The organism is Pseudodonghicola sp. (assembly GCF_048268305.1).
GTDB lineage: Bacteria > Pseudomonadota > Alphaproteobacteria > Rhodobacterales > Rhodobacteraceae > Pseudodonghicola.
The window spans coordinates 169551-282129 of record NZ_JBLWVT010000008.1 but is presented as its reverse complement, the minus strand read 5'-3'; the positions used below and the strand labels follow the sequence as shown (position 1 = coordinate 282129).

The following is a 112579-nucleotide window of genomic DNA, read 5'->3' as shown; positions in this document are numbered from 1 at the left end:
ATCTGCGCCGCCGGGCTTTGCACATAGAGAAGGAACTCACGCGCCACCTTGGGCAGCCGCCGCGCCGGCATGTAAAGGAACATGGGCGAGACCAGCGGGTAATCCTCGGTCTTGATACTGCGCCGGTTGGCCTGAAGCGAGAAGCCGCAGGCGCCGGTCAGCGGCAGCCCCCGCGCCATGCCGGTTTCGGCAAAGCTGGCGATGCCGATGGCGAAGGGATCGGTGACCACCGCCCGGACCAGATCGCTGTTGCGCCCATGCCGCGCCACGCCCTCGGCCAGCTCCAGACCGGCCGGGCGCAGCAACCGATCCTCCACCGCCTGGGCCAGACCGGAGCCGACCTCAGGCAGGTGCAGCGCGATCGGCGCGTCGGGCCCGCCAAGATCGGCCCAGCTCAGGATCTCGCCGGCGAAGATCCGGGCAAGATCGGTGGTCGAAATCCGCCGGATCGGATTGGCCGGCGCCACCACCGGCACCATGGCGTCCAGCGCCAGCACCTTTGAGCGGTTTCGGTCGGTCATATCACCCATACCGGCGTCGAAGGCGCGCTGCCGTTCGCCCGGGCGGATTTCGCGCAGGGCCAGCACGATGTCGGCCTCATTGGCCAGAAGATCGGCAAACCCCTCGTCGGTATTGCTGACCCGGAAGTTGAAAACCGCCATCATCACGCCATCCTCGCCGCGCGACAGCACATAGTCGAAGTGCCGGTCGTCCGCCGTTTCGCGGGCGGCGCGCCAGCCGTTGCGCAGGGCAAAGCCCTCGATCAGCGCCGGCAGCAGCACGTCGGCCATGGTGGCGGAGCCTGACAGCGCCAGCTCTGCCACGTAATCGGTCAGGTTAGGACATCCCGGCCCCTCGCAGGACACGCCGGAGCCGTCCACCGTCAGCTCGCCGTATTTGGTCTCCAGCCGGTAGAATTCACCATCGAAGCCCAGAAGCGTTCCCGACACCTCGACCGCGCCATCGGACGAGGTCAGGGTAACATCCTGCGCTGCAAGGGGGGGCACAGCGACAAAAAGAGAGAGTGCGGCGAAAACCGCCGCACGATGCCAATTCATATCAAACCTTAATTCAATCGCGGATCATTTCGCCGCGATCTTCAGGTCATCCAGCAGATTATTCAACACCAGAAAGTCGCCCACCGCGTCGCAAGCCGGCATCGCAAGCTCAAGCTCGCGGGTGCGGAGCTGATCCTTGGCCTGACGTTCCAGCACCTGGGCGGAAATCTCGCGGCCACAGTTCTGCGCGGTGATCTCGGCCTCGACGCTCAGCGTGATCGCGCCCGTGCGATCCGATTGACCGGCCGGGAAGGAATAGACCTCGGCGGTGAGCGGGGCCAAAGTCATCGGCGCGCCCAGCCGAACCACCGTACCATGAACCGCGGGCTCTTCCTTCAATTCCTCGGCGGTGAGTCCTGCCCAGATATGCCCGGGGTCATCATAACCGGCGCCGAATTCGCGGGCATGGAGTTCAAACCCCTCGGGGCCGGCCCATTGCAGCGCGATCCGGTCGAAATCACCGATGTCGGGCACCTGAATCACGGCCACCGCACCGTCGCCATTGTCGAAGGCGGCGATAAAGACCGCCTGTTCGGCAAGCGCTGGAATGGTGATTTCAAGCTGGCCCTGATCGTTGGTCAGATCGGCGAAGAACATGCCGTGGTGGTGGATCACCACCCGGGTATTGGCCTGGCAGGGGGCAGAGATCTGCAGATCGACCAGCGCGCCGGCGCGCGCGGTGGCCTCTGCCGTCACGGCGCAGCTCCGGGTCTTGGCGGCGGCGGGCTCCGTCGCCGCGGTGTCGAGTGTGGCCAGAGGTTCGGCCAGAGGTTCGACCAGCGCGGGGGAATCATCAGGGGTGGTTTCGCCCTCTGCCGGGGCAGAGGTCAGGGCGATGCGGTCGATGTCCAGCGGCTCTGCCACCCGGACCGGGGTCCTTGGCGGCTTCGGGACGGCGGGATCGGCAGGCGCGGCCTTTTCGGTCTGCGGCGGCGTGCCCGGGGCGGCGGCAACGACCGGGCCCGCTTCGGGGGCAGAGGCCGGCAGGGGCACGAAACGCTGCATGACGAACCCGATGCCAAGCGCGCAGGCCATCGTCCCGCCGACAAGCGCAATCAGACGTATCCTGGACATGACCATATCCCTCCACCACCAAACGGATCAAAAGATATGTCGCCCCGAAAGGCGGCCATCTTGTGGCCGCCAGGGGGAGTCATTCAGGCGGTTTCATGACCCCTTGGGGATCAGGCCAGCCGCCCGTGGCAATGTTTGAACTTCAGACCGCTGCCGCAGGGGCATTTGTCGTTGCGGCCCGGGTTGCCCCAAGTCGAGGGATCGTTTTCGTCGAAGCCGGGCAGCGGCCCCTCGCCCTGGTCGATGGCGACCTGCGCCTCTTCCGCCGCCTCTTCGGCCTGATCGGCCTGACGCTGCATCTGCGTCTGCTGCGCCATGAACTGCGCCAGCATCTGGCGCTGTTCCTCTTCCGTCAGCGGACGGATATGGGCCAGCTTCTGCGTCACCGTCTCGCGCAGGGCGTCGAGCAGGCCCTCGAACAGCTGGAAGCTTTCGGTCTTGTATTCGTTCAGCGGATCGCGCTGCGCATAGCCCCGGAACCCGATGACCGAGCGCAGGTGTTCCAGCGTGATCAGATGTTCGCGCCATTTGGCGTCGATGGTTTCCAGCAGCACCTGCTTTTCGATCTGGCGCATGTTCTCGGCGCCGAAATCGACCGCCTTCCTCGCCATCATCTCGTCACTTGCCTTTACCAGGCGCTCGCGGATGTCCTCCTCATCGACACCTTCCTCGGCGGCCCATTCCATCACCGGCACGTCGATCCCGAGCTTTTCGATGCATTGCGCATAAAGCCCCTGGGTATCCCACTGATCGGCATAGCTGCGCGGCGGCATATGGGCATCGAGCAGATCGTCGATCACCTGATGGCGCATGTCGGCGGCCACGTCGGAAAGATCCTTGGCCGCCATGATCTCGCGCCGCTGGGCAAAGATCACCTTGCGCTGATCGTTCATCACGTCGTCGAACTTGAGGATGTTCTTGCGGATATCGAAGTTGCGCCCCTCGACCTTGGCCTGGGCCCGTTCCAGCGACTTGTTGACCCAGGGGTGAACGATCGCCTCGCCTTCCTTCAGGCCCAGCGTCTTCAGCACCCGGTCCAGCCGTTCCGACCCGAAGATCCGCATCAGGTCGTCTTCAAGGCTGAGGAAGAAGACGGTGCGCCCCGGGTCGCCCTGACGGCCCGAACGGCCGCGAAGCTGGTTGTCGATCCGCCGGCTTTCATGCCGTTCCGAACCGATGACGAAGAGACCGCCGGCGTCGAGCACCTTTTGCTTTTCGGCGGCGTGCTTGGCCTCTTCCTCGGCGCGGATCGCGGCCGGGTCGGCCTCGGGGTTCTGCGCCAGAGCCGCCATCACCTTCATCTCGACGTTGCCGCCAAGCTGGATGTCGGTGCCGCGGCCGGCCATGTTGGTGGCGATGGTCACGGCGCCCAGACGGCCGGCATCGGCGACGATCTCGGCCTCGTGTTCGTGGTGACGCGCGTTCAGCACGTTATGCGGCACCCCGGCGTCGCGCAGCATCTGGCTGAGCATTTCCGATTTCTCGATCGAGGTGGTGCCGACCAGAACCGGCTGGCCCTTTTCATGCGCCGCCTTGGTTTCCTCGATGATGGCGCGGTACTTCTCGGCCCCGGTGCGGAAGACCTGATCGTCCTCGTCCTTCCGGGCGATCGGGCGGTTGGTCGGCACTTCCACGACGCCAAGCTTGTAGATCTCGGCGAATTCCTCAGCCTCGGTGGTGGCCGTCCCGGTCATCCCGCCCAGCTTGTCGTAAAGCCGGAAGAAGTTCTGGAAGGTCACGCTGGCGAGCGTCATGTTCTCGGGCTGGATCTGAACGCCTTCCTTCGCCTCGATCGCCTGGTGCAGACCTTCGGAGAGACGCCGCCCGGCCATCATCCGGCCGGTGAATTCGTCGATCAGCACCACCTCGCCGTTGCGGACAATGTAATCCTTGTCCCGCTGGAACAGCTTGTGCGCGCGCAGGCCCTGGTTGACGTGGTGCACGATGGTCGTGCTCTCCGGGTCATAAAGCGTCTGCCCTTCGTCCAGCAGGCCACGGGCGTGAAGCTGCTGTTCGAGAAACTCGTTGCCCTCCTCGGTGAAGGTCACCGTGCGGGTCTTTTCGTCGACCGAGAAGTGATCATCGGACAGCAGCGGAATGATCTGGTCGATCACGGCATAGAGGTCGGAGCGGTCATCCGCCGGCCCCGAGATGATCAGCGGCGTGCGCGCCTCGTCGATCAGGATGCTGTCGACCTCGTCCACGATCGCGTAAAAGTGATGCTTCTGGTAGAGCTGGTTCAGCTCGGACTTCATGTTGTCGCGCAGATAGTCGAAGCCGAATTCGTTGTTGGTGCCATAGGTCACGTCGGCCGAATAGGCATCGAGCTTTTCCTCGTTGCTCATCCCCGACCAGATCACCGCCGCGCGCATGCCGAGAATGGCAAAGACCTTGCCCATCCATTCGCTGTCGCGCTTGGCCAGGTAATCGTTGACCGTGACCACATGCACGCCCTTGCCCATCAGCGCGTTCAGATAGGCCGGGAAGGTTGCCACCAGGGTCTTGCCCTCGCCGGTCTTCATCTCGGCGATATTGCCCTGATGCAGGAAGATGCCCCCCATGAGCTGGGTGTCGAAGGCCCGCAGACCCAACGCCCGGCGGGCACCTTCGCGAACGTTTGCAAAGGCTTCCGGCAGAAGATCATCCAGGCTTTCGCCACCCTGCGCGCGCTGTCGCAGCTCTTCGGTCTTCTGGCGAAGCCCCTCGTCGCTGAGGGTCTCGAACTCCGGCTCGAGCGCATTGATCTTTTCGACCAGAGGCCGCGTCGCCTTGATCTTCCGGTCGTTCGGCGTCCCGAACACCTTCTTGGCGAGAGTTCCGATACCCAGCATATTGCCTCCGCGGCTCTGACTTTATCGTGTTGTCGTCAGGCTTGTCCGCCCCGCACGCAACCCATAGATACAAGGGGAAACGGTCCTGACGTCGGCCCTAAGGCGATGTAAGGGGCGGTGGTAACAGTGTCAACGCCGCGGCCAGCCGCGGTCCTCCAAGGAATAGGAAGATTCAATGATCAAAGGTCTCACCGCTCTGCCCGCCCTGGCGCTGGCAGGCCTGCTGGCCCTGCCTGCTGTCGCGGAAACCAAGACGGAAGCCCCGGCAGCCGCCAAGCCCACGGCCGAAACCGTCGTGGCCACCGTTGGCGGTCAGGAGATCACCCTGGGCCAGATCATCGTCGCCCGCACCACGTTGCCGCAGCAATATCAGCAGCTTCCGCCCGAAGTGCTCTATGACGCCATTCTTGAGCAGCTGATCCAGCAGACCGTCCTGGCCGAGGAACACGGCCCCGAGCTGTCGCTGCATTCCAAGATCGCCCTGGCCAACGAGACCCGCCAGCTTCTGGCCGGCGACCAGATCGAAAAGATCATGGCCTCGGCCGCCAGCGAGGACGACATCAAGGCGGCCTATGACGCCCAATACGGCGCCAATTACCACGAGATGGAATACAACGCCTCGCACATCCTGGTTGAGACCGAGGACGAGGCCAAGGCGATCCGCAAGGAACTGGACGACGGCGCCGATTTCGCCGAACTGGCGAAGACCAAGTCGACCGGCCCCTCGGGCCCCAATGGCGGTGAGCTTGGCTGGTTCTCGAAGGGCATGATGGTGCCGGAGTTCGAAGACGCGGTGATGGCGCTGAAACCCGGTGAAGTCTCCGAGCCGGTGCAGACCCAGTTCGGCTGGCACATCGTCAAGCTGAACGAGGAACGCGAGAAGCCCGCTCCGGCGCTGGAAGAGGTGCATGACCAGCTTGCTGCCGAATTGCAGCAAAAAGCCGTAGCGGATCACGTCAAGGAACTGGTAGATAACGCCGAAATCACTCGGCCCCAAGTCGAGGGGCTGGACCCGGCAATGATCCAGGATCTGGATCTCGTAAGGAAGTAAATCTTGGCCACTATTTCGCATGTCTCGCCGCTGGCACCTGCGTATTTCCCTGAACTGCCGCTGATTGGCGGCGTTCGTTTCGCCTCTGCCTCGGCGGGCGTGCGATATAAGGGCCGAACCGACGTCATGCTGGCGGTGCTGCAACCCGGCACCGCCATCGCCGGCGTCTTCACCAAATCCGCCACTCGCTCTGCGCCGGTGCTGGACTGCCAGGCCAAGATTGGCGGCGACGCCTCTGGCCCGGCGGCGATTCTGGTGAACTCCGGCAACTCCAACGCCTTCACCGGTCATTACGGCCAGGCCTCGGTGGCCGAGATCACCGCCGCCGTCGCCAAAATAACCGGCGTGCCCGCCGGGCGGGTGTTCACCGCCTCGACCGGGGTGATCGGCGAGCCGCTGCCGCATGAGAAGATCATTGCCAAGCTCGAAGAGCTGGACGCCGCGCTGGCGGAGACCGCCATCGAGGACGCCGCCCGCGCCATCATGACCACCGACACTTTCGCCAAGGGCGCCAAGGCCAAAGTCGAGATCGACGGGAAACCGGTGAAGATCGCAGGCATCGCCAAGGGCTCGGGCATGATCGCGCCGGATATGGCCACCATGCTGGTCTATATCTTCACCGATGCGATCCATGATCAGGCGGCGCTGCAGGCGCTGCTGTCGAAACTGACCGACACCACCTTCAACTGCATCACGGTGGACAGCGACACCTCGACCTCGGACAGCCTGATGCTGGCCGCGACCGGCGCCTCGGGCGTCGATGCCACCGGCAACGCGGATTTCGCCGCGGCGCTGAACGGCGTCATGCTGGATCTGGCGCAACAGGTCGTCCGTGATGGTGAGGGCGCCACCAAATTCGTCGAAATCCGTGTCACCGGCGCCGCCAGCGACGCCGACGCCAAGGTCCACGGCATGGCCATCGCCAATTCGCCGCTGGTCAAGACCGCCATCTCCGGCGAGGATCCGAACTGGGGCCGGGTGGTGATGGCGATCGGCAAGTCCGGTGCCGCCGCCGACCGCGACCGGCTCACCATCCGCTTCGGCGACATTCTGGTTGCCGAAAACGGCTGGGTTTCCCCCAGCTACAGCGAAGACCAGGCCGCCGCCTATATGAAGGGGCAGGAGCTGGTGATCGCCGTCGATCTGGGCCTGGGCGACGGCAAGGCCACCGTCTGGACCTGCGATCTGACCCACGGCTATATCGAGATCAACGCGGACTATCGCTCGTGAAGATCGTCCTGGTCTCGGCCGTCGCCTTGATCGACCCCGACGGGCGCGTGCTGCTGGCACAGCGCCCGGAGGGCAAGTCCATGGCCGGTCTCTGGGAGTTTCCCGGCGGCAAGGTCGAACCGGGCGAATCACCCGAGGCTGCGCTGATCCGCGAACTTCAGGAAGAGCTGGGCATCAACACCTGGTCCTCCTGCCTAGCGCCGCTGACCTTTGCCAGCCACAGCTATGAGACGTTCCATCTGCTGATGCCACTGTTCGCCTGCCGCAAGTGGGAAGGCATCCCACAGCCGCGCGAAGGTCAGGTTCTGAAGTGGGTCCGCGCCGCCGATCTGCGCGATTACCCCATGCCGCCAGCCGATATTCCGCTGGTTCCGATCCTGCGGGATTGGCTCTAATCCCCGCAGCGACCTCGGGATTGCCTCCATTCGGGGATCAATCCTGCTTCCCCAAGCCTGACTTCGCCCGGATATTGGGTGCCTATGCATCGTTTTGTCACTTATTTTGACATTTTGTGTATAGGCGAAAATGCGCCCTCTGATGTATCATAAATATGTCATTTTCTTGAGGGAGGAGTTGACATGCTTCGCACCATCACCGTGGGTAGCTGTATTTCCATACAGGGCGTTTTTGTTCGCGCACTTCCGAATGGCCGAATCGCCATTCGGGACGGACAGAAAATCTATGAAGGACGCCCGGTTCAGGCATCCGCCTGACAATCGAGCGGACGGCAGAAACAAAGAAAACGGGGCAGCGATCACACGCTGCCCCGTTTCTTTTGTTCCAGGCGTCGCCGGCGATCAGGCGAGCTTGCGCTCGACCTCTTCGCGTTCGAAAATTTCGATCACATCGCGCGGACGGATATCATCGTAATTCTCGAAGGCCATGCCGCATTCCTGACCCGACTGCACTTCGGACACTTCGTCCTTGAAGCGTTTCAGCGTCTTCAGCGTGCCTTCGTGGACCACGACGTTGTCGCGCAGCAGGCGCACGCCGGCAGAGCGCCGCGCCACACCTTCGGTGACCAGACAGCCAGCAACCTTGCCGACACCGGAGACCTTGAAGACTTCCTTGATCTCGGCGTAGCCGATGAAGTTTTCGCGGATCTCGTTCGACAGCAGGCCCGAGGCCGCGGCCTTCACGTCGTCGACCAGATCGTAGATCACCGAATAATACCGGATCTCCACACCCTTCTGGTTCGCCGCAGCCCGAGCCGAGGCATTGGCCCGGACGTTGAAGCCGATGACCGGGCAACCCGAAGCTTCGGCAAGGCCGATATCGGTCTCGGTGATGGCGCCGACACCCGAGTGGATGACACGCACGCGCACCTCGTCGTTGCCGACCTTCTCCAGCGCCTGGACGATCGCTTCCGCCGACCCCTGCACGTCCGCCTTGACGACAACCGGCAGCTCGGAGACGTTTTCGTCGTCCTTGGCCTTCTTCATGAGCTGTTCAAGCGTGGTCGCGGCACCGGCGGCAGCGCGTTTTTCCTTGGCCACGTTGTGACGGTATTCCGCGATCTCCCGCGCCTGGGCTTCGGTCTCGACCACGTTCAGAACGTCGCCGGCCTCAGGCGTGCCATTCAGGCCCAGAACCTCGACCGGAACCGAGGGACCAGCTTCCTGTACCCGCTCGCCCTTGTCGTTCACCAGCGCCCGGACCTTGCCGTATTGCTCGCCCACGACAAAGATATCGCCCTGACGCAGCGTGCCGTTCTGGATCAGAACGGTGGCAACCGGGCCACGGCCGACGTCAAGCTGCGCCTCGATCACCGCGCCTTCGGCGGCCCGGTTCGGGTTGGCCTTCAGCTCAAGGATTTCAGCCTGCAGCGCGATGGCTTCCAGCAGTTCGTCAAGCCCCTCGCCGGTGACGGCCGAGACTTCAACATCCTGCACCTCGCCGGACATCTGTTCGACCACGACCTCGTGCTGCAGCAGTTCGGTGCGCACCTTGGTGGGGTTGGCGGCCGGCTTGTCGATCTTGTTGATCGCCACGATCATCGGCACTTTGGCCGCCTTGGCGTGGTTGATCGCCTCGATCGTCTGCGGCATGACCGAGTCATCGGCAGCCACCACCAGCACCACGATATCCGTCACCTGAGCCCCGCGCGACCGCATCGAGGTAAAGGCGGCGTGGCCCGGGGTGTCGAGGAAGGTCAGCACGGCGCCGTCCTTCGTCTGCACCTGATAGGCGCCGATATGCTGGGTGATGCCGCCGGCTTCGCCAGAGGTCACATTGGTGTTGCGGATCGCGTCGAGCAGCGAGGTCTTGCCGTGGTCGACGTGGCCCATGATGGTGATGACCGGCGGCCGGGGCTGCAGATCTTCGGGCTTGTCGGCTTCCTGCTGGATCACGTCCTCGACGTCGGCGTCGGACACGCGCACGGCCTTGTGGCCGAATTCCTCGATGATCAGCTCGGCAGTATCAGCGTCGATCGGCTGGTTCTGCGTCACCATCATGCCCATGTTCATCAGCGATTTGACCACATCGGCGACGCGCTCGGCCATACGGTTGGCCAATTCGCTCACCACGATGGTGTCGGGCAGCTGTACTTCCCGCACGATCTTTTCGCGCTCCATCGCGCCCATGGCCTTCAGCCGGGCACGCTCCTGCTTGCGCTTCATCGCGGCCATCGACCGCTGCCGGCCGCCTTCACCGCCGGTCAGAGCCTGATTCAACGTCAGCTTGCCAGCGCGCCGACCCTCGTCATGGGCCTTGCTGCGCGGGGCGCGGGCCTGCTGCTCGCGCTCGCGTTCCGACTTGCGCTGCACCGGCTCCTGCGGCGCCGGCTTGATACCGCCACGGGGGCTGCTTTCGGGCTTGCGCTCAGCCGGCTGCTGCTGCTCGGGTGCAGCCACGACGACCGCGGCCGCACGCTTGGCGGCAGCCTCTTCCTCGGCGCGCTTGCGCTCTTCCTCTTCCGCCTTGGCGCGCGCGCGCTCCTCGGCCTCGCGCTGTTCGCGCTCTTTCTGTTCCTTCTCGGCGCGCAGACGGTCACGCTCCTCGGCGCGGCGGATTTCTTCCGCCTCGCGCTCGCGCGCCTCTACGACTTCGCGCGCCTTGGCGGCCTGCAAAGCTTTCAGACGGCGTTCCATCTCCGCATCGGAAATGCCCGCGGGACGGCGCGACGGATCGCCCGTCCGGGCGGTTCCACCGGCAGACGACTTGCCCGCACCCTGCTTGGGCACGACCACGCGCTTGCGCTTGGTCTCTACCACAACATTTTTGGTCCGTCCGTGGCTGAAGCTCTGTTTCACGTTCCCCGAGCGGGAACCACCACCAAGACCCAGGGTCTTTTTGCCGTCACTATCGCTCATAAAGCTACTTATCCTTCCCGGCGGCCCCTGCCACCGTCCGTTTCGCGCAAGCCGCGCAAGCGTTGCGCTTCCTCTACAACACGTTTGCCGAGTCCACCAGAGGCGAGCGCCGCATGTATCACAGTTTCACGACCAAAGGCCATGCCCAGTTCGTCCGCGGTGAGCCAACCGATATAGTGACCGCGGTGCGGGGTGGAAAGTTTCGACTTTCCGCGCCCCGATCCGTCGACCGCCTGGATCAGCGTCTCCGCCTCTTCCTTGTCGAGCCAAGCCTTGACCTTTTCATAGCCAGCGACCGCATCACCCGATTTACGCGCCAGGCTGATCAGATCGACCACCCGCCGCGCCAATATCTGTTCGACCAGCCCGGGCAAATCCTCGGGCAGGTCGACTTTCTGTTTCAGCCCACGGGCGAAGAGGTTCTTCGCCGCGGCCTTTTCCAGCGCCTCCCGGGTCGAGGTCACATAGACCCCGCGCCCGGGCAGCTTACCGGCGATATCCGGCACCAACTGGCCCTCAGGGCCGGCGACAAAGCGGATCAGCCCGAATTTCGGCTGCACCTCGCCCGTGACGATGCACTTTCGCTCAGGACCGTCGTCCCGGTCTTTCGAGATGCCTCCGCGGCTCATGTCAAACTCCACCGGACCCGAGATCAGGCCTCGGCCTCCTCGTCGCCGGCGTCATCGGCCAGCTCGGCGTCTTCATCACCTTCCAGCTCGGTCGGATCAACCCAGCCCAGCATGACCCGCGCAGTCATCACCATGTTCTGCGCTTCTTCCAGCGAGACGTCGAAGGGCTCGAGAATGCCTTCGTCCTTGACCCGCTCGCCATTCACCGAGGTCCAGCCCCCGGCCAGTTCCCAGTCAGCGCAGGTGGCGAAGTCTTCCAGCGTCTTGATGCCATCCTTGGCCAGCGCTTCCACCATTTGGGGTGTCAGGCCTTCGAAATCAATAAGGCTGTCCTCGGCGCCAAGCGCGCGGGCATTATCCAGCGCCGCCTTGGCCTGGGCTTCCAGGTAATCGCGGGCCCGCGCCTGCAGTTCCTCGGCGGTGCTTTCGTCGACACCGTCGATCACCAGCAGCTCATCGAGATCGACATAGGCGACCTCTTCGAGGTTGGTGAAACCTTCGGACACCAGAAGCTGAGCGAAGAACTCGTCAAGATCGAGGGTATCCATGAACAGCTTGGTGCGCAGTTCGAATTCCTTCTGGCGACGCGCGCTTTCCTCTTCCTCGGTCATGATGTCGATGTCGAGCCCGGTCAGCTGGCTGGCCAGACGCACGTTCTGACCACGCCGGCCGATCGCCAGCGACAGTTGTTCCTCGGGGACCACGACCTCGATCTTGCCGGCTTCCTCGTCCAACACCACTTTCGACACTTCGGCCGGCTGCAGCGCGTTGACCAGGAAGGTCGGCATATCGTCCGACCACGGAATGATGTCGATCTTCTCGCCCTGCAGCTCGTTCACCACGGCCTGCACGCGCGAACCGCGCATACCGACGCAGGCGCCGACCGGGTCGATCGAGTTGTCATAGGAAACCACGGCGATCTTGGCACGCGAACCAGGGTCACGGGCCACGGCCTTGATCTCGATGATGCCATCATAGATTTCCGGCACTTCCATCTTGAACAGCTCAGCCATGAATTCCGGAGCGGTACGGCTGAGGAAGATCTGCGGGCCACGCGGTTCGCGACGCACGTCCTTGATATAGCAGCGGATACGGTCGTTCGGACGATAGCTTTCGCGGCCGATCTTCTCGTTGCGACGCAGGATCGCCTCGCCGGCGCCGACATCGACGATGACGTTGCCATATTCCTCGCGCTTGACGACACCGTTGATGATGCTGCCCTTGCGATCCTTGAATTCCGCATATTGACGGTCACGTTCGGCCTCGCGCACCTTCTGCAGGATCACCTGCTTGGCGCTCTGCGCCGCGATCCGGCCCATTTCGACCGGCGGCACCTCTTCCACGAACTGATCGCCCACCTTGGGATCGGCCATGTACTGCTTGGCTTGCTGAACGGTCAACTCGGCCTGATAATTCTCAAGCTCGTCATCCTCGACGACGGTCCGCACCCGGGTGAAGGTGGCCTTGCCGGTCTTGCGGTCGATATGGACGCGAATGTCCATCTCGGAGCCATACCGGCTCTTCGCCGCGCGCGCGAGGGACTCTTCCATCGCCTCGATCACCAGCCCGGGGTCGATCATCTTTTCCCGGGCCACCGCTTCGGCGGTTTGCAGCAGCTCAAGCTGGTTTGCGGAAGTGATTGCCATCACATGTCCTCCTGGGCGGACCCTTCGGTCTCGATTTCGTCAAACTTGTCTTCGTCCAACAGGCCGGCGGCCTTGCGCTGGCGCAGCATTTCCTTGATCAGCTCGTCGGTCAGCACCAGCTTGGCATCGCTCAGCCAATCGAAGTTGAGCCCGATGGTGACCTCTTCGCCATCCTGTTCGATGTTGATCAGAACCTCGTTGCCCTCGACCCCGGCCAGCACGCCCTTGAAGCGGCGGCGACCGTCGATCAATTCCGAGGTCTCGATCTTCGCCTCATAGCCCTCGTAGGTATCAAAGTCCTTCAGCCGGGTCAGCGGCCGGTCGATGCCCGGACTGGACACCTCCAGCGTATAGGCGTCCAGGACCGGATCCTCGACATCCAGAACCGCGCTCACGGCATTGGAGATCGCTGCGCAATCATCCACCTCGATGCCGCCATCGGGGCGGTCGGCCATGATCTGCAGGAGGGTGGATTTGCCAGACATCAACCGGACACGGACCAGTTCAAACCCCAGATCCTCGATCACGGGGGTGATGATCTCGGCCAGGCGCCGGTCTATCGCGGCCTTTGCTATCAGATCGTTGCTCATGTCATCCAAACACAAAAAAACGGGCGCGCGGCCCGTGAAAATTATCCGGTGGTGCCCCAAGCCCAGAGAGCCCGACGCGCCGCTGTTGAGGGGCATATACGCCAAGGGGGGCGAATCTTCAAGCCCCAAGTCTGCAGGCCGGCAAGGGGCGCCTCAGACCAGCCACCACCGCTCGGCGATCCGCCCGTCATCCAGCGGCGCGCGGGCGCCGATCCTGCGCGGAATGCCGACACCGCGACGGGCGGCCAAAGCCATATTGTCGACCGAGGGGTGATAGCGGAAATCGCCCTGATCCAGCAGCCCCTCGGGCGCCGGCAACGCAGCCACGTCGACAAAACCGTCGCGCAGCGCCTCGGCCCGGACGCGGGCGTCGGGGATGACGATGATTTCAACGCTGTCGGCCCAGCCAGCCAGCCCCTGCTTGTAATGGCCATCGACCCGGGTGGCCCGAAAATGCCGTGCCTCCTGCGCCCGCTCGACGCGATAGGCGCCAGTGCCGACGGCCTCGGCCAAGGGGCGATCCAGCGCACCGGCCGGTGCCACGATCCGATCCGCCGCGGCCAGCCGATAGGGCAGATCGGGATCGCCCGCGGCCAGTTCGACCAGCAGGGTCCGGGGCCGTTCCGCCTCGATCCGGGTCACGCCGGGCACCTCCCAGGCGCGGAAAGAGGCAACCGCATCCTCGACGCCCAGCGGGCGGCCATCGTGAAACGCCACGCCCTCACGCAATTCAAACCGCCAGCGGCGAGCGTCGGAGCTGCCGGTCCAGTTTGCTGCCAATTCCGGGCGCAGGGCGCCGTCGGGGCCGATTTCGGTCAGCCCGTCAAACACCGCGCCGCGCGCCACCCGGTCCAGCGATCCGTCGCGCGGCACCGCCAGACGCAGATGCCCACCGGGCCGCGGCGCCGCCGCCAGCGACACGCCGGTGGCCGCCAGCAGCGCCGCGGCGGCACCCGAGGTAAAGAGCGCGCGGCGGTCGATCCGGGTCATCGCAGATCCTCGGCAATCCGGTCCATCGCGCGCACCAGCTCGGCGCTGATCCCGGGTTCGGACAGCGCGTGGCCAGCATGGCGCACCATGGTCAGATCACAGGCGGGCCAGAGTTCATTCAGCCGCCAGGCGGCGGTGGGGGGGCAGATCATGTCATAGCGGCCTTGGACGATCACCCCGGGGATATGGGAAATCCGCCCCATATTGGCCAGGATCTGACCATCAAATTCCAGGAACCCGCCATTGACGAAATAGTGATTCTCAAGCCGCGCAAAGGCGCGGGCGTAATCGCCGGGCGTGTCGCCGGAATGGCCATGCGAATGGATCGAGGCGAGCGCGTTTTCCCACGACGCCCAGGCGCGGGCATAGGTGATCTCTTCCGAGATATTCCCGGAAAACAGCCGCTTGTGATAGGCGGCGATCAGATCGCTGTGTTCCTCTGCCGGGATCAGGCTGACGAAACGGGCCCAGACCTCGGGCCAGAACTTGCCCGCGCCGCCGCCGTAGAACCAGTCAAGCTCGGCCTTGGTCATCAGGAAGACGCCGCGCAGGATCAGATGCGTCACCCGGTCGGGATGGGTCTGGGCATAGATCAGCGACAGGGTGGCGCCCCAGCTGCCGCCGAACACCGCCCAGGCCTCGATCCCCAGCAGGGTCCGGATGCGTTCGATATCGGCGACCAGATGCCAGGTGGTATTGTCCTTGACCGAGGCATGCGGCCGCGACCGGCCACAGCCACGCTGGTCGAACATGATCACCCGATAGATCTTGGGATCGAAATAGCGCCGCATCGCCGGGCTGCAGCCGCCGCCGGGGCCGCCGTGCAGCACCACGACGGGAATGCCCTCGGGATTCCCGCTCTGCTCCATATAGACCGTATGGCCTTGGCCCACGTCCAGCATGCGCTGATCGAACGCATCGACCGGCGGGTAAAGATACTGCACTGCGCGCTTTTGATCCGGGATTTTGTCCATTACTGACCTATATACCTTCAACGGATAAAAGAGCGAACGGTGAACGGAATGCAAGCGTCTGAATCCACGGTCGACCCTTCGGAAATCGCCAAATTCGAGGCGATGGCGGCGGAATGGTGGGATCCGTCCGGCAAATTCAAGCCGCTGCACATGCTCAATCCCTGCCGGCTGGATTACATCACCGGCCAGATCGCCGGGCAGTTCGACCGCGATCTGCGCCTGCCCAAGCCCTTCGCAGGTCTGCGTCTTCTGGATATCGGTTGCGGCGGCGGCCTGCTGTCCGAACCGATGGCGCGCCTCGGGGCCGAGGTGGTCGGCGCCGACGCCGCCGAAAAGAACCTGCCGGTCGCGCGGATTCACGCCGAGCAATCCGGGCTCGAGATCGACTATCGCCACACCACGGCCGAGGCCCTGGCGGCCGCCGGCGAACAGTTCGACGTGGTGTTGAACATGGAGGTGGTCGAACATGTGGCCGATCCACTGTCCTATCTCACCGCCTGCCGCGAACTGCTGAAGGCGGGCGGGCTGCACATCTGTTCGACCATCAACCGCAATCCGAAATCCTATGCGGTGACCATCCTGGGGGCAGAGGTGATCATGCGCTGGCTGCCCAGGGGCACCCATGAATGGTCGAAATTCATCACCCCGGACGAGCTGATCGAGCTTCTGCGCCAGTCGGGAGTGGAGCCGGTGGACCGCAAGGGCTTTGTCTTCAACCCGCTGAGCTGGAGCTGGTCGATCTCTCCCCGCGATCTCAGCGTGAACTATGTGACCGCCAGCGTAAAACGCGGGTAAGGCGACGGGTTTCAAGAGATTAAGGTTCGCACCCGGCCCCAGGGCGGGTGCGAACCGGGGCTGACGCCCCGGCGCGATATCAGCGCTCCCGCCAAGCTCTTCTCAAAGCCAGACCGCGGCCCCTAGCCTTCCTTCTCCAGCCGTCCGCGCAGATCGCGCAGCACCGGCAGGGCGGCGCGAACCTTGTCGACGCCAAGCTCACCCACCATCTGACTGATCATCGGCGCGATCGCCGAAATCGCCTGATCCCGCGCCCGCCGTCCGGCCGGGCTGATCGCCACCATCTTGCGCCGGGCATCGTCCCAGTCGGGGCGGATATGCACGTAGCCCGCCCATTCCAGCTTGCTCAGCGTGTTGGTGATCGCGCCGCGCGTCACATGGAAGGTATCCGCCAGCTGCGCCGGCGTGCGTTCATCCTGCACGAAGGCCAGATGGTTGAGGATGGAGAAATGCGAAATCTCCATCCCCTTCGGCAGCACCCGGCCAAGACGGTTGCGCAGCAGCTGATCGGCGATCAGCAGCTCGCTGAACAGGGCCACCGCCAGGGGCGTGTTGGGATCTTCACTCATGCGCGCTCGCAGGGCAACGGGGCCACATCACGGCCCGTCGAAGGCCCGGATATGGGACAGGGACGGCACCTTGCGGCGGGCCTCCTCGACCTGATCCAGATCCATGTCAAAGACATGCAGCCCCACCTCGGTGCCGCCATCGACCAGAACCTCGCCCCAGGGGGAGATTGCCATGCTGTGCCCATGGGTGGCGCGCGGCTTGCCCTCGGTCGCCGGATGCATCCCGGTCTGACCCGGGGCCAGCACGAAGCAACCGGTCTCGATCGCCCGGGCGCGCAGTAGCGGTTCCCAATGCGCCGCCCCGGTAACCGGAGAGAAGGCGGCCGGGATCGTCAGCACCTTGGCCCCGGCCAGCGCGAGCTTCTGATAGAGATGCGGGAAGCGGATGTCATAGCAGATCGTCATCCCCACCGGCGCGAAATCGGTCTGCGCCAACACGGCGCGATCGCCGGGCCGATAGGCGGCTGATTCGCGATAGGTCTCCTCCGGCGTGACCTGCACGTCGAACATGTGGATCTTGTCATAGCGCGCCCGGATGCCGCCATCGGGACCGATCAGGAACGACCGGTTGGCGAACCGCCCGTCGGCATCCCCGGTCTTGAGCCCCAGCGAGCCGATCAGCAGCCAGATCCCCAGCTCTTCCGCCTGCTGACGCAGGGCAGGCAGGGTTTCATCCTCGGCCTCGGTCCGCAGCATGGCGCGCTGACGGTCCCGGCTGGGCGAAAAGCAGTTCGTCACCTCGGGCGTCAGGGCGAATTTCACCCCCTCGGCCGCGGCCTCGGCCAGCATCCACTGGACCTGGCGCAGGTTGTCCGCCGGATCGTCGCCGGAACAGAGCTGCAGCAGCGCGGCCTTCATTGATCTGCCAGCATCGGGTCGAGCTTGCCGGCCTGCTCCAGTTCATAGAGATCGTCACAGCCGCCCACATGGATGCCCCCGATGAAGATCTGCGGCACGGTACGACGCCCGTTGGCGCGTTCGATCATCTCCGGCTTGCGGTCGGGATGGGCGATCACGTCGATTTCGGAGTATTCGACGCCCTTCTGGTTCAGCAGCCGCTTGGCCGCGTGACAATAGCCGCAGATCGGCGAGGTATAGATTTCGACGGGTTTCATATGCGTGCCCTCTGGATGCCCTCCCTTTCTCAGGGATTTAATGCTCCAATGCAACGCGCGCCAGTGTCACCACGTCGATGGCCGCCGCGCCGGCCTCGTGGCAGGCCTTTGCGCAGGCCGAAAGCGTCGCGCCCGAGGTCATCACATCGTCGACCAGCAGCACCGCCCGCCCGGCGATCCGATGGGCGCGCCGCGGATGCACCCGAATGGCGCTGGCCAGTGCGGCAAAACGCTCCTCTGCCGTGGCCTCTTCCAGCATCCTGGTACGGCGATGCCGGTGCAGAAGATCGGGGCAATGCTCCAGCCCCGTCTGCGCCGCCAGCCCCCGTGCCAGCAGCGCCGCCTGGTTATAGCGTCGCCGCAAAAGGCGGGTCCAATGCAGCGGCACCGGGGCGATCAGCGCCCCCTCGCGCAGGATCGGCCGGGCAGCCCGCGCCATCCATTGCGCTGCCGGACCCACAACATCTTGGCGATCACCATGCTTTAACCCCAATATGAGCGATCGCGCCTGATCGGAATAGAGCAACGCCGCGCGGCCGTTCTGCCAGGGGCGGGGATGCTCAAGACAATGGTCGCAGTCGATCCGCTGCCCGTCGGGCGCCCCCATCAGCGGGATGCCGCAGCTTTCGCAGACCGTGCCGCCGATGAAGGGCGTGTCGCGCCAACAGGCACTGCACAGGCCGAATTCGCTGTCGACCAGGATGCCGCAGCCCAGACAGCGCGGCGGATAGATCAGCGAAACTGCCGTTTGAAACGCCGCTTGCAAAGGCTTAACTACCGCGCATGACAGCCGCATCCGCTCCCCCCCTGTTCGACCGCGTCGCCCTGACGACCCGCCGGGCCCGTGCCCGCGACGACAGCCTGTTCCTGCACCGCACCGCGGTGGAGGATGTTCAGGATCGCCTCTCGATGGTTAAGAGAGTCTTTACCGCTCCCGCCATCGTCACCCCCTTCGCCGAGATCTGGCGCGATGCCTTCCCCCAAGCGCGGATCGTCGCCGATGACGACACGCTGGATCTGGAACCCGGACAGCACGATCTGGCGATTCACGCCATGTGCCTGCATGCCGCCAATGATCCGGTCGGTCAGATCATCCAGTGCCGCCGGGCGCTGAAGCCCGACGGGTTCCTGCTGGTTCTGATGCTGGGCGGCGAGACCCTGACCGAATTGCGTGCCGTGCTCGGCCAGGCCGAGGCAGAGATCACCGGCGGCCTGTCGCCGCGGGTCGCCCCGATGGGGGAGATCCGCGATCTCGGCGCATTGCTGCAGCGCGCGGGCCTGGCGCTGCCGGTGGCCGACAGCCTGACGTTGACCGCCGAATACCGCGATCTGACCCATCTGATGCATGATCTGCGCGGCATGGCCGAAACCAATGTGATGACCGCCCGCCTGCATCGCCCGACCCGGCGCGCCGTCTTCGACCGTGCGGCCCAGCTTTATGCCGATCACTTCGCCACCGCCTCGGGTCGGCTGCGCGCGAGCTTTGAGCTTGTCTGCCTGACCGGCTGGGCACCGGATGAAAGCCAGCCCAAACCGCTGCGCCCCGGATCGGCAAAGGCCCGGTTGGCTGACGCGCTGAAGGCGATGGAGTTCAAGCTGCCGGATTGACCCCGGGCCCCCGCCGCCTATCTGCCCAGACGCAGGACACACCCCGCCAGAAGGAGACCGCGCCATGACCGACGCCGCCGCCCGCCCCGCCGCCCACCCGGTGCTTCCCGCCCGCAAGGTCGGGGTGCTTCTGGCCAACCTCGGCACGCCGGATCATTACTCCTATGGGCCGATGCGGCGCTATCTAGGCGAATTCCTGTCCGACAAGCGGGTGATCGACTATCCGGCGTGGAAATGGCAGCCGCTGTTGCAATTGATCATCCTGACCAAGCGGCCCTTCTCCAGCGGTGCCGCTTATAAGTCGATCTGGAACGAGGAGCTGAACGAAAGCCCGCTGATGACCATCACCAGGGGGCAGACGAAGAAGATCGCCGCCACGCTGTCGGACCGGTATGGTGACCAGGTGATGGTCGATTTCTGCATGCGCTACGGCAACCCCTCGACCCCGTCGAAGGTGCGCGAGATGGTCAAGGCCGGCTGCGACCGCATCCTGTTCTTCCCGCTCTATCCGCAATATGCCGGCGCCACGACAGCAACGGCGAACGACCAGTTCTTCCGCGCGCTGATGCAAGAGGCCTGGCAGCCCGCCAGCCGCACGGTGCCCGCCTATTTCGACCATCCCGCCTATGTCGACGCGCTGGCGCAGTCGGTCGAGCGCGCCTATGCGGCGGCCGAGGTGCGGCCCGACGTTCTGGTCTGCTCCTATCACGGCATGCCGGAACGCTATCTCAAGCAAGTGGGCGACCCCTATCATTGCCAGTGCCAGAAAACGACTCGGCTGCTGAAGGAGCGGCTGGGCTGGGCCGACGGCGATCTGGTCACCAGCTTCCAGTCGAAGTTCGGGCCCGAGGAATGGCTGAAACCCTATACCGTCGAACATGTGGCCGAACTGGCGCGGCAGGGGAAGAAGCGCATCGCGGTGATCGCGCCGGCCTTCTCGGCCGATTGCATCGAGACCTTGGAAGAGATCAACGAAGAGATCCGGCACAGCTTTGTCGCGGCCGGCGGTGAAAGCTTTACCTATATCCCCTGCCTCAATGACGACGACGCCCATATCGCCGCGCTGAGCCAGGTGATCGGCGAAAACCTGGCCGGCTGGCTGGAATGAGCGGCCCCTCATCGGGCCCGGCCGGGCCCTCTTTGGCGGGAAAATTCAGACAACAAAAAAGGCGGTGGGAAACCCACCGCCTTTTCTGCATTCAGTCGTACAGCTATCAGCTGCTGGCAACTGCGGCGCCGACCAGAACCAGCAGCAGCAGGGGCAGCAGGATGCCGCTCGAGGAGCTGGTGGTTTGTTCGACGACCACGGGAGCTTCCACGATGGGCTCGGCCAGGTTGCCGGCCGAAGCGGTCGAAGCAGCAGCAGCCAGAGCGGCGGCGAGAACGAGTTTCTTCATGTTAACCTCCAGAGTTTGCGCGGGCGGTTTCCCGGTACCACGCACCAAAGACTTACCTCGTGCGTTTTTCTAAGCAGCTATCCGGCTGAATTGCAAACGCTTGTTAGCGCAAGCCCCCCTCTCAGCCATGTGATGTCGTCAAATTAGCAACACCTGTGTGCCGACCTTGGCCCGCTCGAAGAGTTTGGCGATATGCTCGTTATAAAGACCGATGCAGCCGTTCGAGGATCTGCGCCCGATCTTGCGGGTGTCGTGGGTGCCGTGGATGCGATAATACTTCCAGCCCAGATAGAGAGCGTGGGTGCCCAGCGGGTTGTCCGGCCCCGGCGGAATGTAATCCGGCCACTCCGGGTTGCGCTTCTTCATCGACGGCGTCGGTGACCAGCTCGGCCCCTTGACCTTGCGCACGACGCTGGTCCGGCCGCGCCGGGTCATCTCATCCGAAAGCGGCACGCTGGAGGGGAAAAGCATATGGCTTTCATAGTCTTCCGACCAGAAATGCAATGCCCGCGACTGGGTGTCGACCAAAATCGCCCCATTGTGCAGGTTGCTGAAGTAGGGCTGCCAGTGCTTTGCCTGGAAGCTGGAGATATTGTGACGAACCGGCGGCTCCGGCACCGGTGGCGGGCGCAGCGGGTCATAACCCTGGCTCACCTCCACCTCCTGGACCGGAAGGGGCTGAGTGGCAAATGCCGGCGCGCCAATCAGCGCTGCAGTTCCCGCCAGGAAACCGCGACGAGTCGTACCTTGAAAAGAGGATTTCGACATGACGATATTCCCTTTGCACAAATGTCCTGGACAACCGCCATGATATGGCCAGAAAGCCTCAGTCGCAAATCAAACCGCACTGACTCACCACCGCTCACGATCTGGGCATTTGCCTGCGCCGCCCAAGCGCGGTAATGGCTAGGGATCAACTTTCACAAACCGGGTGGATTATCGTGCGTTTTCTTTCGCTTCTGCTTGTCAGCCTTCTGGCACTCGCGGCCTGTGACACAGGCGGGGACATTCAGAGCACCGGCACCAGCGCCAGCGGCCTGTCCACAAAAGTCTATCACATCCGTGATCGCGACACCTCGGCGATCCAGTATCGCATGCTGGATTCGGTCAATTCCCTGCGCCAGGCGGCCGGCGTGCAGCCGGTGGTGCTGAATGCGCAACTGACCGGCGCCGCCGCGACTCACTCGCGTGACATGTCGGTGCAAAACCGTCCCTGGCACTTCGGATCCGACGGCTCCTCTCCGATCGACCGCGTCCGGCGCGCCGGTTATACCGGCGAGATGCTGGGCGAGAACATCTCGGAAACCTATGAGACCGAGCTGGAAACCCTGGCGGCCTGGATGGAGGAAAGCGGCACCCGCACGGTGCTGCTGAACAAGAACGCCAGGGATATGGGCTTTGCCTGGTTCCAGGAAGCCAATGGCAAGATCTGGTGGACGCTGGTGATGGGCAGCGGACAACCCCCGGTTTTCTGATTCGGCGATCCGGCCTTTTCCGCCTTGGCCCCGGCCAAGGCGGATTGCCTGCTTATGCCCGCAGAGTAATCAGCGTGCCGTCCCGCACCATGGTGTAGATTTCCGCGATCTCTTCATTCTGCACAGCGATGCAGCCGGCGGTCCAGTCGGTCTTTTTCGGTTTGTAGGTCAACGGCTGGCCGTGGATGAAGATGTCGCCGCCGGGGCTTTTGCCCATGGCTTGGGCGCGCGCGCGATCGGTCGTATTGGGATAGGAAATCCCCAGCGACAGATAGAACTCACTGCGCGGGTTGCGACGGTTGATCAGATAGGATCCCTCGGGCGTGCGCCCGTCGCCCTCGAACATCTTGTGCCCGAGCGGAGTGAACCCCAGGCCCACATTATAGTCGCGCAGCACATCATCCCCATGCAGGAGATAGAGCTTGCGCGCGCTCTTGTTGACCACGACCGAGGTGACCTCGGGCCCGGTATAGCCGGGAAGCCCGTTACGGCCGGCACAGCCCGCCAGCGCGACGCTGGCCAGGGCTCCTACGGTGAAAAGACGCCGTTTCATTGGTGAAATCTCTGCCTTAATATGCGGATTCGGCCCTCCGAACCCAACTGCTCGGCGCGCAAAATACCGCGCCTGCGAAGGCTTTGAAATCAGTTTTTGTCAGAAGCCGCCGTCTGCCCGCGCAACCGCGTCTCGATCGCCTCAAGCCGCGTCAGAACCTCGTCACGATAGGCATCGGTGCGCTGGTTGTCCTCGGCCTGATGAGCGTCCTGCATGGAATTCACGATCAGGCCGACCAGCAGGTTCACCACCGCGAAGGTGGTCACCACGATGAAGGGCACGAAAAAGACCCAGGCCTGCGGATGCACCTCCATCACCGGGCGGACGATGCCCATCGACCAGCTTTCCAGCGTCATCACCTGGAACAGAGTATAGGCGCTACGGCCGAGCGTGCCGAACCAATCCGGGAAGGTTTCGGCGAAGAGCTGAGTCGAAATCACCGCGCCGATATAGAAGATGATCCCCATCAGCAGGAACACGCTGCCCATGCCCGGCAGGGCGGTGATGAAGCCTTCGACCACCCGGCGCAGGCGCGGCGCGACCGAGATCACCCGCAATACCCGCAGGATCCTGAGCGCACGCAGCACCGAAAACCCCTGCGCCCCGGGGATCAGCGAGATCCCGACGATGGTGAAATCGAACAGGTTCCACCCCTGGGTGAAGAACCGCCACCCCTGCGCGGTGATCTTGAGCGCCAGCTCGACGACGAAGATCGCCAGGCAAAGCCAGTCGAGCAGAACGATCAGATCGCCGGCGCGCGCCATGATCTGATCCGAGGTCTCCATCCCCAGAAGCGCGGCATTGACCAGAATCACCCCGGTGATGAACCGGCCAAAGGCCGGGTGGTCGAGAAACCCTTGCAGGCGGGGGGTCGAGATCATGCCAGAACGCTCCTTGATGTCAGTATGGTGCCGTCGGTCGGCTCACATATCGGTGCGGGTGAAGCTGCCGACAAGCTCCACATGGGTCGACCAGCGGAACTGATCCACCACCTGCACCCAGCTCAGGCGATATCCCGCCGCGATCAGCCGGGCGGCATCCCGGGCGAAGGTGACCGGATTGCACGAAACATAGGCGATCACCGGCGGCTTGGCCTCGGCCAGCTCTTCCACCTGCGCCTCGGCGCCCGCGCGCGGCGGGTCGAGCACGACGGCGTCGAATCGCTTCAGCTCATCCGGCAACAGTGGGCGGCGGAACAGATCGCGCGCCTCGGTCGTGACCCGTTTCAACCCCTGCGCCCTGCGCCATCCGGCCTCCAATGCCGCAGTCATCGCCCGGTCGCCCTCGACCGCGTGCACCTCGGCCCGTTCGGCCAGCGGCAGGGAAAAGGTGCCGCATCCGGCGAATAGGTCGACCACCCGGCGGGCATCACCGACGATCTCCCGCGTCGCCGCCAGCAGCGCCGCTTCGCCTTCTTCGGTAGCCTGCAGGAACGCCCCCGGCGGTGGCACCACCTGCGCCGCGCCAAAGCGCTGCGCCGGCGGCTCGCGCAGGGCGATCACCTCATCATCCCAGGTCAGCCGGGCCAGCCCCCGCGTCTCGGTCAATTGCGCCAGCGCCATCTGCAGCGGCCCGTCGAGCGGTTTGCCCCCCGTCACCGCGACATCGAGCCCGACCGGGGACAGGGTCACCGTCAGCGCCAGCGCGCCCTTGCGGCTCGCGCCCTCAAGCGCCAGCGCCTCGGCCATCGGCAGCGCGGCCATCAGCTCGGGGCGCAGCAACTGGCAATCGGGGATTTCGACGATGGTATCCGAGGCACGACCATGAAAGCCCACCAGCGCGCCCTTCTTGGTGCGCCGCGCGGTGAAGGTCGCCCGCCGGCGGGAGTGGCGCGGCGAGGTCTCGATCGGCCGGAAGTCGGCGTCGATCCCCTGCGCGCTCAAGGCCTTGCGCACCACATCGACCTTCCAGCCGGCGACGAAATCGTCGCTCGCGTGCTGAAGCGCGCAGCCGCCGCAGGATTTCGCGTGGCGGCAGGGCGGTTTCACCCGCGTCTCCGCCGGCGTCACGATCTTCGGCGCGGCCATCACCCCGCCCGAGATCTCGCCTTCCACCACCTCACCAGGGAGGGTTCCGGGCACGAAAACGGGGCCCGGCGCGATGCCGTCCCCCTGATGCCCCAGCCGTTCAATCGTGACCTGTTCCATGTCGCGCCTTCTGCCCCGATTTGTGCCCCGCGTCGAGTGTTGACAGGAACCGCCGCACCGCGCGCGGGCCGGTCAGGTGATGCACCGCAACGCCCGGCCCCGCCTCGTCGATCAGCGCCCGGTTCTTCGCCGCCGCCGTATGCCGCGTGTCCCAGATCCAGCGCCAGAACTCCGCATCAAACCGTTCAGGGCAATCGGCCGGCAGATCCGGACGGGTCCGGCGGTAATGGCGCAGGGTTCGCCGCGCCACCCGCCAGGCGCGCAGCCAGAGCGGCAGGTCGAGCACGATCAGCGTATCGGCGCGGGACAGCCGGTGCGCATAGGTATCCGACAGGCCGCCCTCGAAAATCCAGTCCGGCCTGCGTTCGACCGCCAGCGCCATTTCCACCCGCTCGGGGCGCGGGCGTTCGACCCAGCCGGGCTGCCAATGGATATGGTCCACATGGGTGACAGGCAGGCCCGTCCGCTCACCCAACAGGCGGGCGAGCGTGGACTTGCCCGACCCGGGCTGGCCCACGATCATCACCCGTTTCATTCCGCCGCCTCTGCCCCCAGGAACCCGCCCGATTGCCGCGCCCAGAACCCGGCATAGAGACCGTTTTGCGCCAAAAGCTCCTCATGGGTGCCTGCCTCGGCGATCCGGCCCTGATCCAGCACGATGATCCTGTCCATCTCCGACAGGGTTGACAGCCGGTGCGCGATGGCCAGCACGGTCTTGCCCTGCATCACCCGGTCGAGCGCCACCTGAATCGCCGCCTCGACCTCGGAATCGAGCGCCGAGGTCGCTTCGTCCAGCACCAGAATGGGCGCGTCCTTGAGGATGGCACGCGCCAGCGCGATCCGCTGCCGTTGCCCGCCCGAAAGCTTCACGCCGCGTTCGCCCAGATGCGCCTGATACCCCTCGCGGCCCATGTGGTCGCGCAGCTTGAGGATGAAATCATGCGCCTCGGCCTTTTCGGCGGCGCGGCTCACCTCCTCATCGGTGGCGTCGGGCCGGCCATAGCGGATGTTGTCCATCGCGGATCGGTTGAACATCGCGGTTTCCTGCGTGACCATGCCGATCTGGCGGCGCAGGCTTTCCTGCGTCACGCTCTCGATCGGCTGGCCGTCGATCCGGATCTGCCCCTGTTCCGGTTGATAGAGCCTGAGAAGCAGTGACACCAAGGTCGATTTCCCGGCACCGGAGGCACCGACGATCCCCACCTTCTCACCGCCACCGATGGTCAGCGCAACATCGGAAATCCCGCCGGTCTGCCGCCCATAGGCAAAGCCCACGTGGTCATAGACGATCTCACCCGCCGACACCTCAAGCACGGTTGCATCGGGCGCGTCGACCAGCCGGGTGCGCGGGGTCAGGGTGCGCATGCCGTCCTCGACCTCGCCCACGTCGGAATAGATGCCCATCAGCGCGAAGCTGACCCAGCCGGTCATCTGCGACAGCCGGATCGCCACCGCCCCGGCGGCGACGATATTGCCCTCGGTCGCCAGACCCTGTTTCCACATCAGCAGCGTCACCCCGATCAGCAGCACCGGCAACAGACCGGCCAGGCACATCAGGCAGAAGCGGAACAGCGCCGCCAGACGACCAAAGCCCAGCGCCCGGTCGCGGAAGCCTTCGAGCGCGCCCAGCGCGGCGCGATCTTCATGATCGGCATGGGCGAACAGCTTGACCGTCTTGATGTTGGTGATGGTGTCGACGATCTGGCCCGACACCACCGCCCGCGCCCCGGCCCGGCCCGCCGCCCGCTTGCGTACCCGCGGCAGGAACCAGCGGATGGTCAGGAGATAGGCGGCGAACCACAGCAGGAAAACAACCGTCACATGCCAGCTGATCGCCGTCATCAGCACCAGCGACCCAACGACCGAGGCCAGCGCGAAGGCGACGACGTTGATCGATTCCACCGCCACATTGGTGACCGCCCCCGCCGCCTGCATCTGCTTTTGCGCGATGCGGCCGGCGAAATCGTCATCGAAGAACTGAACAGACTGGCCCAGCGTCCAGCGGTGCAGCCGCGCCAGAACCATCGGGTTCACGTTCGGCCCCACCACGATGGAGTTCGCGACCGAGGACATGCCAAAGAGGATTGGCCGCACCAGCAGGAAGAACCCCACCGCTGCCGCCAGTTTCATCACATTCGCCGAGGTAAAGAGCTTGTCCGGCCCAGCCCCCACCGCGGTATCGACCACGAAGCCCAGGATATAGGCGGTCCCCGCCTCCAGCCCGCCGGCCAGGCAGGACACCACGGTGGCGAAGATCAGCGCCGGCCAGGCACCTTTCAGACACCACAGGATAAAGGCCAGAAGGGTCTGCGGTGGCGGACCATCAGCGGGGCGAAAGGGGTCGATCCAGTTGGAAATTCTCATGATCTCACCCCTCTCACACCTTTCACTCCTCTGCCTCCGGGTTCAGGAAGCCGCCCGATTGCCGCGTCCAGAACTGGGCATAGAGCCCGCCCTTCGCCAACAGATCATCATGCGATCCATCCTCGACGATGCGGCCGTGATCCATCACCAGGATGCGGTCCATCTCTGCAATGGTAGAAAGCCGGTGCGCGATGGCAATGACGGTCTTGCCCTGCATCATGCCATAGAGCGTTTCCTGAATCGCCGCCTCGACCTCGGAATCAAGCGCCGAGGTCGCCTCGTCCAACAGCAGGATCGGCGCATTCTTCAGGATCACGCGGGCCAGCGTCACCCGCTGCCGTTGGCCCCCTGAAAGCTTCACGCCGCGCTCGCCCACATGGGCGTCATAGCCACGCCGCCCCTGCGGATCTTCGAGCGTCAGGATGAACTCATGCGCCTCCGCCTGCTTGGCCGCGGCGATCACCTCGGCCTCGGTCGCATCGGGGCGACCATAGAGGATATTCTCGCGCACCGAGCGATGCAGGAGCGAGCTGTCCTGTTGCACCATGCCGATATGGCGGCGCAGGCTGTCCTGGGTGACCGCGCGGATGTCCTGCCCGTCGATCAGGATCTGCCCGGTTTCCACGTCGTAGAACCTGAGCAGCAGCTTGACCAACGACGACTTGCCGGCGCCGGATCGGCCGATCAGACCGATCTTTTCGCCCGGCCGGATCGTCAGGTCGATGTGATCGAGGCCCCCGGATTCCCGCCCATAGTGGTGGGAGACGTCGCGGATCTCGATCCGGCCTTCGGTCAGCTTCAGCTCGGTCGCATTCGGCGCATCCACCAGGTCGATGGGCTGGGCGATGGTCTCCATCCCCTCGGCCACCACGCCAAGCTGGCGGAAAAAGGTGGTCAATGCCCACATGATCCAGCCGGTCATCGCGTTCAGCCGCAGGGTCAGCGCAGTTGCGGCGGCAACGACGCCGACGCTGGCCTCGCCCATCATCCACAGCCAGATCGCCCAGCCGACCACACCGATGATCAGCACCCCGTTCAGCGCCACCAGGGTGCCGTCCATGACGGTGAAAATCCGCATCTCTGCCTGGAAGGTCCGGCGCGATTCCTCGATCGCCTCCTTGGCATAGGTCAGCTCAAGATCATGATGCGCGAACATCTTGACCGAATGGATGTTGGAATAGCTGTCGACCACCCGCCCGGTGATCGCCGAACGCGCGTCAGAGGCAGCCTTGGAAGCCGGCTCTACCCGCGTGATCGTCCAGCGCACCAAGAGACCATAGAGCACCAGCCAGCCCAGCAGCGGCAGCAACAGCCGCGCGTCGGCCGTCATCAGCAACACGCCGGCGCCGATGAAATAGGCGATGGAGAAGGAAATCGCATCGAAGATCTGAAAGATCACCTCGCCCGCCGCCGGCGGGGTCTGCATGATCCGGTTGGCGATACGGCCGGCGAAGTCATTCTCGAACCAGCCGACCGACTGGCGCAGCACGTGCTTATGCGCCCGCCAGCGGATCAGCGTGCCGAAGTTCGGCAGGATCGCGTTGTTCAACAGCAGCACGTCGGCCAATTGGATCGCCGGCCGCAACAACAGGATGAAGATGGCGACCGCGATCAACTCGGTCCCGTGCTCGGCCCAGACCTGCGCCGGCTCGCCGCCCAGAAGGTCGACGACACGGCCCATGTAATAAATCAGCCAGACCTCGATCCCCGCGACGAGGATCGACAGGATCGCGGTCCAGACGAAGACACGATGGAACGGGCGCGCATAGACACCGAGGAAGGGCCAAACCCGGGTCGGCGGACGATCGTCCTGCGCATAGGTGACATAGGGGTCGACGAGATTTTCGAAGAAACGAAACATGTTGGAGGTGCTCCGAGAAGGGGCTTAGTGCATGCAGATGTATTGGTGGCGGTGCAGATCACCGCGCACACGGGGGCCGGTGTCTCAGCTAAAGCTGTTCCAGATCCCGTGATACATGTGCATCTCTCCAACAAAGGTGTGACGGCTGCGTAGCGAATCGGGGCGTGCTTGTCACCCCGTTACGTGTTCGCAGCATATAATTGTTGACGCTATCTGTGGCCCGAAAGCAACGCTGCCTTGTCCAGCGCGAAGCCCGAGGCGACCCATTGGCCTTCCAGCTCAGCCAGGCGGCTGCCTAGCGCGGCGCCTTGATAGGCCGGCATCAGATCGCGGGCAGTGACGGGAAAATGCGCCACGGCGCCTGTCGCAAGCTGATCGTTCGCCACCTCAGGCCAAGGCTGTTCGCTCCAGGCCTGCCGCAGCAGCAGCGCGTCGCGGGCGCCGGGCAGCTTCAGCCGATAGCCCAGCTCCGCCGGCGACATCAGGCTGCTGGCCCCCTCGCGCATCTGGTCGAACCGCTTGGCCTGCGCCCGGCTCAGCCGCAGGCTCTCGGCCACATCGACCCCGCCCAGCACCGCGAGCCGGCGCAGACCATCGGGGGCAGCGCCCGACTGCGCCTCAAGATGAACCAAGGGCGCCAGGGCGCGATCATCGGCTCCGGGCAGCAACTGCCCCAGGGCCCCAGTCGATCGCATGGCCGCCGCCGAGGGCGCCGGATCGGCGGCGGCGAGCAATTTCAACAGCTCGCCCCCCACCCGTTCGCGCGAAAGTCTCGACAGGCCGTCGAGGTTCTCGGCAATCGCCGCCAGCGCCTCGGGATCAAAGCCCTCGGCAGCATCGCCATACCAGGCGTGAAAGCGGAAATAGCGCAGGCTGCGCAGGTAGTCCTCGCGAATGCGGTCGCGGGCATCGCCGATGAAGCGTACCCGGCGGGCCAGAAGATCGGGCAAGCCGCCCAGCGGGTCCAACACCGTGCCGTCGGACCGTGCATAGATCGCGTTCATGGTGAAATCGCGCCGCGCCGCGTCCTCCTCCACCCGGTCGGCGAAGGCGATCACCGCACGGCGGCCATCGGTCTCGACATCGCGGCGAAAGGTCGTCACCTCATGCGGGATACCGTCCTGAACCAGGGTGATCGTGCCATGCTCGATACCGGTGGGCACCGCCTTGATGCCGGCGGATTCGGCCAGCCACATCACCCGTTCCGGTCGCGCGTCGGTCGAGATGTCGATATCGCTGACCGCCACTCCCATCAGCGTGTTGCGCACGCAGCCCCCGACGAACAGCGCCTGGGCACCGCCAGCCTCGAGCGCGGCACAAACCGCCTGGGTCGCCGGATTGGTCAGCCAGTCGGCGGTGATCCGCATCATGCCTCGAGCCGCGCTGCCAGTTGCCGCAGCATCCGCGCGGTGGCGCCCCAGATGTAATAGGGACCATAAGGCACGGTGAAATAATGCCGCCGCATGCCGCGCCAGATGCGGGATTCGATCAGGTAGTTGTCCGGATCCATCAGGTGGGTCAGCGGCACTTCAAAGACCTCGGCCACCTCCGAGGGGTCGGCGACGGGGGCAAAATGATCCTCCAGTACCGCCAACACCGGGGTCACCTCGAAACCGGTAACGGTTTCATGCGTGGGCAAGGTACCCAGAATGCGCGGCAGGGCGCGCGGCAAGCCGATCTCCTCCTCTGCCTCGCGCAGGGCGTTGGCGGCAGCATCGATGTCGAACTCCTCCCGCTTGCCGCCGGGAAAGGCGATCTGGCCGGGATGGTTCTTCAATGCCGAAGACCGCTTGGTCAGCACCACCTTCGGCACCTCGGTCGTCAGATTGACAGTGATCAGAACCCCGGCCGGCCGCAGCAGGCGCGGTTCCTTCAGGCGGAACTCGGGGTTCAGATCGAAGTCGGACGAGGCCTGACCCGGCCGCTCCAGCGCCATCCGGAGCTGTGCGACCGGATCGCGGGTCAGATCAAGCATCGTCCACCTCATTCGCCTCGAACCCCAGAGTGGCGGGGTCGAGTTCATAATGCGCGCCGCAGAACTGGCAATCGGCGGTGACGATGCCGTCTTCGGTCGTCATCGTGCCAATGTCCTTGGTCGAATAGATCGACAGGCTCTGGCGTACACGCTCGACCGAACAGGTGCAGCCAAAGCGCACCGGCTGGGCGTCGAAGACCCGCGGCTGTTCCTCGTGGAACAGGCGCACCAGCAATTCCGTGGGCGAGACGCGCGGCCCGATCAGCTCCATCAGCTCGGCGGAATCGAGCAAGATGTTGGCCCGGTTCCAGTCGTCGCTATCCTCGTCGCGAATGAGATCGGCGGGGCGCAGGATATTGCCGTGCCCCTCGCGCTCGACCATCAGCGGAGAGGCTTCTGGCATATGCTGGATCATCACCCCCCCGGCGCGCCAATGTTCAGTGCCGCCCGCTTCGGTGGATTTGCCAAAGCTCAGCTTGAAGGTGGTGGGAAGCTGTTCGGACTGGGCGAAATAGGCCTCGGCACACTCCGCAAGCGAGGTGCCGTCCAGCGGGGTGATCCCCTGATAGGGTGCGGTCCCCTGCCCCTGGTCAATCAGGATGGCGAAATACCCGGCGCCGATCTGGTCGAACGGCCGCTTGCCCTGCAGCTTGGTCGCGTCGAAGCTGGCATAGCCGCGAATGCGGGCTGGCGCGCCCTCTTCCTCGGGGGCGTAATAGTCGGTGGCGATCATCCGCACCGGCCCATTCGACTGGACCTGCAGCGACAATTTCCAGCGCAGCTTGATGGTCTGGCCGATCAGCGCCGTCAGCAGCGCCATTTCGGCAACCAGAGCCTCGACCTGGGGCGGGTAATCATGTTGTTTCAAGATGCCGTCCAACACCCCGTCCAACCGGGCGACCCGGCCGCGGATGTCCGAGACATCAAGCTGGAAAGGCAGGACGGTATCGTCCCACGCGAGTTTCGATGCGATGGCCATGAGATGTCCTTATACGCCGACAATCGGCTGTTGCACTGCAATATAGTGGGAACTACCCGTGATGAAAGAGGCAGGACAGAGAGGGACCTGGGCATGATCAGACGGTTCGGAGCGGCGCCACGCGCCGGCCAGGTTTATCGCCGGCGGGTGGGGGCCTATGCGCTACTCCCCCGGGACGGGCGGTTGCTGCTGACCGAACAGGCCAATCCCGGCCCCGATCTGCAACTGCCCGGCGGCGGCATCGACCCCGGCGAATCACCCTTCGCCGCGCTGCACCGCGAGGTCTTCGAGGAAACCGGCTGGCTGATCGGCCACCCGCGCCGCGTCGGCGCCTTTCGCCGTTTCGCCTATATGCCGGAATATGATCTCTGGGCCGAAAAGATCTGCCTGATCTTCGTGGCCCGGCCGATCCGGCCGATGGGCCCGCCGACCGAAGCCGGCCATCGGGCGCTGTGGCTCGAGATTGCCGAGGCGGCAGAGCGTCTGGGCAATGCCGGGGACCGCCATTTCGCCGCCCGCCTGGCGTTGGGACTGCTAAAGGGCTGAGACCGGCACCCCTGGCCCAAACCCGTGGCACCGATCGCAAAGCGGCGCCTGCGGCACCGGGAAAACCGCCGATCTACATTCCGTTGTATTCGAACAGCGTGGCCGAGACGTCATCCTCCATCCCTTGGCCCGGCGTCATGATCTGGCGCAGCTCCCAGAACAGATCCTCAAGGAATTCCTGACCGGACTGGCCGACATCGCAGCGCCGCACCAGTTTCACCAGCCCATCCTGTTGCAGCATGCCACCGCTGGCCAGACGACATTCGGTGAACCCGTCCGAATAGATCAGCAGCCGATCGCCCGGCTGGAGAATGGTTTCGACCTGCTCGTAATCCACATTCGCCAACAGACCGACCGGCACGCCACCCTCGCCCAAGAACTCTGCGCGGCCATCGCGACGCAGGACCAGCGGATAGGGATGCCCCGCCTGCACCATGCGCACCCGGCCGGAATTCAGATCGGCGGTCGCATAGACCATGGTGAAATATTCCTCGACCCCGGTATCGGCGATCACCCTTTCGTTCAGGATCTGCACCACTTCAGCAGGGGCACGCAGGGCGTAGAAACTTTCGTGGCGCGACTCCATCGCGACGTTCTGGTCGAAATAGGTGCTGGAGAGATAGCCGCCCAACTTGGCGGTCATCATCGCCGAGGTGATGCCATGGCCCGACACGTCGATGCCATAGAACCCCACCTGCCCCGCACCGGGGGAAAACATGCCAACCAGATCGCCGCCGATATGACCGCAGGGTTTGAGCAGCAGGCTGACCCGGGAGGCGCCGAAGTCGCGGGTGAATTCCGGCACCAGGGATTCCTGGATCTTGCGCGCCTGGATCAGATCCTTGTCGATCGCGTCATGCGCCTTGCGCAGCTTGTCGAGCGTTTCCGAGATCACCCGGTTCTTTTCCGACAGCTCCCGCTGCATGCTGAGAATCCGCGCCCCGGCCGAGATCCGCGCCCTCAGCTCATGCGAGTTGACCGGCTTTGTCAGGAAATCGTCGGCGCCGGCGTCCAGCCCCTTGGCGATATCGTTCTTGTCGCTCTTCGAGGTCAACAGGATGAAATAGCCATACCCCTCGGTCGGCAGCGCACGGAAGGCGCGGCAGAAATCCAGCCCGCTCATCCCGGGCATCATCCAGTCGCTCAGAATCACGTCGGGAAGATCGGTGCGGCAGATCTCCATTGCCTGCTCCCCGCTCTCTGCCTCGACCACCTGAAAGCCCCATTTCTTGAGCGAGGTGATCAGAATATGCCGCTGCAGACGGCTGTCGTCGACCACCAGGACCTTCCTGATTGTCGAGGATACCGGATGGATTTCAACGTCCCCCTTCATGCGATAACAGCGCCCACCTAACCTCTGCTCACCCACCGGCACGCGCCGGTTCTCCGCACTATTCACGCCAGCCCTTAACACGACGTGAAACAGCACGTCTTCGCGGCTTACACTAGACCTCAAGCGATTTAACCACATATTTACCGCCGCACACCTAGAGTTTGCCCCGGGTGGAGGAAGATCAAGACGGTGGGTGTCTCATGATTCTGTGGTCACGCGTAAATGAACTGCGCGACGAGGTCGGTCCTGATGATTTTCAGGAGGTGATCGATCTGTTCCTGGAGGAGGTGGAAGGCGTGATCGCGCGACTGCGTGAGGAGGACGACCGCAGCCAGCTTGAACAGGATTTGCATTTCCTCAAGGGCAGCGCCCTGAATCTCGGGTTCGCAACCTTCTCGGACCTCTGTCAGGACGGTGAACGTCTGGCCGCCGGGGGTAAGGCCGATCAGGTCGATCTGGCTGCCATCATCGACGGTTACGAACAATCAAAGGTCGTCTTCTTCGACGGGCTGCGCGACCACCTCGCCGCCTGAAACGGTCCTGCACTGGCCGGCCCGAGCCGGTCAGATCACGAATTGCGCCAGGGTCTCATCCGCGGTGATATCGGTATAGGTATAGCCCCCCGCGTCCAGCCGCGAGAAAAGCTGGGAAAAGTTCTCCGGCCGCAGGGTTTCGATCCCGATCAATACCGATCCGAAGTTCCGCGCCGATTTCTTCATATATTCGAAGCGGCTGATATCGTCCTCGGGGCCCAGGATTTCCAGAAAATCCTTTAGCGCACCAGGCCGCTGCGGCAGCCTCAGGATGAAGTACTTCTTCACCCCGGCATAGCGTTGCGCCCGTTCCTTGACTTCGGGCAGACGTTCGAAATCGAAATTCCCGCCCGAGGTGATGCAGACCACCGTCTTGCCGCGGATGTCGTCCGCCACATCGGCCAGCGCATCCACCGCCAGCGCGCCGGCCGGCTCCAGCACGATGCCCTCGAGGTTCAGCATCTCGATCATCGTGGTGCAGATCCGATCCTCCGGCGCCGCGACCACATCCGCCGGGTCTACATCCGCCAGTTTCGCAAAGGGCAAGGCCCCGATCCGCGCCACCGCGGCGCCATCGACGAAACTGTCGACCTTGTCGAGCGTCACCGGCTCACCGGCAGCGAGGGCCGCGGCCAGGCTGCGCCCGCCGGAGGGTTCAACAAAGGTATAATGACAACGCGGTCCAAAGAACGCGCGCACCCCGGAAGACAACCCGCCACCGCCGACCGGCAGGATGATGTGATCCGGCGCCCGGCCCATCTGCACCGCGATCTCGACCGCGACGCTGGCCTGCCCCTCGATCACGTCGGCATCGTCGAAGGGGGCCAGGAAACGACCGCCCTCCTGCGCACAGAACCGCTGCGCCTCGGCCAGGGTGTCGTCGAAATAATCACCGATCAGCTTGATATCGATCGCGTCGCCGCCAAAGACCCGAGTCTTCTGAATCTTCTGCTGCGGCGTGGTGACTGGCATGAAGATCACGCCTTTGACGCCGAAGTGCTGGCACATATAGGCGACGCCCTGGGCATGGTTGCCGGCGCTGGCGCAGACGAACAGCGATTGATCCGGCTGCTCCTCCAGCACCTTGCGCATGGCATTGAAGGCGCCGCGCAGCTTGTAACTGCGCACCGGGCTCAGATCCTCGCGTTTCAGCCAGATGTCGGCGCCATATTTCTCCGACAGATGGGCGTTACGCAGCAGTGGGGTTTCGGGAAAGACCTCGCGCATCGCGCGCTCGGCAATCCGCGCCATATCCTGAAAACTGGTCATGCCCGCTTCCCTGCCGCAATGTCGGTGCCAAAGCAAGATCTACATCGGCATACCGGCCTACCACTTCAGTCCAGGCTGCGCCCCTCGACATAGACGCCGTAAAGCGTGGTCAGGATGCTCAGCTGCAGCAGCGTCATGATCCATTGGAAGACGGCCGCCGCGATCTGTCCGGCCAGCGGCAGAGCATAGTACGCCAGCATCACCCCGACCATCAGCAGCATGGCGAAGCCGAACGTCAGGGCAAACAGGCCGATGATGCCCAGGGCAATCGGCCGGGTCGCCTGCCACGAGTCCCTGAGCCCGAGCCGTTCCCCGATCGCTGCGGCAGGCAGGACCAGTGAAAGACGCGCCAACACCCAGACCAGCACCAACGCCGCCAGGACGATCGGCAGGATCACACCGGCCGAGGGCTCCTTGATCACTCCGCCGGTCGCTGTCCAGGCCAGCAGGGCGATCACCGCCCCGGGAAGCGCGAACAATACGACGCCCAACACCAGGCTCCAGCCGAAATAGGCCAGCACCCGGCCGCCATGAAACCTCGGCAGCACAGAGCCGGGATATTCTGCAAGCAGAACATAGCGGTGCCAAGCCACCGCCACCCAGAGCGTGGCGACGCTGCCGAGCAGCTGAAGGGCGATCCACAGCACCGGGCTCAGCGGTTCCGCTCCGGCGGTGATCGCCTCAGGCGTCGTCGGCGTCAGCAGCAGGCCCAGGATGATCATCGCAATGATCGGCAGCGAGATCTTCAGCGCCGCCCCCAGATCGCTAAAGATCATTTTCAATGCATGTCGAAAAATGCGAAACATCGGAATACCCGGATCATTCTTCCTATGGTTGCACCGATAACGGTGGCACACGACGACTGTCAATGCGGCCCCATGCACCCCGCCTTGCTCCTAGGGGCAAAAACCGCTACGCCCCATCCGTCATTCGTTTAGAGGGAACCCCCATGTCCGCGCCCAAGAAAGTCGTTCTGGCCTATTCCGGTGGCCTCGACACCTCGATCATCCTGAAATGGCTGCAAACCGAATACGGTTGCGAGGTGGTCACCTTCACCGCCGATCTCGGCCAGGGCGAGGAACTGGAGCCCGCCCGCAAGAAGGCCGAGATGCTGGGCATCAAGGCCGAGAACATCTACATTGAGGATGTGCGCGAGGAATTCGTCCGCGACTTCGTCTTCCCGATGTTCCGCGCCAATGCGGTTTACGAGGGGCTCTATCTGCTGGGCACCTCGATCGCCCGCCCGCTGATCTCCAAACATCTGGTCGAGATCGCGCAGCGCACCGGTGCCGATGCCGTCGCCCATGGCGCGACCGGCAAGGGCAACGACCAGGTTCGGTTCGAACTGGGTGTCGCGGCGCTCGATCCCTCGATCAAGGTAATCGCACCCTGGCGCGAATGGGATCTGACCAGCCGCACCCGGCTGCTTGAGTTCGCCGAGCAGAACCAGATCCCGATCGCCAAGAACAAGCGTGGCGAGGCGCCGTTCTCGGTTGACGCGAACCTGCTGCACACCTCCTCCGAGGGCACCGTGCTGGAAGATCCGGCCGTGGAAGCACCCGACTATGTCGCGCAGCGCATCGTGCCTGTCGAGGAGGCGCCGAACGAGCCCGAGTTCATCGAGGTCACCTTTGAGAAGGGCGACGCGGTGGCGATCAATGGCGAGGCGATGTCGCCCGCGACGATCCTGACCAGGCTGAACGAACTTGGCGGCAAGCATGGCATCGGCCTTCTGGACTTCGTGGAAAACCGCTTCGTCGGCATGAAGTCCCGTGGCGTCTACGAGACCCCCGGCGGCACCATCCTGCTGGAAGCGCACCGCGGCATCGAACAGATCACCATGGACAGCGGCGCCGGCCACCTGAAGGATTCGATCATGCCGCGCTATGCCGAGCTGATCTATAACGGCTTCTGGTTCAGCCCCGAGCGCGAAGCGCTGCAGGCGCTGATCGACAAGACCCAGGAATATGTCACCGGCACCGTGAAGCTGAAGCTCTACAAGGGCTCGGCGCGCACGGTCGCGCGCTGGTCGGACTATTCGCTCTACTCCGAAAAGCACGTGACCTTCGAGGAAGACGCCGGCGCCTACGACCAGAAGGATGCCGCGGGCTTCATCAACCTGAACGCGCTGCGCCTGAAACTGATCGCGGTGCGCAACATGCGGGTGAAAGGCTGATCAGCCTCCCGCTACGTCACCGTTGAAACGATCCGGAATGCCCGCCTTTGCTGAAGGCGGGCATTTTCTTATGGGGATGTCGGGCTGAGCCGCGCTCTGCGAACCTCGACCATAATGACCGGAGGTTCGCGCCCGGCCCCGAGGGTGGGCGTTTCGCGCCCGCCCTGGGGGGCGGGGTCGGGCGCGAACCGGGGCTGACGCCCCGGGGGTCAATCTGTCTGGCACCCCGCAACCGGAGACCACAGATGCTGACCCAGATCGCCGACGCCATCAACGAGGCGCTTGCCGGCAAGACATTCGACGGATCGCTGAAATTCGACTGCGGCGCCGACGGGGTGCTGGTGCTGGCCGACAATCGCGCCACGACCCTTGATCGCGACGCCGATTGCACCATCAAACTCAGCGCCGAGAACCTGAAAAAGCTGCTCAAGGGCAAGCTGAACCCGATGACCGGGGTGATGATGGGCAAGCTCAAGGTCAGCGGCAATCCGGCGGTGGCGATGAAGCTGGGATCGCTGCTGAAATAGGCTCTAGACCGGGCAAATCCGCAGTTTCGCCAGTTCCTCGTAATAGGGCAGCGCGGCAGCGACCAGTCGGGCGGCCTCGCCCTCCGGCTGCGGCAGCGGCCCCTCGGCGCCGGCAAAGCCGGTCGAGCGGTGCACCGCGCCGTACCAATGCGACGCCCAGATCCCATCCTCGGCGCGCGGGCCGGCGGGCCAGCGCAGCATCGCCGGATCGAAGTCCAGCCCGATCGCATCGCAAAGCGCCCGCAGCATCCCCTCCGGGGTGTCGCGGATATCGGCGCTGTCGATCACCGGGCCGGGGAAGCGCCTGAACAGCTCCACCTGTTGCCGGAAGCCGATATCGTCCAGCCTCGGGTTCTCGCGCTTGGCCGCATAGCTCGCCACCACCCGCGCCGGATGGCGCAGCAGGTGGACGTTGACGCACTCCGCCGCCCAATCCAGCGGAAACCCCTCCACCATATGCAGCGGCATGTGCTTCATGTAGAAATGCGGCTTTCCCCCCGGAATAGGGCCAATGCAGCGCGCAGCCACCTTGTCGGGGTCGGTCTCATGCGCCACCAGGATCTCGGTCCGCATCGGATGGTCGATCCCCGTCGCCGCCAGATAGGGGGCATAGAAGGGCTCGTCCCAGATGACGAAATCCGCGCGGTTGCCAAAGGCATACATCATCGCGGTGGAGAGGTTCCGCGGCCCCGACCACATGGCAATCCGCATCAGGTGCGCTCCCTTTCGACCAGCGCCTTGTAAAGCGCGCGGATGCGTTTCGTCATCGGCCCCATCTCTCCACTGCCGATCTGACGACCGTCGATTGCCCCCACCGGGGTCTGGGCGCCGAAAGTGCCGGTCAGAAACGCCTCGTCGGCGCCATAGGTATCGACCAGCGAATAATTGCGCTCGTAAATCGGGATGCCATCGGCGTGGCAGACATCAATCACCTTCTGCCGGGTGATGCCGTTCATGCAGTAATCGCCGGTGGAGGTCCAAACCTCCCCCTTCCGCACGATGAAGAAGTTGCAGGCGTTGGTGGTATTCACGAAGCCATGCACGTCGAGCATCAAAGCCTCGTCCGCGCCGGCCTTTTCGGCGGCGATGCAGGCGAGGATGCAGTTCAGCTTGGAGTGCGAATTCAGCTTGGGATCCTGGCTCATCGGCAGGCCACGGATATGCGGCACCGTGGCCAGGCGGATCGGACGCGGGATCGAGGGTTTGGAATGTTCCATGATGATGGTCACCGTCGGCCCCTGCTGCGACAGCGCCGGATGCTGGAAGGGCCGCGTCTTGACCCCCCGGGTGACCATGAAACGCGCATGGGCGTCGGTGGTCATCCCATTGGCCTTTTGCGTCTCTAACAAGGCGTTTTTGACCCCATCGCGATCCAGACCGATATCGAGGTCGATGGCCTTCGCCGCTTCGAACAGCCGATCCAGGTGATCGTCGAGAAAGGCCCAGCACCCGTCATAGAGCCTCAGCCCCTCCCACACGCCGTCCCCCATCATGAAACCGCTGTCATAGACGCTGACCAGCGCCTCGGCCTTGGGGACGATGCGGCCGTTCAGATAGATCAGGATCGTTTCGTTGCGCGCGTCTTCCTGCGCCTGATGGGTGGTGATCTTGTCGGTCATTCGGCCTCTCCTTTGACCGAAACGCTAGACCGCGGGCGGGACTCGGGAAACCGGTTTTTCACATGGGGTCCCCCAACCGCCCGGATCCGGCCCGCGCCGAACGCGCCCTGACGGGCGCGTGCCTCCGGCGGGGATATTTGACGCTAGAAAAAGGGCGGGGGCGGAAGGCCGGCGCGGCGCAGTAAACTCCACTCACCTCCACGTGACAATAGATTGCACCCCCTTGCCGGATCGCGCGTCAAGCGGCAGCCTGCAGTCAGGACTTCCGCGAGAGAAGGAGGGAGTGACGTGAAACGGATCGAACTGCTGAAAACCCTGGCGCTGGCGATCTTCATCGTGCTGGGCGCCATTGCCAGCCATGCCGGCAGCCACGAGGCTGACGTCGCGCGTGCGGAGCAGCCCTGTTCCAAGACCGTGATGTTCGTCACCGCCCAGAAGGCGCCGCAGGCCTTTGCCCTGCCCCGCGCGCATCTGAGCTGACCGATCGGCCGAAGGTTCAGCCCAGGCGGCTTGCCTGAACATCCCGAAGATCGGGAATGACATCCGCCGTGCCGCGGCGTGTGACCATGATGGCCGCCGCCCGCATCGCCTGGGCGATCGCCTGCGGCATCGCCATGCCGCGATCAAGCCCGGCCAGGACATATCCGGTAAAGGTATCCCCCGCCCCGGTGGTATCGACCGGGGTGACAGGGACCGCCGGATAGTCGCGGATTTCACCCGACCCGGTGTCGATATGACGGGCGCCGCGCGCGCCGAGGGTGACAATCACATCCCGCACCGGCAATGTCTCGGGCGCCTGGCCGCTGGCCTGCTGCAATTGCTGCGCTTCGACCTCGTTCAGGATCAGGAGATCGAGGAAGGGCAGGACCGCCTGCACCGCCCGCGCATCGAAGGGGGCAGCGGCATAGGCCACGCGCAGGCCCAGATCGCGGCCGATCCGCGCGGCCATCGCCTGGCCATTGGTTTCGTTCTGGATCAACAGCGTGTCGCCCGCCCCTGCCACGACCAGAGCGGCCTGGATCGCCGTCTCGGGGATGGCGCGATTGGCGCCCGGAAGGATGACGATCTGGTTCTCTCCCCCCGGTTCGACAAAGATCAGCGCATGGCCGGTCGGCTCGGGCAGTTCGACGATATGGCGGGTGTCGACGCCATATTCCATCAGCCGCCGCACCGTCCAACGCCCATCCGGCCCCACCGCGCCGATATGGGCGACATGGGCGCCGGCACGGGCGGCGGCGACCGACATATTCGCCCCCTTGCCGCCCAGAAACCGGTCCATCTCCTCTGCCGCCAGGGTCTCTCCCGCCACGGGGAGATGCGGCAGTGAATAGACCAGATCGGCGTTGATCGAGCCGAGGTTCCAGATCGCCATCGGGTCAGCCGATGCCGCAGGCCGCCAGCACCGCCATGTTCAGGATGTCGTTGGCGGTGGAGACGGTGGAACAGATCTGGATCGGCTTGTTGACGCCGGTCAGGATCGGCCCGATCACCGTGGCGCCGGCCATTTCCTGCATCAGCTTGACCGAGATGCTGGCCGAATGCCGCGCCGGTACGATCAGGATGTTCGCAGGCCCGGTCAGCCGCGAGAACGGATAGGCCTTTTGCACATTGGCATTCAGCGCCACATCCACGGTCATCTCGCCCTCGTATTCGAAATCGACCCGGCGCTGGTCGAGCACGTCCGAGGCGAGATGCATCTTTTCGGCCCGTTCCGACACCGGATAGCCGAAGGTCGAGAACGACACGAAGGCCACCCGGGGGTCGAGCCCCATGTGCCGCGCCACGCCGGCGGCGCGGGTGGCGATATCGGCCAGATCCTCTTCGTCCGGCCATTCATGCACCAGGGTGTCGCCGATCAGCACGATGCGGTTCTTGTGCAGCACGGCGGTGATCCCGGCGGCGCCATGGGCGGCGTCGGCGTCAAAGACGTGATTGATGCGCTCCAGCACATGGGCCGATTTCCGCGTCACACCCGACACCAGCGCATCGCCGTGACCATGGGCCAGCATCAGCGCGGCGAAAACGTGACGGTCACGCGCCGCCAGCCGGTGCACGTCCTTCTGGTCGAAGCCCTTGCGCTGCAGCCGCTCGTAAAGGAAATCCTTATAGGCCTGCAGATGGGTGGTATTGGCGGCATTCACCACCTCAAGCTCGCGCACCGCGTCGCCGAGGCCGGCGGCCTCGAGCTTGGCCTTCACATCCTCTGAGCGGCCCACCACCAGCGCCTTGCCGAAGCCCGAACGCTGATAGGTGACGGCGGCGCGCAGCACCCGGGGATCGTCGCCTTCGGCGAAGATCATGCGGGACTGCGCCGTGCGGGCGCGGGTGTTCAGGCTGCGCAGGATGCTGGCGGTCGGGTCCATCCGGGCCTTCAGGCTCAGCTCATAGGCGTCCATGTCGATGATCGGCCGCCGCGCAGCACCAGTGTCCATCCCGGCCCGCGCCACGGCAACGGGGATCCGGTGGATCAGACGCGGATCGAAGGGCGTCGGGATGATGTAATCGCGGCCAAAGCTCAGCGCCTTGCCATAGGCCAGCGCCACCTCGTCCGGAACATCCTCGCGTGCGAGTTCGGCCAGCGCGTGGGCGCAGGCGATCTTCATCTCGTCATTGATGGCACGGGCGTGGATATCGAGCGCGCCACGGAACAGATAGGGAAAGCCCAGGACGTTGTTCACCTGGTTCGGATAATCGCTGCGCCCGGTGGCGACGATGGCGTCCATCCGCACCTCATGCGCCTCTTCCGGGGTGATCTCGGGATGCGGGTTGGCCATGGCGAAGATCACCGGATTGTCGGCCATCGAGGCGACCATCTCTTGCGTCACCGCGCCCTTGGCAGACACGCCAAGGAAGACATCGGCCCCGACCATCGCCTCTTCCAGCGTGCGCAGCTCGGTCTTCGCCGCATGGGCCGATTTCCACTGGTTCATGCCCTCGGTCCGGCCCTGATAGATCACGCCTTTGGTGTCGCACATGATGCAATTGTCATGCTGCGCCCCCATCCGCTTGAGCAGCTCAAGACAGGCGATCCCGGCGGCACCGGCGCCGTTCAGGACGATCTTAACATCCTCGATCTTCTTGCCCGACAGATGCAGCGCATTGATCATACCGGCGGCACAGATCACCGCGGTGCCGTGCTGGTCGTCGTGGAAGACGGGGATATCCATCTCTTCCTTCAGGCGCTGCTCGATGATGAAGCATTCCGGCGCCTTGATATCCTCGAGGTTGATGCCGCCGAAGGTCGGCCCCATCAGCTTGACCGCCTGGATGATCTCGTCCGGATCCTCGGTGTCGAGTTCGATATCTATGGCGTTGACATCGGCGAAGCGCTTGAACAGCACCGCCTTGCCTTCCATCACCGGTTTCGAGGCCAGCGCGCCGAGGTTGCCCAAGCCCAGCACCGCGGTGCCGTTCGAGATCACCGCGACCAGATTGCCCTTGTTGGTGTAATCATAGGCGGTCTCCGGGCTTTCGGCGATCGCCTCGCAGGGGACAGCCACTCCGGGCGAATAGGCCAGGCTCAGATCCCGCTGCGTGGTCATCGGCACGGTCGCTCGGATCTCGAACTTGCCCGGAGTGGGGTCGAGATGGAAGGCAAGCGCCTCTTCGTCGGTGATCTTCGATTTGCCCATGGCTGACTGTCTCCTCGGTCGGTCTGGCCCTCTTATCCCAGCGCAACAGGCATCTCAACGCCAATGCGTTTTCGCCTTTCGCCCCCCGGGCCGCATTTGTAAGGTCGCCTGCATCCCAACCCCCGGAGGCCCGCCTTGACCACCGTCACGCCCATGATGGCGCAATATCTCGACATCAAGAACCAGCACGCCGACGCATTGCTGTTCTACCGCATGGGCGATTTCTACGAGATGTTCTTCGACGATGCCGTGGCTGCATCCGAGGCGCTGGATATCGCCCTGACCAAACGCGGCAAGCACGCGGGCGACGATATCCCGATGTGCGGCGTGCCAGTTCATGCCGCTGAGGGCTATCTGCTGACCTTGATCCGCAAGGGCTTTCGCGTGGCGGTCTGCGAACAGATGGAAAGCCCGGCCGAGGCGAAGAAGCGCGGCGCGAAATCGGTGGTCCACCGCGACGTGGTGCGTCTGGTCACCCCTGGCACGCTGACCGAGGATTCCCTGCTCGAGGCGCGGCGGAACAACTTCCTCGCCGCCTATGCGGAAATCCGCGATCAGGCGGCGCTGGCCTGGGCCGATATCTCGACCGGGGATTTTCACGTGATGCCGATCACCCCGGTGCGGCTGTCGCCGGAACTGGCGCGACTGGCGCCTTCGGAACTGATCCTGCCCGAGACGCTGGAGCAGGAAAAGCACGGGTTGGTCTCGGATCTGGGCATCTCGATGACACCGCTGGCCCGCGCCAGCTTTGACAGTGGCGCCGCCGAAAAACGCATCTGCGCGCTTTACGGCGTCAACACGCCCGAGGCTTTCGGCACCTTCAGCCGCGTCGAGCTTTCGGCCATGGGCGCGCTGATCGACTATCTCGAGATCACCCAGAAGGGCAAACTGCCGCTGCTGCAAACCCCGGTACGCGAGGCGCAGGAACGGATCGTCCAGATCGACGCCGCCACCCGCCGCAACCTGGAACTGACGCGCAGCCTGTCGGGCGGGCGTGCCGGATCGCTGCTGGCGGTGATGGATCGCACCGTAACCCCCGGCGGCGCCCGGCTGCTGGAACAGCGGCTGTCCAGTCCCAGCCGCGATCTGGCCACCATCCACGCCCGGCAGGAGGCCATCAGCCGTTTCGTCGACGACAGCCTCTTTGCCGCCGACCTGCGCGACCGGCTGCGCAAAACCCCGGATATGGACCGCGCCCTCTCCCGCCTGTCGCTCGAGCGCGGCGGGCCGCGCGACCTGGCCGCGATCCGCAACGCCCTGGGTCAGGCGGCCGAGATTGCCGAGGCCTGCGATACCCGCGATCTGCCCGACCACCTGCGCGATGCGATTGCCGCGCTCACCGGGTTTGATGATCTTTCCGCCTTGTTAGAAGCCGCCTTGATCGCCGAGCCGCCGCTTCTGGCCCGCGACGGCGGCTTCATCGCCGAAGGCTATGACACCGAACTGGATGAGGTCCGCACCCTGCGGGACGAGGGGCGATCGGTCATCGCCCGACTGCAGAAGACCTATACCGACCACACCGGCATCTCCTCGCTGAAGATCAAGCACAACAACGTGCTGGGCTATTTCATCGAGACCACCACCACCCACGCGACCAAGATGTTGGCCGCGCCCCTGTCGGAAACCTATATCCACCGCCAGACCACGGCGAACCAGATCCGCTTCACCACCGTGGAGCTGTCAGAGCTGGAAACCCGCATCCTGAATGCCGGCAACCTGGCGCTGGAGATTGAAAAGCGGCTCTATCAAGGGCTTTCAGACGCTATTCTGGCGCTTGCGCCGGAGCTCAACGCCGCCGCCCGGGGTCTGGCCGAACTCGATCTCGCCACCAGCCTCGCCGATCTGGCCCGCGCCGAGGGCTGGACCCGGCCGCGCATCGACACCTCCCGCGCCTTCGAGATCGAGGGTGGCCGCCATCCGGTGGTGGAACAGGCCCTGCGCCAGCAGGGACAGGGCGGGTTCGTCGCCAATGACTGCGACCTTTCCGCCGAAGACGGCGCCGCCATCTGGCTGCTGACCGGGCCGAACATGGCCGGTAAGTCGACCTTCCTGCGGCAGAACGCGCTGATCGCCCTCCTCGCCCAGATCGGCAGCTATGTGCCGGCGGATGCCGCCCATATCGGCCTGGTCAGCCAGATCTTCAGCCGTGTCGGCGCCTCGGACGATCTGGCGCGGGGCCGGTCGACCTTCATGGTCGAAATGGTCGAAACCGCCGCCATCCTGAACCAGGCCGATGATCGCGCCCTGGTGATCCTCGACGAGATCGGCCGTGGCACCGCCACCTATGACGGGCTCTCCATCGCCTGGGCAACACTGGAGCATCTGCATGACGTCAATGGGTGCCGCGCCCTCTTCGCCACCCATTACCACGAGCTGACCCAGCTTGCCGGCAAGCTCAAAGGCGTCGAGAACGCCACCGTCGCCGTCCGCGAATGGGAGGGTGAGGTGATCTTCCTCCACGAGGTGATCAAGGGCGCCGCCGACCGCTCCTATGGGGTGCAGGTGGCACAGCTCGCCGGGCTGCCCGCCTCGGTCGTCGCCCGCGCCCGGGTGGTGCTCGATGCGCTCGAGAAAGGCGACCGCGAAGGCGCGGCCAAGCCCAAGGCGCTGATCGACGACCTGCCACTCTTCGCCGCCGCGCCGCCGCCCCCGCCAGCCGCCCCTGCCAAACCCTCCGCCGTCGAGGAGATGCTGCAGGCCCTCCACCCCGACGATCTCTCGCCACGCGAAGCGCTCGACCTGCTCTATCGGCTGAAACAGACCGCCCAGGACAATGGCTGATACGAAAGAGGCGCCCCGTGGGGGCGCCTCACCTGGTCTTTTTCTAGCTTCAAATATCCCCGCCGGAGGCACGCGCCCCGCAGGGGCGCGTTCGACCTCAGGCGCCGGGGTTGGACGATACGCCGACCTGCGCCGGGCGCAGCAGACGATCGTGCAACATGAAGCCCTCGGCCGCCACCTGGATGATGTCGCCGGCCTTGGTGCCGGGAACCGGCGCCTCGAACATCGCCTGATGCACCTGCGGATCGAACCGCTCGCCCACCTGCGGCGCGATCAGCTCGATCCCGTGCTTCTTGAACACGTTCAACAGCTCGCGCATCGTCAGCTCGATCCCCTCGATCAACGCGGTCGAGGCTTCGCGTTGCTCCTCGCTCACCACTTCCAGGGCACGCTTCATGTTGTCATAGACCGGCAGCATATCGCGGGCGAGCTTGGACCCGCCGTATTGCTCGCCCTCGCGGCGTTGCTTGTCGGCGCGCTTGCGGGCGTTTTCCGCATCCGCCAGCGCCCGCATGAATTTGTCGCGCAGCTCGTCGCGCTCTGCCCGCAGGGCATCAATTTCGGCCATATCGGCGTCGATCTCGGCCATCTCTTCCGCAAGCTCTTCGGCCTCCGCGGCTTCGATATCATCGAGAAAATCGTCGTTCTTGGGCTCTGCCATGTTTCACCTCTAACTCCGGTCGGAGATCATCTTGCCGACTAGCTGTGCCGTATAGTCCACGATGGGAACAATACGTCCGTAATTCAGACGGGTGGGACCAATCACCCCCACCGCGCCAATGATTTTTCGATCAGCGTTCATATAAGGAGACACCACCAAAGAGGAACCCGAAAGTGAGAAAAGTTTATTCTCGGACCCGATAAAGATCCGTACCCCCTCGCCCTCTTCGGTGAGATCCAGGAACTGCTCGATATCGCGTTTGCGCTCCAGGTCGTCGAACAGCGTTCTGATCCGCTCCAGCTCCTCGCCAAAGCCGTCTTCCGCCAGAAGATTCGACCGCCCCCGCACGATCAGCCGGGCCGAATCACCCTCGGTCTCGTCCCAAACGGCGAGACCGCTCTCCACCATCACCCGGGCCAGGCTGTCGATCTCCTGACGCCGAACCGCGATCTCGGTGCGGATCACCTCTCGCGCCTCGCTCAGGGTCCGCCCCTCCATCAAGGTGTTGAGGAAATTGGTCGCCTCTCGCATCGAACTCGGCGTCTGCCCCGGCGGCGGGGTGAACAGCCGGTTCTCGACATGGCCATCGGCCAGCACCAGAACCACCAGCGCCCGATCCGGCGCCAGCGAGACGAACTCGATATGGCGGATCTCGGCCTCATGCTTCGGCGCCAGCACCAGAGAGGCGCCATGGGTCACCCCTGACAGCGCCGCGCCGACCCGGTCCAGCATGCCGCCGACATCGGTGGAATTGCTCGTGCTCAGGGTCGCGTCGATCTTTTCGCGATCCGACGGGTTCAAATCGCGCACCTCGAGGAACCCATCGACGAACATCCGCAGCCCCATCTGCGTCGGCACCCGTCCGGCGCTGACATGCGGGCTGCCCAAGAGCCCGAGAAACTCCAGATCCTGCATCACGTTGCGGATCGTCGCGGCGCTGACCTTCTCGCTGAGGCTGCGGGTCAGGGTGCGGCTGCCCACCGGCTCGCCACTGTCCAGATAGGCTTCGACCACCAGCCGGAAGACCTCTCTCGACCGGTTGTTCAGTTCCTCCAGCAATCTTATCGCATCCGTCATTTGCATCACCCTTAGCGGTGTGTCCTTATGGACCACAGACCACGAAGGTCAATCACGGGTCAATCGGGCATGGGTCAATCGGGCTTGCATCCCCGCCCTGCCGGGCGCTATCCCCAGCGTGGCTAACAAAGGAATTCCCATGCGACCCTCTGGACGAGATTTAAGCGAACTGCGCCCGGTTTCAATCGAGACGGGTGTGACAAAACACGCCGAGGGCTCCTGCCTGATCCGGATGGGGGATACCCACGTCCTGTGCACCGCCACACTCGAGGAGCGCGTGCCGCCCTTCATCAAGGGCTCGGGCCTCGGCTGGGTGACGGCGGAATACGGCATGCTGCCGCGTTCGACCAATACCCGGATGCGGCGCGAAGCGGCGACCGGAAAACAGGGCGGGCGCACCGTGGAAATCCAGCGGCTGATCGGCCGGGCACTGCGCGCCGGCGTCGATCGCGTCGCGCTCGGGGAACGTCAGATCACCATCGACTGCGATGTGATCCAGGCCGATGGCGGCACTCGTTGCGCCTCGATCACCGGCGGCTGGGTAGCGCTTCGCCTGGCGGTCAACAAGCTGATGAAGGCCGGCGATGTGCTCTCCGATCCGCTGATCGACCCGGTCGCCGCGGTCAGCTGCGGGATCTACGCCGGCCAGCCGGTGCTGGATCTGGATTACCCCGAGGATTCCGAGGCCGGCGTTGACGGCAACTTCATCATGACCGGCTCGGGCCGGCTGGTCGAGGTTCAGATGTCCGCCGAAGGCTCTACCTTCACCCGGGCGCAGATGACCGAGCTGCTCGACCTGGCGGAAAAGGGCGTCGGTGAACTCGTCGCCGCACAGAAGGCCGCCACCGAATGACCCGCAAGTTCACCGGCGAGCGGCTGTTGGTCGCCACCCATAACAAGGGCAAGCTGGAAGAGATGGAAAACCTCCTCTCTCCCCTGGGGGTGACGGTGGTCGGCGCGGCGGCGATGAACCTGCCTGAGCCGGCCGAAACCGAGGATACCTTTGTTGGCAACGCCCGGATCAAGGCGCATGCCGCTGCCAAGGCCACCGGCCTGCCGGCGCTGTCGGACGATTCCGGCATCACCATCGACGCGCTCGACGGCGCGCCGGGCGTCTATACCGCCGACTGGGCGGAAACCCCGAACGGCCGCGATTTCGTCATGGCGATGACCCGCACGCATGACGAGCTGGAAGCAAGGAACGCGCCCTCCCCCCGCACCGCGCAGTTCCGCTGCACGCTGGTTCTGGCCTGGCCCGATGGTCATGACGAGGTGTTCGAAGGCGTGATGCCCGGAGAGGTGATCTGGCCGATGCGCGGCGCCCAGGGCCATGGCTATGACCCGATTTTCGTCCCGGAAGGCTATGACATCACCTTTGCCGAGATGTCGACCGACGAGAAGAACAAGATCAGCCACCGTGCCAAGGCCGTGGAGGCCTTCGTTGCCGGCTGCTTCAACTGAAGACTGGCGCAATGGGGGCTTTGGCCTCTATGTGCATTGGCCCTTCTGTCAGGCCAAGTGCCCCTATTGCGACTTCAACAGCCATGTTTCACGTGAAATCGACCAATCCGCCTGGCTCAGAGCCTATCTGAGCGAGTTGGAGAGAGCTGCGCAGGAAACCCCGGGTCGGGTTCTGAACGCGATCTTCTTCGGTGGCGGCACCCCCAGCCTGATGGCGCCCGAGACCGTTGCGGCGGTGATCGAGGCCGCGCGCAGCCACTGGCCCTTTGCCAATGACATCGAAATCACGCTCGAGGCCAATCCCGGCTCGGTCGAGGCCGGTCGCTTTGCCGGCTATCGCGACGCCGGGGTCAATCGGATCTCCATGGGCGTGCAGGCGCTGAACGATGCCGATCTGCGCCGCCTGGGTCGCATCCATACGGTGGCCGAGGCGCGCGCCGCCTTCGATATAGCGCGAAACTGTTTCGACCGGGTCAGTTTCGATCTGATCTATGCCCGCCAGGATCAAACCCTCGCCGATTGGCAGGCCGAACTGCGCGAGGCGCTGTCGATGGCGGTGGATCACCTGTCACTCTATCAGCTCACCATCGAACAGGGCACCGCCTTCGGCGATCGTTACAACGCCGGCAAGCTGCGCGGCCTGCCCGACGACGACAGCGCAGCCGACATGTATTTCGCCACCCAGGAGATTTGCGAAGCCGCCGGCCTGCCCGCCTATGAGGTGTCGAACCATGCGCGCCCCGGGGCGGAATCGCGTCACAACCTGATCTATTGGCATTACGGCGATTACGTCGGTATCGGCCCCGGCGCCCATGGCCGGCTCACGCTCAAGGGGCAAAAGCTGGCGACGGAAAGCTGGCGCAATCCCACCGCCTGGTTGCAGGCCGTCGCGGCCGGGTCCGGTGAATCCCTGCGCGACCGCCTTTCGCCACAAGATCAGGCTAACGAATACCTGATGATGGGTATTCGTCTTACTGAAGGCCTAGATATGGGGCGTTTCGCCGCGCTTTCCGGGCAGACATTGCCTTTCGAAAGAATGGACTATCTGACAGATCTGGGCATGATCAGTCTTCAGGATCAGCGGTTGACGGTCACCCCCGAGGGCCGTCCGGTTCTGAACGCGATCATTCGGGAGCTGTTGGCGGAGTAATCCATGCGTTATCTCTGGGCGGGACTTGGGATCCTCAGCGTCGGTCTGGCGATCATCGGCGCCTTCCTGCCATTATTGCCGACGGTTCCCTTCCTGCTGCTCGCCGCCTTCCTGTTTTCGCAATCCTCGCCGCGACTGCACAACTGGATCCTGTCGCATCGCCAGTTCGGCCCGCTGATCGAGGATTGGAATAGATCCGGCGTGATCCGGCCACGGGCCAAAGGCCTCGCCACCCTGTCAATCGTGGCGGTCTTCGGCATTTCCCTGGCCCTGAACGTCAAAACCACGGTCCTGATCATCCAGGCCGTGGTTCTGTCTTGCGTTTTGATCTTTCTCTGGACCCGACCTAGCCGTTAAGACGGCCGCAGATCTCGTCCAACTGGTCCAATGTGTCGTATTTGATGGTGATCAGCCCGGCTTCGCCGCCGGGTTTGTGGTCGATGGTCACCTTCATGCCCAACATGGCCGAGAGATCCCCCTCAAGCGCCTTGGTATCGGCGTCCTTCTCGGGCTTCATCGGCTTGGGCTTTTCCATCACCGGCTGATCGCCGCGCTGCTGCTTTTTCACCAAAGCCTCGGTGGCGCGCACCGAAAGCCCGCCCCGAACCACCTGTTTCGCCAAGTCCGAGGCGTTTTCGCAGGTGATCAACGCCCGCGCGTGGCCCGCCGACAGCTGCCCCTCTTTCACCATCTCCTGCACATCTGACGGCAGCGACAGCAGCCGCATCAGGTTGGCGATATGGCTCCGGCTCTTGCCCAGAGCTTCGGAAAGCTTTTCCTGAGTGTGGCCGAACTTGTCCATCAACTGGCGATAACCGGCCGCCTCTTCCACCGCGTTCAGATCGGCGCGTTGGATATTTTCGATGATGGCGATTTCCAGGACTTCGGTATCGTCGAACTCCCGCACCAGCACCGGCACCTCGTGCAGCTGCGCCTTTTGCGCCGCCCGCCAGCGACGTTCGCCCGCGACGATTTCGTAATCATCGCCCTTCGGGCGCACGATCAGCGGCTGGATGATGCCCTTTTCCTTAATCGAGGCGGTCAAATCCTCAAGATCTTCGGGATTGAAGGTGCGCCGCGGCTGATCCGGGTTCGGCTTGAGCCGCTCGATCGGCACCAGCATGTCGGGGCGGCGCGGGCCTTGGTCGCCGCTCACCACCGGATCCGCCGTCACATCCGCCATCAGTGCCGACAGACCACGGCCAAGCCCACGGGGTTTGTTTCTCTTGTTATCCTGCATAAGGCCCCTTCCCGCCGCTTATGCGGCTATTTTTTCGTGTTTTCCGATCAACTCGCGTGCCAGCGCCCGATAGGCCACCGCCCCTTGCGAGTTGGGATCATAGGTCAAGACCGGCATCGCGTAAGAGGGCGCCTCGCTCACCCGGACATTTCGCGGGATCATCGTCTTGAACACCAGATCGCCCAGGTTATCGCGGGCATCCTTCTCCACCTGCTGCGACAGGTTGTTGCGCCGATCGTACATGGTCAGGATCACGCCTTCGATCCTGAGGTTCGGATTGGCGGTCTGACGCACCTCGCGAATGGTCAGCATAAGTTGCGACAGACCTTCCAGCGCGAAGAATTCGCTTTGCAACGGCACCAGAACGGAATGCGCGGCAACCATGGCGTTCACCGTCAGCAAGTTCAGCGACGGCGGGCAGTCGATCAGGATGTAATCCCAGCCGAATTCGTCCATCGCTGGCTGTCGCAGGGCATCGTGCAGCAGAAAACTGCGCTTTTCATTCGCCATCAGCTCGATATCGGCCGAACTCAGGTCTACCGTCGCCGGCACGATGGCAAGCCCCTCGATGTCGGTCGCGTGGATGACATCTTCCAGCGGAACATCCTCGACCAGCAGCTCGTAGGAGGTCATTTCCCGATCTTCGGGTTCGATCCCGAGCCCGGTCGAGGCATTGCCTTGCGGATCAATATCGATCAGCAACACCCGTTTTCCGCATTCCACCAGCGCAGCCGCGAGGTTGATTGCAGTCGTTGTTTTGCCCACCCCCCCCTTCTGGTTGGCGACAGCGATGATTCTCGGCCCCTCCGGGCGGGACAGATCAGACACGCGATACTCCTTCGATTTTCAAGATCACCGCATCGGGCTCGGTCATACTGGTAATCGCGTCCGCTGAGAAATTCCATCGCAGCCGGGCTTGTTCACATTCTTTTCCCCAGGAAATTCCCTTCGGGAACAAGGCGACGCCGGTTTTCTTCAAATGCAGCTCGGAAAAGCCCAGCAAGCTATCCAGAACTGCCAGGGCGCGGGCGGAAAGAATATCCGCCTCTTGCGGCGGTACGGCTTCGATTCGCTCGGCAATCACCTGCGCCTTCGCGCCGCACTCCCGTGCAGCGGTCCGCAGAAACGCCGATTTTCGCTGATCGCTCTCGATCAACGTCACCTTGAGGTCCGGCGCCTCCTCGGCCGCGAGGATGGCGACAATCACCCCGGGAAAGCCGCCGCCGCTGCCCAGATCCACCCAGTGCCCCTGCGGCATGATGCAGCGAAAGACCTGAACAGAATCAATGATATGCCGCGTCCATAGCTGTTCCAGGCTGGAGCGAGACACGAGGTTGATTCGCGGATTCCACTTTTTCAGAAGATCAGCGAAATGCTCCAGCCGCGCCAATGTTTCACGTGAAACATTCAGCTCGCCCAGAAGGATATCCTCTGCGCTCATGCGGATTTGACCTGAGGAGACCGCCGCAGCCGGGTGAGCAACAGAGCAAGCGCCGCCGGGGTCATCCCATCGACGCGCGCGGCCTGAGCCAGATTTTCCGGCCGCGCCCGGCCGAGCTTCAGCTTCAGCTCGTTCGACAGGCCGTCGATCCCGGAATAATCGAAATCGGTCGGAATTCCCCGTTCTTCATCCCGGCGCAGAGCTTCGATGTCTTTCTCCTGACGGGAGAGGTAATTGACATAAAGCGCTTCGCGCTCCAACTGCCGGCGCACCTCGGTATCGACCTCGTCCAGCATCGCATCAAGCGGAAGAAGATCCTCAAAAGCGATGTCGGGAAAGGCCAGAACCTCAAGCCCACTGCGGCGGGTACCATCCTGATTGACGCGAATCCCCGCCTCGGCCACCTGCTTGGGGGTATAGCTGCTTTCCACCAACCGGGCGCGGGCGTGTTGCAGCCGATCCATCTTGTCGAGGAAAGCCGTCTTGCGCCCCTCGGTCGCACAGCCGAGGTCGATCGCCATCGGGGTCAGCCGCTGATCGGCGTTGTCGGCGCGCAGCGACAAGCGGAATTCGGCGCGCGAAGTGAACATGCGATAGGGTTCAGCCACCCCGCGTGTGGTCAGATCGTCAATCATCACCCCGATATAGCTGTCCGAGCGACGGAAGATAACACCCTCGCGCCCCTGGGCGGCCAGCGCAGCGTTCAAGCCCGCGACCAGCCCCTGCGCCGCGGCCTCCTCATATCCAGTGGTGCCGTTGATCTGACCCGCAAGATATAGACCCGGAACATCCTTCACCGCCAGTTGCAGCGTCAAGGCGCGCGGATCGACAAAGTCGTATTCGATCGCATAGCCTGGCTGCACGATCACGGTATTCTCAAGCCCGGCGATGGAATGCACGTAATCTTCCTGTACGTCCTCGGGCAGCGAGGTCGAGATCCCGTTCGGGTAAACGGTATGATCGTTGATCCCTTCCGGTTCGAGAAAGATCTGATGCGAGCTTTTGTCGGCGAATCGAACGATCTTGTCCTCGATCGACGGGCAATAGCGCGGCCCGATCCCTTCGATATGCCCGCCATACATCGCCGATCGCTTCAGGTTTTTCTGAATGATCTCATGGGTGCGCGGGTTGGTATGGGTTATCCCGCAAGCGATCTGCGGCGCCTGCACCCGTTTCGACAGGAAAGAGAACAGGACCGGATCGTCGTCGCCCGGTTGGGTTTCCAGCCCGTCCCAATTGATGGTACGACCATCCAGCCGCGGCGGCGTCCCAGTCTTCAGCCGACCGAGCGGCAGGCCGAAGCTGTCGATCTTCTCGGCCAGCTTGACCGAAGGCTTATCGCCCATCCGCCCGCCGGGCCGCTTGACGTCGCCGATATGGATCACCCCGCGCAGGAAGGTGCCCGAGGTCAGAACCACCGATTTGGCAGGAATTTCAGATCCATCGGCCAGAACCACGCCGACGACGCGATCGCCCTGCATCAGAAAATCGACCGCCTCGCCTTCGACGATCTCGAGGTTCGGCTGCGCTTCGCATTCCGCCAACATCGCCGCACGATAGAGCGCCCGGTCGGCCTGGGCGCGCGGGCCCTGCACCGCTGGCCCTTTCTTTCGGTTCAACAGGCGGAACTGGATACCCGCCTTGTCGGCGACCCGCCCCATGACGCCATCCATCGCGTCGATCTCGCGCACCAGATGGCCCTTGCCCAGGCCACCGATCGCCGGGTTGCAGGACATCACCCCGATGCCGTCGCGCCGAAGCGTCACCAGCGCGGTCCGCGCACCCATCCGCGCGGCAGCATGGGCGGCCTCGGCCCCCGCATGACCGCCACCGATCACCACTACATCCATGTTCGAATGTTTCACGTGAAACACTCCTCACTTGCCAAGGCAAAAACTGGCGAAGATCTCGTCCAGAAGGTTTTCGACATCCACGCGCCCAACCAGGGATTCCAGCGCGCGAATCGCATTCCGCAACTCTTCGGCAGCGATATCATACATCTCGGGCCCCTGTTCAAGAACGCCCCGCGCGGCGTCGAGACCGGCCAAAGCCCGCTCCATCGCCGCCTTGTGCCGATCCCGGGTGGCGATCCCGGCCGAACTGGACCGATCCGACAAAACCGCCTCGATCTGCTGGATCAACCAATCAAGCCCCTCGCCCGTCAACCCCGAGACCGCACCCGCCTTGTCGGAGAGCCGATCCGCCTTGGGCCGGGCCAGGATATCGCCAGGACGAAACTCGACCTCCAGGACCTCGCCGGCCTCAGCCAGAAACACCCGCAGATCCGCCGCCTCTGCCCGCTTTCGGGCCAACGCAATCCCCATGCCCTCGACGGCATCCTCGGTTTCCCGCAGGCCGGCGGTATCAAGCAGGGTTACCGGCAACCCGGCAAGGTCCATGCGCACCTCGATCACATCGCGGGTCGTGCCCGCATGTTCCGAGGTGATCGCCGCCTCGCGCCCCGCCAAAGCATTCAACAACGTGGATTTCCCGGCGTTCGGCTTACCGATGATGGCAACCTCGAACCCCTCGCGAATCCGTTCTGCCATTCGCACGCCCGAGATCTGCCCGCGCAGATCACGCTCCACCCGGTCCAGCAGTTCGCGCACCTCGGGCGTCACATCCGTGGGCACCTCTTCGTCGGCGAAATCTATCACCGCCTCGATCAACGCCGCGGCGCGGATCAGATCGCGGCGCCAGCTTTCCGCCAGATCGCCAAGCGCGCCTTGCAGCAGCGCATGCGCCTGTTTGCGCTGCGCCTCGGTCTCAGCCTCGATCAGATCTGCCAGGCCTTCGACCTGCGCCAGATCGAGCTTGCCGTTTTCCAGAGCACGGCGGGTAAATTCGCCAGGCTCAGCCAATCGCAGCCCGCCGATCCGGCCCAGTGCGGCCAACATGGCCGACACCCCGGCCAGGCTGCCATGCACCTGCAATTCCGCCACATCTTCACCGGTGAAACTGGCAGGCGCCGCAAAGGTCAGGATCAACCCATCGTCCAGCGCCGCACCGTCTTCATCGCAAAGCGACCGCAACACCATGCCCCGCGCGGGCAGATCTCGACCAGCCAGCCGCGCCGCCGCCATATGCGACAAGGGGCCGGAAATGCGGATGACAGCCACACCGGCCTTTCCTCGGGCCGTGGCCAAAGCGAAGATCGTGTCCATCTCGCAGCTCCGCGCGGAAAATCCGCGCTCAGGTATTCATGGAATCGAAGAACTCGGCGTTGCTCTTGGTCTGCTTCAGCTTCGACAGCAGGAACTCGATCGCGTCCGTCGTCCCCATCGGGTTCAGGATACGGCGCAGAACAAAGGTCTTCTGCAGATCGCCCTTGTCGACCAGCAAATCCTCTTTCCGGGTGCCGGACTTGAGGATGTCGATCGCCGGATAGACGCGCTTGTCAGCGATCTTGCGGTCCAGAACGATTTCCGAGTTACCGGTGCCCTTGAACTCTTCAAAGATCACCTCGTCCATCCGGCTGCCGGTGTCGATCAGCGCGGTGGCGATGATGGTGAGCGAGCCACCCTCTTCGATATTCCGGGCGGCACCGAAGAACCGTTTCGGCCGTTGCAGCGCATTGGCATCCACACCACCGGTCAGAACCTTCCCCGAGGAGGGCACCACGGTGTTGAAGGCACGACCAAGTCTTGTGATCGAATCGAGAAGGATCACAACATCTCGTTTATGCTCAACCAGGCGCTTGGCCTTTTCGATCACCATTTCCGATACCGCAACGTGGCGCGTCGCCGGTTCGTCGAAGGTCGACGACACCACCTCGCCCTTGACCGAGCGCTGCATGTCGGTGACTTCTTCCGGGCGCTCGTCGATCAGCAGGACGATCAAATAGCATTCCGGGTGATTTTTCTCGATCGAATTCGCGATGTTCTGCAGCAGAACCGTCTTACCAGTCCGCGGCGGCGCCACGATCAGCGATCGCTGGCCCTTCCCGATCGGTGCCACCAGGTCGATGATGCGCGCGGAACGGTCCTTGATCGTCGGATCCTCGATCTCCATCTTCAGCCGCTCATCAGGATAAAGCGGCGTCAGGTTGTCGAAAGCGATCTTGTGACGCGCCTTCTCGGGCTCTTCGAAGTTGATCTTGGTGACATTGGTCAGAGCGAAATAACGTTCGTTGTCATTCGGCGCCTTGATCTGGCCCTCGATGGTGTCCCCGGTGCGCAGGGAATACTGCCGGATCATCTCCGGGCTGACATAGATGTCATCGGGGCCGGGCAGATAGTTCGCCTCGGGCGAGCGGAGAAAGCCGAAGCCGTCCTGCAGAACCTCAAGAACCCCGTCGCCACCGACTTCCCAGCCCTCATCCGCCAGCTCGCGCAGAATCTGGAACATCATCTCGCCCTTGCGCATGGTCGAGGCGTTCTCGATCTCCAGCTCCTCCGCCATGGCAAGCAGGTCTTTGGGGCTTTTGGCTTTAAGATCAGCCAGATTCAGGGATTCAACGGTCATGACGGTATAATCCTTAGTCTCCACGCGGGGCGAGACGGATAACAACAACTTCAGGAAGGTACATCGCCCGGACGGGCTTGTTGCGCGATTACATAGTGAAGCGCAGCGGATGAGTCAAATGTTCTGCAAGATCACGCTTAGAAGCGGATGATGACGGACAGGACGATCACCATCATCAAAAGCGTCGGAACCTCGTTCATCATGCGATATTGCCGACCGGTCAGCTTGTTCTGCCCCTCACGGAAGGCGCGCACCTGCCGGCCCAGCCAGAAATGATAGACCGTCATCGCGATGACGGCAGCCGCCTTGGTCCAGGGCCAGACCCAGCTCCAGTTCACGATCCCCGGTGTGGCGACGAGCGCCAGACCACAGGCCCATGTCACATAGAGCGAAGGCCGCATGATATAGCGATAAAGCTTGTACTCCATGGTGACGAAGATGTCGGGGGCACCACTCACCTTCTCAGCCTGTTCGACGTGATACACGAAAAGCCGCGGCAGATAGAAGATACCGGCCATCCAAGTGATCACCGCCATGATGTGCAGCGCCTTGACCCAGGGATAGGCGGCGAAGAGCAGGTCGGAGAGGAGATCTGGCATGTGGGTACCTCGAGAGGGTGGGAGCCTTCCTAATTAAAAGAAAGAAAAGAAGAAAGGATGATGATTTTGTAGGGTGGGCCAGATCCAGTGGATAATTCATCTGTACCGTGACTTATCCACCTTGGGGATAGAAAATCGGGATCTGCGTCACTTTACCGGGATGACTCCCAATATTCATGTGTTCTCAGATGCTTATAATATCTTTGTGGCGTTAACCTTTGTGGATAACCCGGGGAGAAAGTGGGACAAGTGAGTTTCTCCCGAGGATCCCAGTTATCCTTATCCAGCGTGGGGGACTCTGGCAGATCCGGGCTGAGAGGTGGCAGTTTTCCCCGGGGGTTGCGCGGGCGGGCAGATATCCTAGAAAACATCCCTGAACCATCCGCGCTTCCCTCACCGAGTTTTCCACATGTCTGTCCCCTTCCTGCTCGCTTCCGGTTCTCACATCCGGGCCGAGCTGTTGCGCAACGCAGGTCTTGAGATCACCGTTCAGCCCGCACGGGTGGACGAGGAGGCGGTTAAACAGGCGCTTCTGGCCGAGGCCGCCCCACCCCGCGACGTCGCTGATGCCCTGGCCGAGCTGAAAGCGCGCAAGATCAGCGAAAAGCACCCGGGCGCGCTGGTGCTAGGGTGTGATCAGGTGCTCGAATTCGACGGCCAATTGATATCCAAGCCGGAAAGCCCCGATCAGGCGCTCGCTCAGCTCAAGGCGATGCGCGGCAAACGACACAAGCTCTTGTCGGCGGCGGTGATCTGCCGCAACGGACAGCCCGAATGGCGCCACGTTGGCCAGGTGCGGCTGGTGATGCGGGAAAGCTCTGACGCCTATCTTGAGGATTACGTCGCCCGCAACTGGGACAGCATCCGCCACGCCGTCGGTGCCTATAAGCTCGAGGAAGAAGGCGTGCGGCTGTTCACCCAGATCGACGGGGATTACTTTACCGTTCTGGGTATGCCACTGTTGGAACTACTCAATTATCTGACGCTTCGAGGGGAAATCGCATCGTGACGTCAACCCGCATTCCGCTGGCCGCCGTGATCGGCCATCCCATCGCCCATTCCAAATCGCCGCGCCTGCATGGCCATTGGCTCAGGACCTATGGCATCGCCGGGCATTATATCCCGATGGATGTGGCGTCGGATGATCTGGAAATCGTGCTGCGCACCCTGCCCAAGATGGGTTTTGTCGGCTGCAACATCACCATTCCTCACAAGGAAAAGGTGCTGAGCCTGGCCGATCAGGTGACCGATCGCGCCACGTTGATCGGGGCGGCGAATACGCTGACCTTCGGGGCCGAGGGCAAGATCATCGCCGACAATACCGATGGCTATGGCTTCATGGAGAACCTGCGTCGTGGCGCGCCGAACTGGGAGCCGAAATCCACCCCCGCCGCGGTGCTTGGCGCCGGCGGGGCGGCGCGGGCGGTGATCTGTGCGCTGCTCGATGCCGGCGTGCCCGAGGTTCTGATCAGCAACCGCACCCGTACCCGCGCCGACCAGCTGCGCGAGGATTTCGGCGCGCGCCTGCGGGTGGTCGATTGGGTGCAGGCCGGCAATATCATTGAAGAGGCCGGGCTAGTGGTGAACACAACCTCGCTCGGCATGGTGGGGAAACCGGAGCTGCGGGTTCCGCTCGATGGCATAGACAAGCATACGGTGGTCACCGATCTGGTCTATAACCCGTTGAAAACCCATCTGCTCGAGGTCGCCGAACAGGCCGGCGCCACCACAGTCGACGGGCTTGGCATGCTGATCTGGCAAGCGGTGCCCGGTTTCGAGCGTTGGTTCGGTCAGCGCCCCGAGGTTGACGAGGCCACCCGCCAGGCGGTGCTGAGATGAGCTTTGCGCTGGGTCTCACCGGTTCGATCGGCATGGGCAAAAGCACCACGGCCAAGATGTTCGTGGACGAGGGTTGCGCGCTCTGGGATGCCGATGCCGCGGTTCATCGCCTGTACGACAAGGGGGGCGCCGCGGTGGAGCTTATGCGTGCGGCCTTCCCCGATGCGGTGATCGACGACAAGGTCGACCGCGCTGTGCTCAAGCACATCATCATGGATCACCCCGAGGCGCTGAAAACCATCGAATCCATCGTTCACCCATTGGTGGCGCAGGATCGGGCAGAGTTTCGCAAGACCGCCACCGCCGATATCGTCGTCTTCGACATCCCGCTGCTCTTCGAGGGCGGCGGAGAGGCGCATATGGACGCGACCGTCACCGTCACCGCCCCTGACCATATCCAGGAGGCCCGGGTGATGGAGCGCGGCACCATGACCCGCGAGCATTTTCACCACATCCGGTCAAAGCAGATGCCGGACCATGAAAAACGCGCTCGCGCCCATTATGTCGTGGAAACCGACACGTTGGAGAGCGCCCGCGCCCAGGTCCATGACATCGTGACGGATATCCGAAGGAAGATGGCCCATGCGTGAGATCGTGCTCGACACCGAAACCACCGGTTTCGATCCCTTCGCCGGTGACCGCATCGTCGAAATCGGCGCGGTCGAACTCCATAATCATGTCGTTACCGGCAAGACCTATCACCAGTATATCAACCCGCAGCGCGACATGCCCGAGGATGCCTTCCGCGTTCATGGTCTGAGCGAGCAATTTCTGCGCGACAAGCCGCTTTTCGCGCAGATCGGCCAGGCTTTTCTCGATTTCATCGGCGATGCCAAGCTGGTGATCCATAACGCCAGCTTCGACATGAAGTTCCTCAATGCCGAGCTGAAGTGGATGGGGCTGCCGGAGCTGCCCTATGAGCGGGCAATCGACACGCTGGCCATCGCGCGCAAGAAATTTCCCGGCGCTCAGGTCTCGCTTGATGCGCTCTGCCGGCGGTACGGCATCGACAACTCGGCCCGGACGCTGCACGGGGCCTTGCTCGACTCCGAAATCCTTGCCGATGTCTATCTTGAGTTGATCGGCGGCCGGCAGCCGGATTTCGCACTGAATGTGGTGCAAAGCCGGGGGCCGGCGAGCGACGACAGCGACTGGCGCCCGAAGCCGCGCCCGACCCCGCTGCCGTCGCGGATCAGCGCCGCGGAGGAGGCCGCGCATGACGCGTTTCTGGACAAGCTTGGCGACAACGCGCTTTGGCGCCGCGCCTGAGTCAAAAAGGCGCCGAAATCGGCGCCTTTTTCTACGTTACGGACGGCTCCGGGCCGGTGGCATGGCCACCGGTGGGGCAGATCAGGCGTCTGCCGGCTGCTGGCCCTGGGCGGCCTGACGGCGCGCCAACTCGTTGCGATAGATCGCGACGAAGTCGATGTTGTCCAGGTTCAGCGGCGGATAGCCGCCATCGCGGGTCACGTCGCTGACGATCCGGCGCAGGAAGGGGAAGATCTGGCGCGGGCATTCGATCAGCAGGAAGGGATGCAGCTGATCTTCCGGAACCCCCTGAATGAAGAAGATGCCGACATATTCGATTTCCAGCAGGAACAGGACATCGCTCATGCCCTTGGCCTTGGATTCGACCTTCAGCTTGAGGATCACCTCATACTGATCCTCGGCCTGCCGTTTCTTGGCGTCGAGGTTCACCTGCACGTTGACATCGGGCTGAATCTCGCCCGAGGCACCGCGCTGCGCCATCACGTTTTCAAAGGACAGGTCGCGAACGTATTGGCCCAGAATTTTCATCTGCACCTGAGGCGCTTGCTGCGGCTGCGGATTTTCGCCGTTTTCGGACATGGGGTCTCTCCCTGACATCGGTTGTGCCGTGCTTACCAGCTTGCACGGGGCATCTCAATGCCGGGGGTCACCCCTGTCGCCGGTTCGGCCCCTCGACCCAGCCCGAGGGCGGCCGGTTGCCGGATCCGGTCTCGGGATCGAGTTCCGAGAAATCGCCGTCGATCACCTCGCCACCCTGCCCGAAGGGATCGCGCGGCGCCGGTCCGGCGCGATACATGGTCGCGCCGCCCATCTCGAACTGCGCGACGGTGACACGGGCGCGGAGATAGCGGAACACCGCTCGGCGCACCGGCGGGATCAACAGGGCAAAGCCCATGGTATCGGTGAAGAACCCAGGGGTCAGCAATAGCACCCCCGCGACCAGGATCATCGCCCCATGTGCCAAGGGTTCGGTCGGGTCGTCCAGTCGCTGGAAGGAATTGCGCAACTGCCCCATCGCCAGCCGCCCCTGGCTGCGCATCAGCCAGCTTCCCAGCACCGCCGTGAAGATGACGATTGCCAGTGTCGGCCACAGCCCGATCACCCCGCCCACCTGGATGAACAGGGCGATTTCGATGATCGGCACGGCCAGAAAGGCCAGAAACAGGTACATTCGGCGGTTCCTTTCGCATGTCCGGAACAGTGGACTAACCCCTGCCCCTCCCCTACATAGGGACCAACGGCTTGCCTTACAAAGCCCAACGCCTGATACGAGGACCAAATGAATTCACCTTTGATCCAGCTTCTGGTTCTGGCCGGCATCGCGATTTTCTTGATTCTGCGTCTGAAGAACGTGCTCGGGACGCGCGATGGTTTTGAAAAGCCGCAGGCGCCGCAACAGCCTGAGGCGAAACCCGAACGCCCGGATTTCCAGGTGATCGAAGGCGGCCCCGACCGCGACATTACCGATCATGTCGAGGAAGACACGCCCCAGGCCACCGCCCTGGCCGCGATGAAGCGGGTGGAGCCCGCCTTTTCGGTGTCGGAATTCGTGCAGGGCGCGCGCGGTGCCTATGAAATGATCCTGATGGCCTATGAACATGGCACGGTTGAGGATATCCGCCCCTATCTCGCCCCGGATGTTTATCAGAGCTTTGTCGACGGGCTGGCCGCGCGCCAAGCTCAGGGCCTGACCATCGAGGCGGAGTTCATCGGCGTGCGCGAAACCGCGATCTCTGAGGTGCATTTCGAAAAGGACACCAACCGGGCGGAAATCACCATGCGGTTCGTCGGCGAACTGACCTCGGTCGTGCGCGACCAGAGCGGCGAGATCGTCGAAGGCAGCCCGACTTCGGTCAAGCGGCAAAAGGATAGCTGGACCTTCGCCCGCACCATGGGCAGTGCCGATCCGAACTGGCTGCTTGTCGCCACGGATCTATGATCCGTGCGCTCCGCGCTGCTTGTCTGGCCGGTGTGCTGGTGATGGCACCGGGTGTCGCCGGTGCGGCTGAGGCGGAGCCGATCCACGAGATCTTGCGGTTCGACCAGCTCGATGGTTGGGCCGCGGATGATCACGCCGCCGCCCTATCGGTGTTTCTGCAAACCTGCCCGGACATGACCGATCCGGATTGGCACAGCCTTTGCGCCGTGGCCCAGCAGCAGAAACCCGAAAGCGCCCGCGCGTTTTTCGAACTGTTCTTTCGTCCGGTGTTGATCACCGATGGTCGCGATCCGCTGTTCACCGGCTATTACGAACCCGAACTCGAAGGCTCGCGGTATCCGACCGTACGGTTTCGCTATCCGCTCTACAAGATGCCGCCCGAGGCCAGGGCGCAAAACCCCTGGCTCACCCGGCGCGAGATCCTGGCCACCGGCGTGATGGAGAACCGCGGGCTGGAAATCGCCTGGGTCGACGATCCGGTCGAGCTGTTTTTTCTGCAAATCCAGGGCTCCGGCCGCATCCACCTGCCGGACGGCGGATCGCTCCGGGTCGGCTATGGCGGGTCGAACGGGCAAACCTATCGCTCGATCGGGGTGGAGATGGTGCGGCGCGGCATCTATGCGGCACATCAGGTCAGCGCCCAGGTGATCCGCAATTGGGTGCGGCGCAATCCCGAGGCCGGGGCGGAGCTGCTGTTTCACAACCCCTCTTATGTGTTCTTCCGTGAAATCAATCATGTCGGCGATCATCTGGGCCCACTCGGGGCGATGAACCGCCCGATCACCCCGCTGCGCAGTGTCGCGGTCGATCCCTCCTTTGTGCCGCTGGGCGCGCCGGTCTGGCTGGAGACCGAGGGCGAGGCGCGGATGCGCCGGTTGATGATCGCCCAGGATACCGGATCGGCGATCAAGGGGGCACAGCGGGCCGACGTCTTCTTCGGCACTGGCGACGGCGCCGGTCAGATCGCCGGGCGGATGCGGGATCCGGGCCGCATGCTGGTGCTGATGCCGATCCAGCGCGCCTATGCGCTGCTGCCCGACGGGGGCGCATGATGGCGCGACGCCGGAAAGTCACGGGCGAGGAGCTGGAGCTCTGGCGCCGGGTTGCCGCCCGGGCCGAGCGGTTGCACCCGGCGCCAAAGCCCGAAGGCGCCGTGCCGCCGCTGCTGCGAAAGTCCAAGCCCAAGCCGCCCCCGATGGCGGAGGATCCGTTTCGTCTCGAGGCATTTCACCTGGGCCAGACCGCCCCGACGCAGCCGGCCCGCCATGATCTCCAGCCGGGGCTGGCCGATCGGATCGGCAGCCAGCCGGTGCAGATGGATCACAAGGCCTTCACCCGGATGAAGCGCGGCAAGTTGGTTCCGGACGCGCGGCTCGACCTGCACGGCATGCGGCTTGACCGGGCGCATCCGGCGCTGACGCGCTTCATCCTGACCTCTCATGCCGCTGGCCATCGGCTGGTTCTGGTGATCACCGGCAAGGGCAAACGGTCGCAGGATGACGGGCCGATCCCCACCCCGCGCGGCGTGCTGCGGCACAATGTGCCGCAATGGCTGGGGATGCCGCCGCTGTCGCAGATCGTGCTGCAGGTGGCCCAGGCCCATATCACCCATGGCGGTGAGGGGGCCTATTACGTCTATCTGCGCCGCAGCCGCTGAGACCGCAGTGAAACCGTCCATTCCGGCATCTGTCGCCGGGCTGCGGCCACGGATCTCAACTTGCGCCCTGGGTCCTCTAGGCTATCTGATCGGGGCATGACCCAAAGCCTTGCCCCCGATCCCTTCGGTGCGCTCGTTGAGCGTTTAATCTTCCGGCGCTGAAGACCGGCCCGTTAAGCGGGATGCGGTTCACCGTGAAGGATAACATAGACATCGCCGGGCATCGGACCTCCTATGGCAGCCCGGCCTGGCGCGATGCCCATCCGGCGCCGGTACATAATGCGCTTTGCGTGGATCAGCTTCTGGCCGCGGGGGCGTGCTGTGTCGGCAAGGCGGTGGCGGATGAGTTCACCTATAGTCTCGATGGTGAAAGCCAGTTCTTCGGCACGCCGCGCAACGCCAGGGCGCCAGACCGGATTCCCGGCGGATCCTCAAGCGGCTCAGCGGCGTCGGTGGCCAATGGGCTGGCCGATTTCTCGATTGGGACGGATCCGGGCGGGTCGGTGCGGGAATTGCTTGAGCCTAAGGCGTTCTGACCGCGACGCCGGCGCCTCGGTGAAAGCCGCCGCATCGGCGCTAGGGCCTGAGAAAGGTGCGCTGATGGTTTGCGAAGTCAGTGGCCTGATCGAGGGCAACCGCCCCCAGCCTCTTCTCATATCTTCTCGAGCAGCAGATCCGGCGACAGGATCATCTGGGTGGCGTTGCGCACGGTCAGAACCGTACCGGGCAACAACCCTGAACGCCCGGCCCGGTCGCCCTGGAAGGCCACATCCAGCGTTGTACTGTTCGACAGCAGTGAGATCAGCGCCGGCGAGGTGCCGAGGGTGAAATGGCTGTTGCTGCTGTTGAACTGGCTGACATCGACGAGGGTGACCGGGAAATCCGCCAGGGCGGTCGGATTGGTCAGATTGCCCAGTCTGGTCGCCGCGCCGTTGATCCGCGCCGACAGGGCCAGCGCCTTGTCGCGACTTGAGGTGAAGATGGCGAAGGGCTGCGGTAGGGCGCGGATGCGCTTGGCCTGCATGCGGAAGACCTCCACGTCCAGATCGGGCGAGATCAGCACAACGCCGCCGAGCGCTTGCCTGCTCCAGCCCGGGCGGGCGATCTCGATCTGCCGCAGTGTTTCCATCAGCAGCATGGTGCCGAGCGAATGCGCGACCACCACGATCCGGCGCGGTCCGGTCGAGCGCAGATCGTAGAGCAATTGTTCCAGCCCATCGCGCGAAAACAGCAGGCTGTCGCGGTCGTAGGTATAGCCCAGCGGATGCGCGGCACTGGGCCAGGAGTAATGCACGGCGATGGCCGGCACGTCGAAGTCCTGTATCATCTGCGCGGTGCGGAAGACCCCGTCGAAGAAGCTGTTATTATAGCCATGGATATAAAGCACGATTTCGCGCTTGTTTGGCGGCGCTTGGCCGATCGTTCGCCTCAGTGCCGCGCGAAATGCCTCCCGCCCGGCGAAGTCATGGCGCGCGGCGATCGCAAAGCTCTTCTCGGGATCGGGATGGGCGAACCCGTATTCGATCTTGCCCTTCTTGTGACCCGGCGGAATCGACACGTCGAGCGACAGGTAATGTGTCTGTCCCGATCGTTCGCTGCTGAACCATTCGGTGTCGGGCGCGGGCTCTCTCTGGGTGGCGACAAAGACGGGCTGAATGGTGCCGATCTCTTCCGCCTGCGGCAGGATCGGGGAATGATACCTGTCGTTGCAGGCGGCAACGCCGGTTGCCGCCATCAGCACGATCATCTGCCTGCGATTCATGCCCTTTATCCTCTGCACGCCGCATTCCGCCACCGGTTAAGAGGATAGCGGCAGAGCGGACAGCGTCTAGAGCACGTAGCGGCTGAGATCGGCGGATCTCGCCAATTCCCCCAGGTTCTTTTCGACGAAATCGGCATCCACCGTCACGGTGTCGCCGGATCTGTCCGGCGCGGTGAAGGAAAGCTCCTCGAACACCCGTTCCATCACGGTATAGAGCCGCCGCGCGCCGATATTCTCGACCGATTGGTTCACCTCGGCCGCGATGCGGGCGAGCGCGTGAATGCCATCCTCGGTGAAACTGACGGTGACCTCTTCGGTGCCCATCAGCGCGGTATATTGCCGGGTCAGCGCATTGTCGGTTTCGGTCAGGATGCGGACGAAATCCCCTTCGGTCAGCGCCTGCAGCTCGACCCGGATCGGCAGCCGGCCCTGCAGTTCGGGCAGCAAATCCGAGGGCTTGGCGATATGGAATGCGCCCGAGGCGATGAACAGGATATGGTCGGTCTTGACCGGCCCGTGCTTGGTGCTGACCGTTGTGCCCTCGATCAGCGGCAGCAGGTCGCGCTGAACCCCTTCACGTGAAACATCGCCGCCGCGGGTATCGGCGCGGGCGCAGACCTTGTCGATCTCGTCGAGAAAGACGATGCCGTTTTCCTCCACCGCTTCCAGCGCGGTGCGGGTCACCGCCTCGTCATCCAAGAGCTTGTCGGCCTCTTCGCCGATCAGCACGTCATAACTGTCGGCGACGGTCATCTTCTTGCGGCTGGTGCGGCCACCGAAGGCCTTGCCGAAGATATCACCAAGATTGAGCATGCCCATCTGGCCGCCGGGTTGGCCGGGAATGTCGAACATCGGCATCGGGTTCGAGGTATCGGCGACCTCGAGTTCGATCTCGGTGTTATCAAGCTCTCCGGTCTTCAGCTTCTTGCGGAACATCTCCCGGGTGCCCTCGCGCGCATTCTCGCCGGCAAGAACGTCGATCACCCGGTCCTCGGCCGCCTGCTGAGCGCGGGTCCTGACCTCGTCGCGCATCCAGGTGCGGGTCTGGATGATGGCGCTGTCGACCAGATCGCGCACGATCTGTTCCACGTCGCGGCCGACATAGCCGACTTCGGTGAACTTGGTCGCCTCGACCTTGATGAAGGGCGCCCGGGCCAGTTTCGCCAGCCGGCGGCTGATCTCGGTCTTGCCGACACCGGTGGGGCCGATCATCAGGATGTTCTTCGGATAGACCTCCTCCCTCAGATCCTCGGGCAACTGCTTGCGACGCCAGCGGTTGCGCAGCGCCACGGCCACGGCGCGCTTGGCGTCCTTTTGGCCGATGATGAAACGGTCCAGCTCGGACACGATTTCGCGGGGGGTCAGGTTGGTCATCTCGGTCCTCTCGGCCTTGGCCTCTGGGTCAGGGCCCAAAATTCTTCGAAGAATTTTGGGTAAGAAACTTCGAAGTTTCTTACCCGCTAATCGTCTCCACGATCACATTGCCATTGGTGAAGACGCAGATATCGGCGGCGATCGCCATCGCCTTGCGGGCGATCTGTTCGGCTGACAGATCGCTGTCCATCAGCGCTCGGGCTGCGGCGAGCGCATAGTTGCCGCCAGATCCGATCGCAGTCACGTCATGTTCGGGCTCCAGCACGTCGCCGGCGCCGGTGATGACATAGAGCTCCCGCCCGTCGGTGACGATCAGCATCGCCTCAAGCTTTTGCAGGTATTTGTCGGTGCGCCAGTCCTTGGCCAGCTCGACCGCCGCGCGCTGCAACTGGCCATGCGCGGCTTCAAGCTTGGTTTCCAGCCGTTCCAGCAGGGTGAAGGCATCGGCCGTCGATCCGGCAAAGCCTGCCACCACCTCGTGCCCGCCGGGGCGCAGGCGGCGGACCTTGCGGGCAGTGCCCTTGATCACCGTATTGCCCAGCGACACCTGGCCGTCGCCCGCGACCACCACCTGGCCGCCCTTGCGGACCCCGATGATTGTTGTGCCGTGCCAGCCGGGAAAGCTCTCTTCGCTCATCTGCGCCTCCTGATCGTTGCGGTCTATATGGACGGCACGCCGCCCTGGCACAAGGGCGGCCCCTTTGGCGGCTTGTGGTCCTGCGCGCCGCACCCTAGCTTGCCGGCCATGGGCGGCAAGCGGCAACTGACATTCTATCTCGACGACGGGTTGCGGCAGAGCGCCGAGGCCGGCCAGCACAATTTCCTGGCGCTGATCGCCGAGGTCGCGCGCGAGGCCGGTTTCACCATCGCCTATCGCCCGGATAGCGAGGCCGAGCGCGCCGCCTCGGCCACGCGCGACGGCTATGCGATCTTCCACATGGCGGAGCCGACGCATGACCGCGCCCTGACCATTCGCCGGGCCTATCATTACCCGTTCTGGGCGATCGAACGCACCGCCCGGCGCTGGGACTGGGAGGTCGCCCGCACCGCCTTCGATCCCGGGACGGTGCCGCAGCCCGAGGCGCGCCGGTTCTATCGGTTCTGGCGCAAGCGGCTGTTCGGCGCGCTGCCCGATCAGGCCCGGCGCAACGGTTTCGTCTATGTTCCGCTGCAGGGCCGGCTGCTGGAGCATCGCTCGTTCCAAAGCTGCGCGCCGCTCGACATGCTGCGCGCGGTTCTGGCGCATGAGCCCCGCCCGGTGATTGCGGCGCTGCACCCGAAGGAGGTCTATTCCGAGGCCGAGCGGCGCGCGCTGGATCACCTGGTCCGCGATCACCCCCGGCTTGAGATCCGCCTGGGCGGGATGGAGACCCTGCTGCAGGGCTGCGATTATGTGGTGACGGAGAATTCCTCCGCCGCCTTCAACGGCTACGTCTTCGGCAAACCGGCGGTTCTGTTCGCCCGCTCGGACTTTCCCCATATCGCGCTCGATGCCGGGCGGATGGGGGCGGCACCGGCACTGGCCGCCGCGCCGGCGCATTCCCCCGACTATGCCGCCTATCTGCACTGGTTCTGGCAGCGGATGTCGATCAACGCCGGCCGGCCCGAGGCCAGGGAGAAGATCGCGGCGCGGTTGCAGGCGGCCGGCTGGCCGGTCTGATCCCCCTGCCCCGCCAGCGAGAAAGGTGTCTAAGTCGGGTCGGTTTGGGGGATTTTCCCGCCATTCGTCTCGGATCTGCCCCGGCGGATCGCTTGACAGCGGGATCGACAATCGGCCAAACCCGGTCATCCATCTGCCTCGGGAAACGGGACGACCTCCATGACCACCAACAAGCGCATCGTTCTCTCCAGTGATCACGCCGCCATTGACCTCCGCCGGGCGATCGCGACGCATATCGCCAACCAGGGGTGGGAGGTGGTCGACATCGGCCCGACGACGCCGGAAAGCACGCATTATCCCAAGCACGGCGAAGCGGCGGCGCAGCGCGTCGCCTCGGGCGACTGCGGGTTGGGCATCATTCTTTGCGGCACCGGCCAGGGCATCATGATGGCGGCGAACAAGGTCAAGGGCATCCGCTGCGGCGTCTGTTCCGACAGCTTCTCGGCCCGGATGATCCGCCAGCACAATGACGCCAACATGCTGTCGCTTGGCGCCCGCGTGGTGGGCGAGGGTCTGGCGCTGGATATCGTCGACGCCTTCCTGAATTCCGAATTCGAAGGCGGCCGGCATGCCACGCGGGTCGACATGATCGCGGATATCGAGAGCTGAGGCTTTCATCCCCGAACGGCGGAACGGCCCGTTCTGCAATGAAAAGGGGTGCCTTTCGGCACCCCTTTGACATTTGATCCCGGGGTCTGGCCGGCTCAGATCGACTCGTCGATCCAGCTTTGCAGCGAGGCTTTGGGCGCCGCGCCAGCGCGGTTGGAAATCACCTGGCCATCCTTGAAGATGAACAGCGCCGGAATGCCGCGTACGCCAAGCGAGGCTGCGAGGTTCGGGTTTTCGTCGACGTCGATCTTGGCGATCTTGATCTTGCCGTTGTATTCCTCCGACAGCTCTTCCAGCGCCGGGGCGATCTGACGGCAGGGGCCACACCAGGCGGCCCAGAAATCCACCACGACGGGGACATCGGATTGTTTCACTTCCTGATCGAAAGTGGCGTCGGTGACGTGAACGGTGGACATGGTCTGTCTCCTGGATGGGGTGAGCTTGGCGAGAAGTTAGGAGTCGGACGGGATCTCGTCAAGGCGGCCCGCCCGCGCCAGGGCGGCGGCGACAAGATCACGCGGCAGCGGCATCAGCGTGGCGCTGCGGGTCCATAGGATCGCGGTGTCGATCCGTTTGCCGGGAAAAACCTGTTCCAGCGCCACGGCATAGGCCCCCATCTGCCTGAGCAGCGCCTCGGGACAGTCGGCGCTATGCGTGGGCACGGTGGCGTTCGATTTGAAATCGACAACGAGAACGTGATCGGGGGCGACGATCAGCCGGTCGATCACCCCATGGAGCCGCCGGGGGCCGAGCGGCGCGGATACCGGCACCTCGGTCAATGCCTCAGCGGTGAAGATCGGCGCGAGTTCCGGGGTGCTCAGCACGGCTGCGGCCTCGGCCAGGATATCGTTGCGCTCGGGGTCTGCCAGATCGGGCAGCAGGGTCTCCGCCGCCTGTTGCCAGCGATCGCGCGGCAGGTCGGGCAGATGTTCCAGCAGCAGGTGCAGCGCGGTGCCGCGCGCCTTGGCGGCCTCCTCATCCAACCCTTCATCGCCCGGCAGCGCCTTCGCCCCGCCGAGATCCGAGGGGCTGAGGCTGCCCAGTGGCTCGGGGCGTGGGATTGCCGGGCTCTTCAGGAAGTCGGGCGGCGGCGGCGAAGTCTCGGTCGCTGGCGGTGCGGTCTCCAGCTCTACCGCCTCCCAATCGCCATGCTGATAGCGCAGGCCCTGCCCGCCCGGCAGCGCCGTCTCGACCGCGCCGGCCCGGATCAGCGCGGCCTCGGTCATCTGGTACCAACTGTCGCCGGCCTTGTCCAAATCGCCTGCCGCCGCCACGATCAGCCACTTTTCCGCCCGGGTCAGAGCCACATAGAGAAGCCGCAGTCTTTCGTTCATCTGCCGCGCCTGCGCCGCGTCGCGGGCGGCCGTCAACACCGGCGGCATCCGGTCCGCGGCAGTGCGCCACAGCGGCGTCTGCCCGGCCATCATCACCTCGTCGGGTTGCGGCGCGCGGCGCTTGCCGGTGTCGGGCAGGATGACGATTGGCGCCTCCAGCCCCTTGGAGCCATGCACCGTCATCACCCGGATCATATTGCCGGCGCTGCCCATCTGGCGCTTGATTTCCAGATCATCGGTTTCCATCCAGGTCAGGAAGCCGGTCAGGCTGGGAATCGCGCTGCGTTCATAGGCCAGCGCCTGGGAGAGGAGCGCGTTGATCCCGTCCTCGGCCTCGGCCCCCAGCCGCGCCAGCAGGCGGCGGCGGCCGTCGTGCCGGGTCAGGATGCGTTCGATCAGGTCATAGGGCCGCAGGAAATCGGTCTGGTCGCGCAGATCGTTCAGAAAGGCCAGGGTCTCGGGAAACTCAGCCGCCCGGTCGCGCAAGGCCTGCCACAGATAGGGGCGCGTGCGCCGGTGGGCCAGGTCGAACAACTGCTGTTCGCCCCAGCCCAATAGCGGTGATTTCAGCACGGTCGCCAGCGACAGATCATCCTCGGGCGTTGCCAGAAACCGCAACAGCGCCGCCAGATCCTTGACCGCCAGTTCCGCCCCCACCTTCAGCCGGTCGGCGCCGGCGATGGGCAGGCCGGCGGCCTTGCAGGCGCGGATGATCTCGGCAAACAGCTCGGACCGGCGCTGCACCAGGATCAGGAAATCCCCCGCCCGCACCGGTCGGCGGCGCAAGCTTCCGGGCGTTGGGCCGTCTATGGGCACCGTCTCGCCGCGGTCGATCATCGCCTTGATCTCATGTGCGATGCGATCCGCCAGCACCACCGTATGGTGCCGCGTGCCGGGGCGGTCGACCGGATCGGTCCAGTCGCGGTCGTCGTCGTCCTCGACCTTCTCGACCAGCGGCCAGAGATCGACCCGCCCGGGCAGATCCGCCTTGAATGCACGGTGCAGCGAGTCCTTGGGAAAGCCCGCCTCTGCGCGGCCTTCGAACACCAGATCGACAAGCTGCAGGATGGCCTGGGACGATCGGAAGGAGAATTCCAGCGTCAGATCCTGCAACCCGGTGCCGCGCCCGTCCAGCCGGGCGGCGAATTCCGCCTGCATCCGGTCGAAGGCATCCGGATCCGCCCCCTGAAAGGAATAGATCGACTGTTTCTTGTCGCCGACGACGAAGATCGTGCGTTCCACATCCGCCCGCGCGCCCTGGCCCGAGGTGAACTCCTGCGCCAGCTTCTCGATCACCTCCCATTGCTCCGGGCTGGTGTCCTGCGCCTCGTCCACCAGGATATGGTCGATGCCGCCGTCCAGACGATAAAGCACCCAGGCCGCGACCCCGGGGTCGTTCAGCAACTGCCGGGTCTTCAGGATCAGATCGTCGAAGTCGAGCCAGCCACGCAGCTGTTTGCGCCGGTCGTATTCCGGCAGGAAGCGCGCGGCGAAGGCATGGAGCGCCTGCGATTTCCGCGCTGCCTCCAGCCCCAGACGACGCGGCCGCGCCGCCTCGACCCGCAGCATCAGCGGTTCGAGACGGTCCATCAGATCGGGGTGGTTATTTTGCAGATCCTTGGTGGGAAAAGACCCTAACTTGGCGACAAACGGCTCTTTCGCCGAAGCGCCGGTCAGAAAGACGCGCTCCAGCTCCGGCAGGATCGCCAGGCCGGGATCGCCAAGGGCGGAAAGCGCGGCGCCATTCTTCTGGTCGGTCGCCTTGCCGCCCGCCAACACCGCGCAGAGATCGCGGATCAGTTCCGCCTCACCGCCCAGGAACACCTCAGCCTCCAGCGCGGCGGCGTCATATCCCGTTGGCAGATCGAACAGCGCCAGCAGGCCATTCCGCTGCAACGGTTCGGCAAAGGCGGCGCGTTTTGCGGTGATCGCGGCGGTCAGCTTGTCGAAATCGGTATCGGTCAGATGATCCGCCAGATCGGCGATCAGCCCCGCCTCAGGCCCATCGGCGAAATCCTCGACGATCTCGGCGCGCAAGAGGCTCGCGGCGCGATCCTCCATCTCGGTGAACTGCGGGCTTACCCCGGCCTCCAGCGGGAACCGTCGAAGCAGCGAGGCGCAGAACGAATGGATGGTCTGGATCTTCAGCCCGCCCGGCGTCTCGATCGCGCGGGCGAAGAGGGTGCGCGCATGGGCCAGGCGATCGGCCGGCACCGTCCCCTCGGTGCCGAGAGAGACGAGCTGCGCGCGCAGCCCCTCGTCCCCCAGCATCGCCCATTCGCCCAGCCGTTTGAACAGCCGGTTCTGCATCTCGCTCGCCGCCGCCTTGGTATAGGTGAGGCAGAGGATATGCTGCGGTTCGACATCCGCCAGCAGCAGCCGCGCCACCCGGTCTGTCAGCACCCGGGTCTTGCCCGATCCCGCATTCGCCGCCAGCCAGGTGGAGGCATCGGGCCGCGCCGCCTGCACCTGGCGTTCGCTGGCCTCGTCCCGCGCGCTCATGCCAGATCCTCCGGTTCAGGCTCGGTCGCGCGGTCCCATTCGCCGAACCGCGCGAGGTGGTCGTAATCGCCCTGATCGCTGTCCTTGAACAGCATTCGACGCGAGGTATAGCCTTGATCGGGCTGGTGATAGGCGATCAGCAGCTTGCGCAGCTCTTCCAGAACCTGGGCCGGCGGTTCCTCGTCCAAGGGCGCCGGCACCTCCTTGTAGCTGGCGCCGATGCCGATGAAGACCGCGCCGTTCACATGCGCCGGCGCCAGAGTGCCAAAGCCCACCTCCTCTGCCATCGCGGCCTCGATCAGCAACTGCTTGTCGAACTTGGCCTGCTGGTCGCGGGTGGGCGGCGTGCCGGTCTTGTAATCGTAAAGCGTCAACGCCCCGCGCGCGTCCATGTCGATCCGGTCGGCGCGCCCCACCAGGGTGACGCCCGGCGGCGCGATCGTCATTTTCGAGCCTTGCTCGAAGGCGCTGGAGATCGCCGCCTCTTGCCGAACCGCCTCGGCGGCAAGGAAAGCCTCGGCAATCCGCCCGAGGCGCGAGAGCCAGAGCGCCCGGGCGGTGGGCCAGGGCACGTGGTCTTCCAGCACCTCGGCGGCGCGGGCCATCAACGCCTCGCGGCTCAGGGGGGCGCCTGACCCCAGATCGTCGCGCACGAATTTCTCGAAGACCTCGTGCAGTACGGTGCCGCGCAGCAGCGCGTCGGGTTCCTGCACCAGCGGGTCGAGCGGTGATAGCCGCAGCACCCGGCGGGCATAGACGGCATAGGGATCGCGGATCAGCCGCTTGATCTCGGTCACGTTCAGCCGGTCGGGGCGGGACGCCACTGGCGGACGTGGCGAGGGCCGCGGCGCCGGGGCGACTGGCGTCACCGCCTCGAGCGTGCGGGCCCAGCCGAGCCAGACGCGGCCCCGCGCCCGCATGTCGTCGAGCGCCTGCCGCCCGCCCTGATCGGGCAGCCCGGCCAGCAGGTTCGCCAGCCGGTTCAGCCAGCGCGAGGGCACGGTTTCGGCATCGTCCGACCGTTGCGAGCGGGTCAGCCAGACCTCGGGCGCGGCGATTGCCTGCTGGAAGTCATGCGCCGAAAGACCGATCCGCCGTTCCGGCAGCAACAACCCGGCGCGATCGCGCATCTGCCGGTTCAGCCAGGGATCGGGGCGCGCGGGTTCCGGCCAGCTGCCTTCGTTCAGCCCGCCGAGGATCAGCAAATCGGCGCCCATCACCCGGGCCTCGAGCGTGCCCCAGATCATGATGCCGCCAAAGGCCGCGTCACGGTCGCGCACCTCTTCGCCTTGCAACAGCGCGGTCAGCAGATCGGCGAAATCGCGCGCCGCCATCGCGCCGCCAAATTCCGCCTCCCGCTCCAGCGCGTCCAGCACGGCGAGCGCCTTGATGCCGGCGTTCTTCTGCCAAAGCCCGCCGCTGCCCTCGGTCGGGCCGGCGGCAATCGCCTCGGCCAGCGCGCGCAGATCGGCGATCCAATCGGCGAGCGGCCGCTCACCCGGGCGCTGCCGGTCGCAGAAACCTGCCGTCAGCCAGCCCAGCCAGGTGGCCAGCCCCTCGGGGTCGTGACGCGCGGCGAACCGCGACAGGCTCATGGCATCGGGAAAGGCCGGACCTTCTTTGCGCAGATCCAGCTCCAGGTCTCGGGTGAACCGCAGATGATCGCCGCGGTCGATGCCGGAATGGGTCAGCGGGTGCTTCAGCAGCGTCAGCAGGGTTTCGCCGGTCAGCCGCTGGGTGAACAGCTCGGCCACATGGCGCAGGAAGCGGCCCGGCGGCGACAGGTGCAGCGGCTGGCCAGCGCTGTCGTCGGGCGTGATGTTCCAGCGTTGCAGCGCGGCGGTAACCTGTCGGGTCAGCATCCGGTCGGGGGTGATCAGCGCGGCGGATTGGCCGGTCTCCGCCGCCTGCCGCAGCCTCAGCGCGATGGCGAGCGCCTCGTCCCGCGGGCTCGCGGCCTCGACGAGCGTCAGATCGGCGGTGGCCAGATCCAGATCGGTCAACCCCGGCCCCTCGGCCATCCAGGCGTCGGTCACCGGCGCCGGGCGCAGCGCCAGCGACAGCAGCCGGTTGCGCGCCGGCGCCCGTGGCTCCTCTCCGGTCCAGCGGATGACCTGATCCGGCGTCATCTCCAGCCCGTCCAGAATCTTGCGGAACCGGTATTGCGGGTGATCTTCCGCCGTCAGCGCCTTTTCCAGCGTCTTCCACACCGCCGCGGGCTGGTCGAAATCAAAGCCGGGCAGCACCAGCGCCCCCTGCGGCAGCCGGGCGATCGCCTGCATCAGCATCAAGGTGGTGCCGCGCGACCCGGTGGAGCCGGCCAGGATCACCGGATGGCGCGGCGGGTCGATCTGCCAGCGGGCGATCAAATCCTCGACCACCCGGCGTTGTCGCGCCTGCGGGTCCAGCGCCTCGCCTTCCGAGCCGATCAGATTGTCGGCGATGCCGATGAAGGTCTGCGCCCGGGCCCAGTGGCCCGACAGGTCGCTGACGTCGAGATTGCGGATATCCTCGGGCGAGACACCCTCGCCCTGCATCTCGTCGATCAACCCCGCAAGACTGTCCGCCAGGTCGTAGAGCGAGGCGCGCGCCGCGAGATCGGGCTGCCGGTCCAGAAGCGCCGAGATCAGTTGCGTCAGCTCCAACCGCCGACGCAGCGGCGGCACCGCGGCGGGCAGTGCGTCGAGCCCGCCGCGCGCGCCCAGATCGGTCAGCAGCGAGAGGCGCGGCAGCAGGAGGGGCGGCCCGGCGTCGAAGATATCGCGGATGCGCCGGGCCATGCGGCGGGTATTCACCACAAGTTCGACCCGCGCCAGCGCCTCGGGCAGCTGGCCTGCCATCCGTTGCAGCAGCCCGTTGATCAGCGCGCGGGGGAAATCCACCCCGCAGGGCAGGGCAAAGACACGCGGGGTGTCGCCCGGGTCAAACATGGGCATCCGCCAGCAGGGTCTCGGCCAGCGCGATCCCGTCGGGATGGCCGACGTCGCACCACCACCCGGGATATTCCAGTACGAAAAGCCGCCCCTCAGCTTGCATCAGATCCCAGACCCTGTTCAGGGAAAATACCGGTTCCGTCACCTGATCCAGCAGCCTGGGGGAGATGATCTGCGCGCCGCCATAGATCAGCCCGGGGCCGCGCGAGGTGACCCGCCCCTCGGTGTCGCAGGTGAAATCCCCTGCCCCCTTGTGGCCAAGCGCGCGATCCGGGGCGATGCCGATCAGCAGCGCATCCATGCGGCTGGCATCCCAGGCGGCGCGGAGCATTTCCAGCGGGTTCGGCCCGGCCCAGATCGCATCGCTGTTCAGGGTAAACACCGCCCCCGGCCCCAACAGCGGCAGCGCCTGCCGCAGCCCGCCGCCGGTGTCCAGAATATCGGGGCGCTCGATCGAGGTCTTGACGCCAAGGGGCGCCAAATGCGCCTCAAGCATCTCGGCCTTGTAGTGCAGGTTCGCCACCACAGTGCCCAGCCCCAGGGGCCGGACCAGCGCCAGCGCGTGGTCGATCAGCGGCCGGCCAGCGACCTCGACCAGCGGCTTCGGGCGATCCTGGGTCAGCGCCCCCATTCGGGTGCCGAAGCCGGCGGCGAACAGAAGCGCGGCCTGCGGGCTGCTGGGTCTGCGGCTGCGGATCATGCGGATTTCAGCTTTTGCAGCGCTTCGGGCGTCGGCGCCGGCAGGGCCTGAAGCAGCAGATCCGCCACCGGGGCGAGCGCGGGATGTTCCAGATCGCGTTTCAGATGGGCCCAGACCGCCGGGATCAGATCGACGTAATGCGGCTTGCCGTAATCGGTGGCGAGCCGGGCGAAGACCCCGAGGATGCGCAGGTTCCGCTGGGCGCCCAGCACCGCATAGGCGGTGCGAAAGGCGTGATCGTCGGTGCCGGTGGCGTCGATGTAATGCTGAAGCATCGAAATCTCGATCCCCGCCGGAACATCGCGCCGGATGTCCTGCAGCATCGACACCAGATCATAGGCCGGATGCCCCAGCATGGCGTCCTGGAAATCCAGCAGGCCGACCTGGGCCAGCCCGTCGCGGTCGGGCAGCCACAGCAGGTTTTCGGCGTGATAGTCGCGCAGGCAGACCACGCGGCGGCCGCCGGTGGTCGCGGCCAGGATATCCTCGAACCGGGGGCGGAAACGCGCCAGTTCCTCGCTACCCTCATCGCCAAGGATGCCCTTGCGGTATTTGCTGAAGGCGAGCCCGGCAAGGTCGGCCATAAGCTGGGGGCCATAGTGGGCCAGCGGCAGCGGCTCGGCCGCGTGCAGCGCCACCAGAACGTCGGTTGCCCCTTGATAGAGCCGCTTTTCCAGCTTCGGGTCGGTCTTCAGCACCCGGGCGAACAGATCGTCGCCCAGATCCTCCAACAGCAGGAAGCCGTGTTCCGCATTTTCCGCGTGGATCTCCGGTGCGCTGAGCCCGAGGTCGCGCAGATAGCGGCAGACGGTGACAAAGGGGCGCACATCCTCGCCCTTCTCGGGCGGGGCGTCCATCAGCACCGCGGACTTGCCGGTGCCGGGATGGCGCAGCCGTTCATAGCGGCGGTTCGAGGCATCGCCCGCCAGCGGCGCGCGCAGGGCGCCGGCCCAGGCGGTGCCGTTCAGAAAGGTGGTGGCCAGGGTTGCGCGGTCAGTCATCGCGGATCTCTTCCAGTTGCGCCAGCCGCGCCGCCCAATCTCCACCGGACCAGTCGAGCGTGAGGGTGCGGGCGTTCTCGCTATCGCTGTCGGTGGCAAAGCTCAACCACAAGGAGGCGGTCGGCGCCAGATCGCCCAGACGGTCGGGCCATTCGATCAGGCAGATCGCCTCTTCCATCGCCTGGGTCAGCCCCAGTTCCTCGACCTCGCCTGGATCGGTGAGACGATAGAGATCGGCATGCCAGATCTCTCCTGCCGTGGTGTCATAGGTCTGCACCAGGGTGAAGGTGGGCGAAGGCACGTCCTCGGGCACCTCCAGCAGGGACTGGATCAGGGCGCGGGCGAAATGGGTCTTGCCGGCGCCGATCGAGCCTTCGAGCAGCAGGCAATCGCCGGGGCGCAGAAGCGCGCCCAGACGGGTGGCGAGGCTGGCGGTGGCGGCCGGATCGGGCAGGCGCAGGGAAACGGGCGGGTGGATCATGGCGCCACAATGGCCGCGCCGCCTGCCGCCCGCAAGCGGGATCAGTCGGCGCCAGCCGTCGGCGCCGGCACGCTCACCACCGCGCGCTGGGCAAAGCGGACCATGGTGGCGCCCTTCTGGATCGGGCGGATGTGGCAATCGAGCATCTCGCCGCCCTTCAGCTCGGCCTCGGCCCGCCAGGGGGCGCGGCTTTCCCGGGTCGCGACGAAATCGCGCAACCTGCCCCAAACCGGGGTGGGACGGCTGAGATCCTGCCAGTTGCGCATCGCGTCGCTGATGGTGAACTGGGCAAAGCTGCTGTCCGGATCGACGCCCCAGAGATCGCGATAGCCGGCATTGCAGAAGGTCAGCGTGCCATCCGAGGCAAAGACCGCGATCGCCTCGTCCAGCGCGTCGAGCATCGCCTGGCTTTGCTCCAGTTCGGCGCGAAAGCGGCGGGTCAGGGTGATTTCGGCGGTGATATCCTCGAACAGGAAAGCGACGGCGCCATCGGGATGCGGCCGGCCGCTGACTGAATAGACCGAGCCCGAGGGCAGCGACCAGGTTTCCTGATACTGCCCGCTCGCGGCGGCCTCGACCAGCTGAGCCAGCCCCTGGCGCCAACTGCCGTAATCCTTCGGCTCGGGCATCATGGCGCTGTCGCGCAGATGGTCGAAAAAGGTCAGCAGGCTGGGGCGCGACGATAAGAAATCGGCGGGCAGCGAGGTCAGGTCGATCAGCGCCGGATTGAACAGGGCAAGCTGGCGGTTGCGGTCGAAGATCGCCAGGCCGATGGACAGCTGGGCAAAGGTCTTGGTCAGGGTCTGAACGAAGTTGCGCTGCGCCACTTCGGCATCGACCACGGCGTTCACGTCAACCGCATAGCAGAGGCAGCCGGATTTCTGTGGGATCAGCCAAAGATCATACCAGAGCTTGTGCTCTCCATCCGCCAGATCGACCGGCTGGCGCAGCTTGCGCCTTTCCGTCATCTCGGCGATCGGCAGGTCGGGAAACAGCGGCTGGGCGGTGTCGGCGTCACGTCCTCGCACCTTGCGCACCAGCGCCGCATAGGCGGCATTGCACCAGGTCACCTGCCCGGCCGGATCCAGCCGCCAGGCCGGATAGGGGGCGGCATTGGTGGCGGTGCGCAGGATATCCAGCTCCTGCGCCAGATGCGGCAGATCGGCGGCAGACAGCGGCGCACCGGCGCGCAGATGCACCCGGATCACCCCGTCGATCCATTCACACAGCGCCTCGGACGGCGGTTCGCCGTCAAGCGAGGGGATCGACAGCCGCCCCGCCTCGCGGACCAGACCGGGATCGGCGGGAAAGGCGGGAAAGCTGGGCAACAGCCGGCGCCGCAGCTGCTGCCAGGTGATCGCATCGTCGGGATCGCCGGCAATCGCCTGCCCGGCCGAAGAGGCCTCGATCAGTTCGGTGCCTTCGAAGATGAACACCGGGTCGTCGCTGAGGGGGCTGCCGGAGTCCGCCGCTGCATCGAAGCTCAGCGCATCCAGCGCGGCGGCCCGTCGCGGTGCCAGCCAGAACACGGCCAGCGAAGCGCTGGCCAGACAGATCATCGTCAGCGCGGCCCAATCGCCAATAGGGATGTCGTTCATACCAAGGCCCCCGCCGTTCACGCCATCGCCGTCCAGTGTTGCGACGAAATGGTTATCAAGACGTTAACCCATTTTCCCGAACGACACAGCCCGCCACCGTCGCTCAGGGTTAACTCAGATCTCGATCGGCTGGTTTTCCCCCAGCGGCAGGGCGAATTCGCCGGTCTGGGCGTCGATCTTGCTGCGTGGCCAGTCGACCCGGACGATGGCACCGCTTTGATCCGCCGAGGTATCCCGGCGCTGATCGAGGTCGCGGCCATTGGCAAAGCTGAGGCTGGCGCCAGAGCGTTCCAACAGCGTTTTGGCGATGAAGAGCCCAAGCCCCATCCCCTCGTATTCGGGGCGTCGCTTGCTGTCGGGCTCGCCCTTGCGGCGGCGCATGAAGGGGTCACCGATCCGTCCGATCACCTGCGGCGCATAGCCTTCGCCATCGTCGAGAATGCGGACCCAGATCTCGGTGTCGGTCCAATGGGTTTCCACCCAGACATTGGCATGGGCGAAATCGACCGCGTTCTGGATCAGGTTGCGCAGCCCGTGGATCACCTCGGGCAGTCGCAGGATCGAGGGCTGTTGCGGGCTGCCGCCAGGGCCCGGGCTTTCGCTGAAATGCACCGTCTTGCCACGGTGCAGATGCGGCTCGGCCGCCTCCTGCACCACAGCGCTGAGCGGGGCCTGCCGCATCTGCAGGTCATCCTTGCCGGCGCGGCCCATGTTGCGCAGGATATCGCGGCAGCGGTCGGCCTGGTCGCGGATCAGCGCCGCATCCTCACGCAGTTCGGGAAGGTCTTCCAACTCTTCGATCAACTCGGCGCTGGCCAGCTTGATGGTGGCCAGCGGCGTGCCCAGCTCATGCGCCGCCGCGGCGACGACGCCGCCCAGATCGGTCAGTTTCTGTTCGCGCGACAGTGCCATCTGGGTGGCGGCCAGCGCCTCGGACATCGACTCCATTTCGGATTTCAGCCGATAGGAATAGGCGCCCATGAAGATCGTCGCGATGATGATGGCCGCCCAATTGCCGAAGACGAACAGATCGGGGATGCGCAGAAGGAACCCTTCGTGCGTGCGCAGCGGCATGTGGAATTCGGCCAGCAGGGTGACCAGCATGATCGCCATGCCGCCGACGATCAAAGTCGACCGCAGCCCCAGCACATTGGCCGAGACGGTGACCGGGGCCAGCAGCAGAATGGCGAAGGGGTTGTTCAGCCCGCCGGTGAGATAGAGCAGGAAGGCAAGCTGCAGCAGGTCGAACAGCACCATCAGGAAGTTTTCGAATTCCGACAGCCGCTTGTTTTCCGGAAACAGCAGCATCGCCAGCAGGTTGCCCACCACCGAGATGCCCACCGCCAGCAGGCAGAGCGCAAGGTCGAGCTGGAGATGATACATCATCTGCGCCGCCGTGATGGCGCCCAGCTGGCCGGCGATCGCGACCCAGCGCAGCAGGATCAGCGTGCGCAGCCTGATCCAGCCGCCCCGCTCCTGCCCGCGCCAAATGCCCACATTGGATTCCGGCATGAAAGGCCTAAGTCTGTTGCAATGGCTGGGGATGGTGATAGGTCTCCCGGCCTTGAGGATCAATCATTGTTACGCAAGGGGCCCGTCATGACCCGCATCTATGCCATTATCGCCGCCGTCGTCGCTGTTGTTGCCTTGGGGGTGATTTGGTTCGTCAGCCGTCCCGTGGGCGGAGACGACCGTTTCGCGCAATGCCGCTCAAGCCAGATCGCCGGCGGCACCGCGCAGATCGGCGGCCCCTTCACCCTGGTCAACTCCAAGGGCGAGACGGTGACCGACAAGGATGTGATCACCGGGCCGTCGCTTGTGTATTTCGGCTATACCTTCTGCCCCGATGTCTGCCCGCTCGACAATGCCCGCAATGCCGAGGCGATCGACATTCTTGAAAGCCGCGGCCAGATGGTGACGCCGATCTTCATCTCGATCGACCCCGAGCGCGACACGCCGGAGGTGGTCGGTGACTTCGCCCATAACCTGCATGAGCGGATGATCGGCCTGACCGGCAGCCCGGAACAGGTGAAGGCCGCCAGCCAGGCATACAAGACCTATTACAAGCGGCAGGAGGAAGGTGATGACGATTACTATCTGATCGACCATTCCACCTTCTCCTATCTGGTGCTGCCGCCCTATGGCTTTGTCGAATTCTTCCGCCGCGACACCTCGCCCGAGGCGATGGCGGACACGATCGGCTGTTTCCTTGACAAGATGTGACAAGGCTGGCCCATGCCCGAGACGCAATCCGGCGTGTTTCGGTTTGGGCCTTTGATCTTTTATTTCGCGGGGCTAATAGTCATATTCAACAAAACGAGAGCGATGTTGAGGAAAGCGAATGTCCGAGGCGGCACTGCAGGAAGAGATCGGAGCAGATAAATCCCTGCTTCTGGTCGATGATGACGAGCCGTTTCTGCGGCGGCTGGCCAAGGCGATGGAAAAGCGCGGGTTCGAGATCGAGATGGCCGGATCGGTTGCCGCCGGCAAGGCGATCGCCACCGCCCGTCCGCCGGCCTATGCGGTGGTCGACCTCCGGCTCGAGGATGGCAACGGGCTCGACGTGGTCGAGGTGCTGCGCGAGAAACGCCCCGATTGCCGCGTCGTCGTCCTGACCGGCTACGGCGCCATCGCCACCGCGGTGGCCGCGGTCAAGATCGGCGCCACCGACTATCTGTCGAAGCCGGCCGATGCCACCGATATCACCCGCGCGCTCTTGTCCGATGGCGCGGCGCTGCCGCCGCCGCCGGAAAACCCGATGAGCGCGGATCGCGTCCGTTGGGAGCATATCCAGCGGGTTTACGAGCAATGCGACCGCAATGTTTCGGAAACCGCACGGCGGCTGAACATGCATCGCCGTACCCTGCAACGCATTTTGGCCAAGCGCAGCCCGCGCTGAAAGGACACCGATGTCGGACGAGAACGACCTGGGCCCCGACAACCAGCCCTTGCCGGAAGGTGGCTGGTCCGAAGAGATCGTCACGCTGAAGGATGCCATCGTGCTCCCCCCGGTTGAAAGTGGCTTTGTGCAGCCCGCCGGGGTGCTGGATGCCGAAGGGCGCTATTGCCCGCATGGGGCGCTCTGGCGCAAGTTCCGGCCTTTGACCACCGAACCGGAACGGCCGGCCGAGATCGGAGAGACCCTGCCCGGCCGCTGGCTCTGGGGTGGGGTGCTCTGGGCGCATTTCGGTCATTTCCTGGTGGAAAGCTCTTCCCGCCTCTGGGCGCTCGACGGGCTGGAGCAGCCGGTCGAGGGGGTCCTCTTCATCCCGAAACGCCCCGCCGTCGGCGACATGGTGCGCGGGTTCCAGCGCGATTTCATCGCCCAGATGGCGCCCGGTCTGCCGATCAATGTGGCCACCGGCCCGATGCGGGTGGAAGAGCTGGTGGTGCCCGGTCAGGGCTTCGGTCTGGGCAAGATCACCGCGGGCACCCACAAGTTCCGCGACGCGATCCATCATCGCTTTGGCAAGGACATCGAGCCCGAGGGGCCCGAGAAGATCTATATCTCCCGCTCGGCGCTCGGGCTCGGCAAGGGGGGGCTTCTGGGCGAGGAGCGTCTGGAAGAGCTTTTGCAGGCGGAAGGCTATGAGATCTTTCATCCGCAGAACCATGACATCGCCACCCAGCTCGCCCGTTACAAGGCGGCGAAGAAAGTGATCGCGGCGGATGGCTCTGCCCTGCATCTTTTCGCCATGGTCGGCCGTGCCGATCAGCCGGTGGCGATGATCATGCGGCGCAAGTCGGGGGCCAACAACCTGCTGGCCGCCAATGTGGTGCATTTCTGCGGGTCCGCGCCGGTGGTGATCAACGCGCTGCGCACCGAATGGGTGAAGGCGGATCAGAAGAAATCCAACCGCCTGTCCTTTGGTGAAATCGACCATGCGGTGCTGGCCCGGGTGCTGGGCAAGACCGGCTTTGTCCGCGAGGGGCTGGATTGGCCGACCCTGACCGAGGAGGAGCGCCAGCAGATCCTGAAAGACAAGGGGCTGGGCGGCAACGAGAACTTTGTCGAGTCGCCGGAATATGTCCGGCTGCGGGTGCGGGCGATGCGCAAGGATCGCCGCGCCAAGCACGAGGCGGCGAAGGAACCCGCCGCGACCTAATCCAGCCGGGCCAGAAGATCGGCGTGACGCGCGGTGAACTCCGCGCGCACCTCGACCGGCGGGCGCAGCCGGATGTTCAGCCCCTCCATCAGCGCCGCATCCGGCTTGCCGAAGAACTTGTCGGCCTCGGCGGTGGAAAAGCCGGCGATCGCCGTGGCCTCCATCCAGGCGCTGATCCGGTCGGCCCGCTTGATCTGCTTCTTGACCGAGGCCGGGATCGTCGCCGGCAGGCCAAAGCGGATGCGGATCGCCGTGGTCAGCCGCGCGTCAAGCTCGCCATACCCCGCCCCCACCGCCGCTTTCACCGGGGAAATCATGTCGCCGATCACATATTCCGGCGCATCGTGCAGCAGCGCCGCCAGCCGCCATTTCACCGGCGCATTCGGTGCGATCCGGCCGAACAGCGTTTCCACCAGCAGCGAATGCTCTGCCACCGAATAGGCGTAATCCCCCCGCGTCTGCCCGTTCCAGCGCGCGACAAAGGCCAGCCCATGGGCGATATCGGCAATCTCGACGTCCACCGGGGTCGGATCCAGCAGGTCGAGCCTGCGACCAGATAGCATGCGTTGCCAGGCGCGGGGTTGTTTCACTCTTGTCTCCGTGCATCGAGTGGTTTCTTATTCCGCCAGCTCAGCGGACCGATCAATGCGTGTATGCTCTGATTGGCGCAATGACTGGCGCCAATGTGCAGGAGGGTCAAGGTGCGTGGGATGAAGATGGCAGACAAAGCTGATGCGTCGGACTTTCTCGGGCGCTTTCGGGAAATCGTTTCCGACCCGCTTAACTTGCTGATCCAGCGCCACCCGCTTGCAGGCACAGTCGAGAACGGCAACGTGGTTCTTCACAACGGCAACCGCGTGCCGGTCGCAGGAGCCGGGGCGTATTACGACAATTTCAGTGACATTCTTGTGATCAATCGGGGTGTTCACGAACCGCTGGAAGAGTTCGTTTTCCAGACGGTGCTCGCTCGATTGCCTGAGCGGCCGGTGATGCTGGAGCTGGGGGCCTATTGGTGTCACTATTCCATGTGGTGCCTGACCGCCCGCCCGGAAGGCCGCACCTTTCTCGTCGAGCCGGATGGGGAGCGTCTGGCGAGCGGGGAGGAGAACTTCTTGCGGAATGGATTCTCGGGCCAGTTCGAGCGGGGATTCGTCGGCCCTGGCCAGTTCGAGGTCGATGTATTTATGGCCCGTGAAGGTCTTCCGAAGCTCGATATCTTGCACTGTGACATTCAAGGGGCCGAGCTTGATATGATCAACGGGGCAGGAGAGACTCTTTCGGCTCACAAAGCTGACTATGTCTTCGTTTCGACGCATAGCCAGAAACTGCATCGACAGGTGACCGAGGCGATGCTGGCGCACGGTTACCGGGTCGAGGCGAGTGCCGATTTCGATCATGAAACCACGTCCTTTGACGGGTTCATCTTGGCTGTGGCGCCCTCGATTGCGCAGGTCTTCCACAATTTCCGGTTTCTTAGCCGCATAGAGATTACCCAAACCTCACCGGACGAAATTCTTGGCCGTTTGGTGGCCTGTTCGGAGAACTTTTAGCGCGAGCCTTGCCCCGCGTTGCTGAGCCGCGACCGTAATGTTATGTCGTCGGCAATCGTTTGACATACCAGGAGGCCGGTTTCATGCCGCAGGACTACATCGTCAAGGACATCGCACTGGCCGATTTCGGCCGCAAAGAGCTGGACATCGCCGAAACCGAAATGCCGGGGCTGATGGCTCTGCGCGAGGAATATGGCGAAGCACAGCCGCTGAAGGGCGCCCGCATCGCCGGTTCGCTGCACATGACGATCCAGACTGCGGTTCTGATCGAAACCCTGGTGGCGCTGGGCGCCGAGGTGCGCTGGGCGTCGTGCAACATCTTCTCGACCCAGGACCATGCCGCCGCGGCTATCGCCAAGGCCGGCATCCCGGTCTTCGCCATCAAGGGCGAGACGCTGGTAGAATACTGGGACTATGCCGACCGCATCTTCATGTTCAAAGAGGGCGGCGCCAACCTGATCCTGGATGACGGTGGCGATGCCACGCTGTACATCCTGCTGGGTGCCCGCGTCGAGCAAGGCGAAACCGATCTGATCGCCACCCCGACTTCGGAAGAGGAAGTCGCGCTGTTCGCCCAGATCAAGAAGCGGCTCGAGGCCAGCCCGGGCTGGTTCACCAAGCAGCGCCACATGATCCAGGGCGTGTCCGAGGAAACCACCACCGGCGTTCACCGCCTGTATCAGATGATGGAGAAAGGCCACCTGCCCTTCCCCGCCATCAACGTGAACGACAGCGTTACCAAGTCGAAGTTCGACAACAAGTACGGCTGCAAGGAATCGCTGGTCGACGGTATCCGCCGCGCCACTGACACCATGATGGCCGGCAAGGTCGCCGTGGTCTGCGGTTATGGCGACGTGGGCAAGGGCTCTGCCGCCTCGCTGCGCGGTGCCGGCGCCCGGGTCAAGGTCACCGAGGCCGACCCGATCTGTGCCCTGCAGGCCGCGATGGACGGCTTCGAAGTGGTGCTGCTGGAAGATGTCGTCGCCTCTGCCGATATCTTCGTCACCACCACCGGCAACAAGGACATCATCCGCATCGAGCATATGCGCGAGATGAAGGATATGGCCATCGTCGGCAACATCGGCCACTTCGACAACGAAATCCAGGTCGCCGCGCTGAAGAACCACAAGTGGACCAATATCAAGGAACAAGTGGATATGATCGAGATGCCCTCGGGCAACCGCATCATCCTGCTGTCCGAAGGTCGCCTGCTGAACCTCGGCAACGCCACCGGCCACCCCTCCTTCGTGATGTCGGCCAGCTTCACCAACCAGACGCTGGCGCAGATCGAACTGTGGACCAAGGGCGACCAGTACAAGAACGAAGTCTATGTGCTGCCCAAGCATCTTGACGAAAAGGTCGCCGCCCTGCACCTGGCCAAGGTCGGCGCCAAGCTGACCAAGCTGACCCCGGAACAGGCCGCCTATATCGGCGTGTCGCCGGAAGGCCCGTTCAAGCCGGAACACTACCGCTATTGATCAAAAGACCCCAGGTCTTTGGAAACGCCCCGCAGTCGCGGGGCGTTTTTGTTTTCAAACTCTCTTCTGAAAGGCTTTGTCGTTTCTTTCCAAGCTGTTGAGATGAAGAGCCGGGCGCGCGAACAGAACGGGAAACAGATTACAGAACCGACACACCACAGCCATTCGACTGTTACCTGCCCCGCGTACCTCCGGCGCATCACGACATCCAAAAGGATATTCAAGATGCGTCTCTCGCTCTCCGTTCTGGCGCTGGCCAGTGCCTTTGCCGCCCCGGCCCTTGCCGAAGACACCCTGCCCGCTACCCTGGCCGGCCACGCCTATATCCCGGCGCTGTCGCTGGTGACCCCGCCGGCCGATGCGCCGCGCGACGCCTGGCTGTCGGGCAAGTTCACTGGCAAGGCGCGCAACGATCAGCCGATGAGCGTGATGGGCAATGTCGGCAAGGCCTATGGCGGCCATGAAACCGGCATCGCGCTGCCCTTCATCGGTCAGCCGATGCAGGGCATGTCCGGCTTTGCCATGACTCCGGCCGAGGATGGCAGCATCTATGCGCTGACCGACAACGGTTTCGGCAGCAAGCGCAACAGCCCCGACGCCATGCTGTTCTTCCACAAGATGGCCCCGGATTTCGCCGCCGGCACGGTCGAGCGCCGCGACACCATCTTTCTGTCGGACCCCGACCACAAGGTGCCCTTCCGCATCGCCTATGAAGGCACCGATAGCCGCTATCTGACCGGCGCCGATTTCGACCCGGAATCGATCCAGGTGCTGAACGGCGAAGTCTGGATCGGCGAGGAATTCGGCCCCTATATCATCCGCGCCGGGCTCGATGGTGTGGTCAAGGCGGTTTACCCGACCCTGCTGGACGGCCAGGAGCTGCACGGCCCGGACACCTACAGTGTCTATGTCCCGGCCGAGGCGGGCAAGGATTACCAGGTGCAACGTTCGGGCGGCTATGAAGGCATGGCGCTGCAGTCGGGCACCGGCCTGCTCTGGGCGATGCTGGAAAAGCCGATCCTGGTCGAAGGCGGCAAGACCGAAGGTAACTTTCTGCGGGTCATCCAGTTTGACACCAACAAGGCTGAATGGACCGGCAAGAGCGTGAAATTCGCGCTGACCGAGGGGGCCACCGCGATCGGTGATTTCAACTTCATCGACGGCACCCGCGCGCTGGTGATCGAACGCGATAATGGCGAAGGCGATGCCGCCCGCGCCTGCGCCGAAGGCGCCACCGATACCTCGGCCTGCTATCCGAAGCCCGCGAAGGTCAAGAACATCGTCCTGGTCGATACCGCCGATATCGACGCCGACGGCTTCATGCGCCGCATCGCCCATATCGATCTGCTGAACATCGCCGATCCTGACGGCAAGGCGCTGGCCGGGATGAAACCCGCCGAAGGCCCGTTCACCTTCCCGTTCTTCACCATCGAGGATGTGATCGCGGTGGATGACACCCACATCATCGTCGCCAACGACAACAACCTGCCGTTCTCCGGCGGGCGGCAACCGGGCGTCGCCGCCAACAACGAATTCATCCTGCTGTCGGTGCCGGAGTTGCTGGCCGCCAAGTAAGGCTGAAGATCGAAACGCGAAGGGGCGCCCTTGGGCGCCCCTTTTGCCATCTGCCGCGCGTCAACCGGGGTCAATCCGGCGACACCCCGGCCAATGCGCAGATATGGCGCCACTCCGCCTCGGTCACCGGCTGCACCGACAGGCGGGAGTTTTTGACCAGCACCATATCGGCCAGCGCCGGATCGGCCTTGATCTGGTCCAGCGTAACCGGATGCCGAACCGGCTCTAACGCGCGGATATCGACACAGTCCCAGCGCGGATCATCGGCCTTGCTGTCGGGATGCGCCTCGGCGCAGACCTCGATCAGCCCGACGATCGCCTTCTCGCTCTGCGAGTGATAGAAGAAGCCTTTGTCGCCCAGCTTCATCGCCCGCATGAAATTGCGCGCCTGATAGTTGCGCACGCCGTCCCATTCCTCGCCCTCGGCCCCCTTGGCAACCTGGTCGTCCCAGCTCCAGGTCGAAGGTTCGGATTTGAACAGCCAATAGGCCATCAGACCACCTTCTTCCATTCGATCAGCTCGACACTGTCGAAGAGGCCAGCCTTGGCATAGGGATCGTTCGCGGCCCAATCCTCGGCCGCGGCCATATCGGCGACGTCGAGGATCACCAGCGACCCGGCCATGTCACCATCGACGATCAGCGGCCCTGCCTGCGACACCACGCCGGTCGATTGCAGATAGGCCAGATGGTCGGCGCGGGTGTCCTTGCGGATGTGCAGCGCGCCGGCTTTGTCGCGGGCGATCAGGGCGATCAGCATGTCATTCCTCCTTGAGGGGTCGGGTCAAAAGCGCGGTCATCGCCGCGTCGAGGGTCAGTTTTCCGTCCAACAGCCCGACCACGCAAGCGGTGATCGGCATATCGAGGCCCATGGCGCGGGCCTTGGCATCGGTGGCATGGGCGGTTGCCGCGCCTTCGACGGTGACGCTGGGGTCAAAGACCTCGCCCTGCCCCAGCGCCAGTCCCAGCCGATAGTTGCGCGACAACGTCGAGGTGCAGGTCAGCGCCAGATCGCCGAAACCGGACAGCCCCGCCAGCGTATCCGCCTCTGCCCCCAGATGCCGCGCCAGCCGCTGCATTTCGGCATAGCCGCGCGTCATCAGCGCGGCGCGGGCGCTGTCGCCCAGCCCGGCGCCGATCACCGCGCCGCAGGCGATGGCGATCACGTTCTTCAACGCCCCGCCGATCTCTGCCCCCAGCGTATCGGTGGTGCGATAGAGGCGCAGGTTGGTGGTATTCAGGCTCTGTTGCAGGGATTTTCCCAGATCCGGATCGGCACAGGCCAGCGTCAGCGCGGTGGGCAGCCCCTTGGCGATATCGGCGGCGAAACTCGGCCCGGTCAGCAGCGCATGGCGGGCCTCCGGCAGCGCCTCGCGCATCACCTCGATGGGACCAAGGCCGGTTGTCAGCTCGATCCCCTTGCAGCAGGCGACCAGCACCTTGCCGGTCAGATCGGTGCGATAGGTCTCCAGCATCCGGCGCAATTGCTGCATCGGCACCGCCAGCAGCAGGACACGGCTTTGCGCCGCCTCGGTCAGATCGGACGTCACGGCAATGGTCTCGGGAAAGGGCATCCCGGGCAGGCGGCGGGCGTTTTCGCGGCTCGCCGCCATCTCGGCCACATGACCGGCGTCGCGGGACCAGAGCGTCACCGCCCCCTTGCCCGCCAGCGAAATCGCCATCGCCGTACCGAAAGCCCCGGCGCCCAGCACGGAAACGCTCATGCCTTGGCCCCCTTCTTGCCACCGCCAAGGAGCGCCGGGCTCGCCTTGTCGAGCGGCCAGCGCGGCCGCGCCATCAGGGTCAGATCATCGCGTTCGCCACGCGCGAAGCGTTCGATCCCGGCATAGGCGATCATCGCCGCGTTATCGGTACAGAGCTTGAGCGGCGGCGCGGTGAAGCGCACGCCCATTTCTTCACAAACAGTCTCTAACTTGGCACGAATGGCCCCATTCGCCGCCACGCCGCCGGCCACGGCCAGCACCGGATCGGCGGGGCCTTCCGCCAGATAGATCCGCAGCGCCCGGCGGGTCTTTTCCGCCAGCACATCGACGATCGCCTGCTGGAAGCCGGCGCAAAGATCGGCGCGGTCGGCCCGGGTCAGCCCGCCCTTTTCGGCGACGATCTGGTCACGGGCCCGCAACAGCGCCGTCTTCAGCCCCGAGAATGACAGGTTGCAATCGTCGCGGTCGAGCAGCGGGCGCGGAAAGCGGAAATGCCTAGGGTCGCCCGCCTTGGCCTCCGCCTCGACCGATGGCCCGCCCGGTTGCGGCAGGCCCAGCAGCCGGGCCGCCTTGTCAAAGGCCTCTCCCGGCGCGTCGTCGATGGTGCCGCCGAGGCGAGAGAACTCCTCAGGCCCCTTGGCGATCAGATATTGGCAATGCCCGCCGGAGACGAGGAGGATCAGATAGGGAAAGCCAATCCCGTCGGTCAGCCGCGGGGTCAGCGCATGGCCGGCCAGGTGGTTGACGCCGACCAATGGCAGCCCGGTCGCCGCCGCGATCCCCTTGGCGCACATCACCCCGGCCAGCACGCCGCCGATCAACCCGGGCCCGGCGGTGACCGCCACGGCGTCCAGATCCGTCAACGCCACGCCGGCGCGCTCCAGCGCCTCGGCGACGCAAAGGTCGATCTTTTCGGCGTGCGCCCGCGCGGCGATCTCGGGCACCACGCCGCCGAAGGCGCTGTGCAGTTCGGTCTGCCCGTAAACGACGGAAGAGAGGATATGCGCCCCCTGCCCGTCCCGCCGCACCACGGCGGCGGCGGTATCGTCGCAGCTGCTTTCCAGCCCCAGAATGGTGATCGCGTCCGCCATGGCCCCGGCCGTTGTCTTGTTTCCCTGTCGCAGGTAACACTCTGCCAGCCGCCAAACAATCCCGGGGCCCCGATGACGATCCTTCTGATGACCCGCCCGCGTGCCGAGGCCGAGGCTTTCGTTGCCGACCTGTCCGAGGATCTGCGCGCCCGGTTGACACCGGTGTTCTGCCCCCTGATGCGGATCGTGCCGCTTGGCGCGAAGGTCTCCACCGCAGGGATCGGCGGTGTCATCTTCACCTCGGCCAATGGGGTGGCCTGTGCCGGCACTGGGAGGGACCTGCCGGCCTATTGCGTCGGGCCGAAGACCGCGCGGGTGGCGGAGGCGGCCGGCTGGCGGGTGGCGCTGATCTGCCCGGATGCCGAACATCTGATCGCCGCGCTTGCTGATCTGGCGCCCGAGGGGCCGCTTTTGCATCTGCGCGGTGTGCACAGCAGCGGCGATATCGCCGGCCGGCTCAGTGCGCTGGGGATCGAAACCCGGGTCTTGCCGCTTTACGATCAGGTGCTTGAGCCGCTCGACGACCCGGCGCGGGCTGCGCTTGCTGGATCAGAACCAGTGATCGTGCCGCTGTTCTCTCCGCGTATGGCGCGACATTTCGCCGAAATTTGCGCCAGTTCCGCACCGCTCTATCTCGCGCCGATCAGCGAGGCGGCGGCGAAAGCCGTTGAAAACATGGCGGCTCGGGCCGTCGACGTGGCGAAAACCCCGGATTCGCCCGGTCTGGTCGCGGCGGTGGCGCGGCTGCTGGCCGTGGCGTGCCGGGTTGAGGGGGCGGACCGCGCGCAGTAGGGTGCGAGAGACGCATTGCGCTTGATATATCATTGTGAATCGGAGGGGATTTCAGGGTGGCCGATAAGATCGATCCGAAACCTGAGCTTGAGACCGCTGGCCAATCGAAGGTCGAGCCCGGCAGTGAAACCGGAGCTGATCGCGATCAGACCCCGGAAGCCGCCGTTGACGTCGATGCGCTGAGCGAGAAGGCATCCTCCGAAGCCGAAGCCGAAGCCGAAGCCGAAGCCGAAGCCGAAGCCGAAGCCGAAGCCGAAGCCGAAGCCGAAGCCGAAGAGGCCCCTGCGACCGCAGCGGTCGAAGAGGCGTCGCTGATCCCGGCTGCCCCGACGGAAAAGGTGATCGTGAAAGGTGGCGGCTTTGTCCCGGCGCTGATCGGTGGGGTTGTCGCCGCCATTCTCGGCTTCGCCGCCGCCAAGACCGACGTCTTGGAGCCCTATCTGCCCGCCGCCCTGAAATCCGGCAGTTCCACCGCCGCGATCGAGGCGCAGCTTGCCGACCAGGCAAAAGCGCTTGCTGCGCTCAAGGCCGAGATCGCCGCCGCCAAACCTGATCTTTCCCCGATCACGGCGCAGGCCCAATCCGCCGCCGAGACGGCGACGGCTGCTGAGACCGCCGTCGCAGAGTTGAAGCAGGCCGTTGCGCCGCTGTCCGACAGGCTGGCCGCGCTTGATACCCGGCTGACCGCGGTGGAAAAACGCCCGCTGACCGAAGGCGCCGCGCCGGAGGCGGTCGCCGCCTATGAACGCGAACTGACGGCGATGAAGGATTCGCTGTCTGCGCAGCGGGCTGAGGTCGAAAAGATGGTTGCCGATGCCCGCGCCACCGAGGCGCGCGGGGCCGAGGCGGCGCAGCTTGCCGCCAACCGCACCGCCTTGGCAGAGCTGCGCGCCGCGCTCGACAGCGGTGCCGGCTATGACAACCTGCTGACCGAATTGCGCAGCGGCGGCGTCACCGTCCCCGATGCGCTTGCTGCTACCGCGAAGGACGGGGTCGTCACCCTCGCCGCCCTGCGTGACGGCTTTGCCCCCGCTGCCCGTGACGCGCTGGCTGCCGCCCGGGCCCAGGCCAAGGGGACCGACCGCAGCCTGACCGCCTTTCTGCAACGCCAGCTTGGCGCCCGCTCTGTCGCGCCACGCGAGGGGGCCGATCCCGACGCGATCCTGTCGCGGGCCGAGGCGGCGCTGACCGCCGGCAATCTCTCCGCCGCGCTGACCGAGGTTGACAGCCTGCCCGAGGCGGCCCGCGCCGCCCTGGCGGACTGGTCTGCCCTGGCCCATCTGCGCGCCAACGCCATTGCTGCCGCGGATACGCTGGCGCAAAGCCTGAACACGAACTGAGGGGGCATGAGACATGCTGTGGTCGCTGCTGAAAATCCTGGTCTTCGTCGCCATCATCGCCCTGCTCGCTTTCGGGGCCGGTCTGCTCATGGAAATGAGCGGTGGCGTGCAGATCACCGTCGCCGGCACCGAATATACGCTCGGCCCGCTGCAATCGGTGATCGCCCTGGTGGCGCTGGTGGCGCTGGTCTGGCTGTTTCTCAAGCTGCTGTCGCTGCTGGTGGCGACGTGGAAGTTCCTCAACGGCGATGAAACCGCGCTGTCGCGATTCTTCGACAAGGGGCGGGAACGGCGCGGTTACAAGGCGCTGGCCGAAGGCATGATGGCGCTGGCCTCGGGCGAAGGCCGGCTGGCGCTGGCCAAGGCCGACCGCGCCGCGCGCTATCTGGAAAAGCCGGATCTCACCGACCTGCTGACCGCCCAGGCGGCCGAACTGGCGGGCGATACCAAACGCGCGGCTGATGCTTACAAGCGGCTGGTCGGCAACGACAAGACCCGGTTCGTCGGCGTCCGCGGCATCATGAAGCAGAAGCTGGCCGAGGGCGATACCGACACCGCCCGCAAGCTGGCCGAAAAGGCGCTGGCGCTACGGCCCCGGCACGAGGAAACCCAGAACCTCCTGCTGGATCTGCAGGCCAAGGCCGAGGATTGGGCGGGTGCCCGCAAGACGCTGACCGCCAAGCTGAAATCCGGCAACCTGCCGCGCGACGTCTACAAGCGCCGCGATGCGGTGCTGGCCCTGTCCGAGGCCCGCGATGTGGCGCGCGAGGATATCAGCCTCGAGGCGCGCGAACGCGCGATCGAGGCGAACAGGCTGTCGCCCGATCTGGTGCCGGCCGCGGCACTCGCGGCGCGCGCCTATATCGCCGAGGGCAAGCCGAAGAACGCGATCCGCGTGCTGAAGAAGGCCTGGGAGGCGCAGCCGCACCCCGACCTGGCCGCTGCCTTCGCGGCCATCGCCCCGGATGAGACCCCGCAGGAGCGGGTGAAGCGGTTCAAGACGCTGACCCGTATCCACCCGGAACATCCAGAAACCCGCCTGCTCGCGGCCGAGTTGAACATCGTGGCCGAGGATTTCCCCGAAGCCCGGCGGGTGCTGGACGGTTTGGCGGAAACGGCCCCGGATTCTCGTGCGCTGACTTTGATGGCGGCGATCGAACGTGGCGAGGGTGCGCCGGAGGCGGTGGTGCGTGGCTGGCTCGCCAAGGCGCTGTCCGCACCGCGCGGGCCGCAATGGGTCTGCGACAATTGCGGCCAGATCCATTCCGAATGGGCGCCCTTCTGCACCAATTGCCATGCCTTCGATACGCTGAGCTGGAAAACCCCCGCCACGCCCGAGATCACCAGTGCCATCGGCGGCGCCATGCTGCCGCTGATCACCGGCGCGCTGGAGGACCACAGCGCCGAGGCGGCCGAGGCCGAAGATATCCCCGAGGCCGAGCCGGTCGAACCGGAGGACATCCCTGCGGCGGCCGATGCTGCCATAGTGCCGGAGGTGATCGACAGCACCGCCGAGGAAACCGAAACGTCAGAGGGGAAAGAGAGAAAATAACCCCTTTTCTGCCCGGCGCCGCAGTGTTAAGAGCGCTGCGCACCAGGGCCGCTGTAGCTCAGCTGGTAGAGCACGTCATTCGTAATGATGGGGTCGGGGGTTCGAGTCCCTTCAGCGGCACCACTTTTCCCGATCGGTTTGTCCCATCCCTAAGGGGAAGACATGGCCTTCGTCACCGCTTACGTGCATCGCCGAAACACCCGGAATGTGGGGGATTTGGCCAGCTCTCCCGGAGATTACCTTGATCTCGGGCCACATAGGTTCTTTGATTTTCAGGATGATGTGCCCGATTGCCGGCTGGCGGTTCTGGGCGGCGGGCAGGTGTTTCGCGATTGCGTCCGCTCGGTCATCGCTCAGACCAGGCGCGCCGACAGGCGGGTGGTCTGGGGGGTAGGGATTTCGCCCAAGGACGCCGGCAGCATCGAATTCGACATCCTTCAGGGTCACTGCGCGCTGCTGTCCTCACGCAATTGGGGCGTGCCCAAGGTTGATTACGTGCCCTGCGCCTCGGCGCTTTCGCCCCTGTTCGAGGCGCCGCCACCGCCTCGCCACCCGGTGGTACTGTTCACCCATGCGACGAAATCGGACGGGATGGTGCGGGTGCCGGGCATCCCGGAGCGCAGCAATCGCGGCGGCACCATGGCGGAGGCGATCGACTTTCTCGCCAGCGGCGAGACGGTGGTGACCAATTCCTATCACGGCACCTATTGGGCGATGTGCCTGGGACGTCGAGTGCTCTGTGTGCCGTTCAACCGGAAGTTTCACTTCTTCCGCGACGCGCCGGTGATGGCCGGGCCAGAGGATTGGCCGGCCGCGATCGCCCGGGCGGAGCGGCGCGTGGGCGTGCTGGACGACGCCCGCGCGCGCAATCTGCGGTTCCGTGACAAGGTTCTGAACTTGATCTGAACCGATCAGAACCCACTGGCAGCCGGCAGCCAGGTCGACAGCGCCGGCACGAATGTCAGCAGCATCAGCACGATGAAGCTGGTCAGGAAGAACGGCGGCATCTCGCGGATCAGCACGCCGGGTTTCAGCCCGACGGTCGAGGCAACGACGAAGATCAGACTGCCCACCGGTGGCGTCGCCAGACCCAGCGTCAGGTTGACGATCACCACGATGGCGAAATGCTCGGGCGCGATCCCCAACGCGTGGCTGATCGGCGCCAGGATCGGTACCAGGATCATCACCCCGGGCAGCGGATCCATGAACAGGCCGAAGACCAGCAGCAGCACGTTGACCGCCAGCAGGAAGAGGATCGGCGAGAGATCCCAGGAAATGATGGTTTCCGCCAGAAACTGCGGGATGCCCTCGATGACCAGAACCCAGGCAAAGGCGCGGGCGGCGCCCAGGATCAGCAGCACCGCGGTGCTGACCAGCGCGGCGCGCAGGATGATCTCGGGCAGGTTGCGGAAGCTGAGCGAGCGATAGACGAAGAAGCCGCAGAACAGCGCATAGAACACCGCGATGACCGAGGCTTCGGTCGGTGTGAAGATGCCGCTGCGGATACCGCCGATGATCAGCACGATCAGGAAGATCGCGGGCATCGCATAGATGCTGGTGCGGATCATCTCGGGCAGGGCAGGGCGGGCCTCGTCGCTGCGATAGTTGCGCTTGCGGCTGACGTACCAGTTGCCGGCCAGCGTGCCGACGGACAACAGCAGCCCCGGCACGATCCCGGCCATGAACAGCGATCCGACCGAGACGCTTTCATCCTGCATCGCATAGATGATCATGGTGATCGACGGTGGGATGATCGGACCGACGATGGCGCTGGAGATGGTGAGCGCCCCGGCATAGGATTTGTCGTAGCCGCCCTTTTCCATCATCCGGATCATCATCGCCCCGGGTCCCGCCGCATCCGCCAGCGCCGAGCCGGAGATGCCGGCGAAGAGGGTCGAGGAGATCACGTTGGCATAGCCCAGCCCGCCGCGCATGTGGCCGACGAACTGCGACACGAAGCGCAGCAGCGTCTGGGTGATGCCGCCGCCGGTCATCAGCTCGGCCGCCAGAACGAAGAAGGGCACCGCCAGCAGCGGGAAGCTGTCGAGCCCGGCGAACATCTCCTTCACCACGACGATATGGGGATAGGTGCTGCCGAGGCTGAGCGCGGCGAAGACCGAAATGATCATCGCAAAGGCGACGGGAACCCCCAGGGCCAGCAGGATGAAGAGGGCGGGAAAGAGAATCTCAGCCATTTGCGCCCCCGGGCAAAGCGTCGGTTTCCTCACCGTGGGATTTGTAATGTCCGGCGGAAACGAAGGGATGGGCGATCAGCAGCAGGTGCACGATCAGAAGGCCGAAGCCGATCGGCATCGCCGCGTAGATATATTTGAACGACAGCCGCAGCGCCGGGGTCTTCTGGAACTGCATCCGCTGCATGTATTGCCAGCCGACCCAGACCATGAAGGCGAAGAACCCCAGCAGCAGCACCAGGATCAGCGCCCGCACCGCGATGCGCGCGGCATTGGGCAGCGAATCCTGCAGGTTGGTGATTGCCACATGCATGCCCGACCGCAGCGCCAGCCCGGCGCCCAGGAAGGTCATCCAGATCATCATGTAACGCGCCGCCTCATCCGCCCAGGGCAGCGAATTGTTGGTGAGATAGCGCAGCCCCACATTGGTGCCGACAACGCCGGCCATGCCCGCAAGCAGCAGGATGACGGCGGCGCCGTTCAGGGTGACGAAAAGGCGTTCGATCTGTCGCATCGGCAGGTCAGTCTTTCGAATGGCAAAGGCGGCGCGAGGCCCGCGCCGCCCGGAATTGTCGCGGAAGTGCGATTACTCGGTCGCGATGATGCTGTCGATCAGCGCCTTGTCGTAGGTCTTGTAATATTCCTGATAGGCCGGGGCGACCGCCTTGAGGAATTCGGCCTTTTCTTCCGGGGTCAGCGCGTTGATCTCCATGCCGCGCTGCCGCAGGGTTTCGACGCCGCTGGCTTCGACATCGTCGACAAAGCCGCGCATGGCGATCACCGCCTCGGCGGCGCCTTTTTCAAAGGCGGCCTTGTCCTCGTCCGACAGACCGTCCCAGAAGGGCTTGGAAACCAGCAGCATCGCCGGCGAATAGACATGGCCCGACAGGGTCAGGTACTTCTGCACTTCGTCCAGCTTGACCGAGACGATCACCGACAGCGGGTTTTCCTGCCCGTCGATCACGCCCTGTTGCAGCGAGCTGACCACCTCGGGCCAGGCCATCGGGGTCGGCGCCGCGCCGAGCACGGTGAAGGCCTCGATATGGATCGGGTTTTCCATCGTCCGCAGCTTCATCCCGGCCATGTCGGCAGGGGTGTGGATCGGGTTGCGGTTGTTGGTGATGTGGCGGAAGCCCTGTTCGCCCCAGGCCATCGCATGCAGGCCGACATCGTCGAACTTCGCCAGGATGCCGTCGCCGATCGGCCCGTCCAGCACGCGGCGGGCATGGCCCAGATCGCGGAACATGAAGGGGATGTCGAAGACGCCGGCTTCGGGGACGAAGTTGCTGAGCGTGCCCGAGGATACGATGGTCGCCTCGACGGTGCCGATCTGCAGGCCTTCGATCACTTCGCGCTCACCGCCCAGACCGGAGGAGGGGAAATGCTTGAAGACGAACTTGCCGTTGGTTTCGGCCTCGACGACTTCCTGCCACTTGTTGGCAGCGACGCCGTAGTGCGAGGTCGGCGACAGGGCATAGCCGATCTTCACCTCGGTTTGCGCGTTCGCGGCAGTGCCGCCGATTTGCAGGGCAGCGGTGATCGCCAGCATGGCGCCGCCACGAATGAGCATGCTCATGGAACTCTCCTCCGAAATTCAGGTAGCAGGTTGGTAACCTTTGCATACCGGCTGAGCAAGACGCCCTGAATTGACATTTCGCAAAATCCCTGGGGAATTTAGGGCAATATTATTGCCCTAACCTGGCGGCGATGGCGATTATCAGGATTTTCCATCCAGTGTTTCTGGTTGTCCCGACTCTGAAAGCGGTTGGAAGCGCCGGGGCTTCGGCCTTTGATGGGGCTCCGAATGTCATTGCACTGGACCCAGACCCATGACCGATCATCGCTATTACGCGCCCACCGGCGGCCTGCCGCCGCAGACGCAACTTTTGACCGACCGGGCGGTGTTCACCAATGCCTATGCGGTGATCCCCAAGGGCTGTTTCAGCGACATCGTCACCAGCGCGCTGCCGTTCTGGAACGAGGCGCGGTTCTGGGTGATCGCCCGGCCGATGACCGGGTTTGCCGAGACCTTCTCGCATTACATCGCCGAGGTTCAGCCCGGTGGCGGCAGCGACCGGCCAGAGACCAACCCGCACGCCGAGGCGGTGATTTTCATGGTCGAGGGGACGCTGCGGCTGACCATCTACGGTCAGTCGCATGACTTGGCCGCGGGCGGCTACGCCTATCTGCCGGCGGGCAGCGGCTGGCACCTGCGGGCAACAGGGCAGGGGCCGGCGCGGTTCCACTGGTTGCGCAAGGCCTATGTCGCGGTCGAGGGGCTGGCCGCCCCCGAGGCCTTCGTCAGCCATGAGGATGATCACGCCCCGATCGCCATGCCGGGGACCGAGGGCCGATGGGCCACCACCCGCTTCGTCGACCCGACCGACCTGCGGCACGACATGCATGTGAATATCGTCACCCTGCAACCCGGCGCGGTGATCCCCTTCGCCGAAACCCATGTGATGGAACACGGGCTTTACGTGCTGGAAGGCAAGGGGGTCTATCGGCTCAACCAGGATTGGGTCGAGGTCGAGGCCGGCGACTACATGTGGCTGCGCGCCTTCTGCCCGCAGGCCTGCTATGCCGGCGGGCCGGGACCGTTCCGCTATCTGCTCTACAAGGACGTGAACCGGCATATGCCGCTGTGAGCGATCCGCGCGAGAATTGAGGCGAAACCTTCCTCCGCGGCGGACGTTTTCGACTGTTGCGACAGCGCGCCATTCACCGACAAGCAACGCCCGTCATCTTTCCAGATGACGGGCGCCACAGGTTCCAAAGCCGGTGAGACGATCACTCGCCGGCAAGCGAGCCCTTGCCATGTCCGGCCAGACCGCCGGAAACCTCATCGGTTGCCTCGTCGGGCAGTTCTTCCGGCAGGATCAGGTTCAGCACGATGGCGATCAGCGCCGCCGGCAGGATGCCGGAGGATCCCAGAATCCGCAGCGTATCGGGCAGATGTTGCAGCGCATTGGGGGCGCTGGCGGGCAGGTTCATGACCTCAAGCTGCAGACCCAGACCGAAGGACAGGGCGACGGCGAAGATCACCATGTTGCGCCGGTTCCAGTTCACGTCCGACAGCATCGAGATGCCCGAGGCCACCACCATGCCGAACATCACGATGACGCCGCCGCCCAGCACCTCGATCGGCACGGTGCGGATGACGCCGCCGACCTTGGGGATCAGCCCGCAGATGATCAGGAAGATGCCGCCGAAGGTCACCACATGGCGGCTCATCAACCCGGTCATGGCGATCAGGCCGACGTTCTGGGAAAACGAGGTATTGGGCAGCGCCCCGAACAGCCCGGCGATGGCGGTGCCCAGACCGTCGGCATAGGTGGCGCCGGCGATCTCCTTGTCGGTGGCCTCGCGCCCGGCGCCGCCCTTGGTGATGCCCGAGACGTCACCGACGGTTTCCACCGCCGAGACGAAGGCCATCAGGCAGAAGCCGATGACGGCGGCGGTCGAGAATTCAAAGCCGTATTTGAACGGTTGCGGCAGCGCGAAGACGGCGGCGTTGTTCCAGCTTCCGGCGATCTTGGCGGGGGGGAGCATGCCCACCATGATGCAATAGACATAGCCCACCACGATGCCGATCAGCACGGCCGAGATCGACAGCATGCCGCGGGTAAAGAACTTCACCGCGAGCGTCACGAAGATCACCACCAGCGCGGCCGACCAACTTAGCAGCCCGCCATAGCTTGCCGCGCCGGCATCCTTGGCCGGCACGCCGCCGGCGGCATATTCGATGCCGACCTTGACCAGCGCCAGGCCGATCATCGTCACCACCAGCCCGGTCACCAGCGGCGGCAGGGCGAACCGGATCTTGCCGATCACCAGGCCCAGGCAGGCATGGAACAGCCCGCCGATCAGCACGCCGCCGAACAGGGCCGCCAGCGCATCGACGCCCTTGCCGGCGACCAGTGGGATCATGATCGGGATGAAGGCGAAGGAGGTGCCCTGAACCACTGGCAACCGCGCGCCCACCGGGCCGAAGCCGATGGTCTGGAACAGGGTGGCGACACCGGCGAACAGCATCGACATCTGGATCATGTAGAGCAGTTCCGGGAAATCCGGGCTGTTCGATCCAAAGCCGAAGCCGGCGGCGCCTGCCACGATGATCGCCGGCGTCACGTTCGACACGAACATCGCCAGCACATGCTGGATACCCAGCGGAATCGCCACCGCGAGCGGCGGCGTGTAATTCGGATCGCGCATCTGCTCTGCGCTGCCGATCTTGGCCATTTCTGTCCCTCCTTGTCGGATGCCGGGTGGGACCCGGTCGTCTTGTTGATTTTGGGTATTGGGTCTTCGGTCTTGATCTTATGCGCCGGCCTCGACGCGATAGGGGGTGTCGAACCAGTATTCCTGCAGGTTGTCCCCGGGGCCGATGCGGTCGACCACGGCGAAGACGCCGGGCGGGGACAGCGGGGTCAGCACCCCGTGCCAAGTATTCCTGAAAAGGTTGATCCCCTGTCCCGGCGCGGTCAAGAAAGCGCGCGGTTTGCCGGGGCGATCGCCATCATCTGCCGCGACAATGACCAGAAAAGAGGTGGGCGCCAGCGGCAGGAAGGCCTGGCTGCCGAGCGGATGCCGCTCCATCATCTCAAGCTGATAGGGCAGGGCGCGCGGTTCGGCGTCGAACAGGCTGATGCCGACGCGCCCCTCGGCGTCGGTTTCGACCCGGGCCAGATCGTGGTGCCGGCCGCAAAGCCCCTGGTTGATGATCTTGTCGGGGGCGCCTTTCAGTTCGATCACGTCGCCAAAGGGGGCAAAGGCGGCGGCGGTCAGCGGTTCGGTCAGGATCGGGATCATCGCCGGGCGCCCCCGGCGCGATGTTTCACGGGAAACGCACGCGCGCTCATGGCAGCAAAGCCTTCAGCCGCAGCCCGGCGATCCGCTCGACCTGGCGGCAGGCCTCGGCGAATTCGTGATCGCGGTCATGCTCCAGCCGCCGTTCAAAGGCGGCGAGGATGCCGGGCTTGTCGTGATCGCGCACCGCGATGATGAAGGGAAAGCCGAATTTCACCACATAGGCCGCGTTCAGCCGGGAGAAGGTCTCGCGTTCCGCGTCGGTCAGCGCGTCGAGCCCGGCGCTGGCCTGTTCGGCGGTGCTTTCCGCCGTCAACCGCTTGGCCGCCGCCAGCTTGCCGGCCAGATCGGGGTGGGCCAGCAGCACGCCCAGCCGTTCCTTGGCGTTGGCGGTGCGGAAGATACGCGCCAGCGCATTGGCCAGACCCACGGCACTGTCATGCGCCGGGCCCAGCTCGAGATCAAAGGCGCGCTCGGCGATCCAGGGCGAATGTTCATAGATGCCGCCGAACCTGGCGACGAAGGCCTTCCTCGCCATCTGGCTCGGCCGCTGCCAGCGCTTGTGCGGGTGATGTGCTGCCCAGTGCCGCGCGATGTCGATCCGCCGCGGTGTCCAGACATCCTCGAATTCGCTGATATAGTCGATGAAGCGCTTCAACCCGGCCAGCTTGCCCGGCCGCCCGATCAGCCGGCAATGCAGACCGATGTTCATCATCTTGGGCGCGCCGGCCCGACCTTCGGCATAGAGAACGTCAAAGGCGTCGCGCAGATAGGTAAAGAACTGCTCCCCGGTGATATAGCCGGGCGCGGTGGCGAAGCGCATGTCATTGGCTTCGAGCGTATAGGGGATGACCAGCTGATCGCGGTCCTCAAGCTCCAGCCAATAGGGCAGGTCGTCGTCATAGGTGTCGGAGATATAGTCGAACTGCCCGGTCTCGGCGGTAAGCCGCACGGTATTGGCCGAACAGCGACCGGTGTACCAGCCACGCGGCGGTTCGCCCACCACTTCGGTATGCAGGCGGATCGCCTCGGCGATCGCGGCGCGCTCCTCCGCCTCGGGCATGTCCTTGTGTTCGACCCATTTCAGCCCGTGGCTGGCAATCTCCCACCCGGCGGCCTTCATCGCCTCGACTTGTTCGGGGCTGCGCGCCAGCGCGGTGGCGACGCCATAGATCGTCACCGGAATGCCGGCGCCGGTGAACAGCCGGTGCAGCCGCCAGAACCCGGCGCGGGCGCCGTATTCATAGATCGACTCCATGTTCCAGTGCCGTTGGCCGGGCCATTGGGCGGCGCCCGCGATATCCGACAGGAAGGCCTCGGAGGCGGCATCGCCGTGCAGGATGCAATTCTCGCCGCCTTCCTCATAGTTCAGCACGAATTGCACCGCGACCTTGGCGCCGCCGGGCCATTTCGCATCGGGCGCCTTCGCGCCATAGCCGCGCATGTCACGGGGGTAGCGTGTCATCGTCATCTCTCCTGCTGTGCACGGGATTGGTGTAAACTAGAAATGCGTGTTTGAGTTTTCAGGAATTCTTGAAGGAGTTGTAGCCAATTCGTGGGTGCGACAGAGGATCCATCTGCGTAAGAACAAGGCACACTCCGGGCAAAAGGGATGAACGATGGCTGGCTATCTGACGACACATGTTCTGGATACCGCGCGAGGCGCGCCCGCGGCGGGACTGCGGATCGACCTCTACCGGATCGAGGGAGAACATCGCCAGCTTCTGAAGACCGTCATCACCAATGCGGACGGTCGCACCGATGCCCAGATCCTGCCGGCTGAGGCCTTCGCCCCCGGCACCTATGAGCTGGTCTTCCATGCCGGTGCCTATCTGGACGAGACCGGCCCGGCGCAGGAGCCGCCGCGCTTCCTCGACCTGATCCCGATCCGCTTCGGCATGAGTGAGCCCACGCATTACCACGTGCCGCTGCTGCTCTCGCCCTTCGGCTATTCCACCTATCGCGGCAGCTGACCGGGCCTCAGGAACCTGATCCGGGCGCGGTGGCGGTCATTTCATCGCCGCCTGGATGTGATCGGCCATGAAATCGATCAGAAGCCGTGTCTTCGGATCCTGCCGGCGGCGGTGCATGTAGAGACAGGCGAGCTGGATCGGCACCGGCGGGTTGTCCTCTGCCACCGGGATCAGGGCGCCGGATTTCAGGTGCTCGGCCACCTCGAAGATCGGTTTCAGGATGATGCCGTGCCCGTCGAGCGCCCAGCCGGTCAGCACGTCGCCGTCGTCGCTTTCGAACGGCCCCTGCACCGAGAACCGCTGGACCCCGTCATCGGTCTGTAGCGGCCACTGGAATTCGGGCGCGCCGGGATAGCGCAGGTTCAGGCAGGCGTGCTTGTCGCGCAACAGGTCGTCGCCATTCTCCGGCATGCCGCGCCGGTCGACATAGGAGGGCGCGGCACAGAGCAGGCGGGGGATATCGGCGATCTTGCGCATCCGCAGCGCGGAATCCTCGGGGATGCCAAGGAAAAAGGCCATGTCCAGACCCTCGGCCGCGAGATCGAGCTTGCGGTCCGACAGCCGTAGCCGGATGTCGATCAGCGGATATTTCTCTTTGAAATCGGGCAGTTTCGGCGCGATCAGCCGGCGGCCCAGCCCCAGCGGGGCCGCGACGAAGAGCGACCCGCGCGGCGTCATGGTGAGGTTCGATATCTCCGCCTCTGCCGCATCCACCGCCTCGAGGATCTTGCAGGCGCCGCGATAGAACAGATGCCCCTGTTCGGTCGGGTTCAGCGTTCGGGTGGTGCGCTGGAACAGCCGCACGTTCAGATGGTCTTCGAGCTGGGAAATCCGTGCCGAGGCGACGGCGGCCGAAATCCTCTGATCCCGGGCCGCGGCGGACATATTGCCCAATTCATAGACTCTGACGAAGGTCTGGATGTTGTCCAGGTAGGCCATCGGGCATCATTGTTCGTTTTTATTTGAAGCATCTTGGCGCTTTCGGCGGATACTTGACAATACGCAACCGGGGTAGGCTGCGGAAAAACAGCGCTGTCGGAGGGATATGATGCAGGAAATGGTGATCATCTGGGATTGGCTGGGCTTTGCCATCCGCTGGTTGCATGTGGTGACCGCCATCGCCTGGATCGGGTCGTCCTTCTATTTCATCGCTCTCGATCTGGGGCTGCGGAAGGCGCCGCATCTGCCGAAGGGCGCCTATGGCGAGGAATGGCAGGTCCATGGCGGTGGTTTTTATCACATCCAGAAGTACCTGGTCGCGCCCGAGCACATGCCCGAGCATCTGACCTGGTTCAAATGGGAAAGCTATTCCACCTGGCTCAGCGGCGCGGCGCTGCTGATGGTGATCTATTGGGCAGGGGCGGAGCTGTATCTGATCGACGCCCAGAAGGTCGAGCTGACGCAATGGCAGGGTATCCTGATCTCGGCCGCCTCGCTGACGATCGGCTGGCTGGTCTATGATTTCCTCTGCAAATCGGGGCTGGGCGAAAAGCCGACGGCGCTGATGATCCTGCTGTTCCTGCTGCTGGTGGCGATGGGCTGGGGGTACAACCAGATCTTCACCGGTCGGGCGGTGATGCTGCATCTGGGCGCCTTCACCGCGACGATCATGACCGCCAATGTGGCGATGATCATCATTCCCAACCAGAAGATCGTCGTCGCCGATCTGAAGGCCGGCCGGGTGCCGGATGCGAAATACGGGCGGATCGCCAAGCTGCGGTCGACCCATAACAACTATCTCACCCTGCCGGTGATCTTCCTGATGCTGTCGAACCATTATCCGCTGGCCTTCGCCACCCAGTACAATTGGGTGATCGCGGCGCTGGTGTTCCTGATGGGGGTGACGATCCGGCATTACTTCAACACCCGCCACGCCCGCGCCGGCAATCCGCTCTGGACCTGGGCGGTCACCGCGCTGCTCTTCGTCGCGATCATGGCGTTGTCCTTGGCGCCGCTGCAGCAGGACAGCTATGACGATAGCGAGGCGCGGGCGCTGAACCGGGTCGAGACCGCCTTTGCCGAGGCGGATGGCTTCGAGGATGTCACCGATATCGTGATGAGCCGCTGTTCCATGTGCCATGCGCGGGAACCGGTCTGGGATGGCATTCACCGCGCGCCGAAGAACGTGCTGCTCGAGACCCCGGCCGATGTCGCGCAGCATGCGCGGTTGATCTTTTTGCAGGCCGGCGCCACTCAGGCGATGCCGCCCGCCAACCTGACCTGGATGGAGCCGGAGGAGCGTGCCCGGATCGTCGCCTGGTACACCGCCGGCGCCGGCAGCCTGCCGATGGTGCTGGCCGCCAACTGATCCGGAGGCTTGCCCGGATATCTGGCCTGCATGGGTCGTTGTCGGAGCAATAGGAACAAATCACGCAAGGAAAAACTGGATCCTTGCCCCTGGCAAAGGCACTCTGTCGTCAAGGGGAGGAACCTTGCATGACAGATTTGCCCAAGCCCGGCTCACGGCCGTGGCACGCCTTTTACAACGAGGGCGTCGCGCCCGACTTCATTCCGCCGCAGACCACGCTGACCCGGATGCTGGATCGCGGCTTTGCCGAACATGCTGACCGCGTGCTGATCGAATATGGTGGAGAAGAGATCACCTATGCCGGGATGCGGGCGATGGCGGCCCGTGCCGCGGCGGCGTTGACCGCCCGCGGATTGCAGCCTGGCGACCGGCTGGCGCTGCACCTGCCGAACAGCCCCTGGCATCCGGTCTTTTTCTTCGGCGCCATGGCGGCGGGGCTGACCGTCACCCACCTGAGCCCGCTCGACGCCGCTGGAGAGATCGCCCACAAGCTGGCCGACAGTGGCGCCAAGCTGGTGATTTCCCTGACCGCGCCGGAGTTTTCCGGGCCGCTGACCGGGGCCGCGGCCTATGGCAGCCTGCCGCCGGTGGTGCAATGTCCCGACACCCTGCTGAAGGGCGAGGGCGTGTCTTACGGGGCGATCAGCCTGGCTGCCTTCTGGGCCGGACACGAGAGGGCGGAGTGGGATCCGGTGCCGACCGCACCCGAGGATATCGCGCTGCTGCAATATACTGGCGGCACCACCGGGCGGCCCAAGGCGGCGGTACTGACCCATGCCAATATCGCGGCCTCGGTCAATATCTACCGCGAATTCCTCAAGGGCGAGTCGGTGCGGGAACCGGGCAAGCGGACGCTGCTCTTCTCGCCGGTCTTCCATATCCTCGGGCTGTCGACCCAATTGCTGCGTGGCTTCTGCGACGGGCTGACGATCCATCTGCGGCCGCGGTTCGACGCGGCGCAGGCACTGGACGATATCGAGACCTTTGGCATCAACATCATGACCGGGGTGCCGACCATGTGGATCGCCATCCTGCGTCAACCAGGGGTCGAGGACCGCGATCTTTCGTCGTTCGAATTCATCGGATCGGGTGGTGCGCCGCTGCCGGTCGAGGTGTTCCAGCGGATCCGCCAGTTGACCGGCCTCAAGCTGCGCGGCGGCTGGGGCATGACGGAAACCGCGCCGGCCGGGTCGAACATGCCGCCCGATGTGCCCGACAGCAAGCTGGGCACCATCGGCATTCCGCTGCCGGGGCTTGAGATCAAGATCGTCGATACCGCCGATCCCTCCCGTGAGCTGGACTATGGCGAGGAAGGCGAAATGGTGATCCGTGGCCCCAATGTCACCGGCGGCTATTGGAACAAACCGGAGGAGACCGCGGCGTCCTTCCATGACGGCTGGTTTCTGACCGGCGATATCGCCCGGATGGATGAGGATGGCTTCCTCTACCTGGTCGATCGCAAGAAGGACATGATCATTTCGGGCGGCTTCAATGTCTATCCGGTGGTGATCGAGGACGCGGTGCACCGCCATCCCGCCGTGTCCGAGGCGATGGCCACCGGCATTCCCGATCCCTATCGCGGCGAAAGCGCCAAGGTCTTCGTGGTGCTGAACCCGGGCGCCAAACCCTTCACGCTGGACGAGTTGCAGGCGTTTCTGGCCGACAAGCTGGGCCGCCACGAAATCCCCCGCGATCTGGAATTCCGCGCCGCCCTGCCGAAGACGCCGGTGGGCAAACTCGACCGCAAGGCGTTGCGGGCCGAGATCCGGGCCGAGCTGGAGCCGGCCTGAGACGTTTCGCCCGGGTGCCAATGGGCCCCGGGCGACAAACGAAAGCGCCCGCCGGGATGGGCGGGCGCTGTAACAGGTCTGGCGGTGGTCCTTACGCCCGGGTCCAGCCCAGCGTCTTGGCCAGACGGTCCTGCGCGGCGAGATATTCGCGTTCCAGCCGCTCCACCACCTGGGCGGCCGGCAGCACTTCGCGCACCGCGCCGATGCCCTGGCCAGATCCCCAGATTTCTTTCCAGCTCTTGGGCTTTTCACGGTTTTCGCCGAAATCCATCTTCGACGGATCGGAACGCTCCAGCGCGTCCGGATCCATGCCGGCGGCGGCGATCGAGGGTTTCAGGTAGTTGCCCCAGACGCCGGTGAAGAGGTTGGAATAGACGATATCGTCGGCGGCATGTTCGACGATCATCTGCTTGTAGCCTTCGACCGCGTTGGCCTCTTCGGTGGCGATGAAGATCGACCCGGCATAGCCGCCGTCTGCCCCCATGGCCTGCGCCCCCAGAATGCTGTCACCGCGCGCGATGGAGCCGGACAGGAACAGCGGCCCATCCCACCAGTCGCGGATCTCCTGCACCAGCGCGAAGGGCGACAGCGCGCCGGCATGGCCGCCGGCGCCGGCGGCGACCGCGATCAGACCGTCGGCGCCCTTTTCCACCGCCTTCTTGGCGAACTTGTTGTTGATCACATCGTGGAAGGTGATGCCGCCCACCGAATGGGCCGCGTCATTGACCCAGGTCTGCGCGCCGAGCGAGGTGATCCAGACCGGCACCTTGTATTTCACGCAAAGCTCCACATCCCGCTCCAGCCGACCGTTCGACCGGTGCACGATCTGGTTGACCGCGAAAGGGGCGGCGGGGCGATCCGGGTTTGCCTGATTGTGGCGGTCAAGCTCCTCGGTGATCCGCTGCAGCCAGCGTTCCAGCTCGATCGGCTCACCCTCCTTCTCGCGCGCGTTCAGCGCCGGGAAGGAGCCGACGATGCCGGCCTTGCATTGGGCGATCACCAGATCGGGGTTCGAGATGATGAAAAGCGGGCTGCCGATCAGCGGCAGTCGCAGATGGTCAAAGGCGGCAGGCATCGTCACGGCGGAATTCCTTTCGTTCCTCTCGCGTCTTGCGAAACAGCGTTTCGCAAGACGCCTCCCTGTGAAATTTCTCTGATGCCACCCGACATGGGGCAAGTGCGACGTCACGTGAAATGTGCGGAGCTATCGCCCTGGGCCGGTTTCAGCGGGGCGCGCATCCGGCGGTCTGTGACGGCAGGCGACTGGCGGAAAGCCGGGTCTCAGCCCTCCGAATCGGTTGGCGGCTTGGTGGCCGCGGCGATCTTGGGCTGGCTTTCCTCTTTCAGATAGACTTGGGAGGCGGGCAAAGCCAGATCGGAGCCATGCGCATCGATGATCGCGCGGATGTCGATCAGCAATTCCTCCTGTACGGCAAGGAATGCATTCATATCGAAGGCGGCGACATTGGCGTAGACGTCAAGGTTGATGGCGAAGTCGCCGTATTCCACCAGCCGGACCCGCAGTGGCTGGGCCAGCACGGCGGGATGGGCCTCCAGCCGTTCGCGGATCGCGGCGATCAGGCCAAGGATGGTGTTGTTGTCGGTCTCATAGGTCAGGCCCAGCTTGTGGCGGAACAGAAAGACATCCCGCTGGCTGAAATTGGTGATCTTGCGCTTGGCGAGGTCGGCGTTGGCGATGGTGATCAGGGTACGGTCGAGGGCGCGGATGCGAGTGGAGCGAATGCCGATCTCCTCCACCGTTCCGGAAAGGTCGTCGAACTGACAGAAATCGCCGACGCGCACGATCCGGTCGGCGTAAAGAATGATGCCGCCGATCAGGTTTTCGATCGTTGGCTGGGCGGCCAGCGCGATGGCCAGGCCGCCGACACCGAGACCGGCGACAACCCCATAGATCGGAATGCCGACACGGGTGGCGCCATAGCCGACGATCAGGGTGGAGATTGCGAAGGAAACGACCCTGAAGCCGGTGCGCAGCAGGCTCGAATCCAGGCCGCCGCTGGTGATCGTCGTCTTGCTCAATGTCCAGTCATAGAGGAGCTGGAGCGCCTGATAGGTGAGCCAGGCAGAAGCCGCCCAGACGCCGGCGCTGGTGGCCGTGGCGATCGCCTGCATCAGCGGGCCGGTAATGTTGATGTCGTTTTCGCAGAGGCTGCGAAACAGGTTCGCCGCCAGGATGACCACCGCCGGCGCGACAACGCGGGTCCAGTTCTTGTCCTTCGGCTCGTCCTCGGGCGTGTCGCTGGAGCGGCGCCAACGCGCATAAAGTCCCAAGGCCATGATATAAAACGCGCTTAGAAGCGCCAGCGCCAACCATTGCCAATAGGCCTGTCCGGCGAATGTGCGCTTCGGCCAGTCCGGGCCTTTCAGAATATATTCATACCATCGCGGCGCGACCAGATCGCCGGGCGTATAGATGTAATAGCTGTAAAGATCTTCACCCCGGTCTGCGTGCAGTGGCAGGGCTTTGATGATCTCGTAATCGCTGGGGATGCGGCTGACGGTGCTGGCACTGAACAGATATTGGCCGCTTTGTTCGCCGGTGTCTTGTCGGGCGATGATCAGGCTTGTGCCGGGAAGGATCCACTGACTGGGCAGTTCGGTGCCCTGCGCTGGCGCGGTGTAATCTCCGGCGGGGTCGCCGGGCACGTCCTCAAGGTCGGGCAGATATATTCGGTCGAGGATTTCCTGCGCCTGCAGCACGATTTCGATTCCGACCCGGTCACGCGCAGTGGCGGGAATTTCAGAAAGGTCGAACGTCTGCATCGCCTTTTCCAGAAGTGCGCTAACGTGGATGAGACGGGTTTTCTCTCCATTGGTCAAAAACAACGTGTCGCCGTCGAAATAGGAATCGCGGATGTCGATCCATTCAGCGCTTGCCTGATGCATA

General features: G+C 64.4%; 109 protein-coding genes and 1 tRNA gene (2 of these 110 only partly in view). 43 read left to right on the top strand and 67 right to left on the bottom strand.

The window, feature by feature from the left end; genetic code table 11:
- The 3 genes from ACN0V4_RS16600 to secA form a co-directional block, all read right to left on the bottom strand.
- Positions 1–1058, bottom strand: the 5' portion of a protein-coding gene (locus ACN0V4_RS16600) for a phosphate ABC transporter substrate-binding/OmpA family protein (protein ID WP_417678110.1). The gene continues 502 nt to the left of window position 1, outside the view; the window shows 1058 of its 1560 coding nt (coding positions 1–1058); its start codon is at positions 1056–1058; its stop codon lies off the left edge, out of view.
- 24 nt (positions 1059–1082) lie between these two features.
- Positions 1083–2132 (bottom strand): translocase, encoded by a 1050-nt coding sequence (locus ACN0V4_RS16595; RefSeq protein WP_417678108.1) that lies wholly within the window; start codon positions 2130–2132, stop codon positions 1083–1085.
- 110 nt (positions 2133–2242) lie between these two features.
- Entirely contained in the window at positions 2243–4963 is a 2721-nt protein-coding gene (secA, locus tag ACN0V4_RS16590) for a preprotein translocase subunit SecA (protein WP_417678106.1), read from the bottom strand.
- Between the two features lie 175 nt (positions 4964–5138).
- On the opposite strand from secA, the gene ACN0V4_RS16585 reads away from it, so the two are divergent.
- From ACN0V4_RS16585 to ACN0V4_RS16570, 4 genes are all read left to right on the top strand, one after another.
- On the top strand, positions 5139–6014 hold the full coding sequence (locus ACN0V4_RS16585; RefSeq protein WP_417678104.1) for a peptidylprolyl isomerase: 876 nt from the start codon (positions 5139–5141) through the stop codon (positions 6012–6014).
- A gap of 3 nt (positions 6015–6017) precedes the next feature.
- Positions 6018–7244, top strand: coding sequence for a bifunctional glutamate N-acetyltransferase/amino-acid acetyltransferase ArgJ (gene argJ, locus ACN0V4_RS16580; protein ID WP_417678102.1), 1227 nt, complete (start codon positions 6018–6020; stop codon positions 7242–7244).
- The gene (locus ACN0V4_RS16575; protein WP_417678100.1) at positions 7241–7639 is read left to right on the top strand and encodes a (deoxy)nucleoside triphosphate pyrophosphohydrolase; all 399 of its coding nucleotides are present in this window, start codon (positions 7241–7243) and stop codon (positions 7637–7639) included. Before argJ ends, ACN0V4_RS16575 begins: the two co-directional genes overlap by 4 nt.
- A 183-nt stretch (positions 7640–7822) precedes the next feature.
- Complete coding sequence (locus tag ACN0V4_RS16570; protein WP_417678098.1) at positions 7823–7957, top strand: hypothetical protein; 135 nt, start codon at positions 7823–7825, stop codon at positions 7955–7957.
- 84 nt (positions 7958–8041) lie between these two features.
- On the opposite strand, the gene infB is transcribed toward ACN0V4_RS16570, so the two are convergent.
- The 6 genes from infB to pip form a co-directional block, all read right to left on the bottom strand.
- Positions 8042–10558: a translation initiation factor IF-2 gene (infB, locus tag ACN0V4_RS16565; RefSeq protein ID WP_417678096.1), complete on the bottom strand. Its 2517-nt coding sequence runs from the start codon at positions 10556–10558 to the stop codon at positions 8042–8044.
- An 8-nt stretch (positions 10559–10566) separates the two neighbouring features.
- Entirely contained in the window at positions 10567–11187 is a 621-nt protein-coding gene (locus ACN0V4_RS16560) for an RNA-binding protein (protein WP_417678094.1), read from the bottom strand.
- A gap of 23 nt (positions 11188–11210) precedes the next feature.
- The gene (gene nusA, locus ACN0V4_RS16555) at positions 11211–12833 is read right to left on the bottom strand and encodes a transcription termination factor NusA (protein WP_417678093.1); all 1623 of its coding nucleotides are present in this window, start codon (positions 12831–12833) and stop codon (positions 11211–11213) included.
- Positions 12833–13423, bottom strand: a complete 591-nt coding sequence (gene rimP / locus ACN0V4_RS16550) for a ribosome maturation factor RimP (protein ID WP_417678091.1) — start codon at positions 13421–13423, stop codon at positions 12833–12835. The genes nusA and rimP overlap by 1 nt, the downstream gene beginning before the upstream one ends.
- Before the next feature lie 153 nt (positions 13424–13576).
- Entirely contained in the window at positions 13577–14413 is an 837-nt protein-coding gene (locus ACN0V4_RS16545; RefSeq protein ID WP_417678089.1) for an ABC transporter substrate-binding protein, read from the bottom strand.
- A complete protein-coding gene (gene pip / locus ACN0V4_RS16540; RefSeq protein ID WP_417678087.1) occupies positions 14410–15387 on the bottom strand; it encodes a prolyl aminopeptidase in 978 nt (325 codons plus the stop codon). Before pip ends, ACN0V4_RS16545 begins: the two co-directional genes overlap by 4 nt.
- Positions 15388–15435: 48 nt before the next feature.
- Here pip and ubiG point away from each other — a divergent pair, with 48 nt between their 5' ends.
- Complete coding sequence (gene ubiG, locus ACN0V4_RS16535; protein WP_417678085.1) at positions 15436–16182, top strand: bifunctional 2-polyprenyl-6-hydroxyphenol methylase/3-demethylubiquinol 3-O-methyltransferase UbiG; 747 nt, start codon at positions 15436–15438, stop codon at positions 16180–16182.
- A 122-nt stretch (positions 16183–16304) separates the two neighbouring features.
- Here the strand turns inward: ubiG and ACN0V4_RS16530 are convergent, their stop codons facing one another.
- Genes ACN0V4_RS16530 through ACN0V4_RS16515 form a run of 4 tightly spaced genes read right to left on the bottom strand, consistent with a single transcriptional unit; the run spans position 16305 to position 18662 of the window.
- On the bottom strand, positions 16305–16751 hold the full coding sequence (locus tag ACN0V4_RS16530) for a MarR family winged helix-turn-helix transcriptional regulator (RefSeq protein WP_417678083.1): 447 nt from the start codon (positions 16749–16751) through the stop codon (positions 16305–16307).
- 27 nt (positions 16752–16778) lie between these two features.
- Positions 16779–17609, bottom strand: a complete 831-nt coding sequence (locus tag ACN0V4_RS16525) for a carbon-nitrogen hydrolase family protein (RefSeq protein ID WP_417678081.1) — start codon at positions 17607–17609, stop codon at positions 16779–16781.
- A complete protein-coding gene (gene grxC / locus ACN0V4_RS16520; RefSeq protein WP_417678079.1) occupies positions 17606–17866 on the bottom strand; it encodes a glutaredoxin 3 in 261 nt (86 codons plus the stop codon). Before grxC ends, ACN0V4_RS16525 begins: the two co-directional genes overlap by 4 nt.
- A 37-nt stretch (positions 17867–17903) precedes the next feature.
- Positions 17904–18662 carry a double zinc ribbon domain-containing protein gene (locus ACN0V4_RS16515; RefSeq protein WP_417678077.1) on the bottom strand — a complete coding sequence of 253 codons (759 nt, stop codon included), beginning with the start codon at positions 18660–18662 and terminating at the stop codon, positions 17904–17906.
- On the opposite strand from ACN0V4_RS16515, the gene ACN0V4_RS16510 reads away from it, so the two are divergent.
- Positions 18650–19474 (top strand): methyltransferase domain-containing protein, encoded by an 825-nt coding sequence (locus ACN0V4_RS16510; RefSeq protein ID WP_417678075.1) that lies wholly within the window; start codon positions 18650–18652, stop codon positions 19472–19474. The two genes, ACN0V4_RS16515 and ACN0V4_RS16510, sit on opposite strands and share 13 nt — an antisense overlap.
- 64 nt (positions 19475–19538) lie before the next feature.
- Positions 19539–20582, top strand: a complete 1044-nt coding sequence (gene hemH / locus ACN0V4_RS16505) for a ferrochelatase (protein WP_417678073.1) — start codon at positions 19539–19541, stop codon at positions 20580–20582.
- A 106-nt stretch (positions 20583–20688) separates the two neighbouring features.
- Here hemH and ACN0V4_RS16500 read toward each other — a convergent pair whose 3' ends face one another.
- Positions 20689–20871 (bottom strand): hypothetical protein, encoded by a 183-nt coding sequence (locus ACN0V4_RS16500; protein ID WP_417678071.1) that lies wholly within the window; start codon positions 20869–20871, stop codon positions 20689–20691.
- Between the two features lie 138 nt (positions 20872–21009).
- On the bottom strand, positions 21010–21639 hold the full coding sequence (locus ACN0V4_RS16495) for a L,D-transpeptidase (RefSeq protein WP_417678069.1): 630 nt from the start codon (positions 21637–21639) through the stop codon (positions 21010–21012).
- A 170-nt stretch (positions 21640–21809) separates the two neighbouring features.
- Between ACN0V4_RS16495 and ACN0V4_RS16490 the strand changes: the two genes are divergently transcribed.
- Positions 21810–22346 (top strand): CAP domain-containing protein, encoded by a 537-nt coding sequence (locus ACN0V4_RS16490; RefSeq protein WP_417678150.1) that lies wholly within the window; start codon positions 21810–21812, stop codon positions 22344–22346.
- Between the two features lie 52 nt (positions 22347–22398).
- Here ACN0V4_RS16490 and ACN0V4_RS16485 read toward each other — a convergent pair whose 3' ends face one another.
- From ACN0V4_RS16485 to ACN0V4_RS16445, 9 genes are all read right to left on the bottom strand, one after another.
- A complete protein-coding gene (locus ACN0V4_RS16485) occupies positions 22399–22899 on the bottom strand; it encodes a L,D-transpeptidase family protein (protein WP_417678067.1) in 501 nt (166 codons plus the stop codon).
- Between the two features lie 89 nt (positions 22900–22988).
- Positions 22989–23780, bottom strand: a complete 792-nt coding sequence (locus tag ACN0V4_RS16480; RefSeq protein ID WP_417678065.1) for an ion transporter — start codon at positions 23778–23780, stop codon at positions 22989–22991.
- A gap of 42 nt (positions 23781–23822) precedes the next feature.
- Positions 23823–25046: a class I SAM-dependent RNA methyltransferase gene (locus tag ACN0V4_RS16475; RefSeq protein ID WP_417678063.1), complete on the bottom strand. Its 1224-nt coding sequence runs from the start codon at positions 25044–25046 to the stop codon at positions 23823–23825.
- A complete protein-coding gene (locus ACN0V4_RS16470; protein ID WP_417678061.1) occupies positions 25027–25581 on the bottom strand; it encodes an AAA family ATPase in 555 nt (184 codons plus the stop codon). The genes ACN0V4_RS16475 and ACN0V4_RS16470 overlap by 20 nt, the downstream gene beginning before the upstream one ends.
- Positions 25578–27410: an ABC transporter ATP-binding protein gene (locus ACN0V4_RS16465; RefSeq protein WP_417678059.1), complete on the bottom strand. Its 1833-nt coding sequence runs from the start codon at positions 27408–27410 to the stop codon at positions 25578–25580. The genes ACN0V4_RS16470 and ACN0V4_RS16465 overlap by 4 nt, the downstream gene beginning before the upstream one ends.
- Before the next feature lie 22 nt (positions 27411–27432).
- Positions 27433–29271 carry an ABC transporter ATP-binding protein gene (locus tag ACN0V4_RS16460; RefSeq protein WP_417678057.1) on the bottom strand — a complete coding sequence of 613 codons (1839 nt, stop codon included), beginning with the start codon at positions 29269–29271 and terminating at the stop codon, positions 27433–27435.
- A 209-nt stretch (positions 29272–29480) separates the two neighbouring features.
- Positions 29481–30641 carry a CCA tRNA nucleotidyltransferase gene (locus tag ACN0V4_RS16455; RefSeq protein WP_417678054.1) on the bottom strand — a complete coding sequence of 387 codons (1161 nt, stop codon included), beginning with the start codon at positions 30639–30641 and terminating at the stop codon, positions 29481–29483.
- Positions 30638–31246: a CoA pyrophosphatase gene (locus ACN0V4_RS16450; protein ID WP_417678052.1), complete on the bottom strand. Its 609-nt coding sequence runs from the start codon at positions 31244–31246 to the stop codon at positions 30638–30640. Before ACN0V4_RS16450 ends, ACN0V4_RS16455 begins: the two co-directional genes overlap by 4 nt.
- Positions 31239–32225 carry an Hsp33 family molecular chaperone HslO gene (locus ACN0V4_RS16445; RefSeq protein ID WP_417678050.1) on the bottom strand — a complete coding sequence of 329 codons (987 nt, stop codon included), beginning with the start codon at positions 32223–32225 and terminating at the stop codon, positions 31239–31241. The genes ACN0V4_RS16450 and ACN0V4_RS16445 overlap by 8 nt, the downstream gene beginning before the upstream one ends.
- Before the next feature lie 93 nt (positions 32226–32318).
- Here ACN0V4_RS16445 and ACN0V4_RS16440 point away from each other — a divergent pair, with 93 nt between their 5' ends.
- On the top strand, positions 32319–32771 hold the full coding sequence (locus ACN0V4_RS16440; protein ID WP_417678048.1) for an NUDIX domain-containing protein: 453 nt from the start codon (positions 32319–32321) through the stop codon (positions 32769–32771).
- Positions 32772–32844: 73 nt separating this feature from the next.
- Here ACN0V4_RS16440 and ACN0V4_RS16435 read toward each other — a convergent pair whose 3' ends face one another.
- Positions 32845–34104 (bottom strand): PP2C family protein-serine/threonine phosphatase, encoded by a 1260-nt coding sequence (locus ACN0V4_RS16435; RefSeq protein ID WP_417678046.1) that lies wholly within the window; start codon positions 34102–34104, stop codon positions 32845–32847.
- Positions 34105–34304: 200 nt separating this feature from the next.
- On the opposite strand from ACN0V4_RS16435, the gene ACN0V4_RS16430 reads away from it, so the two are divergent.
- A complete protein-coding gene (locus tag ACN0V4_RS16430; protein WP_417678044.1) occupies positions 34305–34637 on the top strand; it encodes an Hpt domain-containing protein in 333 nt (110 codons plus the stop codon).
- 30 nt (positions 34638–34667) lie between these two features.
- Here ACN0V4_RS16430 and ilvA read toward each other — a convergent pair whose 3' ends face one another.
- The gene (gene ilvA, locus ACN0V4_RS16425) at positions 34668–35906 is read right to left on the bottom strand and encodes a threonine ammonia-lyase IlvA (RefSeq protein WP_417678042.1); all 1239 of its coding nucleotides are present in this window, start codon (positions 35904–35906) and stop codon (positions 34668–34670) included.
- A 65-nt stretch (positions 35907–35971) separates the two neighbouring features.
- Positions 35972–36682 carry a hypothetical protein gene (locus ACN0V4_RS16420; protein WP_417678040.1) on the bottom strand — a complete coding sequence of 237 codons (711 nt, stop codon included), beginning with the start codon at positions 36680–36682 and terminating at the stop codon, positions 35972–35974.
- Positions 36683–36855: 173 nt separating this feature from the next.
- Between ACN0V4_RS16420 and ACN0V4_RS16415 the strand changes: the two genes are divergently transcribed.
- Positions 36856–38082 (top strand): argininosuccinate synthase, encoded by a 1227-nt coding sequence (locus ACN0V4_RS16415; RefSeq protein ID WP_417678038.1) that lies wholly within the window; start codon positions 36856–36858, stop codon positions 38080–38082.
- Positions 38083–38327: 245 nt separating this feature from the next.
- Positions 38328–38609 carry an SCP2 sterol-binding domain-containing protein gene (locus ACN0V4_RS16410; RefSeq protein ID WP_417678036.1) on the top strand — a complete coding sequence of 94 codons (282 nt, stop codon included), beginning with the start codon at positions 38328–38330 and terminating at the stop codon, positions 38607–38609.
- Between the two features lie 3 nt (positions 38610–38612).
- On the opposite strand, the gene ACN0V4_RS16405 is transcribed toward ACN0V4_RS16410, so the two are convergent.
- Positions 38613–39320, bottom strand: coding sequence for an HAD family hydrolase (locus tag ACN0V4_RS16405; protein ID WP_417678034.1), 708 nt, complete (start codon positions 39318–39320; stop codon positions 38613–38615).
- Positions 39320–40228, bottom strand: a complete 909-nt coding sequence (locus ACN0V4_RS16400) for a D-amino acid aminotransferase (protein WP_417678032.1) — start codon at positions 40226–40228, stop codon at positions 39320–39322. The genes ACN0V4_RS16405 and ACN0V4_RS16400 overlap by 1 nt, the downstream gene beginning before the upstream one ends.
- A 288-nt stretch (positions 40229–40516) precedes the next feature.
- On the opposite strand from ACN0V4_RS16400, the gene ACN0V4_RS16395 reads away from it, so the two are divergent.
- Positions 40517–40708, top strand: a complete 192-nt coding sequence (locus ACN0V4_RS16395) for a hypothetical protein (RefSeq protein ID WP_417678030.1) — start codon at positions 40517–40519, stop codon at positions 40706–40708.
- A 16-nt stretch (positions 40709–40724) separates the two neighbouring features.
- Here the strand turns inward: ACN0V4_RS16395 and ACN0V4_RS16390 are convergent, their stop codons facing one another.
- Both ACN0V4_RS16390 and ACN0V4_RS16385 read right to left on the bottom strand, forming a co-directional pair.
- Complete coding sequence (locus ACN0V4_RS16390; protein ID WP_417678028.1) at positions 40725–41600, bottom strand: ribokinase; 876 nt, start codon at positions 41598–41600, stop codon at positions 40725–40727.
- 4 nt (positions 41601–41604) lie between these two features.
- Positions 41605–43860 (bottom strand): NADP-dependent malic enzyme, encoded by a 2256-nt coding sequence (locus ACN0V4_RS16385; protein WP_417678026.1) that lies wholly within the window; start codon positions 43858–43860, stop codon positions 41605–41607.
- Positions 43861–44013: 153 nt separating this feature from the next.
- Here ACN0V4_RS16385 and mutS point away from each other — a divergent pair, with 153 nt between their 5' ends.
- The gene (gene mutS, locus ACN0V4_RS16380) at positions 44014–46641 is read left to right on the top strand and encodes a DNA mismatch repair protein MutS (protein ID WP_417678148.1); all 2628 of its coding nucleotides are present in this window, start codon (positions 44014–44016) and stop codon (positions 46639–46641) included.
- Between the two features lie 97 nt (positions 46642–46738).
- Here the strand turns inward: mutS and ACN0V4_RS16375 are convergent, their stop codons facing one another.
- Both ACN0V4_RS16375 and hrcA read right to left on the bottom strand, forming a co-directional pair.
- A complete protein-coding gene (locus ACN0V4_RS16375) occupies positions 46739–47302 on the bottom strand; it encodes a nucleotide exchange factor GrpE (RefSeq protein ID WP_417678024.1) in 564 nt (187 codons plus the stop codon).
- A gap of 9 nt (positions 47303–47311) precedes the next feature.
- Positions 47312–48379: a heat-inducible transcriptional repressor HrcA gene (hrcA, locus tag ACN0V4_RS16370; RefSeq protein WP_417678022.1), complete on the bottom strand. Its 1068-nt coding sequence runs from the start codon at positions 48377–48379 to the stop codon at positions 47312–47314.
- A gap of 139 nt (positions 48380–48518) precedes the next feature.
- On the opposite strand from hrcA, the gene rph reads away from it, so the two are divergent.
- From rph to ACN0V4_RS16350, 4 genes are read left to right on the top strand one after another with little or no spacing between them, the layout of a single operon-like run.
- Positions 48519–49232: a ribonuclease PH gene (rph, locus tag ACN0V4_RS16365; protein ID WP_417678020.1), complete on the top strand. Its 714-nt coding sequence runs from the start codon at positions 48519–48521 to the stop codon at positions 49230–49232.
- Positions 49229–49840, top strand: coding sequence for an RdgB/HAM1 family non-canonical purine NTP pyrophosphatase (gene rdgB, locus ACN0V4_RS16360; protein ID WP_417678018.1), 612 nt, complete (start codon positions 49229–49231; stop codon positions 49838–49840). Before rph ends, rdgB begins: the two co-directional genes overlap by 4 nt.
- A complete protein-coding gene (gene hemW, locus ACN0V4_RS16355; RefSeq protein ID WP_417678016.1) occupies positions 49821–50990 on the top strand; it encodes a radical SAM family heme chaperone HemW in 1170 nt (389 codons plus the stop codon). Before rdgB ends, hemW begins: the two co-directional genes overlap by 20 nt.
- A gap of 3 nt (positions 50991–50993) precedes the next feature.
- Positions 50994–51347 carry a YbaN family protein gene (locus tag ACN0V4_RS16350; RefSeq protein WP_417678014.1) on the top strand — a complete coding sequence of 118 codons (354 nt, stop codon included), beginning with the start codon at positions 50994–50996 and terminating at the stop codon, positions 51345–51347.
- Here ACN0V4_RS16350 and ACN0V4_RS16345 read toward each other — a convergent pair.
- The 7 genes from ACN0V4_RS16345 to ACN0V4_RS16315 all read right to left on the bottom strand — a co-directional run bounded on the left by ACN0V4_RS16345 (position 51337) and on the right by ACN0V4_RS16315 (position 58734).
- Complete coding sequence (locus ACN0V4_RS16345; RefSeq protein ID WP_417678012.1) at positions 51337–52230, bottom strand: ParB/RepB/Spo0J family partition protein; 894 nt, start codon at positions 52228–52230, stop codon at positions 51337–51339. The two genes, ACN0V4_RS16350 and ACN0V4_RS16345, sit on opposite strands and share 11 nt — an antisense overlap.
- An 18-nt stretch (positions 52231–52248) precedes the next feature.
- On the bottom strand, positions 52249–53058 hold the full coding sequence (locus ACN0V4_RS16340; protein WP_417678010.1) for a ParA family protein: 810 nt from the start codon (positions 53056–53058) through the stop codon (positions 52249–52251).
- Complete coding sequence (gene rsmG / locus ACN0V4_RS16335) at positions 53051–53671, bottom strand: 16S rRNA (guanine(527)-N(7))-methyltransferase RsmG (RefSeq protein WP_417678008.1); 621 nt, start codon at positions 53669–53671, stop codon at positions 53051–53053. Before rsmG ends, ACN0V4_RS16340 begins: the two co-directional genes overlap by 8 nt.
- Positions 53668–55536 carry a tRNA uridine-5-carboxymethylaminomethyl(34) synthesis enzyme MnmG gene (gene mnmG / locus ACN0V4_RS16330; RefSeq protein WP_417678006.1) on the bottom strand — a complete coding sequence of 623 codons (1869 nt, stop codon included), beginning with the start codon at positions 55534–55536 and terminating at the stop codon, positions 53668–53670. The genes rsmG and mnmG overlap by 4 nt, the downstream gene beginning before the upstream one ends.
- Positions 55537–55548: 12 nt before the next feature.
- A complete protein-coding gene (gene mnmE, locus ACN0V4_RS16325; protein WP_417678004.1) occupies positions 55549–56835 on the bottom strand; it encodes a tRNA uridine-5-carboxymethylaminomethyl(34) synthesis GTPase MnmE in 1287 nt (428 codons plus the stop codon).
- Positions 56836–56863: 28 nt separating this feature from the next.
- On the bottom strand, positions 56864–58135 hold the full coding sequence (rho, locus tag ACN0V4_RS16320) for a transcription termination factor Rho (protein ID WP_417678002.1): 1272 nt from the start codon (positions 58133–58135) through the stop codon (positions 56864–56866).
- A gap of 137 nt (positions 58136–58272) precedes the next feature.
- Complete coding sequence (locus ACN0V4_RS16315; protein WP_417678000.1) at positions 58273–58734, bottom strand: CopD family protein; 462 nt, start codon at positions 58732–58734, stop codon at positions 58273–58275.
- A gap of 409 nt (positions 58735–59143) precedes the next feature.
- On the opposite strand from ACN0V4_RS16315, the gene ACN0V4_RS16310 reads away from it, so the two are divergent.
- Genes ACN0V4_RS16310 through dnaQ form a run of 4 tightly spaced genes read left to right on the top strand, consistent with a single transcriptional unit; the run spans position 59144 to position 61842 of the window.
- Positions 59144–59743, top strand: a complete 600-nt coding sequence (locus tag ACN0V4_RS16310; RefSeq protein ID WP_417677998.1) for a Maf family protein — start codon at positions 59144–59146, stop codon at positions 59741–59743.
- A complete protein-coding gene (locus tag ACN0V4_RS16305) occupies positions 59740–60573 on the top strand; it encodes a shikimate dehydrogenase (protein ID WP_417677996.1) in 834 nt (277 codons plus the stop codon). Before ACN0V4_RS16310 ends, ACN0V4_RS16305 begins: the two co-directional genes overlap by 4 nt.
- The gene (gene coaE / locus ACN0V4_RS16300) at positions 60570–61163 is read left to right on the top strand and encodes a dephospho-CoA kinase (protein WP_417677994.1); all 594 of its coding nucleotides are present in this window, start codon (positions 60570–60572) and stop codon (positions 61161–61163) included. Before ACN0V4_RS16305 ends, coaE begins: the two co-directional genes overlap by 4 nt.
- Positions 61156–61842, top strand: coding sequence for a DNA polymerase III subunit epsilon (gene dnaQ, locus ACN0V4_RS16295; RefSeq protein ID WP_417677992.1), 687 nt, complete (start codon positions 61156–61158; stop codon positions 61840–61842). The genes coaE and dnaQ overlap by 8 nt, the downstream gene beginning before the upstream one ends.
- Positions 61843–61923: 81 nt before the next feature.
- Here the strand turns inward: dnaQ and secB are convergent, their stop codons facing one another.
- Both secB and ACN0V4_RS16285 read right to left on the bottom strand, forming a co-directional pair.
- On the bottom strand, positions 61924–62421 hold the full coding sequence (gene secB / locus ACN0V4_RS16290) for a protein-export chaperone SecB (protein ID WP_417677990.1): 498 nt from the start codon (positions 62419–62421) through the stop codon (positions 61924–61926).
- Between the two features lie 67 nt (positions 62422–62488).
- A complete protein-coding gene (locus ACN0V4_RS16285) occupies positions 62489–63013 on the bottom strand; it encodes an FxsA family protein (RefSeq protein WP_417677988.1) in 525 nt (174 codons plus the stop codon).
- A 108-nt stretch (positions 63014–63121) separates the two neighbouring features.
- Between ACN0V4_RS16285 and ACN0V4_RS16280 the strand changes: the two genes are divergently transcribed.
- From ACN0V4_RS16280 to ACN0V4_RS16265, 4 genes are all read left to right on the top strand, one after another.
- On the top strand, positions 63122–63781 hold the full coding sequence (locus tag ACN0V4_RS16280; protein WP_417677986.1) for a Tim44/TimA family putative adaptor protein: 660 nt from the start codon (positions 63122–63124) through the stop codon (positions 63779–63781).
- On the top strand, positions 63778–64833 hold the full coding sequence (locus ACN0V4_RS16275) for a murein transglycosylase A (protein ID WP_417677984.1): 1056 nt from the start codon (positions 63778–63780) through the stop codon (positions 64831–64833). The genes ACN0V4_RS16280 and ACN0V4_RS16275 overlap by 4 nt, the downstream gene beginning before the upstream one ends.
- Positions 64833–65438, top strand: a complete 606-nt coding sequence (locus tag ACN0V4_RS16270) for a Smr/MutS family protein (protein ID WP_417677982.1) — start codon at positions 64833–64835, stop codon at positions 65436–65438. Before ACN0V4_RS16275 ends, ACN0V4_RS16270 begins: the two co-directional genes overlap by 1 nt.
- Before the next feature lie 158 nt (positions 65439–65596).
- Entirely contained in the window at positions 65597–65974 is a 378-nt protein-coding gene (locus ACN0V4_RS16265; RefSeq protein WP_417678146.1) for an amidase family protein, read from the top strand.
- 116 nt (positions 65975–66090) lie between these two features.
- Here ACN0V4_RS16265 and ACN0V4_RS16260 read toward each other — a convergent pair whose 3' ends face one another.
- The 3 genes from ACN0V4_RS16260 to hslV all read right to left on the bottom strand — a co-directional run bounded on the left by ACN0V4_RS16260 (position 66091) and on the right by hslV (position 69211).
- Positions 66091–67200 (bottom strand): alpha/beta hydrolase, encoded by a 1110-nt coding sequence (locus tag ACN0V4_RS16260; RefSeq protein ID WP_417677980.1) that lies wholly within the window; start codon positions 67198–67200, stop codon positions 66091–66093.
- A gap of 66 nt (positions 67201–67266) precedes the next feature.
- The gene (gene hslU / locus ACN0V4_RS16255) at positions 67267–68574 is read right to left on the bottom strand and encodes an ATP-dependent protease ATPase subunit HslU (RefSeq protein ID WP_417677978.1); all 1308 of its coding nucleotides are present in this window, start codon (positions 68572–68574) and stop codon (positions 67267–67269) included.
- Between the two features lie 79 nt (positions 68575–68653).
- Entirely contained in the window at positions 68654–69211 is a 558-nt protein-coding gene (gene hslV, locus ACN0V4_RS16250) for an ATP-dependent protease subunit HslV (RefSeq protein WP_417677976.1), read from the bottom strand.
- On the opposite strand from hslV, the gene ACN0V4_RS16245 reads away from it, so the two are divergent.
- Together ACN0V4_RS16245 and rpiB are read left to right on the top strand one after the other, a co-directional pair.
- The gene (locus ACN0V4_RS16245; protein ID WP_417677974.1) at positions 69182–70234 is read left to right on the top strand and encodes a hypothetical protein; all 1053 of its coding nucleotides are present in this window, start codon (positions 69182–69184) and stop codon (positions 70232–70234) included. The two genes, hslV and ACN0V4_RS16245, sit on opposite strands and share 30 nt — an antisense overlap.
- A gap of 159 nt (positions 70235–70393) precedes the next feature.
- Positions 70394–70843, top strand: a complete 450-nt coding sequence (gene rpiB, locus ACN0V4_RS16240) for a ribose 5-phosphate isomerase B (RefSeq protein ID WP_417677972.1) — start codon at positions 70394–70396, stop codon at positions 70841–70843.
- 95 nt (positions 70844–70938) lie between these two features.
- On the opposite strand, the gene trxA is transcribed toward rpiB, so the two are convergent.
- The 8 genes from trxA to regB all read right to left on the bottom strand — a co-directional run bounded on the left by trxA (position 70939) and on the right by regB (position 82904).
- The gene (trxA, locus tag ACN0V4_RS16235) at positions 70939–71259 is read right to left on the bottom strand and encodes a thioredoxin (RefSeq protein WP_417677970.1); all 321 of its coding nucleotides are present in this window, start codon (positions 71257–71259) and stop codon (positions 70939–70941) included.
- Positions 71260–71295: 36 nt separating this feature from the next.
- Positions 71296–74679 (bottom strand): double-strand break repair helicase AddA, encoded by a 3384-nt coding sequence (addA, locus tag ACN0V4_RS16230; RefSeq protein ID WP_417677968.1) that lies wholly within the window; start codon positions 74677–74679, stop codon positions 71296–71298.
- Positions 74676–77609 (bottom strand): double-strand break repair protein AddB, encoded by a 2934-nt coding sequence (gene addB, locus ACN0V4_RS16225; protein WP_417677966.1) that lies wholly within the window; start codon positions 77607–77609, stop codon positions 74676–74678. Before addB ends, addA begins: the two co-directional genes overlap by 4 nt.
- Complete coding sequence (locus tag ACN0V4_RS16220) at positions 77602–78312, bottom strand: nucleotidyltransferase family protein (protein ID WP_417677964.1); 711 nt, start codon at positions 78310–78312, stop codon at positions 77602–77604. The genes addB and ACN0V4_RS16220 overlap by 8 nt, the downstream gene beginning before the upstream one ends.
- A complete protein-coding gene (locus tag ACN0V4_RS16215) occupies positions 78309–79313 on the bottom strand; it encodes an aminoglycoside phosphotransferase family protein (protein WP_417677962.1) in 1005 nt (334 codons plus the stop codon). Before ACN0V4_RS16215 ends, ACN0V4_RS16220 begins: the two co-directional genes overlap by 4 nt.
- Complete coding sequence (tsaE, locus tag ACN0V4_RS16210; RefSeq protein ID WP_417677960.1) at positions 79306–79794, bottom strand: tRNA (adenosine(37)-N6)-threonylcarbamoyltransferase complex ATPase subunit type 1 TsaE; 489 nt, start codon at positions 79792–79794, stop codon at positions 79306–79308. The genes ACN0V4_RS16215 and tsaE overlap by 8 nt, the downstream gene beginning before the upstream one ends.
- A gap of 41 nt (positions 79795–79835) precedes the next feature.
- Positions 79836–81392, bottom strand: a complete 1557-nt coding sequence (locus tag ACN0V4_RS16205; protein ID WP_417677958.1) for a PAS-domain containing protein — start codon at positions 81390–81392, stop codon at positions 79836–79838.
- Between the two features lie 114 nt (positions 81393–81506).
- A complete protein-coding gene (gene regB, locus ACN0V4_RS16200) occupies positions 81507–82904 on the bottom strand; it encodes a sensor histidine kinase RegB (protein WP_417677957.1) in 1398 nt (465 codons plus the stop codon).
- An 87-nt stretch (positions 82905–82991) separates the two neighbouring features.
- On the opposite strand from regB, the gene ACN0V4_RS16195 reads away from it, so the two are divergent.
- From ACN0V4_RS16195 to ACN0V4_RS16185, 3 genes are all read left to right on the top strand, one after another.
- Positions 82992–83615, top strand: a complete 624-nt coding sequence (locus ACN0V4_RS16195) for an SCO family protein (RefSeq protein ID WP_417677955.1) — start codon at positions 82992–82994, stop codon at positions 83613–83615.
- Positions 83616–83733: 118 nt separating this feature from the next.
- Complete coding sequence (locus ACN0V4_RS16190; RefSeq protein WP_417677953.1) at positions 83734–84291, top strand: ActR/PrrA/RegA family redox response regulator transcription factor; 558 nt, start codon at positions 83734–83736, stop codon at positions 84289–84291.
- A 10-nt stretch (positions 84292–84301) separates the two neighbouring features.
- The gene (locus ACN0V4_RS16185; RefSeq protein WP_417677951.1) at positions 84302–85498 is read left to right on the top strand and encodes a glycosyltransferase 61 family protein; all 1197 of its coding nucleotides are present in this window, start codon (positions 84302–84304) and stop codon (positions 85496–85498) included.
- On the opposite strand, the gene ACN0V4_RS16180 is transcribed toward ACN0V4_RS16185, so the two are convergent.
- Positions 85495–86061: an HD domain-containing protein gene (locus ACN0V4_RS16180; RefSeq protein WP_417678144.1), complete on the bottom strand. Its 567-nt coding sequence runs from the start codon at positions 86059–86061 to the stop codon at positions 85495–85497. The two genes, ACN0V4_RS16185 and ACN0V4_RS16180, sit on opposite strands and share 4 nt — an antisense overlap.
- Before the next feature lie 147 nt (positions 86062–86208).
- Here ACN0V4_RS16180 and ACN0V4_RS16175 point away from each other — a divergent pair, with 147 nt between their 5' ends.
- The 3 genes from ACN0V4_RS16175 to ACN0V4_RS16165 all read left to right on the top strand — a co-directional run bounded on the left by ACN0V4_RS16175 (position 86209) and on the right by ACN0V4_RS16165 (position 90101).
- Complete coding sequence (locus ACN0V4_RS16175; protein ID WP_417677949.1) at positions 86209–87048, top strand: FkbM family methyltransferase; 840 nt, start codon at positions 86209–86211, stop codon at positions 87046–87048.
- 83 nt (positions 87049–87131) lie between these two features.
- Positions 87132–88526: an adenosylhomocysteinase gene (gene ahcY, locus ACN0V4_RS16170; RefSeq protein WP_417677947.1), complete on the top strand. Its 1395-nt coding sequence runs from the start codon at positions 87132–87134 to the stop codon at positions 88524–88526.
- A 225-nt stretch (positions 88527–88751) separates the two neighbouring features.
- Entirely contained in the window at positions 88752–90101 is a 1350-nt protein-coding gene (locus ACN0V4_RS16165) for an esterase-like activity of phytase family protein (protein WP_417677945.1), read from the top strand.
- Between the two features lie 70 nt (positions 90102–90171).
- Here the strand turns inward: ACN0V4_RS16165 and ACN0V4_RS16160 are convergent, their stop codons facing one another.
- Genes ACN0V4_RS16160 through tsaD form a run of 4 tightly spaced genes read right to left on the bottom strand, consistent with a single transcriptional unit; the run spans position 90172 to position 92915 of the window.
- Entirely contained in the window at positions 90172–90594 is a 423-nt protein-coding gene (locus ACN0V4_RS16160) for an EVE domain-containing protein (RefSeq protein WP_417677943.1), read from the bottom strand.
- Entirely contained in the window at positions 90594–90860 is a 267-nt protein-coding gene (locus tag ACN0V4_RS16155; protein ID WP_417677942.1) for a YciI family protein, read from the bottom strand. The genes ACN0V4_RS16160 and ACN0V4_RS16155 overlap by 1 nt, the downstream gene beginning before the upstream one ends.
- A gap of 1 nt (position 90861) precedes the next feature.
- Complete coding sequence (locus ACN0V4_RS16150) at positions 90862–91824, bottom strand: NAD(P)H-dependent glycerol-3-phosphate dehydrogenase (protein ID WP_417677940.1); 963 nt, start codon at positions 91822–91824, stop codon at positions 90862–90864.
- On the bottom strand, positions 91821–92915 hold the full coding sequence (tsaD, locus tag ACN0V4_RS16145) for a tRNA (adenosine(37)-N6)-threonylcarbamoyltransferase complex transferase subunit TsaD (RefSeq protein ID WP_417677938.1): 1095 nt from the start codon (positions 92913–92915) through the stop codon (positions 91821–91823). Before tsaD ends, ACN0V4_RS16150 begins: the two co-directional genes overlap by 4 nt.
- A 72-nt stretch (positions 92916–92987) precedes the next feature.
- Here tsaD and ACN0V4_RS16140 point away from each other — a divergent pair, with 72 nt between their 5' ends.
- The 5 genes from ACN0V4_RS16140 to ACN0V4_RS16120 all read left to right on the top strand — a co-directional run bounded on the left by ACN0V4_RS16140 (position 92988) and on the right by ACN0V4_RS16120 (position 97505).
- A complete protein-coding gene (locus ACN0V4_RS16140; RefSeq protein WP_417677936.1) occupies positions 92988–93707 on the top strand; it encodes a uroporphyrinogen-III synthase in 720 nt (239 codons plus the stop codon).
- Positions 93708–93763: 56 nt separating this feature from the next.
- Complete coding sequence (locus ACN0V4_RS16135; RefSeq protein WP_417677934.1) at positions 93764–95047, top strand: COG4223 family protein; 1284 nt, start codon at positions 93764–93766, stop codon at positions 95045–95047.
- Between the two features lie 13 nt (positions 95048–95060).
- Entirely contained in the window at positions 95061–96599 is a 1539-nt protein-coding gene (locus ACN0V4_RS16130; RefSeq protein WP_417677932.1) for a heme biosynthesis protein HemY, read from the top strand.
- A 47-nt stretch (positions 96600–96646) separates the two neighbouring features.
- Positions 96647–96722: transfer RNA gene (locus tag ACN0V4_RS16125), tRNA-Thr, on the top strand.
- Between the two features lie 39 nt (positions 96723–96761).
- Complete coding sequence (locus ACN0V4_RS16120; RefSeq protein ID WP_417677930.1) at positions 96762–97505, top strand: hypothetical protein; 744 nt, start codon at positions 96762–96764, stop codon at positions 97503–97505.
- Between the two features lie 5 nt (positions 97506–97510).
- Here ACN0V4_RS16120 and ACN0V4_RS16115 read toward each other — a convergent pair whose 3' ends face one another.
- The 3 genes from ACN0V4_RS16115 to ACN0V4_RS16105 form a co-directional block, all read right to left on the bottom strand.
- Entirely contained in the window at positions 97511–98794 is a 1284-nt protein-coding gene (locus ACN0V4_RS16115; RefSeq protein WP_417677928.1) for a TRAP transporter large permease, read from the bottom strand.
- Positions 98787–99305, bottom strand: coding sequence for a TRAP transporter small permease (locus ACN0V4_RS16110; RefSeq protein ID WP_417677926.1), 519 nt, complete (start codon positions 99303–99305; stop codon positions 98787–98789). Before ACN0V4_RS16110 ends, ACN0V4_RS16115 begins: the two co-directional genes overlap by 8 nt.
- 72 nt (positions 99306–99377) lie before the next feature.
- On the bottom strand, positions 99378–100367 hold the full coding sequence (locus ACN0V4_RS16105) for a TRAP transporter substrate-binding protein (RefSeq protein ID WP_417677924.1): 990 nt from the start codon (positions 100365–100367) through the stop codon (positions 99378–99380).
- A 253-nt stretch (positions 100368–100620) separates the two neighbouring features.
- Here ACN0V4_RS16105 and ACN0V4_RS16100 point away from each other — a divergent pair, with 253 nt between their 5' ends.
- Positions 100621–101439 carry a bifunctional allantoicase/(S)-ureidoglycine aminohydrolase gene (locus tag ACN0V4_RS16100; RefSeq protein WP_417677922.1) on the top strand — a complete coding sequence of 273 codons (819 nt, stop codon included), beginning with the start codon at positions 100621–100623 and terminating at the stop codon, positions 101437–101439.
- Positions 101440–101581: 142 nt separating this feature from the next.
- Here the strand turns inward: ACN0V4_RS16100 and ACN0V4_RS16095 are convergent, their stop codons facing one another.
- The 3 genes from ACN0V4_RS16095 to puuE all read right to left on the bottom strand — a co-directional run bounded on the left by ACN0V4_RS16095 (position 101582) and on the right by puuE (position 105065).
- The gene (locus ACN0V4_RS16095) at positions 101582–103033 is read right to left on the bottom strand and encodes a uracil-xanthine permease family protein (protein WP_417677920.1); all 1452 of its coding nucleotides are present in this window, start codon (positions 103031–103033) and stop codon (positions 101582–101584) included.
- Positions 103034–103111: 78 nt separating this feature from the next.
- Entirely contained in the window at positions 103112–103603 is a 492-nt protein-coding gene (locus ACN0V4_RS16090; RefSeq protein ID WP_417677918.1) for an ureidoglycolate lyase, read from the bottom strand.
- A 46-nt stretch (positions 103604–103649) separates the two neighbouring features.
- Positions 103650–105065: an allantoinase PuuE gene (gene puuE / locus ACN0V4_RS16085; RefSeq protein ID WP_417677916.1), complete on the bottom strand. Its 1416-nt coding sequence runs from the start codon at positions 105063–105065 to the stop codon at positions 103650–103652.
- A 154-nt stretch (positions 105066–105219) separates the two neighbouring features.
- Here puuE and uraH point away from each other — a divergent pair, with 154 nt between their 5' ends.
- On the top strand, positions 105220–105573 hold the full coding sequence (gene uraH, locus ACN0V4_RS16080) for a hydroxyisourate hydrolase (protein WP_417677914.1): 354 nt from the start codon (positions 105220–105222) through the stop codon (positions 105571–105573).
- A gap of 36 nt (positions 105574–105609) precedes the next feature.
- Here uraH and ACN0V4_RS16075 read toward each other — a convergent pair whose 3' ends face one another.
- Positions 105610–106512, bottom strand: coding sequence for a LysR family transcriptional regulator (locus tag ACN0V4_RS16075; protein WP_417677913.1), 903 nt, complete (start codon positions 106510–106512; stop codon positions 105610–105612).
- A 109-nt stretch (positions 106513–106621) separates the two neighbouring features.
- Here ACN0V4_RS16075 and ACN0V4_RS16070 point away from each other — a divergent pair, with 109 nt between their 5' ends.
- Both ACN0V4_RS16070 and ACN0V4_RS16065 read left to right on the top strand, forming a co-directional pair.
- A complete protein-coding gene (locus tag ACN0V4_RS16070) occupies positions 106622–107881 on the top strand; it encodes a urate hydroxylase PuuD (RefSeq protein ID WP_417677910.1) in 1260 nt (419 codons plus the stop codon).
- Between the two features lie 128 nt (positions 107882–108009).
- Entirely contained in the window at positions 108010–109671 is a 1662-nt protein-coding gene (locus ACN0V4_RS16065) for an AMP-binding protein (protein WP_417677908.1), read from the top strand.
- A 91-nt stretch (positions 109672–109762) separates the two neighbouring features.
- On the opposite strand, the gene ACN0V4_RS16060 is transcribed toward ACN0V4_RS16065, so the two are convergent.
- On the bottom strand, positions 109763–110746 hold the full coding sequence (locus tag ACN0V4_RS16060; RefSeq protein WP_417678142.1) for an NAD(P)H-dependent flavin oxidoreductase: 984 nt from the start codon (positions 110744–110746) through the stop codon (positions 109763–109765).
- Positions 110747–110952: 206 nt separating this feature from the next.
- Positions 110953–112579, bottom strand: partial view of a mechanosensitive ion channel family protein gene (locus ACN0V4_RS16055; protein WP_417677906.1) — the 3' portion only. The gene runs 227 nt beyond the window's last position; only the last 1627 of its 1854 coding nucleotides appear in the window; its start codon lies off the right edge, out of view — the gene reads right to left on this strand; the stop codon is at positions 110953–110955.

Coding starts and splice junctions, on each gene's coding strand:
- puuE (WP_417677916.1), bottom strand. CDS start 105,065: ATGACACGCTACCCCCGTGACATGCGCGGCTATGGCGCGAAGGCGCCC.
- ACN0V4_RS16405 (WP_417678034.1), bottom strand. CDS start 39,320: ATGCGGATTGCCATGTGGTCGGGGCCGCGGAACCTCTCCACCGCGATG.
- ACN0V4_RS16065 (WP_417677908.1), top strand. CDS start 108,010: ATGACAGATTTGCCCAAGCCCGGCTCACGGCCGTGGCACGCCTTTTAC.
- ACN0V4_RS16260 (WP_417677980.1), bottom strand. CDS start 67,200: ATGAATCGCAGGCAGATGATCGTGCTGATGGCGGCAACCGGCGTTGCC.
- ACN0V4_RS16495 (WP_417678069.1), bottom strand. CDS start 21,639: ATGTCGAAATCCTCTTTTCAAGGTACGACTCGTCGCGGTTTCCTGGCG.
- ACN0V4_RS16410 (WP_417678036.1), top strand. CDS start 38,328: ATGCTGACCCAGATCGCCGACGCCATCAACGAGGCGCTTGCCGGCAAG.
- ACN0V4_RS16180 (WP_417678144.1), bottom strand. CDS start 86,061: ATGCTATCTGGTCGCAGGCTCGACCTGCTGGATCCGACCCCGGTGGAC.
- dnaQ (WP_417677992.1), top strand. CDS start 61,156: ATGCGTGAGATCGTGCTCGACACCGAAACCACCGGTTTCGATCCCTTC.
- ACN0V4_RS16345 (WP_417678012.1), bottom strand. CDS start 52,230: ATGCAGGATAACAAGAGAAACAAACCCCGTGGGCTTGGCCGTGGTCTG.
- ACN0V4_RS16115 (WP_417677928.1), bottom strand. CDS start 98,794: ATGGCTGAGATTCTCTTTCCCGCCCTCTTCATCCTGCTGGCCCTGGGG.
- tsaE (WP_417677960.1), bottom strand. CDS start 79,794: ATGATCCACCCGCCCGTTTCCCTGCGCCTGCCCGATCCGGCCGCCACC.
- ACN0V4_RS16215 (WP_417677962.1), bottom strand. CDS start 79,313: ATGACTGACCGCGCAACCCTGGCCACCACCTTTCTGAACGGCACCGCC.
- ACN0V4_RS16165 (WP_417677945.1), top strand. CDS start 88,752: ATGCGTCTCTCGCTCTCCGTTCTGGCGCTGGCCAGTGCCTTTGCCGCC.
- ACN0V4_RS16270 (WP_417677982.1), top strand. CDS start 64,833: ATGGCGCGACGCCGGAAAGTCACGGGCGAGGAGCTGGAGCTCTGGCGC.
- coaE (WP_417677994.1), top strand. CDS start 60,570: ATGAGCTTTGCGCTGGGTCTCACCGGTTCGATCGGCATGGGCAAAAGC.
- ACN0V4_RS16060 (WP_417678142.1), bottom strand. CDS start 110,746: ATGCCTGCCGCCTTTGACCATCTGCGACTGCCGCTGATCGGCAGCCCG.
- rsmG (WP_417678008.1), bottom strand. CDS start 53,671: ATGAGCGCAGAGGATATCCTTCTGGGCGAGCTGAATGTTTCACGTGAA.
- addB (WP_417677966.1), bottom strand. CDS start 77,609: ATGTTTGACCCGGGCGACACCCCGCGTGTCTTTGCCCTGCCCTGCGGG.
- ACN0V4_RS16205 (WP_417677958.1), bottom strand. CDS start 81,392: ATGAACGACATCCCTATTGGCGATTGGGCCGCGCTGACGATGATCTGT.
- ACN0V4_RS16530 (WP_417678083.1), bottom strand. CDS start 16,751: ATGAGTGAAGATCCCAACACGCCCCTGGCGGTGGCCCTGTTCAGCGAG.
- hrcA (WP_417678022.1), bottom strand. CDS start 48,379: ATGACGGATGCGATAAGATTGCTGGAGGAACTGAACAACCGGTCGAGA.
- ACN0V4_RS16510 (WP_417678075.1), top strand. CDS start 18,650: ATGACAGCCGCATCCGCTCCCCCCCTGTTCGACCGCGTCGCCCTGACG.
- ACN0V4_RS16460 (WP_417678057.1), bottom strand. CDS start 29,271: ATGTTTCGTTTCTTCGAAAATCTCGTCGACCCCTATGTCACCTATGCG.
- ACN0V4_RS16175 (WP_417677949.1), top strand. CDS start 86,209: ATGAAGATGGCAGACAAAGCTGATGCGTCGGACTTTCTCGGGCGCTTT.
- rpiB (WP_417677972.1), top strand. CDS start 70,394: ATGACCACCAACAAGCGCATCGTTCTCTCCAGTGATCACGCCGCCATT.
- ACN0V4_RS16075 (WP_417677913.1), bottom strand. CDS start 106,512: ATGGCCTACCTGGACAACATCCAGACCTTCGTCAGAGTCTATGAATTG.
- rph (WP_417678020.1), top strand. CDS start 48,519: ATGCGACCCTCTGGACGAGATTTAAGCGAACTGCGCCCGGTTTCAATC.
- ACN0V4_RS16070 (WP_417677910.1), top strand. CDS start 106,622: ATGCAGGAAATGGTGATCATCTGGGATTGGCTGGGCTTTGCCATCCGC.
- nusA (WP_417678093.1), bottom strand. CDS start 12,833: ATGGCAATCACTTCCGCAAACCAGCTTGAGCTGCTGCAAACCGCCGAA.
- ACN0V4_RS16105 (WP_417677924.1), bottom strand. CDS start 100,367: ATGAGCATGCTCATTCGTGGCGGCGCCATGCTGGCGATCACCGCTGCC.
- ACN0V4_RS16090 (WP_417677918.1), bottom strand. CDS start 103,603: ATGATCCCGATCCTGACCGAACCGCTGACCGCCGCCGCCTTTGCCCCC.
- addA (WP_417677968.1), bottom strand. CDS start 74,679: ATGAGCGCGCGGGACGAGGCCAGCGAACGCCAGGTGCAGGCGGCGCGG.
- ubiG (WP_417678085.1), top strand. CDS start 15,436: ATGCAAGCGTCTGAATCCACGGTCGACCCTTCGGAAATCGCCAAATTC.
- ACN0V4_RS16390 (WP_417678028.1), bottom strand. CDS start 41,600: ATGGCGATCTGGAACCTCGGCTCGATCAACGCCGATCTGGTCTATTCA.
- mutS (WP_417678148.1), top strand. CDS start 44,014: ATGATGGCGCAATATCTCGACATCAAGAACCAGCACGCCGACGCATTG.
- ACN0V4_RS16595 (WP_417678108.1), bottom strand. CDS start 2,132: ATGTCCAGGATACGTCTGATTGCGCTTGTCGGCGGGACGATGGCCTGC.
- ACN0V4_RS16110 (WP_417677926.1), bottom strand. CDS start 99,305: ATGCGACAGATCGAACGCCTTTTCGTCACCCTGAACGGCGCCGCCGTC.
- pip (WP_417678087.1), bottom strand. CDS start 15,387: ATGGACAAAATCCCGGATCAAAAGCGCGCAGTGCAGTATCTTTACCCG.
- ACN0V4_RS16445 (WP_417678050.1), bottom strand. CDS start 32,225: ATGGCCATCGCATCGAAACTCGCGTGGGACGATACCGTCCTGCCTTTC.
- trxA (WP_417677970.1), bottom strand. CDS start 71,259: ATGTCCACCGTTCACGTCACCGACGCCACTTTCGATCAGGAAGTGAAA.
- ACN0V4_RS16385 (WP_417678026.1), bottom strand. CDS start 43,860: ATGGGCAAATCGAAGATCACCGACGAAGAGGCGCTTGCCTTCCATCTC.
- ACN0V4_RS16430 (WP_417678044.1), top strand. CDS start 34,305: ATGATTCTGTGGTCACGCGTAAATGAACTGCGCGACGAGGTCGGTCCT.
- regB (WP_417677957.1), bottom strand. CDS start 82,904: ATGCCGGAATCCAATGTGGGCATTTGGCGCGGGCAGGAGCGGGGCGGC.
- ACN0V4_RS16160 (WP_417677943.1), bottom strand. CDS start 90,594: ATGGCCTATTGGCTGTTCAAATCCGAACCTTCGACCTGGAGCTGGGAC.
- ACN0V4_RS16450 (WP_417678052.1), bottom strand. CDS start 31,246: ATGCTTGATCTGACCCGCGATCCGGTCGCACAGCTCCGGATGGCGCTG.
- grxC (WP_417678079.1), bottom strand. CDS start 17,866: ATGAAACCCGTCGAAATCTATACCTCGCCGATCTGCGGCTATTGTCAC.
- ACN0V4_RS16400 (WP_417678032.1), bottom strand. CDS start 40,228: ATGACCGACAAGATCACCACCCATCAGGCGCAGGAAGACGCGCGCAAC.
- ACN0V4_RS16545 (WP_417678089.1), bottom strand. CDS start 14,413: ATGACCCGGATCGACCGCCGCGCGCTCTTTACCTCGGGTGCCGCCGCG.
- ACN0V4_RS16435 (WP_417678046.1), bottom strand. CDS start 34,104: ATGAAGGGGGACGTTGAAATCCATCCGGTATCCTCGACAATCAGGAAG.
- ACN0V4_RS16525 (WP_417678081.1), bottom strand. CDS start 17,609: ATGAAGGCCGCGCTGCTGCAGCTCTGTTCCGGCGACGATCCGGCGGAC.
- ACN0V4_RS16150 (WP_417677940.1), bottom strand. CDS start 91,824: ATGAGCGTTTCCGTGCTGGGCGCCGGGGCTTTCGGTACGGCGATGGCG.
- ACN0V4_RS16415 (WP_417678038.1), top strand. CDS start 36,856: ATGTCCGCGCCCAAGAAAGTCGTTCTGGCCTATTCCGGTGGCCTCGAC.
- ACN0V4_RS16375 (WP_417678024.1), bottom strand. CDS start 47,302: ATGGCAGAGCCCAAGAACGACGATTTTCTCGATGATATCGAAGCCGCG.
- infB (WP_417678096.1), bottom strand. CDS start 10,558: ATGAGCGATAGTGACGGCAAAAAGACCCTGGGTCTTGGTGGTGGTTCC.
- ACN0V4_RS16500 (WP_417678071.1), bottom strand. CDS start 20,871: ATGAAGAAACTCGTTCTCGCCGCCGCTCTGGCTGCTGCTGCTTCGACC.
- ACN0V4_RS16100 (WP_417677922.1), top strand. CDS start 100,621: ATGACCGATCATCGCTATTACGCGCCCACCGGCGGCCTGCCGCCGCAG.
- rho (WP_417678002.1), bottom strand. CDS start 58,135: ATGACCGTTGAATCCCTGAATCTGGCTGATCTTAAAGCCAAAAGCCCC.
- ACN0V4_RS16350 (WP_417678014.1), top strand. CDS start 50,994: ATGCGTTATCTCTGGGCGGGACTTGGGATCCTCAGCGTCGGTCTGGCG.
- ACN0V4_RS16455 (WP_417678054.1), bottom strand. CDS start 30,641: ATGATGCGGATCACCGCCGACTGGCTGACCAATCCGGCGACCCAGGCG.
- ACN0V4_RS16560 (WP_417678094.1), bottom strand. CDS start 11,187: ATGAGCCGCGGAGGCATCTCGAAAGACCGGGACGACGGTCCTGAGCGA.
- ACN0V4_RS16130 (WP_417677932.1), top strand. CDS start 95,061: ATGCTGTGGTCGCTGCTGAAAATCCTGGTCTTCGTCGCCATCATCGCC.
- ACN0V4_RS16095 (WP_417677920.1), bottom strand. CDS start 103,033: ATGGCCAAGATCGGCAGCGCAGAGCAGATGCGCGATCCGAATTACACG.
- ACN0V4_RS16420 (WP_417678040.1), bottom strand. CDS start 36,682: ATGATCTTTAGCGATCTGGGGGCGGCGCTGAAGATCTCGCTGCCGATC.
- ahcY (WP_417677947.1), top strand. CDS start 87,132: ATGCCGCAGGACTACATCGTCAAGGACATCGCACTGGCCGATTTCGGC.
- ACN0V4_RS16275 (WP_417677984.1), top strand. CDS start 63,778: ATGATCCGTGCGCTCCGCGCTGCTTGTCTGGCCGGTGTGCTGGTGATG.
- ACN0V4_RS16480 (WP_417678065.1), bottom strand. CDS start 23,780: ATGATCTCGACCCCCCGCCTGCAAGGGTTTCTCGACCACCCGGCCTTT.
- ACN0V4_RS16475 (WP_417678063.1), bottom strand. CDS start 25,046: ATGGAACAGGTCACGATTGAACGGCTGGGGCATCAGGGGGACGGCATC.
- ilvA (WP_417678042.1), bottom strand. CDS start 35,906: ATGACCAGTTTTCAGGATATGGCGCGGATTGCCGAGCGCGCGATGCGC.
- ACN0V4_RS16465 (WP_417678059.1), bottom strand. CDS start 27,410: ATGAGAATTTCCAACTGGATCGACCCCTTTCGCCCCGCTGATGGTCCG.
- ACN0V4_RS16190 (WP_417677953.1), top strand. CDS start 83,734: ATGTCCGAGGCGGCACTGCAGGAAGAGATCGGAGCAGATAAATCCCTG.
- ACN0V4_RS16155 (WP_417677942.1), bottom strand. CDS start 90,860: ATGCTGATCGCCCTGATCGCCCGCGACAAAGCCGGCGCGCTGCACATC.
- ACN0V4_RS16280 (WP_417677986.1), top strand. CDS start 63,122: ATGAATTCACCTTTGATCCAGCTTCTGGTTCTGGCCGGCATCGCGATT.
- hemH (WP_417678073.1), top strand. CDS start 19,539: ATGACCGACGCCGCCGCCCGCCCCGCCGCCCACCCGGTGCTTCCCGCC.
- ACN0V4_RS16315 (WP_417678000.1), bottom strand. CDS start 58,734: ATGCCAGATCTCCTCTCCGACCTGCTCTTCGCCGCCTATCCCTGGGTC.
- ACN0V4_RS16440 (WP_417678048.1), top strand. CDS start 32,319: ATGATCAGACGGTTCGGAGCGGCGCCACGCGCCGGCCAGGTTTATCGC.
- secA (WP_417678106.1), bottom strand. CDS start 4,963: ATGCTGGGTATCGGAACTCTCGCCAAGAAGGTGTTCGGGACGCCGAAC.
- ACN0V4_RS16220 (WP_417677964.1), bottom strand. CDS start 78,312: ATGATCCGCAGCCGCAGACCCAGCAGCCCGCAGGCCGCGCTTCTGTTC.
- tsaD (WP_417677938.1), bottom strand. CDS start 92,915: ATGGCGGACGCGATCACCATTCTGGGGCTGGAAAGCAGCTGCGACGAT.
- ACN0V4_RS16185 (WP_417677951.1), top strand. CDS start 84,302: ATGTCGGACGAGAACGACCTGGGCCCCGACAACCAGCCCTTGCCGGAA.
- hslV (WP_417677976.1), bottom strand. CDS start 69,211: ATGAGCGAAGAGAGCTTTCCCGGCTGGCACGGCACAACAATCATCGGG.
- ACN0V4_RS16140 (WP_417677936.1), top strand. CDS start 92,988: ATGACGATCCTTCTGATGACCCGCCCGCGTGCCGAGGCCGAGGCTTTC.
- ACN0V4_RS16120 (WP_417677930.1), top strand. CDS start 96,762: ATGGCCTTCGTCACCGCTTACGTGCATCGCCGAAACACCCGGAATGTG.
- hslU (WP_417677978.1), bottom strand. CDS start 68,574: ATGACCAACCTGACCCCCCGCGAAATCGTGTCCGAGCTGGACCGTTTC.
- secB (WP_417677990.1), bottom strand. CDS start 62,421: ATGTCCGAAAACGGCGAAAATCCGCAGCCGCAGCAAGCGCCTCAGGTG.
- ACN0V4_RS16470 (WP_417678061.1), bottom strand. CDS start 25,581: ATGAAACGGGTGATGATCGTGGGCCAGCCCGGGTCGGGCAAGTCCACG.
- ACN0V4_RS16285 (WP_417677988.1), bottom strand. CDS start 63,013: ATGTACCTGTTTCTGGCCTTTCTGGCCGTGCCGATCATCGAAATCGCC.
- ACN0V4_RS16485 (WP_417678067.1), bottom strand. CDS start 22,899: ATGAAACGGCGTCTTTTCACCGTAGGAGCCCTGGCCAGCGTCGCGCTG.
- mnmE (WP_417678004.1), bottom strand. CDS start 56,835: ATGGACACGATCTTCGCTTTGGCCACGGCCCGAGGAAAGGCCGGTGTG.
- uraH (WP_417677914.1), top strand. CDS start 105,220: ATGGCTGGCTATCTGACGACACATGTTCTGGATACCGCGCGAGGCGCG.
- ACN0V4_RS16195 (WP_417677955.1), top strand. CDS start 82,992: ATGACCCGCATCTATGCCATTATCGCCGCCGTCGTCGCTGTTGTTGCC.
- ACN0V4_RS16310 (WP_417677998.1), top strand. CDS start 59,144: ATGTCTGTCCCCTTCCTGCTCGCTTCCGGTTCTCACATCCGGGCCGAG.
- rimP (WP_417678091.1), bottom strand. CDS start 13,423: ATGAGCAACGATCTGATAGCAAAGGCCGCGATAGACCGGCGCCTGGCC.
- rdgB (WP_417678018.1), top strand. CDS start 49,229: ATGACCCGCAAGTTCACCGGCGAGCGGCTGTTGGTCGCCACCCATAAC.
- ACN0V4_RS16585 (WP_417678104.1), top strand. CDS start 5,139: ATGATCAAAGGTCTCACCGCTCTGCCCGCCCTGGCGCTGGCAGGCCTG.
- ACN0V4_RS16515 (WP_417678077.1), bottom strand. CDS start 18,662: ATGCGGCTGTCATGCGCGGTAGTTAAGCCTTTGCAAGCGGCGTTTCAA.
- ACN0V4_RS16570 (WP_417678098.1), top strand. CDS start 7,823: ATGCTTCGCACCATCACCGTGGGTAGCTGTATTTCCATACAGGGCGTT.